The sequence below is a fragment of the Halobellus captivus genome (assembly GCF_003697845.1).
Lineage (GTDB): Archaea > Halobacteriota > Halobacteria > Halobacteriales > Haloferacaceae > Halorubrum > Halorubrum glutamatedens.
Genome location: NZ_RDQE01000005.1, coordinates 111,417 through 192,510, shown reverse-complemented (window position 1 = coordinate 192,510; position 81,094 = coordinate 111,417). Strand labels below are relative to the sequence as shown.

The following is an 81,094-nucleotide window of genomic DNA, read 5'->3' as shown; positions in this document are numbered from 1 at the left end:
CACCGAGATCTACCGCGCCGTCGAGGCCGCCAAGGGAGAACTCGGCATCTACATGCGCGCCGACGGCACCGACAAACCCGCCCGCTTCAAGATCCGCTCGCCGTGCTTCTCGAACCTCCAGACGCTTCCCGAGATGGCCAACGGCGAGTACATCCCCGACGTGATCGCCGCGCTGGGGAGCCTCGACATCGTGCTCGGGGAGGTGGACCGCTGATGGGGACGGTACAGCTGTTCCCCGAGTTCGTCTCGGAGACGCTCGGGCTGTCCGGCGTCCTCGGCGACGTGGTCGGATCGCTCGTCGCGGCCGCGGTCGTCGGGAACATCGTGCTCGCGTTCACCGGCGTCGCCGGGCCGTGGGCGAAACGGAAGATCACGGCCGCGTTCACCGATCGGATCGCCGTCAACCGGATCGGTCCGTTCGGACTGCTCATCATCCCGGCTGCGGCGGTCCAGTTGCTCGCGAAGGAGCTCATCGTCCCCGAGGGCGTCGACCGCCCGACGTGGGACCTCGCACCGATCGTGTTGCCCGCGTCGGCGCTGCTCGGCTTCGCCGTCATTCCGATGGGTCGGCTCGGCCCGATCAACCTCCAGATCGCCGACCCCGAGGTCGGACTGGCGCTGGTGTTCGCGTTCGCCTCCATCGCGTCCGTGTCGCTGGTGATGGCGGGCTACGCGTCGAACAACAAGTACTCCATGCTGGGCGGACTGCGGGCGGTGGCACAGAACCTCGCCTACGAGATCCCGCTCATCGTGACCGCGATGTCCGTCGTGGTCTTCGCGGGGACGCTCCAGACCAGCGGCATCGTCGCCGCACAGACCGACGTCCTGTTCAGCGTCGGCGGCTTCGACGTGCCGACGTGGTACGCCTTCGTGAACCCGTTCGCCTTCGTGCTGTTCCTCACGGCGAACATGGCGGAGATCGGCCGGAACCCGTTCGACATCCCGGAGGCGCCGACGGAGATCGTCGCGGGATATCAGACGGAGTACTCCTCCGCGTACTTCGTGTTGTTCTACCTGGGGGAGTTCGTCCACGTCTTCCTCGGCGGGGCGATCCTCGCCGTGACGTTCCTCGGCGGGGCGTCCGGTCCCGGACCGGAGAGCATCGGATTCCTCTGGTTCGTGGTGAAGATCTGGGGCTTCTTCCTGTTCACGCAGTGGGCGCGCTCGGCGCTGCCGCGCGTCCGGATCGACCAGCTGATCGAGATCGGCTGGAAGGGAATGCTGGTGCTGTCGTTCGCGAACCTGGTGCTCACGGCCGTAATCGTGGGGGTGATCGCCTGATATGATCGGACTCATGAAATCGATGGCGACGACGATGAAACACGCACTGGACGGGTCGACGTTCACGGTGGAATACCCGGAGGACGCACCCGACGTGAGCCCGCGGTTCCGCGGGGTCCACAAGTTCAGCCAGGAGCGGTGTATCTGGTGTCGACAGTGTGAGAACGTCTGTCCGAACGACACGATCCAGATCGTTCAGGACGACCAGCGCAACGGCGAGCAGTACAACCTCCACATCGGGCAGTGTATCTACTGCCGGCTGTGCGAGGAGGTCTGTCCCGTCGACGCCATCCTGCTGACGCAGAACTTCGAGTTCACCGCGGACTCGAAGGACGAGTTCGTCTACAACAAGGAACAGCTCAAGAACGTCCCGTGGTACAAGGGAATCGACCCGCTGGAGTCCCGGAACCCCGATCGCGGCGCGTGGATCGGGGAGGGAGACGGCGAGGTCGACTACCAGTAACGGGCGTATCTCGAAATCTTCAAAGGGACACTGATTGGAGGGTTACACAATGGTTTACGACACCATCGCGTTCGCGCTGTTCGCCGCGGTCACGCTGGCGTTCAGCCTGGGGGTCGTCCTGGCGCGCGACGTGTTTCACGCCGCGTTGCTTCTGGGCGGTGCCCTGACGAGCGTCGCGGTGCACTACGTGATGTTACAGGCGGAGTTCATCGCCGCCATGCAGATCCTCGTCTACGTGGGCGGGGTTCTGATACTCGTCACGTTCGCCGTGATGCTCACGCGATCGGATAGAACGGACGACGTGGAGGTGAGTAGCGGATGACTGACGAATCCGGCGGAAACCGGATCCTGCCCGCGATCGCGGTCGGCGTGCTGTTCGCGGTGATGGCCGTGACGTTCCTCTCTGCGAGCTTCGAGGAGGCGGCCGGCTTCCCGGAGGGCGAGTCGATCGTCCACAACGTGGGGTACGCCCTGTTCAACCTGGGCGAGGCGGCGACGATCCCCGCGGAGGGCTTCCTCGCCGCGTTCCTGATCGTCGCGGTCGCGCTCGACGTCGCCGTCGACGGGGCGATCTACCTCGCGCGCCGCGAGGACGGCGGCTCCGTGAGCGCGGCGATCGGCGAGGCGCTCACCGACGGCGGACGCGACGGGGGTGAGCGGTGATGGCCGCCGTGGCAGCGTCCATCCCGCCGCAGTGGTACCTCCTCCTGGCGGCCGGGGTCTTCTGTATCGGCCTGTTCGGGATCCTCACCCGGAGCGACGCGCTGTACTTCCTCATGAGCGTCGAGCTCATGATGAACGCGGCGAACATCAACTTCGTCGCGTTCTCGCTGTACTACGGCGACCTCACCGGCCAGGTGTTCGCGCTGTTCGTGATCGCGTTGGCGGCCGCGGAGGTCGCGATCGGGATCGGGATCATCCTCGTGTTGTACCGCAACTTCGGAGACATCGACGTGACCGTTCCGACGGAGATGAGGTGGTAAGATGGTGGACGCATTCGCCTACGTTCCGGCCGTCGTGTTGTTACCGTTCTTCTCGTTCCTGGTCGCGCTCGGGGCGGGGAAGTACCTCCCGAAGGGCGGTGCCTTCGGCGGGATAGCGGCGACGGCGGGCTCGTTCCTGCTGTCGCTGTGGATCGCCGCGACCGTCGCCGGCGGCCGCGCCTACGACGAGACGCTGTACACGTGGGCGGCCGGCGACCAGTTCGAGCTCACGTTCGGCGCGCTCGTCGACCCGCTGTCGGCGCTCATGCTCGTCATCGTGACGCTCGTCGCGCTCCTGGTCCACGTCTTCTCGCTCGGCTACATGAACGACGAGGGCGAGACGGGGCTCCCGCGCTACTACGCCGGTCTCGGGCTCTTCACCGCCTCGATGCTCGGGTTCGTCGTCGCCGACAACCTGCTCATGGCGTTCATGTTCTTCGAGCTGGTCGGGCTCTGTTCGTACCTGCTCATCGGGTTCCACTTCCGCGAGCCCGGGCCGCCGTCGGCGGCGAAGAAGGCCTTCCTCGTCACCCGATTCGGCGACTACTTCTTCCTGGTCGGCGTCGTCGCCGTGTTCGCGACGTTCGGGACGGCCGCGTTCGCGGGCGAGGGGTCGTTCCCCGCACTCGCCGAGGCGGCGCTCGCGGGCGACCAAGCGGTCTGGACGCCCGGCGGGCTCGACGTCATGACGTGGTTCACGGTCGTCGGCCTGCTCGTGCTCGGCGGCGTCGTCGGGAAGTCCGCGCAGTTCCCGCTTCACACCTGGCTGCCCGACGCGATGGAGGGTCCGACGCCCGTCTCCGCGCTCATTCACGCGGCGACGATGGTCGCGGCGGGCGTCTACCTCGTCGCGCGGATGTACGGCTTCTACGCGCTGACGCCGACGACGCTCGCGGTCATCGCCTTCATCGGCGGCTTCACCGCGCTGTTCGCGGCGACGATGGGCGTGGTGAAGGACGAGCTGAAGCAGGTGCTCGCGTACTCGACCATCTCGCAGTACGGATACATGATGCTCGCGCTCGGCGCGGGCGGGTACGTGGCCGCGGTCTTCCACCTGACGACCCACGCCTTCTTCAAGGCGCTCCTGTTCCTCGGTGCCGGATCGGTCATCATCGCGATGCACCACAACGAGGACATGTGGGACATGGGCGGGCTGAAAGCGAGAATGCCCGTCACCTACTACACCTTCCTCGCCGGCTCGCTGGCGCTCGCGGGAATCTTCCCGTTCGCGGGCTTCTGGTCGAAGGACGAGATCCTCTACGAGGCGCTCGTCCACGGCCTGAACGAGCCGCTGCTTCTCGGCGGATACGTCATGGGGCTTCTCGCGGTGCCGGTCACCGCGTTCTACACCTTCCGGATGGTGTTCCTGACCTTCCACGGCGAGCCGCGGACCGACCTGGCGGCCGACCCCGAACCGGTCCGTTGGAACGTGAAGGGACCGCTGACGGTGCTCGGATCGCTCGCGGTCGTCACCGGGTTCATCAACATGGTGCCGGTCCAGAAGGTCCTCGGACTGGAGGGGATCGACTACCTCCACCGCTGGCTCGACAACGAGTGGGGCGGCATCGACGGGCTCTCCTCACACCACTACGCGGATCTGGGTCCGTACAGCAGCGGATACATCGCCGGCGGGGAGGTCCCGACCGTGCTCGTCGGCGCGGCGGTCTCGCTCGGGCTGGCCCTCGCCGGCCTCGGCCTCGCGTGGCGGCTCTATAACGTCGCGTCGCCGACGGAACACACGGCGAAACTCGGCGGGATCAAGGACGTGTTGTACAACAACTACTACCTCGACGAACTCCAAGTCTGGATCGCGTATCGGACCGAAGACATCGCTGGCGGCGCGGACACCTTCGACCAGGGGATCATCGACGGCGTGGTCAACGGCGTCTCCTCGGTGAGTCTCGCCGGCGGGAGCCGCGTCCGCCGGATACAGACCGGGCTCGTCTCCCAGTACGCCGCGATGCTCACGCTGGGGCTGATCGCGCTGCTCGTCCTGATCGGCGTCAACGGGGGGTGGTTCCTGTGATACTCGAGGCGCTCATCGGGTTCACGTTCCTCGCCGCGCTCCTCGTCCTGCTCGCGCCGAACGCGTGGGCGGGTCGGCTCGCGTTCGCGTTGAGCACGGTCCCGTTCGTCGGGAGCCTCTACCTCTGGTCGCGGTTCGACGCGGTCGGAAACGCGCTCACGGGCGGGACGATCGCCTTCGAGTCGCGGTACGAGTGGGTCGAGGTCGGCGGCCGGACGGTGTCGTGGTTCGTCGGGCTCGACGGGATCAGCCTGCCGCTCGTCGTGCTCACGACGTTCCTCGTTCCGCTCGCGATACTCAGCGCGTGGACGCCCGTCGACACCCGTCAGAGCCAGTTCTACGGACTGATGCTGTTCATGGAGGCGAACCTGCTGGGCGTGTTCACCGCGCTCGACTTCTTCCTCTGGTTCGTCTTCTGGGAGGCCGTCCTCGTCCCGATGTACTTCCTCATCGGGGTCTGGGGCGGTCCCCGTCGGAAGTACGCCGCGATCAAGTTCTTCGTGTACACGAACGCGGCGTCGCTGCTGATGTTCATCGGCTTCATGTCGCTGACGTTCGCGCTCGGCGACTCGATCGGGTCGCTGGCGCTTCCGGAGATCACCCAGGCGATCGCGGACGGCGGGCTCGAGACCTGGTTCGGCATCTCGCCCGGCCGGATCGCGATGGTCGCGTTCCTCGCGACGTTCGCCGGGTTCGCGGTGAAGGTACCGATCGTCCCGTTCCACACGTGGCTTCCCGACGCTCACGTCGAGGCGCCGACGCCGGTTTCGGTGCTTCTGGCGGGCGTCCTCCTGAAGATGGGGACGTACGCGCTGCTCCGGTTCAACTTCACGATGCTGCCCGAGCAGGCGTCCGCGCTCGCGGTCCCGATCGCGGCGATCGCCGTGATCAGCGTCATCTACGGCGCGATGTTGGCGCTCGCACAGAAGGACCTCAAGCGCATCGTCGCGTACTCGTCCGTCTCGTCGATGGGCTACGTCATCCTCGGGCTCGTCGTGTTCACGGAGTACGGCGTCGGCGGCGCGACGTTCCAGATGGTCGCACACGGCCTCATCTCGGGGCTGATGTTCATGGCCGTCGGCGTCGTCTACAACGCGACCCACACCCGGATGGTCGGCGACATGGCCGGCATGGCCGACCGGATGCCCGTCACCGTGGGAATCCTCGTCGCCGGCGCGTTCGGCTACATGGGGCTTCCCCTGATGGCCGGCTTCGCCGGGGAGTTCTTCATCTTCGTCGGCGCGTTCGGCGCGCCGTCGCTCCCGTACGCGCCCGTCTTCACGGCGCTCGCGATGTTCGGTATCGTCATCGTCGCCGGCTACCTGCTGTCGGCGATGCAGAAGACGCTGTTCGGGCCGTTCCGGCTCGAGACCGACTACGAGATCGGTCGCGCTCCGTTCCACGACGTCGCGCCGCTCGCGGTGCTGCTCGCGGCGATCGTCGTGCTCGGGGTCGCGCCGGACCTGTTCTTCGAGATGATCCGTGATGCCGCGATGCCCGTGGTCGAGGGGGTGAGCGTCGATGTCTAACGCGCTTCCGGCGTGGTCCGCGCTGTCGCCCGCGCTGCTGCTCGGACTCACCGGGCTCGCGCTGCTGTTGGTCGACACGATCCGTCCCAACGAGCGGTCGAACACGTCGATGGCGCTCGTGAGCGCGCTCGGCGCGCTCGCGTCGCTTTCGGTCACCGTCTGGTTCGTGGTCGCCGGCACGGGTCACGCCGACACCGGCGGGGCGATCACGCTGCTCGAGGGCGCGGTGAAGGTGGACACGCTGGCGCTGTTCTTCACCGCGATCTTCGCGTCGGTGACGGCGCTCGTCGTCGTGGCCGCCCACGACTACTTCCACGACCACGCGAACCCCGCGGCGTTCTACTCGCTGACGCTCTTCGCCGCGACGGGGATGGCGCTTCTGGCGGTCGCGAACTCGCTCGCGGTCGTCTTCGTCGCCCTGGAGATGGTGTCGCTGCCGTCGTACGCGCTGGTGGCGTTCCTGAAGAAGGACCGCGGCAGCGTCGAGGCGGGGCTGAAGTACTTCCTCGTCGGCGCGCTGTCGTCGGCGGTGTTCCTGTTCGGGATCTCGTTGGTGTACGCGGCGACCGGATCGCTGATCTTCGGCGAGGTCGCGAGCGGGATCGAATCGCTCGGCTCGCTCGCCGGCGTCGCCGGCATCGGGATCGTGATGATCGTCGGCGGCGTGGCGTTCAAGACGGCCTCCGTGCCGTTCCACTTCTGGGCGCCGGAGGCGTACGAGGGCGCGCCCGCGCCGGTGAGCGCGTTCCTCTCGTCGGCGTCGAAGGCGGCCGGGTTCGTCGTCGCCTTCCGCGTGTTCACCGAGGCGTTCCCGCTCGGGGCGTCGCTCGCGGCCGGCATCGACTGGGCGCTCGCGTTCGCCGTCGTCGCGGCGGTGACGATGACGCTCGGCAACTTCGCGGCGGCCGTTCAGGAGGAGGTCAAGCGCATGCTGGCGTACTCCTCCATCGGCCACGCGGGCTACGCGTTGATCGGACTGGCGGCGCTCTCGTCGGGTAGTGCCGGTAACGAGGCCGTGATGGGCGCCGCGATGGCGCACCTGCTCGTCTACGGCTTCATGAACACCGGCGCGTTCCTCTTCGTCGCGCTGGCCGAGCGGTGGGGGATCGGTCGGACGTTCGAGGACTACGCGGGTCTCGCGCGGCGCGCCCCCGTGGCGTGTACGGCGATGGCCGTGTTCATGTTCTCGCTCGCCGGGCTCCCGCCGTTCGCCGGGTTCTTCTCGAAGTACTTCCTGTTCATGGGAGCCATCGAGAACGGATTCCTCTGGCTCGCGGGCCTCGGCGCGGTGAACAGCGTGATATCGCTGTACTACTACAGTCGGGTCGTGCGGGCGATGTTCCTCGACGACCCCGCGACGCCGAGCGCGCTGGACGCGATCGACGTGCGGCCGACCGCGCTGTACGCGGCGGTCGTCTTCGCGGCGGTCGCGACCGTGCTGCTCCTCCCTGGCTTCGGTCCCGTCATCGAGGCGGCCGAGGCCGCGGCCGAGGGCGTCATCGCGGCGTCGGGATCGTTCTAGCGCCGGCGACTCTCCTCCGGTCCGTCCTTCTGTCGAACTCGACGACTCGAACCCGATCTCCGGCAACCGCAGATATTAGCGCGTTCGACGCCTCGTTCTAATATGAGTCGAAGCCGGCGGTACCGCTGTCTGAACTGTCTCGAACAGACCGTGAGCCGGGAGTTCGACACGTCACACCTCTCGGTGACGTGCCCGAACTGTGGCTCATTCGAGCGGTTCCTCAACGAGCGGGTGTTCGAGCGGTTTCAGGCGTTCGAGGAGTCGCCGCCGCCGGAGCTGGCGTGGGACCGGCTGGACCGCACGGAGAAGCTCGTCGTGTGCGAGCGGCTCGTCCGCTCGATGAAGACGATCGACGACTTCGAGATCGTCGAGGAAGGCTCGGCCTGATCGGGGTGGCGTCGGCGGCGATCAGCGAACGGATGGCGTTACCGATTCCACCGCGGAGAACACCTCCAAAGCCCCAGCCGCGAGGACGGCGCACGCTCGTTTCTGTCCTCGGTCAGTCGTTTCACTCCTTCCCTGCGGTCCTTACGTCGCCTGCGCCGTCCTCGCGGCTGCCCCTTTGAATCCCACCCCGCACCGCACAGCCCCGCACCTCACGCCTCCCCAGCCTCGGGCTCAACGACCCGCCGGAACCGCTGACGGGTCGTATCGCCCTCCCTCGCGCATGCTGACTCGCGCCCTCCGGGCGCTCGCAGGCGCGCGCCACCGCTCGAGTCACTGAGTGTCGACGGCCGAGCGGCTGGGGGAATCGCTCTCTACCGATGATCGCCTCTCACCGGGCGTACAGCGGTCCGCCGACGAGCGCGGCGAGCGCGACGCCGTCGTCGGGGGTGACGGCGACGTACGGGTGTGAGACCGGGCCGAACACGTCGACGACGCGGCCGACCCGCGAGAGGGACTCGTCGACGACGCCGGCACCGATGTCCGGCGGTTCCTCTCCCGGATCGGCGCGGGCGATCGCGAGGCCCTGGGCGGTTCTGACGACGGTGCCGACGCGACGCATCGTCACTCGCGGAGGATCCCGATGTAGGCGGCGATCGCCTGTACGAGGTCGTTCTTCGCGGTGTCGTCGGTGCCGCGCACCACCACCGCGCCGCGGGGCTCGTACTCGCGAGAGTACGTCTTCTCCCGTTCGATCACCGCGTCGTAGCCGACCTGCTGGACCGCCTTCGCGATCTCGTCGACGGTCGGGTCCTCGACGGCGAGGTCCGTCGGGACGCGGCGACCCTCCGACCGCGAGCGGTCGACGTCGAAGTACGCGGGATAGACGACGTTCTCGACCATACCGGTGAGGCGGGCCCGCGGGGTAAGGTCGTTTCGGACCGCGGTCGTCTTCTCCCTAGACGTGTTCCCCGAGGAACTCGACGATCGCGCGGTACGCCTCGATCCGGTTCTCCAGCTTCGAGAAGCCGTGTCCCTCGTCGTCGAAGATCAGCTTGCGAACCGGAACGTCCTGCTTGCGGGCCTCCTCGACGATCCGCTCGGCCTCGCCGACGGGCACCCGCGGGTCGTTCGCGCCGTGGAGGACGAAGAGCGGCGACTCGATCGACTCGACGTTGTTGATCGGCGAAATGGACTCGAGGAACTCCCGGTCCTCGGCGAGCGAGCCGTACTCGGCCTCGCGCAGCTCGCGCCGCCAGTCGCCGGTGTTCTCGAGGAAGGTGACGAAGTTCGCGATGCCGACGACGTCGACGCCGGCGGCCCACAGCTCCGGATACTCCGTCAGCGCCGCGAGCACCATGAACCCGCCGTAGGAGCCGCCCATCGCGACGATCCGGTCGGGGTCGACCTCCGGGTGATCGTGGAGCCACTCGACGCCCGCCCGCAGGTCCGCGACCGAGTCCATCCGCTTCTCGACGTCGTCGAGCGCGGCGTACGCCTTCCCGTACCCCGAGGAGCCGCGGACGTTCGGCTCGAAGACGGCGTAGCCGCCGTTCACGAGGTACTGTTTGACCGCGCCGAAGGAGGGTCGTCGCTGTGACTCCGGTCCGCCGTGGACGTCCACGACGACGGGATAGCCCGACTCGGGCGCGTCGGTCTCCGGCACCGAGAAGAACGCGGGAATGTCCCGGCCGTCGAAGGTGGGGTAGTGGACGAGTTCGGGCTCGACGAACGTGTCCCGGGGGATCCCCGCAGTGGAGGCGTTCGTCCAGCGCGCCGTCTCGCCCGTGGTCGTCTCGACGACGTGGACGTTCGCGTTGTCGGTGCTGCCCGTGGCGGTGATCGCGAACCGGTCGCCGTCGGGGCCGAAGCTCACGCCGCCGGCGACGCCCCTCGGCAACTCGGGCGCGGGGAACTCGTCGATCCGGTCGGGCGAGACCAGTTCGCCGACCGTGATCTCGGTGTAGCCGTCGACGTTCCGCGAGTAGACGATCCGCCGGGACTCCTCGTGGATCGCGACTCCATCGACGTTCCAGCTGCCCTCGTCGGGGTCGGCGTCCGCCGGCGGCTTCTCGTCGTCGCCCTCGCGGTCGCGTTCGTCCCCGTGACCGCTTTCGTCCGCGTCGTTTCCCCCGTCGTCACCATCGCCGCCTTCGCCCGTATCGCCGTCCTCGCCGCCACCGCCGTCACCGTTTTCGTCGCCGTCGACGACGACGCCGAAACCGCCGGTCTCGAGGTCGAGCCGTTCGAGCCGGAGCGTGTCGGTCTCGCGGTCGGTGACGAGGTAGATCGCCTCGCCGTCCGGCCCCCACTCGGGACTCCCGTACCGGACGTCCCCCTCGTGGGATGTATGGTGCGTCAACTCGCCCGTGTCGAAGTCGAGGGTGTACAGGTCGTGGTCGAACGAGGAGTGTGCCTCGTGGACGATCAGCCGGTCGTCGTCGGGCGACCAGCCGGCCACGGAGAGCCAGCCGTCGCCCTCGTGGACGAGCTCCGCGTCGTCGCCGACGCCGTCGCGGTCCTGAACGTAGACGTCGAAGGCCGCCTCCTCGCGCCGGTTCGACGCGAACGCGAACCGCTCGCCGTCGCTCGCCCAGCCGCCCCACCGGTGTTTCGCGTCGGGGTGCGCCGTGAGGTCCGTGATCGCTCCCGTCTCGAAGTCGAGCCGGTACAGCTGTGCGCGCTCGTTTCCGCCCTCGTCCATGCCGAAGACGGCCTCCGATCGCTCGGGCGACGAGTCGACGAACGTGACGCGATCCTCGAAGAACGTGTGTTGTTCGGGCCACGCGAGCGGGGCGTCGACCGACCACACCTGCGAGGTGCCGGTGGTGTCGAGCAGAAACGAGAGTCGGCCGTCGGGACCCAGGTCCGCGCCGCCCGCTCCCCGCACGTTGAGGTAGCGTTCGACGTCGTATCGGTGCATACGTCCCGTTCCGTCGCGGGGGAGAAACCGTTTCGGGTGGAGTTCACGTCCCCCGGACGCGCCGCGACGCTTCCTCCCGGGCGGATCGCGGGTCTTTTTGTTCGCCCCCGTCCTCCGGTCGTCGTATGCGCGTCGCGTTCGTCTCGCTTTTCAGCCCCGAACACGGCGACACGCCGGCGCGTTCCCGGACGCACCGGATCGCCACGGGGCTCGCCGACCGCGGCCACGACGTGACGTGGCTGTGTGCCCGCTGGTGGGGCGGCGAGGCGTCGACGTTCGAGGCCGACGACGTCACGTATCGGTCCGTCGTCGTCGACCCCTCGCCGACGACGTTCGCGGCGCGGGTTCCGGCGGCCGTCCGCCGGCTCGACCCGGACGTCGTCCACGCGGTCAACAGCCCGCCGACGCCGGCGCTCGGGACGACCCTCGCCGGCCGGGCCGGCGGCCCCCCGGTCCTCGTCGACTGGTGGCGCGACCACCCGGCGGACTCGCGACGGATCTATCGGCTGCTCGCGCGCGACGCCGACGCGGTCTCGACGCCCTCGCGCACGACGAAGACGCGGATCCGCGAACACGGCGCTGACGGCTCGACGGTTCGGGTGATCCCGGAAAGCGTCGACCTCGATCTCGTTCGCGAGACGGAGCCGGACGACCGCTTCGACGCCGTCTACTCACGGCGGCTCGACCGCCACGCCAACGTCGAGACGTTCCTGTTGGCGTTGGCCGAGATCCGGGGGCGCGACTGGAACGCGGCCGTGATCGGCGACGGTCCCGAGCGCGCTCGGATCGAATCGACCGCCGAGGACCTCCGGATCGACGATCGGGTGGCGTTCCTCGGAGAGCTCCCGCTCGACGAGCGCGTCTCGGTGTTCAAAGGCACCCACGTCTTCGCACAGACGGCGAGCTGGGAGACGTTCGCGACGGAGCTGCTGTGGGCGCTGGCCTGCGGCTGCGTCGGGCTCGTCGAGTACCAGGCCGACTCGAGCGCCCACGAACTCGTCGAGGGCCGTGAGCGCGGGCAACTCGTCACGAGCCCCGCCGAGCTGGCCGACGCGATCGTCGCCGTCGGCGACCTCGAGCGGCGAACGAGCGATCCCGCGCTCGAGACGTACGGCCGCGACGCGATCCTCGACCGATACGTCGACGTCTACCGGGATCTCGGCGCGACTTGAGGTTGCACCTGCACGGCCGAAGACCGGCGACGGGAGAAGGGAGCGTGCGGAGTCGCGGTTCAGGCCTCGTCGGGGGCGATCGTTCCGCCGTACTTCATGAAGACGAACGCGAGCCCCAGGGTGCTCACCATGGCGATGAACGTGGCGATGGTGAGCGCACGGGCGCTGTCGGGGACGAACACCGCGCTGCTTTCACCGCCGCCCGTGTCCACCGTCGGGACGTCCTCGCCGACCGCGAGTCCGGCGTGCATGCCGACCGAGGTGTGAGGGACGCAGTGGTAGTGGGTGATGCCGGCGTCCTCCTCGGTCACCTCGTACTCGTAGGTGTATCCCTCCTCGTCGACGGGGTCGCCGCTGTCGAGGGAGGCCGGCCCGCCGTCCTCGACGGTCTGGACGTTGTGGGCACCGCCGTTTCCGGTCCACTCCCACGTGATCGTCGTTCCCGTGTCGACCCACAGCTGCGTCGGATCGAACGCGAGTCCCTGGTCACCGGCGCCGACGGAGACCGTCACCTCGCTTTCGCCGCGGGCGTCCTGGTACGATCCCACGTTCCCGTTCGTGGCGCTCGGCCAGTCCGGTTCCTCGCTCCCTCCCTCCTGTCCCGCGGCGGTCCCCGTCGCGGCCGTGGCTCCGCCGACGGCGGCAGCCGTGCCGCCGGCGGTCCGCATGAACGTGCGCCGAGAGACGTCGTCCGTGCTCATGGATCCGGGTTCGTCGCCGCCGATAGTGAATATGTTGGTTCCGCTCGCTCGGAACCGGTGACGGCCGCCCCCTCCGGTCGGTCCGTCGGCCGCTTCCGGTCGGTCCGCCAGCCCCTTCCGACCGACCGCCAGGGACGGATCCCGACCCGACCGATCTCAGCGCACCGAATCGAGCAGCAACCGCTGTTCGACCCGTTTGACCTCGTGTTGGACGTCCCGGACCGCGTCGATGTTCGCGGAGATGGAGGAGACGCCCTCCTCGACGAGGAAATCGACCATCTCGGACTTCGAACCGGCCTGTCCGCAGATGCTGGTGTCGACGCCGAGTTCGCGACACCGCTCGATCGTGTCGCCGATGAGCCGGAGAACGGCGGGGTGGAGCTCGTCGAATCGGTCGGCGACGTGTTCGTTGTTGCGGTCGACGGCGAGCGTGTACTGGGTCAGGTCGTTGGTGCCGAAGGAGGCGAAGTCGATCCCCGCCTCGGCGAGCTCGTCGATCTGGAGCGCGCTCGCCGGCGTCTCGATCATCACGCCCCACCGGTGCGTCTCGGGATCGATCCCCGCATCGCGCATGTGGCGTTTCACGCCCTCGAGGTCGGCGGCGTCGTTGACCAGTGGGAACATCACCTCGAGGTTGTCGTACCCCATGTCGATGAGCCGCGCGAACGCGGCGAGCTCCTGACGGAACGGCTCTGGTTTGTCGAGGCTCCGACGGACGCCCCGCCAGCCCAACATCGGGTTGTGCTCGTTCGGCTCGCCGTCGCCGCCCTCGAGATCGCGGAACTCGTCGGTCGGCGCGTCGATCGTCCGGACCCGAACCGGCCGCGGATAGAACTCGTCCGCGACCCGCCGGACGCCCTCGATGAGCTCGTCCTGATACGCCCGCTTGCCGTGGTCGGCGATGTACTTCTCCGGCGTCTTCCCGAGCGAGAGCACCATGTGCTCGATCCGGAGCAGGCCGACGCCGTCCGCGCCGGTTGCGGCCGCCCGCTCGCCGGCCTCCGGGATCGAGACGTTCACCTTCACCTCCGTCGCGGTCATCGGCTTGACGGGCGTCTCCGGCCGCGCGGCCTCGACCGGCTCGAACTCCTCGCCGGACTCGGCCGTCTCGTCGGCTCCGGCACGGACGGTTCCCTTGTCGCCGTCGAGCGTGACGCCTCCGCCCTCCTCCAGCACGCGGGTCCCGTTGCCCGTGCCGACGACCGCCGGAACGCCGAGCTCGCGGGAGATGATCGCGGCGTGGCTCGTCATCCCTCCCTCGTCGGTCACGATCCCCGCGGCGCGCTTCATCGCGGGCACCATGTCCGGCATCGTCATCTCGGTCACGAGCACGTCGCCCTCCTGGACCTGGTCGAGGTGGTCGAGCTTCGTCACGATCCGGACGGTACCCGACACGACGCCGGGGCTCGCGCCGAGCCCGTCGACGAGGACGTCCGAGTCGTCGTTCGCGCCGTTTCCGCCGTCCTCCGCCCCGGAGCCGCTTGCGTCGCCGTTCCCGTCGGCCGCGGCCCCGCCGGTCGAGGCATCGACGCTTCCCGCAGTCGCGTCGTCACCGGCCTCCTCGCGGATCGTGGTGATCGGCCGCGACTGGAGCATGTACACCTCGCCCTCGTAGATCGCCCACTCGACGTCCTGGGGGGTGCCGTAGTGGTCCTCGACGAGTTCGCCGAGCCCGACCAGCTCCTCGATCTCCGCGTCCGAGAGGACGCGCTCGTTCCGTCGGTCCTCCCCGACCTCGAGCTGGACCGTCTCGCCTGACTCTGGATCCTTCACCATCTCGACCTTCTTATCGGCGATCGTGACGTTCTCCACGGCTCCGCGGCCGCGGTCGTACACGTAGTTGTCCGGGGAGACGGTGCCCGAGACGACCGCCTCGCCGAGCCCCCAGGCGGCCTCGATCGTCATCTGTGGGTCGCCGGTCGAGGGGTGGCTCGTGAACAGCACGCCCGACTTCTCGGCGTCGACCATCCGCTGGACGACGACCGCGATGTCGACGTCCTCGTGGGGGAAGCCGCGCTGTTGGCGGTAGTAGATCGCCCGCTGGGTGAAAAGCGACGCCCAGCACTCCTTCACGCGCCGGAGGAGGTCGGCCTCTCGGACGTTGAGGAACGTCTCCTGCTGGCCGGCGAACGAGGAGTCTGGCAGGTCCTCGGCGGTCGCCGAGGAGCGGACGGCGACGAACGCCTCCTCGCCGTCCTCGCCCATCTCGCGGTAGCTCTCCAAGATCCCCTCACGGACCGGCTCGGGGAACGGGGTCTCCGTGATCAGCTCGCGGGCGGTCGCCTCCGCCTCCCGGAGCGCCGCGGAGTCCTCGGGATCCACGTCGACGGCGGAGAACAGCTCCTCGTCGATCTCCGCCTCCTCGATGAACTCACGGTAGGTCCCCGCCGTGACGACGAATCCCGGCGGAACCGGCAGCCCCGCGCCGATGAGTTCACCCAGCGAAGCTCCCTTGCCGCCGACGGTCCCGATGTCGTCGGCGTCGACGTCGTCCAGCCAGAGTACTGCCATTCGTATGTTCGGTGGATATACGACCCACCGTATGAATCTTCCGAACGAACCACCCGCGAATAAAAGATTACTCGAGACCGAGTTGTCGGCGTCGATCCGACCGACATGGCTCGAGAACGACGGATCGCATACACCGTGACGGATCACATCGAGACGGATCACATCGAAGACCATCGAACACGCGTGGTCCCGACGCGAGATCGAACACAGCCGATCGGCAGTACGCTCCGCCGGCGGCTCGAGGACGAGAGAGGGCCGAGTTCGTCGCGGGCGTGACGAACCGACGAACGGTCCGTATCCCCCCTCACGCTCCCGTCCGACCTATACTTACTTGCTGCTCGAATATCGGGATCGATCACATGTTACGGGTATTGTAACACCTGTCGCCGTCACGCCTCCGCGAGCCGCCGGCGTTCGTCCCGAAGGAGCCGCTCCCAGAGGCCGAACAGCCGGCTGTCGAGCCCGTAGGCGGCGTCCACTCGCGCGACCCAGTCGTCGTCGGCGAAGAGCAGCTCCTGGAACCGTCGGATCTCCGGAGAGAGGCGGTCGCGGTCGCCGGCGTAGTACGACAACGACTCCTCACGCGCCCGTTCGACGAGGTCGCCCGGGACGTCGATCCCGTCGGCGCGCGCGGCGTGGACGAACCACTCCAGATGGAGGAGCGCGGCCGCCGCGAGGAACCGCTCGCGGAACCCGGAGACGCCGTCGAGCGCGGGCCGCCCGTCGACGACGACGTCCCGCGGCCGCGAGAATCGCGGGGCGGTCGCGGTCACGTCCGCGGTGGCGGCCACCTCGCGGGCCGCTCGCCGAAGCCGCCACTCCCCGTACCTGACCGGCGCGAGGAGGCCCAGTTCGTACCAGAGCGGCATCCACTCGCAGTAGGGCTCCGAGAAGACGCCGTCCGCGAGCAGCGTCGTCGCCACCGACCGTGCCGCCGCCGGCGAGAGGTCGGTCGGGTCGGTCGCCAGCGCGTCCGCGACGTGCTCGCCGTCGACCTCGGTCGCGCCGGGCAGGCCCATCCCCTCGGCGACGTGACGGGTGTACGCACGGCTCGCGGCGTACCAGTCGGCGAAGTCCCGCGGCGTGGTCAGTCGGAGGAGGCCGAATACGGTGATGGCGAACGTAGGTTCGGCGAGGTCAAAACCGCTCCGGCGGATCGGGGTCGTCGTCAGCGAGCGTGTCGGGATCGTCGTCAGCGAGCGCGTCGTCCAGTCCCCACTCGCTCGCCCGTTCCCTCGCCTCGCTGCGCGCCTGCTCCCGGATCGCCGCGATCCGGTCGTCGTCCGCGAGGAACGCCGCGACCGCGTCGGCCTCCTCGCCGTCCTCGTCCGCTAGGCGGTCGGCCGGCGCGGCCTCGCGCGTTCGCTCGGCGAGGTCGCGGTCGTCGGCGAGCTCCGTCGCCGCCGCCGCGGGCGGGACCCGGAGCGCCTCCTCGTCGTGGGCGGCCCGGAGCGCCTCGGGTGCGACCGCGTACAGTTCCACCCGATACGGACCGGGTACGGCAAGCTCGGCGAGCGCGTCGGCACCGCCGCTGTCGGTCACGGTGTTGTACGCCAACACGGGAACGCCCGCCTCGAAGGTGAGCACGCCGCGCGCGTCGCCCGAGAGCAGCAGCGTCTCCTGGGGAACGACCGTCGCGTACCCCGTCAACGACCGCTCGAGCGCGGCGGACAGGGTGGTCCCGACGTCGGAGACGACCCGCGAGCGGAGGAGGTCGCCGCGGGGGATCTCGAGAACCGGCGCGTCCGTCGACCCGCTCATGGGGTGTCGGGGACGACCGCGCTCTTGAACCGCGCCGCCACCGCGTCCTCGTCGCCGTCGCGCACCTCGAGACGGGCGGCCGCCTCGCGGTACCGCTCCGCGGGCTCGCTGTCGGGCGCGTGCGCCAGGAGCGGCTTGCCCGCCCGCCGCGCCGCGCGGACCACGTCGCTGTCGGGCACCTCGGCGAGCACCGGCCCGCCGAAGTGTCGGCTCGCCTGCTCGGCGATCGCGGCGGCGGGCTCTCTGACCTTGTTGAGCAGCACGCCGGCCGTCTCGGTGCCGTACGAGCGGGCGTACTCCTGGACCTTCAGCCCGTCCGAGAGCGCGGGGATCGTCGGCTCGACGACGACCACGACCCGGTCGGCCAACACGATCGGCAGCACCGCCGACTTCGATCCCAACGCGGCCGGCGAGTCCAGAAGGAGGACGTCGGTGTCCCGCGCGAGTTCCGCGACGACCGTGCGGAGCCGCGCGGGGTCGGCCGCCGAAAAGCCCGCGAGCGAGGTGCCACAGGGGACGACCGAGAGCCCGAACCGCTCGTAGGTCGCCTCCGAGACGTCGGTCGCGGTCCCCTCGACGAGGAGGTCGTGGAGGGTGACCGCCGCGTCGTCGAGCCCGGTGTGAAACAGCAGGTTCGCCATTCCGGTGTCGGCGTCGACGACGGTCACGTCGTGCTCCTCGGCGAGCGCCATCCCGAGCGCGAGCGTGCTCGTCGTCTTGCCGGTGCCGCCCTTGCCGCTGGCGACCGCGAACGCCTCGACCATGCCTCCTCCACCGTGTCGATCCGCTAAAAACTGTCTATCGGTCGGACGTGCGCGCGGGTGACGACGGACTCGGACTAGGCACTTGCGCGTGCGTCGTCGGCATCGTCCCCATCAACGAGCGGGTAGTCGACGTGTACCTCGATCCGATCGAACGGAACGAGAGGTCGTATCGCGCCGCCCGGGCCGCCCTCCTCCAGCGTGAGGATGCCCAGCACTTCCAGCTGCTTGAGGTCCGAGTGGACGTCGGACACGTCGCGATCGACGAGGCGGGCCGCCTCGCGCATGCTCTCGGGACCGTTCTCCGCGATCGCCCGGACGAGTTCGAGGCGAAGCGGCGTGAGGCTGTCGATGAGGTCGTCGTACGTCCCGAATTGGAGCGTCGCCGTTCCTTCCTGGTCGTCGAGACCGTCGGCCTCGACGTCCCTGACGAACTGGAGTGCGTCCCCGCGGAGCTGTTCTCGGTCGCCGACGGTGATGTGAAGCGTGGTCATGGGTGGGTGAATCGGTGGATCGGGTGGTGGTCGGTCAGTACGGCCGGGGTGGATCGCCGCCGACGGCGTCCCAGTACTCGTCCGTACTCGCCCAGAACTCGACGAGCCGGTCCTCCATCCCCGGGAACTCGACGTCGTCGACGTCGCCGGCTGCGGTGTGATGTTCGTGGCCCTTCGTGTCCTCGTGGGAGTTGTCGTACCGGACGAGCGTGAGATCGTCGAGGGTGCCCAGGTGGAGCGTGTACTTCCAGCCCGAGGGGTACGTCTCGGTGGCGTCGGTCGGCCGAAGCACGACGTTCTCGACGAGGCCGGATTCGACGTGCGTGTACTGAAAGAACGGTTCCTGGGCCATCCCTCTCGGCGTTGGGACGGCAGCCAACACCATAAGCGTTGGGTGTGTGACCAACATCGGGACCATGGCGGAGACGTCGGGGAGTTCCGTCACGGGACCTCGGGGCATAGCGCGCCTCGGGGTTTCACGATGCATTCGTTTCGCTCGTCACCGGGAACAGCGCTTTTGTCCGTCCGGATCAATACTCCGTCATGGTCGAGACGATCACCGCCGACGAGTTCCGCGACATGGTCGACGCGGCACGACGAGGAGAGCGCTCCTTCGCCGTCGTCGACACCCGTCCCGCGGAGAGCTACGAGGGCTGGCGGATCGCCGACTCGATCAACTACGTCTACAAGCCGTTCCACACGTTCGACCGCGACGAGTTCGAGAGGGCGACCGGGATCGGACCCACGGAGGCGGTCGTGACCGTCTGCGCGAAGGGGAAGTCCTCACACGCGCTCGCGGACGACCTCGCGGCCGCCGGCTACGACGACGTGTACGCCATCGACGACGGCATGCGCGGCTGGTCGGCCGTCTACGACCACGCGTCGGTCCCGCTGTCCGACGCCGGCGACGGGCCCCTCGACGTCGTCCAGATCCAGCGCCGCGCGAAGGGGTGTCTGGGGTACCTCGTCGTGGGCGGATACGGGGACGAGAACGAGGACGACTCCCGCGTCTCCGTCGCTGGTTCCGACGGCTCCAGAGTCGCCGTCGCCGTCGACGTCTCCCGACACGGCGAGGAGTGGCGGGCCGCGGCCGCCGAGCACGACGCGTCGATCGCGGCCGTGCTCGACACCCACGTCCACGCCGACCACCTCTCCGGCGGCCGTGCCCTCGCGGACGAGTTGGGGGTTCCATATCTCCTCCCGGCGGCGGCCGAGATGCGCGACGTGGCCTACGAGTTCGAGCCGATGGAACGCAACGCGACCCTCGACGTCGGCGGGATCGACGTGAAGGCGCTCGCGACGCCCGGCCACACCGACGACATGGCGAGCTACCTCGTCGGCCGGTCGGCCGTCCTCACGGGCGACACCCTCTTCACCGACAGAGTCGGGCGGACGGAGCTCCAGTTCGCGGCGGGCGAGGAGGATAACGAGGGCAACGACGGGGACGGCGGAGTGGGGAACGACGGAGATGACGGGGACGTCGGCGACGGGAACGACGGGGACGTCGGCGACGGGAACGATGAGACGACGGACGAACGGGCAACGGCCGGCGCGAGACGCGGTGCGGAGCGGCTCTACGACTCGCTCCATGGCACCCTGCTCGCGGAGCCGGACGGCGTCGTCGTGCTGCCAGGGCACTTCTCGGTCGCGAACGACGGCACCACCGGGAACGTGGTTCCGGGCGAGCCGGTGGCGACGACGGTCGGCGCGGCCCGGACCGGGATCGACCTGCTCGGGTGCGACCTGGAGGCGTTCGTCGAGGAGATAACGGCGACACTGCCGGAGAAGCCGCCGAACTACGGCGACGTGATCGCGGCCAACCGCGGGGTCGAATCGCCGCCGGACGAGGTCGCCGCGACCGACCTCGAACTCGGCCCGAACCGCTGTGCGGCCGAGCCCGCTCCGGAGCCCGAGGCGGACGACTGAGAGCGGGACCGACGGCGGAGCCGGACCCGGAAGCTCACTCGTCCTGCAGATCGGCCTCCCGCAACGCCTCGTTCAGGTCCTCCCGGACGCGCTCGCCGGTCTCGCGGTCCATCGCGGTCGTGACGATCCGGTTCTCCTGGACGCTTGAGCCGTCGCGGAGGAGGAGCCGGACGTTGCCGTTCGTGCCCGCGCGAGTCGCCTTCGCGCGCAGTCCCGTCCGCGAGCCGGTGCCGCCGGCGTCGATCGGGCCGGGGACGACCTTCTTCACGTGCGGGTGTTCGGCCACCGTCCGGATCGCCCGTCGACCCTTCCGGTCGCCGATTAGCGTCGAGTGGGAGCCGCCGATCTTCTCGCGCGGCGGCGTCTCGACCACCGCCAGCGCGCGGTCGCCGCGGCGGTCGAGTACCCAGTCGACGACGTCGTCGACGTCCCCGTCCGGCACGCGATAGAACTCGTGGTGGAGCTGTGCGCGCGTCTCGCGTAAGGGTTCGCGAGCGCCGGCGGCGTACACGGTCTCGGGACGCTTCCGGCGGATCTCGTCGGCGACGCGCCCGGCGAAGTTGCGGAGCTGGACGTGGCTCAGCTCCTCGTCGTCCTCCGGGCGAGTCGTGATCGCCGTCCGCCCGACGACGTCGTCCTCCTCGAGCATCGTCAGCTCCGCACGCGCTTCGGAGAACGCCACGACGACCGCGTCGCTGTTGGCGGTGTTACAGGTCAGACAGTAGTCCCCGGGCTTCTCCAGGGGCGTCCCACACCGCCGGCAGTTCATACCTGTCGGAGACGCGTGGTGAATAAAAGGCCGTCCGTTCGGGTTCGCTCCCCTCCCCTCTCGAGCCCGCCGCGGTCGGTCCGGGCGGAGCGACCCATATTAGTCGATGCCGCACACAGGAGACGTATGGATGTCGACCGATCCGGACCTGGCGGGACGGAGGGGGAACCGGACGAGGCGGACGGTGGACCGGACGGGACGGAGGGAGCACCTGACGACGGATCACCCGGGCCTATCGAGTCACTCGTCGAGGACGCGGTCGACGGGGAGTGGGCCGACCAGCTGTTCCGGAGCGGGCGGACGAACGCGCTGATCGCCTGGGCGATGGTCGCGGTGCTCGTCGGGACGTTCCTCGAGAGTCTGCTCGAGTTCGACCTCCTCTCGATGGCTCTCACCGCGGCCGTCGTCGCGGTCGTCGTCGCCCCCGCGGTTGCGGCGCGCGACCCGCGAGCGATGCTCCCGTGGGAGCTGCTCGCGATCGCGCTGTTGCCGGTGTTGGTCAGTGCGCTCTTCGGCGGGGATCTGGGCGTCTTCGCGGTCTACCTCGCGATCGCGGCGCTCGCGCTCGTGATCACGGTCGACCTCCACATGTTCTCCTCGCTGCGGGTGACCCACTGGTTCGCCGTCGTCCTCGTCGTGATGACGACGCTGGCCACCGCCGCCGCCTGGTCGATCCTCAGGTGGAACCTCGACCGTCGCTACGGCACCTCGTACCTCACGACGAACGAGGCGCTGATGGTCGAGTGGATCTACGTGACGCTCGCCGGGCTCGCCGCCGGGATCCTCTTCGACGTCTACTTCCGGCGCCGCGGACGGCGGCTCCGCCGCGTGCTCCGGCGGGTAGTGCGCCGATGACGCTGCTCCCGCGGCCGTCGATCCGGAACCAGAAGCGACTCTCCCGGACGATGCAGGCGGTCCTTGTCGGGATCGTCCTCTACGGGGTCGTCGCCGGCGCGCCGAAGGCCATCTCCAACGGCGGGATCGCGCTGCTCATCACGTTCGTTCCGGCCGCCCTCGAACGCAACTACGAGGTCCCGCTCGACCCCTGGCTGGCGCTGTGGATCACGAGCGCCGTCTTCCTCCACGCCATCGGGTCGGCCTGGTTCTACACGCAGATCCCGTGGTGGGATCACCTCACCCACTCACTCTCGGCCTCGCTCGTCGCCGGCGTCGGATACACGACGCTGCGCGCCGTCGACCTCCACAGCGACGAGATCCGGATCCCCGACCGCTTCGCGTTCGTCTTCATCCTCCTCGTCGTTCTCGCGTTCGGCGTCGTCTGGGAGCTGTTCGAGTTCGGGCTCGACGTGATCGCCGGTGCGACCGGTATCACCATGCCGCTCGCCCAACACGGCCTCGACGACACCGTCCTCGACCTGATGTACAACTCCGTCGGCGCGCTCCTCGTGGCGACGTTCGGACAGGCACACCTCACCGGCGTCGCGGAGCGGGTCCGCGAGGGCCTCCTCGCGCGGTCGGGCGGTTCCGGGGAGTGAGGCGTTTCGGGGCGCCTCCACCGTCGTCAGTCAGTCGAGACACGCCGCGACCACCCGCAGCGCGGCCTCGCCACGAACCTCCTTCGCCAGGAGGGGCACCCGTTTCACGTCGCGGCCGCGGAAGAGGTCGGTCGCGTCCCGGAGCGCGGCCTGCTGGACGTCCCAGCGTCGCGCGCAGAACTCGCAGTGCTCGGGGTCGGGCTCGACGATCCACTCGGGGTCGACGTCGGCCACGTCGCTCACCCGCTCCATCACGCGATTGACGACGAGCGTGTTCACCGGGATCTCGAACTCGTCGAGGCGGGCGACGAGTCGCTCGGATTCGACCACGCTCATCTCCTCGGGGATGGCGACGACGCGGAAATCGGTCCGGTCCGGATCGCGTAACACGTTCCGGAGGCGCTCGATCCGGGCCTGAAGCTCCTCCAGGTCGGCGCTCGGGTCCCCCTCCTCGTCGTCGCCGCCGAACATCCCCTTGATCCCGTCCATCATCCCGGAGAACCGCTGGCGGAGCGTCATCACGCGGCCGATCATCGAGTCCATGATCTCGGGCAGCTGAAGGAGTCGGAGGGTGTGTCCCGTCGGCGCGGTGTCGACGACGACCCGATCGAACCGGGGATCGTCGAGGTACTCCAGTAGCTGCCGCATCGCCGCGGCCTCGTCGGCGCCGGGCATCGTCCCGCCGAGCAGCCCGGGGGCGTCCCCACCCTGCTCCCCGACGCCGCTCCCGTCGCCCGCGCCGCCCATCCCCTCGCCCATCTCGCCGAGTCCGCCGAGCGGGTCGCCGTCCGCGCCGAACATCCCCTCCTCCATCGCGGCGTCGGGATCGATCTCGGCGGCGTAAAGCGGCACGTCCTCGTGGACCACCGCGGGCTCCGCGGGCACGTCGATCCCGAGGGTGTCCGAGAGCGAGTGGGCCGGATCCGTCGAGACGACGAGCGTCGGGACGCCGCCGGCCGCCGAGGAGAGCCCGGTCGCGGCCGCCATCGTCGTCTTCCCCACGCCGCCCTTTCCGCCGTACAGCACGTACTCCGGCGCGTCCACGCCCCGAGGGAGGTCCTCGCCCGCGACCGCCTCCACGTTCGCGTCCTCGTCGGCCCCGGCGTCGCCCGCGGCGTCCTCGTCGTCGACACGGTCGACGGGCTCGACGTCGATGTCGTCCATGCTCGCCACTGGCGGCGGCGCGCTTGTGTACCCGTCGGTCCGGTCGCGGAACGACGACCGCGTGAGAAGGAGATCCGTCTACGGCGACTCGTCGAGCCGATCCACGACGGTCTGGAGGTTCGCCTCGGTCTCGATCTCGCGTTTCACCTGCTCGCGCCGACGAACCGCCGCGGAGTCGGCGTCGTACGCGCGGACGTACTCCGCGCGGGTGTGCTCGTCGAACGCGTGCCGGATCGCGAAGTAGCCGTCCGGGACGATCGTGCCGCACACCTTACACTCGTGGCGCTGGTGTTCTCGTGTCTGGTGGAGAACGGCCGACTCCACGTCCTCGAAGACGGCGTCACACCCGTCGATGCCGCACGCCCAGGGAACCATACTCCACGGTTCCCGCCGAGCGGATTAACGGTTTCCCCCGAGGCCGCGGGCGTCCGTCGGTCGCCCGCCGGTCGTCCGAGACCGATCGTCGACCGCGAACGATACGTCTTTGGGCGGCTACGCGTACCTCCGATCGTGAGCCGAGCCCGGACGCGCGTCGACGCCCACGTCAAGGTCCTCGACGACCGCGTCGTCGCCCGCGCGAAGGAGCGCGGGATCGACGCGCTCGTGTACGCGCCTCACTTCACTCGACTGCCGACGGTCCACGAGCGTGCGGCCCGCTTCTCCGACGACGATCTGACCGTGGTCCCCGGACGCGAGGTGTTCACCGGCGACTGGGGCAACCGTCGACACCTCCTCGTGATCGGTCTCTCCGAGCCCGTTCCCGACTACATCACGTTCGAGGGAGCGATGGCGGAGTTCGAACGCCAGGACGCCGCGGTGCTCGTTCCGCACCCCTCGTTCGCGACCATCTCGCTCACTCGACCCGAACTCGCGGCCCACGACTCTCGGGTCCACGCCGTCGAGACGTACAACACGAAGCTGCTCTCACACCAGAACGACCGCGCACGCGACATCGCGGACGACCTCGACCTCCACGGATTCGGCTCCTCGTACGCACACCTCCGGCCGACGGTCGGGGAGGCGTGGACCGCGTTCGAGAGGGACCTCCCCGACGCCGAAGCGGTCGTCGAGGCGTTCCGCGAGGGACGCCCGCGGACGGTCGTTCACCGTGGCGGCCTCGGCCACCGGCTCCGCGGCCTCATCGAGTTCGGCCATCTCGCCTACGAGAACACCTGGGCGAAAGCGGACCGACTCTTCCTCTCCGGAGAGGCGCCGACGCTCCCCTCCAACGTCGCCTACGAGGGCCGGTTCGACGACGTTGCCGTCTACGAGTAGCGAACCGTGAGAGGCATCGGCGGCGTCAGATCCCGATCCCGGCGGTCGCCGACGAGAGGTCCACGTCGAGCGAGACGACGTAGGTGGTGACCGCCCAGAAGGCCGCGATCTCGAGGGCGGTGATGATCACGGTCACCAGGTCGGCGTACTTGCTGCTCGTGGTGACGCCGAACGGCAACGAGAACTCCTCGTCCGAGAGCGGGTGGAAGAGCGCGATCCCGCGGCGGCTGCCGACCAGGTCGAGGACGTAGTGGGTCAACACGCCGACCCAGACGAAGTGGAGGTTGTCGAAGACGACCGGGTACGCGAGGACGACCGCGAGCACCGGGAGGCTGTGGAGCGTCTTCCGGTGTTTCCCGAAGGCCGTGTCGACGTCGGGGAACAGCGCCCCCAACACGATCGGAACCGTGATCTGGACGACCTTCCGGGCGGTGTCGACGTCGACTCCCGGCTCCAGTACGAAGCCGAGCCCGACGGCGAGAAGCAGCGCGTTCAACACGTGGCCGCGTTTGTTCATACCCCGGTCTCTCGCGGCATCCACTGAAAAGGCACGGATCGCGGGACGGGATCGCCGCAGGTCGTGGTCGCAGTGTCCCGGTCGTGGTCGTCGTCGGTCGCAGTGCTCCGTTCGTGACCCTTGTCGGCCGCCCCCGCCCGCTTCTGCCAGCGTCGAAAGAGCCACGGGGGGCGCTCCCCTGGGTCCGACATGGAGTACGAGGAGCCGAAGTTCTTTCACGTGATGAAGTACGGCATCGAGGCCGACCGCGACGTCATCGACATGGTGAGCGGCAACCCCGACTGGGAGCCGCCGACCGCGCTCCGCGAGGCGCTGGCGGCGTACGCGGAGCTGCCGCCCGCCGAGTTCCAGTACCCGCCGAGCGAGGGGATCCTGGACCTCCGCGAGGCGATCGCCGCCCGACGGGGCATCGACGTCGATCGGATAATTCTCACAAACGGAACGGGCGAGGCCAACTACCTCGGGATGGCCCGGGCGCTCGAGCGCGGCGCGGGCTCTGAGGCGCTGCTCTTGGACCCAGTCTACCCGTACTACCCCGGAAAGACGGAGCTGCTCGGCGGCGAACCGACGCTCGTTCCGACCGAGCGCGACGGCGGACTCGACGTCGACGCGATCCGCGAGGCGGCGAGCGAGGAGACCACGCTCGTCGTCCTCAACACGCCGAACAACCCCACGGGGGCCGTCTACGATATCGGAAAGATACGCGAGGTCGTCGAGATCGCCGCCGAGGTCGACGCGCTCGTCCTCGCCGACGAGGTGTACGACAGATTCGACCACACCGGGAGCTTCGAGTCGGCGCTCTCGCTCGGCTCCGATCGGGTGATCGTCACGAGCGGCTTCTCGAAGTCGATGGCGATCACGGGCTTTCGCGTCGGCTACGCGATCCTTCCCGACGAGCACGTCGACGCGGCGAAGACGCGACACATGCTCGTGAACGTCGCGGGTTCGCGACCCGCCCAGTACGCGGTCTCACACGCGTTGGAGGCGACGGAGCCGGCGTACTACGCGGAGGCCCGCGAGCGGCTCGCCGATCGGATCGACGCGTTCACCGAGGCGCTCGACACGGCCGGCGCGGAGTACGCGCGCCCCGACGGCGGTTTCTACGTGCTGGCGCGGTTCGACGGCTTCCCCGGGACGATGGAGAACGTGAAACGGCTGATCGACGAGGCGGGCGTCGCGGGGATGCCCGGCGACACGTTCGGAACCGCCCGCGACGACTGGATCCGGTTCGCCATGGTGACCCCACGGTCGCTGGAGGCCGCCGAGCGGCTCGTCGATTACTTCTCGGAGGAGTGAGGACCCGATCCCGGCGTGTCCGCCCTCATCCGACGACGTCGACGCCGGTGACCTCGATCCGCGTTCCGCCCTCGCGGCTCGCCGTCGCCCGTATCTCCCACCCGTGCGCCTCGGCGATCTCCTTCGCGATGTTGAGCCCGAACCCGGTGCCGTCGGTGGCGGTAGTGTAGCCGGTCTCGAACACCCGTTTGCGGTCGTTTTTCGGGATCCCCGGGCCGTCGTCGGCGACGTAGAACCCGGCTCCACCGCCGTCGACGGCCCGCGTCGTGGTGTACATCGGCTCGACGATCTCGACGCGGACGGTCACGCCGTCCCCGCCGTGCCGTACCGCGTTTCCGAGCAGGTTCTCGAGGAGCTGTCTCGTCCGTCCCGGATGTCCCCGGATCTCGCGATCGGCCTCGGGGTCGACGACGAGCGTCGCGTCGCCCGTCTCGACGCTCGCCCAGGACTCCTCGACCGCGTCCGCGAGGGTGACGCGCTCGACCCTCGAGACGGTCCGTCCCTCGCGGGCGAGCGTCAGGAGGTCGGCGACGAGCGCCAGGCTTCGGTCGACCGCGTCGGCCGCCGGCTCGAGGTGCTCGCTGTCGCACTCGCCCCGGGCGAGGTCCAGTCGCCCCTGCGCCACGTTGAGCGGGTTGCGGAGGTCGTGTGAGACGACCTCGACGAACCGCTCGAGGCGGTCCCGGCGACGCTCCGCCTCGCGTATCGCGCGGGCGGACTCGACCGCGCTCGTGACCCGACGCGCGAGGAGGACGTACCCCTCGATCGAGGGGCTCGTTCGGACGTAGTCGGTCGCGCCCGCCGCGAGGGCCTCGGCGGCGGCGTCCTCGGTTCCCCCGTCGGCGTAGAGGACGACCGGAAGCTCCGGATCGCGGGCTCGAAGCCGCTCGACGAGCCGGAGACCGCCCTCCTCCGGCCGATCGAGCACGGCGACGACCGCGTCGTCGCTCCCGTTCGCGACCCGCTCGATCGTGCCGTCGACGTCCGCGATCGGATCGACCCGGAGCCGGTCGTCCTCGCCTTCGAGTCCGGCCGCGACGCTCCCGGCCGCGTCGGCGTCGGAGCCGACGAGGAGGATCGACATCGGACTCCCGGTAGCTGCCATGGCTCTCGATCGGACGTCTCGGGCGAACGGTGTATATTTATTCCTCTGATCCGGCAAGGTTCGAACGTGGCTCACCGCCGCGTCGGAAGCCCCCGGTCGCGGACCGCCTCCCGGTATCGCGCGGCGAGCTCGCGGACGACGAACCGGTCCCGTGGGTCGACACCCACCGCATGCAGGGTGAGCAGGTAGGCAACGAGCCCGACGACCGTCCCGGCCGCGGCGCCGGACGCTCCGTCGACGGCGGTCCGGACGGTCAGCATGACGGCCCCCATGACGACTCCGGCCGAGAGCGGGACGAGGAACGTCCGGTCGAACGGCCACAACCCCTCGAACCGACGGAGCAGCAGGACTTGGAGTCCGTTCTGGACGGCGATGGCTATCGAGGTGCCGAGCGCGGCTCCCACGAGCCCGTACCGGAGCACGAACGCGTAGGTCAGCCCGACGTTGAGCGCGGCGAGCAGCCAGTCGAGCGCCATCCGCGCGTACTGGTGGTCCGTCATCATGAGGAGCCAGCCCGTCGCGCCGACGGCGCTGCCGACGAACACCCCGCCGAGGTAGACCACGAGCGGGAGGTACCCGCGGACGTACGTCTCCCCGAACAGCGCCAGGAGCGGCTCGCCGTACACGGCGAGCGTCGCGATCACCGGGAGCACCGTGGTGACGATGAGTCGGGTTACCGACGAGTACACCGCGTTGAGCGTCGCCATTCTGTCGTCCGCGTACAGCTCGGAGGCGACCGGCGGGAGGAGCTGATTGAAGGACAGAAGCGGGATCCACGCGATCGAGACCAACACGAGGACGACGTTGTACACCCCGGCGGCGACCGCGGTGAGGAGCGCCCCGACGAGCAGCACGTCGATCCGGTTCTGGAACACCTTCCCGAGGCTGCTCATCGCGACCGGCGCGGCGTGGTCGTAGAACCGCCCGACCTCGCGGCGCGCGCCACGGAGGGTCGGGGTGATGCCCGTCGCACGCATCGAGACGGGGACGCCGACGCCGACGAGGAGCGCGGTACACGCCACTATCGCGCCGGCGACGCCGACGACGGAGTAGCCGAGCGCCACCGCGCCGGCCGCGCCGACGAGCCGGACCGCCGGCCGGAGCAGCTTGTTGAACAGGACCTCGCCCCGCGCCGAGCCGATCGCCCGGAAGACCGCCCCGGTGACGGTGACGAGGCCGATCAGGCCGACGAGGACGCCGAAGAGCCGCATGGTCGGCGGGAACGCCGGATCCGTTACGGTGAGGTCGTTCACCCGCGGGGCGGCGACCCAGACGCCGAGCGCCATCGCCAGCCCCACGGTCGCGGTCGTCGCGTACGCCAGCCCGACCACCCGGGACCGGTAGGCCGGATCGTCGGCACCCGGAACGAACCGCTGGAGCGCCGGCACGCTTCCGAAGGGAACGAGCCGCACGAGCACCTGGGCGATCCGCCACGCGAGCGCGTACACGCCGTAGGTCGCCGGTCCCAGCCCGCGGGCCAGGACGAACTCCGTCGCGGTCATCAGCCCCCGCTGTGTCGAGAAGGCGCCGGACGTGACGACGGCTCCGCCGGCGATCGTCACCAGCGCGTCGCGTTCGTCCTCCGGGATCTCCTCACCTGCCTCCATCGTCGTGTCGGTTCCCACGGTGGTTCGTCCGACCGAAGCGTCGTCCGCGGATTAAGCGGTTCGCTCCGCGTCTCCGGCGAGGCGTGCCGGTTCCCGTCGATCCCTATCCGAAGTTCTCGACCTTCGCGGCGTCGGCGTCGCCGCCGGCGGCCTCGATCGCCTCCCGGGCGTCGTCGACGAAGCCGGCGAAGCCGTAGACGAAGACGGCCTCGTCGTCCGCGCCGGTCAGCGCGTCCCCGACCGCCGCCGTCAGCTCCGCGTCGCCGTCGAGGGTCTCGATCGACGCCCCCCGATCGCGGAGGTCGTCGAGGCGGGCCCCGTGGGCGGGGTCGTCGTCGCGGTAGACGACCGCCGCCTCCCCGCCGTCGTCGAGCGCGCGACGGGCGATGGCGACGGCCGGTCCAACGCCGGGGCCGCCGGCGAGGACCACGACGCGTCCCTCGCCGTCGTAGTGTTGGTCGCCGAAGGGGCCCGAGAGCGACATCTCGACGCCGGCCCCGATGTCGGCGAGGAACCGCGAGAAGTCGCCGCCCTCCTCGACGTCGATCCCGACCGTGACCTCGAAGGTTCCCTCGGTCGTCGGCGAGGAGAGGGTGTAGAAACGCGAGACTGACTCGCCGTCGATCTCCGTCCCCAGCTTCACGAACTGGCCGGGCTCGGCGTCGAACCCGGCGGGCGTATCGAACCGGATCGCGTACGTGTCCGACCCGACCTCCTCGACCGACGTCACCGTGACTGTCGCGTCCATACGCCCCGTCGGTCCCTGACGCACAAACGTGTTCTCGTCTCGTCGGGGGGACCGGTTCGCCCGAGTCGGGTCGATGGGTTCGACGAACGTCGAAACGGACTCCGACGGTCGGTGTCGATAGCGACGGATCCGGTTGACGATCGACCACCATCTACGCGTTCGTCCGGCATCCGAGGTCGATAAAGCGACAATATTCGCGAAAAATAGGACGTACGTTGAATAACCGCCGGATGCCGCCATCCAGAAGCCTTTTGATGAGTCCGAGTGAACCGTCGACATAGAATGGCTGCGGACTTCAACTGGGCCGTCGGCGGGGAGGCCGGCGACGGCATCGACTCGACGGGCAAGATCTTCGCGCAGGCCCTGTCTCGATCGGGTCGACACGTGTTCACGTCGAAGGACTTCGCTTCGCGGATCCGCGGCGGATACACCGCGTACAAGGTGCGAACCTCCGTCGACAAGGTACAGAGCGTCGTGGACAGACTCGACGTGCTCATCGCGTTGACTCCACGGACCATCGAGGAGAACCTCGAGGAGCTCCACGAGGGGTCCGTGATCATCTACGACGGCGAGCGAACCACGATGCAGAACGTCGAGATCCCCGAGGGCATGATCGGCATCGACGTGCCGCTCAAGCGGCTCGCCGAGGAGGCCGGCGGGGCGATCATGCGGAACGTCGTCGCGCTCGGCGCGGCGTGTGAGGTCGCGGAGTTCCCCATCGAGAACCTCGATTCCGCCCTCGAGAAGCGCTTCGGCGACAAGGGTCAGAAGCTCGTCGACAACAACAAGGAGGCGGCCCGCGCCGGGCAGTCGTACGTCGCCGAGGAGTACGACGCCGACTTCGAGTACGACCTCGAGACCACGGACGAGGACTACGTCCTGCTCAACGGCGACGAGGCGATCGGCATGGGCGCCATCGCGGCCGGCTGCCGGTTCTACTCCGGGTACCCGATCACGCCCGCGACGGACGTGATGACGTACCTCACCGGCCGCCTCGAGCGGTACGGCGGTCACGTCGTTCAGGCGGAAGACGAGCTGTCGGCGATCAACATGGCCCTCGGGGCCGCCCGCGGCGGCGCGCGCGCGATGACGGCGACCTCCGGGCCGGGGATCGACCTGATGACGGAGACGTTCGGGCTCGTCGCCACCTCGGAGACCCCGCTCGTCATCTGTAACGTGATGCGGTCGGGTCCCTCCACGGGGATGCCGACGAAACAGGAGCAGGGCGACCTGAACCACATGCTGTACGGCGGCCACGGCGAGGTGCCGCGGTTCGTGCTCGCGCCCACCACCGTCGCGGAGTGCTTCTGGAAGACGGTCGAGGCGTTCAACCTCGCCGAGAAGTACCAGCTCCCCGTCTACCTCACGGCGGACCTCTCGATGGCGGTCACCGAACAGACGTTCGCGCCGGACACCTTCGACATGGACGAGGTGGAGGTCGACCGCGGCTTCGTCGTCGACGACGCGTCGGTCGAGGAGCACCTCTCGGAGAGCGGCGGGTTCATGCCGCACGAGCTGACCGATGACGGCATCTCCCCGCGGGCGTTCCCGGGGACCGTCGACGGCGCACACATGTCGACCGGCCTCGAGCACGACGAGCAGGGCCGGCGAACCGAGGACACGGAGATGCGCGTCGAGCAGGTCGACAAGCGCAACCGCAAGGTGGAGTCGGCGAGGGAACGCGAGGACTGGAGTCCGCGGGAGTTCGGCGACGCCGACGCCGAGAACCTCGTGATCACGTGGGGGTCGAACGAGGGCGCGCTCGCGGAGGCGCTCGACCTGCTCGAGGCGGACGACGTCGACATCCGCGTGCTCTCGGTCCCGTACGTCTTCCCGCGGCCGGACCTCTCGGACGCCGTCGCCGCGGCCGAGAACGTGATCGTCGTGGAGTGTAACGAGACCGGACAGTTCGCGAACCTCGTCGAACACGACGTGTTGGAGCGCGTCGACCGGATCAACAAGTACGACGGCGTGCGGTTCAAGGCCGACGAGCTCGCACGAGAGATCGGAGAGGCCCTGGAGACGGGGACGGAGGCCACCCAATGAGTTCAGACGTTCGATTCACCGACTTCAAATCCGACAAGCAGCCGACGTGGTGCCCGGGATGTGGCGACTTCGGGACGATGAACGGGATGATGAAGGCCCTCGCGGAGACGGGCAACGATCCCGACAACACATTCGTCGTCGCCGGCATCGGTTGTTCGGGCAAGATCGGCACGTACATGCACAGCTACGCGCTTCACGGGGTTCACGGCCGGGCGCTTCCCGTCGGAACCGGCGTCAAGATGGCGCGTCCCGACATCGAAGTGATGGTCGCCGGCGGCGACGGCGACGGCTACTCCATCGGCGCGGGCCACTTCGTCCACGCCGTCCGCCGGAACGTCGACATGACCTACGTCGTGATGGACAACCGCATCTACGGGCTCACCAAGGGCCAGGCGTCGCCGACCTCCCGCGAGGACTTCGAGACGTCGACGACGCCCGAGGGCCCCAAACAGCCCCCGGTCAACCCGCACGCGCTCGCGCTCGCGTCGGGCGCGACGTTCATCGCGCAGTCGTTCTCCTCGGACGCCCTGCGTCACCAGGAGATCATTCAGCAGGCCGTCGAACACGACGGCTTCGGCTTCGTGAACGTCTACTCGCCGTGCGTGACGTTCAACGACGTGGACACCTACGACTACTTCCGCGACTCGCTCGTCGACCTCGCGGAGGCGGACCACGACCCGACCGACTACGACGCCGCCAAGGACGTCATCCTCGACTCCGACAAGGAGTACCAGGGCGTCATCTATCGGGACGACGAGTCGGTGCCGTACCACGAGCAGCACGGCGTCGACGAGAACATGTCCGACATTCCCGACGGCGCCCCCGAGAACGCGACCGACCTGGTCCGCGAGTTCTACTGAGCGTCGCGGCGTCCTGTTACGCCCTTTCGGTCGTACCGTTCGACGTTCGAATCTCGATCACCCTCACCGTTCGAATCCCGTCCTCCCGGATCGGTCAAAAACGGCCGATGACGGCGGGTTCACCCGGAAACCCGTCCCGTTTCGGCAAACCTAATTACACGGGTCGGCATGTACGCGGTATGTCCGACCGTTACGACGTCGCGATCGCGGGTGCCGGGCCGGCGGGCGCACAGTGTGCCCGCGATCTGGCCGCCCGCGGGTACGACGTCGTCGTTCTCGAGACGGAGGCCGAAGCCGAGTTCCCGCGGCAGAGCAACAAGTCGACCGCGGGAACGTTCCCCTCGATGATGTCCGCGTTCGGGATCCCGGACGACGTCGTGATGTCCTACACCGACGACGTGGTGTTGGAGTCGCCGAACGACTACTACGAGTCCTACCAGCCGGGCGCGGTGTTGGAGTTCGCCGATTTCAAGCGGTATCTCGTCGCCGACGGTCGCGAGAAGGGTGCGGAGTATCGCTTCGATTCGCGGGTGTCCCGGCCCATCCTGGACGACGACGGCGTCATCGAGGGCGTCAGGTACGCCGGGGACGAGGAGGTGTACGCCGACGTCGTCGTCGACGCCACCGGACCGGCCGCGCCGATCGCGAGCGCGCTCGGCGTGGTCGACCTCGAACGCGAGAACCAGGCGATCGGCATCGAGTACGAGATGGAGAACGTCGATCTGGACCACCCCGAGTACGCCGACCTCCGGCGGGCGATGATGCTCCGGCTCGACCACGACATCGCTCCCGGCGGCTACTCGTGGATCTTCGCCACCGGCGAGGAGAGCGCGAAGGTCGGGCTGTGTTACATCCAGAACGACCGCCACCGTGAGGCCGGCGAGGAGGGCAAGACGATCGACGGCTACCTCGAGGGGTGGCTCGAGTCCGACCCGCGCTTCGCCGACGCCGAGCGCCTGGAGGGGAAGGTCCACCGCGGGTCGGCACACATCCAGCGACCCGGACGAATGCACACGGACGGCTTCCTCGCCATCGGTGACACGGTTCCCACCATTGACCCGCTGTGGGGCGAGGGGATCCACAAGGGCATGAAGTCCGCGCGCGCCGCGGCGATGTCGATAGACCGGTGTTTCACCGACGCCGGCCGCCCGACCGACGCCGAGAGTCTCGCGATCTACGAACAGCTCTGGCACCGCGACGTGGCCCCGCGGATGAACTCGCGGCTGGTGCTCACCGAACTCCTGTACCTCGCGCCGAACGAGCGGTACGACCGACTCATGCGCGACCTCCGACGGACCGACGAGGACACGCTCGCGGCAGTCAATCGCGGGGACAAACGGGCGATGCGGAAGCTGATCCACCTCGACGACCTTCCGATCCTGACGAAGTACCTCCGCCAGCGGTTCGGGTCGTCGCAGTCGCTCCGGTCGTCGTGATCGACCGATTCGCCGTCGTCGATTCGCCGTAGCCGACTCACCGCGGAGGATCGGTTCGCCGCGGTCGATCCGGCCGTTTCGACCGTCGGCCGACCTAGCGCTCGTCGATCGGCACGAACTCGGCCGCCTCGGGACCGGTGTACCGCGCCCGCGGCCGGATGAGCCGGTTGTCCGCCTGATACTCGTGGACGTGAGCGATCCAGCCGCCGACGCGGCTCATCGCGAAGATGGGCGTGTAGAGGTCCATCGGGATCCCCATCGCGTCGTAGACGGAGCCGGAGTAGAAGTCGACGTTCGGGGCGATCCCCTTCTCGACGAGCCCCTCGTCGGCGAGATGCGACTCGATGGCGGTGGTGTACTCCAGCCACTTCCGGTCGCCCGAGGAGTCCGCGAGGTCACGAAGCTTCCCCTCGAGGATCCGCGCGCGCGGGTCCTTCACCTTGTACACGCGGTGGCCGAACCCGGGGATCCGGCGGTCGTTCTCTCGCGCGTCCCTCACCCATTCGACGGGATCCTTTCCGGACGCGTCGACCTCGTGGAGCATCTCCATGACGTCCTGGTTCGCGCCGCCGTGAAGCGATCCCGAGAGCGCGCCGATCCCGCCGGTGACGCTGGAGTAGACGTCGGCCATCGTCGAGCCGATCACCAGCGCCGTGAACGTCGAGGCGTTGAGGCCGTGGTCGGCGTGGAGCGTCAACGCCATGTCGAACGTCTCCTCGCTCACGTCGTCCGGCTCCGTCCCGGTGAGCATGTACAGGAAGTTCCCCGCGTGCGAGAGGTCCGGGTCGGGGTCGACGGCCGCTTCGCCCTGACGGGCGCGCTCGAAGGCCGCCAGGACGGTGGGTATCTTCGCCGTGATCCGTGCGCCCTCCGCGAGGACGCCCTCCCCCTCGGCGTCGCCGTCGTACGCCGAGAGCATCGAGACCGCGGTGCGAAGCGCGGCCATCGGTCGGTCGCCGGCGTCCGCGAGCGTGCGGACGGTCGAGAGCACCTCGTCGTCGACGGCTCGCTCGGCGGCGAGCTCCGCCCGGAAGTCATCGAGCTCCGCGCGCGTCGGAAGCGAGCCGTGCCAGAGCAGGTGAAGCACCTCCTCGTAGCTCGCGCCGCGTGCCAACTCCTCGATGTCGTACCCGCGGTAGACGAGCTTCCCGACCTCCCCATCGACGTGACTGAGTTCCGACTCCGCGACGAGGACGCCTTCCAACCCGCGTTTCAGCTCGTTCGACATGCCATGACCTTCCGACCACCGCCAAAAAAGCGTTATCTTTCGGGAAGGACCGAATACGACGATCGTGGTACGCCGCAGCGGCGACCGACGACGATCGCGTCAGCGGGCGGGGACGACGGTGATCGTCCGCTTCCGATCGATCGCGTCCTCCAGCTCCTCGGCGATGGCCGAGCCGCGCGACACCTGCACCTCGCCGCCCTGTCCCACGGTGGCGGTGAAGAGGTACTCGCCGTTCGCGCGGACCTCGACCGTCTCGCCGACCCCGGCGTCGACGTCGAGGACGACGTGTCTCGAGGTGATCTCCGGCTGCACGACGGAGCCGCGCTCCTCGCCCACCTGTCCGTCGGGTCCCCCGCTCGCGCCGCCGCGGCCGTTTCCGCCGGGATCGCCCCCGGCCGAGCCCGCGCCGCGACCGCCCGGCTTCTCCGAGTGGGTCCGCACGTCGATCTCGATGCCGAGACGTCCCTCGATGTCGCTTATGCGGCCGCCGCCCTTGCCGATCACGGTGCCGATGTCGCCCTCGTCGACGTACACGATCGCCCCGTCGTCACCCTTCAGTTCCACGTCGACGTGGCCGTGTGCGACCGAGCGGATCTCCCGTTCGATCTCCTGTTTGGCGATGCGCCCGACGCCGGTCTCCGTCCCGCCGTCCTCGCCGTCCTCGTTCAGCGGAACGGTGACGACCTGGCGGTTGAAGGTGTATATCTCGAACTCGGGCCGGCCGGTCTCGAAGTTCGACACCTGGATGACCGGTCGCGCGAGGTCCTCGGCCGTGAGCCCCGCGGGCACCTTCACCTCCGTCGTCACGTCGTAGACGGTGTGGACCTCGCCGGCCTCGATGTAGACGACCGTGTCGACGATCTGCGGGATCATCCCGAGCTCGACGCGGCCGACGAGCCGCTGGAGCGCGTCGATCGCGCGGGAGGCGTGGACGACGCCGACCATCCCGACGCCGGCCATCCGCATGTCCGAGAACACCTCGAAGTCGTTCGTCTTCCGGACCTCGTCGTAGATGGTGTAGTCGGGCCGGACTAGGAGGAGCGAGTCGGCCGTGTTCTCCATCTTCCCGCCGAGCGCGCCGTACTGGGTGATCTCCGGGCCGACCTGGAGGTCCCGGGGTTTCTCCATCGTCTTGACCGCGTAGTCGTTGTCGTTGAGGAACTCCGCGACCGCCTGTGCGAACGTCGACTTGCCGGCTCCGGGCGAACCCGAGATGAGCACGCCGCGTTTGCGCTCGAGGAACCGCTCGCGGAGCTCGTCCGCGAACTCGTAGTCGTCGAGCGTCGTCTTCGCGATGGGGCGAACCGCCGTGATCTCGATCCCGTCCGCGAAGGGCGGCCGCGCCACCGCGATCCGGTAGTTGCGGTACTGGACGATGTCCATGCCGTCGTCGGACAGCTCGATGAACCCGTCCGAGGACTGCCGTGCGAGGTCGACGATCGAGTTCGCCAGCTCGGCCATCCGCTCCTCGCTCGTCTCCGTCTCGTCGATGACGACGTAGCGCATCTCGCCGAGCGAGCCGCGTTTGGCCTTCGGCTTCGTCCCCGTCTTCAGGTGGACCGACATCGTCTCGTCGGTGAAGTACTCCTCGATGGGGAGCTCGTCGACGACGCCGCGGGCGACCGGCTCGACGTACTCGACGTCGATCCCCTTCGCGCGGGCGACCTCCGCCTGGACGACGTCGCTGGAGAGGAGCGTTGCGTCGTTGTCGGCGGCGACGTCGCGGATGAGCGCGTCGACGTCGCCCTCGGCGGCGTGCGAACGCTGGTCGCCGCTCGGGCGGTCGCCGACGTACCGTAGGTCGATGCGGCCCTCGTCGCGGAACGCCGCGAGCCGCTTGAGCTCCTCGAGTCCGTCCCACCCCGACTCGAGTCCGTCGTTGGCCTGTGACTCCAGCTCGCCGACGACGGCCTCGGGGACGACGACCGTCACCCCCTCGTAGCTGCCGTCCTCGACGCGTTCGGACACGCGGCCGTCGACGACCGCACTGGTGTCCGGTACTACGTTCATGGCCGAGTTCCGGGCGGGAAGCGTATAAGGGTGTTCGACCGGCACGGAAGGGGGTTCCGCCGGGCGTCTGTCCCGCGTCAGTCGTTCGGGTCGACGTCGTCGTCGAGATCGACGACCTCGGTGACCGTCTCGACGACGTCGATGTCGCGGGCGCGGTACGCCTCCACGAGACGATAACAGACGACGTAGCTCGGCACCGCCGCGACGGCCGCCAGGATGACGTTCCCGACGACGAGCCGCACCACGATCTCCGGCCCGGCGGCGAACGAGACGTCGCCGACCTCCGCGGGCGTCACGCCCGGAACGGGGCCGAGGATCGCCACGCCGAGCGTGAAGCTGGCGGCGTACACTCCCCACTTCACCGCGGGATTGAAGACGACGACGGACGCCACGAGCGCCGCACGGTTGATCCGGTCGAACGCCCACGCGAGCACGACGAAGACGAGCAGGCCCGTCCCGAGCGTGGGCAGCATCGTGATGAACACGCCCACGGAGAAGCTTCCGGCCGTCTCTCTCACCGTGTACTCCTCGCCGAACGAGTGCTGGATCTCGGTTTTGACCCGAGCGATCCACTCGTTCGTCCGACGGAGTATCATCCCTCTCTCCTACGCCGTCGAGGAGAATGTAGTTACCGGCCCCGGCACCCCCTGGGACTCTCCCGGAATTCCGGAACCATCCTCGAGTCTTGAGGACGCAGGTCAGTCGTCCGCGGCCGCGGTCGCCTCCCGGTCCCGTTTCACGTCCTCGGCGTACGCGACGAAGTTGTCGAAGATCGACTTCGCCTCGCAGGCGGCCTCGAACGCGTCCGGCGTGATCCCGGCGAGGACGTCGTCGACGCGGGCGTCACCAAGCGAGTCGCGTTTCCCGTCGGCCACGTCGCGGGCGGTCTCGACGTCGTACTCCGGGTGGAACTGGACGCCCCAGCAGTGCCCCTCGCGGAACGCGTGGACGCCGTGTTCGTTCTCGGCGAGCAGCGTCGCGCCCGGCGGGAGGTCGACGACCGCGTCGCCGTGGGTCGTGAAGACGGTGAACGACTCCGGAACGTCCTCGAACAGGTCGTCGCCGCGGTGCCGGACCGTGTTGTACCCGATCTCGAACCCGTCCATGCCGGCGACGCGGCCGCCGAGCGCCTCCGCGAGCACCTGATGGCCGTAACAGACGCCCAGTATCGGCACGCCGTCGTCGGCCGCCTCGGCGACGTAGTCGACGAGTTTCGGTATCCACGGCTCGTCCCAGTAGACCGACGAGCGGGAGCCCGTGATGACGACCCCGTCGAAGCCGGTGTGGTCGGGGAGGTGTGCGTCCGTCGCGTCGAACTCGACGAGGTCGGCGTCGAGCTCCCGCCGGAAGTTCCTGCGGGTGTGCTCGCCGTCGTGGGCGGCGTTCAGCAGGGCGAATCGGAGACGACTCATACCCGATCCGACGGGCGAGGGGCTCAAAACCGTTGTGGCGGCGTCTGAACCGTCCGGTGTCGCCGACGACGTCGGTCGTGAACCGCCGATGTCCGGGCCGTCACGCGTTCGGTTCGCTCGCGTGTTCCGAGAGCCAGCCGGCGACGACGTCGTTGACCGCGGCGGACGCCTCGACGCCCACGAGGTGGCGTGCCCCCTCGACCGCGTGAAGCTCGCCGCGGGGGAGCCCCTCGGAGAGCGTCTCGGCGGCGGGGAGCGGACAGACCGCGTCCTCGTTTCCGTGAACGACGAGCGCCGGCAACGTCGCCTCGTAGAGCCGATCGGCGACGTCGAACCCCTCGACGGCCGCACGATGTGCCTCGAAGGTCTCGCGGTCCGCGTCCTCGGCGAGCCGCCACTCGACGATCCGGGAGAGCGCGTCCGCGTGCGTCCGCCGGAACTCCTCGGAGAGCAGCCCCGTCAACGAACCCCGGACGGCGGCCGGGTCCGACGGGTCCGCCCACACCCCGGCCGGGTTGTAGGCGTCGCCGGCCGGCGGCGTCCCGACGAGCGTCAGGCTCGCGGGCCGCGAGGAGCCGAGTCCGTACGCCAGCGCCACCATCCCGCCGAGCCCGTACCCGACGAGGTGGGCGTTCCGCACGCCCTCGGCGGCACACACCGCGTCGAGGTCGCCGGCGAGCGTTTCGACCGAGTACGGCCCCGGCGGCGCGTCCGAGCGCCCCACGCCCCGCGTCTCCGGCGTGACGACCGTGTGCAGTCCCGCGAGCGCGGCGTGTTGCCAGCCGAACTGCCACGCGCCGAGTCCCACGTCGCCACAGAACACGACCGCCTCGCCGTCGGCCGACCGCCCCTCGTCGACCTCGTATCGGATCGAGACGCCGCCCTTTTCGGCGTGCGGCATCGTCGGAGCTACGCCTCTTGGAGCGTCCGAAGCACGTCCGGGGCGGCCTCGAGCGCGTCGTCCAGGGCGTCGACGTCCGGACCGCCGCCCTGTGCGAAGTCCGGCGGGCCGCCGCCGCCGCCGCCGACGCGTCCGGCGAGTTCGGCGACCACCTGGCCCGCGTCCACGTCGATCCCCTCGGGCACGCCGACGACGAAGCTCGCGGAGCCGTCCGCGCCGCTGCCGACCACCGCGACCTTCCCGTCGTCGACGTGGGCGTTGGCGGTCGCACGCAGCTCGTCGGTGTCGCCGTCGAGCCGCTGTATCACGGCGGTGACGCCGTCTATCTCGACCTCCTCGGCGTCGGCGCCGCCGGAGGCCCGTGCGGCCGCCAGGTCCTCCTTGAGGGCCTCGATCTCCTTGCCCCGGGCCTTCCACTCCTCGAAGAACCGATCCGCGGTCTCCGGCACGTCGAGCGGGTCGACGTCGAGGACGTCCGCGGCGTCGTACAGCGCGTCCTCCGTGCGCTGGGTCGCCTCGATGGCCGCCCCGCCCGCGGCGAAGACGATCCGTTCGACGCCGTCCTGGACCGGCTCGGTCTTGAGCACCTTGACCGCGCCGACGTCGCCGGTTCGGTCGACGTGGGTACCCGCACACGCCTGGACGTCCGCGTCGCCGACGTGGATCAGCCGGACGTTCGTTCCCGGAGGTACCCCGCCCTGATAGAGGTCGAAGCCGTGTTCGGCCTCCGCCTCGTTGCGGTCGGGCCACTCCTGTCGCACCGGGACGTTCTCGCGAACCAGCTCGTTGGCGACGCGCTCGATCTCCCTCGTCTGCTCGCGGGAGATCCGGTCGTAGTGACGTACGTCGAGCCGCGAGGAGTCGAGTCCCTTCTGTGCGCCCGCCTGCCGGACGTGGTCGCCGAGCACCTCGCGGGCCGCGTGCCCGATCAGGTGCGTCGCGGTGTGGTGTGCCCGCAGCCGCTCGCGGCGGTCGCCGTCGACCTGCCCGCGGACGAACTCCCCCTTCCCGGGATCGGCGTCGACGCGATGGAGGACGACGCCGTCGACCTCCTGGACGTCGGTGACCTCGGCGGAAGTCTCGCCCTCGACGAGCTGGCCGCGGTCGGCCGGCTGGCCGCCCCCCTCCGGGTAGAACATCGTCTGGTCCAACACCACGTCGTAGCCGTCCTCGGCCTCGAACACGTCGAGGACGACCGCCTCGAACTCCGTCCGACCCTGGTCGTCGTAGAAGAGCTTCTCCGTCTCGGGGAGGTCACGGAAGCGATCGTCGCGGTCGTCCTCGGTCCGCTCGCCGTCGACCTCCTCGTGGCGGTCGGCGACGAGCGCGTAGAAGTCGTCGGGGACGTCGACGCTCGCACCTCGGTCCGCCGCGATCTCCGCGACCATGTCCGGCTGGATCCCGTGGGAGTCGTACAGCTCCAGCAGCTCCGCCGTCGGGATCGGCTCGCCGGTGCCGGCGTACTCGTCCGCGAGCTGTTCGACCTTCCGCGAGCCGCGTTCGAGCGTCTTCCGGTACTTGCGCTCCTCGGTACGGACGATCTCGCGGATCGTGTCGCGGTTCTCGTACCCCAGCCGGTCGGCCTGCATGTCGACGAGCTCGTCGAGCGGGGCGTCGACGCCCACCTCGTCGACGAGCCGCTTCGTCCGCCGGAGCACCATCCGCGCGAGGTAGCCCGTCCCGACGTTCGAGGGGACGATGCCGTCGCCGAACATGTACGCGAGCGTCCGCGAGTGGTCGGCGATGGCGTATATCGACTCGAGCGGCTCGACCAGCTCGCGCAGGCGGTCGACGTCGACGTCGAGCCGCTCCGCGATCTCGCCGCGGGCGTCCTCCACGTCGTCGACGTCGTCGATGTCGAGCCGGCCGGAGAGCTTGGCGGCCCGGGAGACGAGTTTCTCCTCCTCGGCGGTGTACGCGAGCCCCGCGTTCTCCTTCAGGAAGTCGATTGCGTCGGGATAGATCGCCTCGTAGACGGTCGGGGTCCCCTGGCTCATCCACGTCCATCGCTCCAGGCCGTAGCCCGTGTCGACGATGTACGTGTCCATGAACGAGTAGGTGTTCCCGTCCTTCATCTCGTAGTCGCCGTCGGGGTCCCGTTCCATACACATGAAGACGAGCGTGGCGAGCTCCGCGCCCTTGTAGATGACCTCGATGGCGGGCCCGGCGTTTCCCCCGCCGACCCACGGGTCCTCGATGTAGGTGATCTCCTCGAGGTCCGCACCGAGCTCCTCGAAGAGCCCGTCGCAGTACTCGACGGTCTCGTCCTTCCAGTACACCTCCCCCTCGTAGGCGTACTCCGCCTCGGCGTCCTCGCGGGTGTTGAACGCGTGATGGGCCATCATCTCGAAGGCCATCGTGTGCCGGCCGGTCTTCCCGACGTTGTCGATGTCCTGCATCCGGATACAGGGCTGTGAGATCGTGAGCGGGTTCGCCGGCGGCGGGGTCTGCCCCGACGTGACGAGCGGCTGGAAGTCGTAGATCGACGCCTGCGTCAGCAGGACGTCGTCGCGCCAGCGGTTCGCCGCGACCGGGTACGGGTCGATCCGCTCGTGGCCGTGGTCCTCGAAGTACGAGAGGAACGCCTCGCGCATCTCCGAGAGGGTGTACGACTCGGGAAAGCCGGGGTCGTCGATGAAGCTGTAGTCCTCACACGGCGGTTCGCCGCACAGTTCGCGGTCGGGATCGCGCGTCCAGAAGTGCGCCCCGCAGGAGGGACACTCCCTTCGCTCGAACCCCTCCTCCTCGAAGTAGTCGAGGCGGTACTCCGCTTCGAGATCGCTCATTACCATGTCCTGACCCGTGTTCGTCCAAAAGGGTTCCGGGGTGCGGGCATCGGCGGGAGCGCGGTCGAATCCGGGGGATCGGTCGTCTCCCGGAGTCCGCAGGATCCGGACGACGGCGGGGCGGCGACGGGACGGCGCGCCGGCTACTCCGCCAACAGCGGCCGCGAGGAGTTCGTCACCACCAGCAGGCTCGAGAGTCCCATCGCCACCGCGGCGAAGAGCGGGTTGAGGAGTCCGGTCACCGCGAGCGGGATCGCGATCGCGTTGTAACAGAGCGCCCAGCCGACGTTCCCCTTCACGCGCCGTCCCGCGGCCCGCGAGAGCTCGAAGACCGTCTCGATGGAGGAGAGGTCGTCGTCGACGACGGCCACGTCGGCCGCGTCGGCCGCCATGGCGGTGCCGCCGCCGAGCGCGATCCCCAGGTCCGCGGCCGCGAGCGCCGGCGCGTCGTTGGTGCCGTCGCCGACCATCACGGTCCGACCGCGGCCCTTCAGCCGCTCGACGGTCTCGGCTTTCCCCTCCGGCGGCACCCCGGCGAACACCTCCGAGACCGCGTCGTACTCGCGGAAGACGGTCGCCGCGCGCGCGTCGTCGCCGGTGAGGACGACGACCTCGACGCCGGAGTCGGCGAGCGCGCCGACCGTCTCCTCCCACCCTTCGCGGAGCTCGTCGCCGACGACGACGAGCCCCGCCGCCGCGCCGTCGCGACCGATCGCGACCGGGACGCGCCCCACGTCGCGGGCGGCGGCGACCGCATCGCGGATCGCGTCCGGCACCGTCCAGCCGCGCTCGTCGAACAGGTCCGGATGGCCGACGACGACCTCGCTCCCGTCGACGACGCCGGAGACGCCGCGTGCGTGGCTCTCGAAGGCGTCGACGGTCGGTTCGCGGGTGTCGTCTCCACCGGCCGCCTCGTCCGCGTCGGCCGCGACGTCGACCTCCCCGGACCCGGTTCCCGCCGCCGTCCCGCCATCGGTGGCGACGCCTCCGGCGTCCGATCTCGGGCCGTCCGACCCCGCTCCCTCCGCCCGCGCCGCCGCGATCGCCCGCCCGACCGGGTGTGCCGAGCGCGACTCCAGCGCCGACGCGAGCGCGAGCAGGTCGTCGTCTACGTCGCGGTCGAGGACCCGCATCTCGCCAGTCGTCAGCGTCCCAGTCTTGTCGAAGACGACGGTGTCGGCCCCGCGGATCCGCTCGAAGACGGTGTCGTCGAAGACGACGATGGAGCGTTCGAGCGCGTCGCGGAGTCCGGCGGCGACCGCGAGCGGGGTCGCGAGCCCGAGCGCGCACGGACACGAGACGATGAGCACCGTGAGTCCGACGAGCATCGCGGTCGCGATCCCGTTGCCGAGCGCGAGGTTGGCCGCGGCGGCGACGACCGCGACCGCGAGCACGACGGGGACGAAGACGGTCGCGAGCCGGTCCGCGAGCTTCTGGACGCCGTGGTTCCCGCTCTGGAGGTCCCAGACGAGCTCCGCGACTCGGTCGAGACTGGAGCTGGCGTCGTCGCCCACGGCCACCGTCAGCGAGCCGTCGGCGACGACGGCGCCGCCGACCACCGTGTCGCCCGGCTCCTTGCGGACCGGCATCGACTCCCCGGTGACGACCGACTCGTCGACGGCGGCGTCGCCGTCGACCGCCTCGCCGTCCACCGGAATCCGCTCGCCGGCGCGAACGAGCACGCGGTCGCCCGGCTCGAGAGCGTCGATCGGGACCTCGGTCGGCGCGGCGTCGCCGGATCCCTCCCGGTCCCCACCGTCGACCCGCCGGGCGGTGTCGACCTGGACCGCGGTGAGATCGGAGAGCAGCTCCGTCGCCCGCCGCTTGACCGACGACTCGTAGTGGTTGCCGACGGTGACGATCACGATTATGGCGACGGTCACGTCGTAGTAGATCGAGGGGTCCGGCAGAAGCGCGACCGCCAGGGTGCTGTAGAGGTACGCGCTGACGGCGGCGATCGCCACGAGCAGGTCCATGTTCGGCGACCGCGTCCGCGCGCTCACGTACGCCCCCCGGAGGATCGGCTTGCCGGTGACGAGGAGGACTATCGTCGTCAACACGCCGAGCACGATGAAGAAGTACGTTCCCGACGTCGAGGACATCGCCTCGTTGAGGTACGAAAGCGTCCGCTCGTCGTAGAACGGGAACGCGAAGTACGTCGGATAGATGAGCACGACGTACTGGAGCATGACCGCCATCCCGACGAGCACGCCGATCGCGAGCCGTGCGGTCGCCATGTTGTCCGCCTGCCGGCGCGAGAAGGCGTCGTCGCGCGAGTACGCGCTGTAGCCGAGCCCGCTCACCGCGTCCGCGAGGTCGTCCGCGGAGACGTCGGCGGGGTCGTGGTCGACTCGCACGGTGTCGGTGACGTAGCTTGCGCTCGCGGCGCTGACGCCGTCCGTGTCGGTCGCGACCGTCTCGATGAACGCCTCGCAGGTCGCACAGTGCATCCCGTCGACCTCGAGGAAGGTCGCCTCGTGGTCGGCGGGGACCGTTGTATCCGTGTCCGCATCGGCGTCCGCCGTCCCCTCCTCGCGGTCCCGACGGGCCGCGACCTCGTCGGCGTCCACGTCCACGTCGCCGAGCGCGTCGTACACGTCCCGACAGCCGACACAGCAGAAGCGGTTGCCGTCGTCGTCGACGACGTCGACCCCCTCGGTCGGGAGGTCACACAGCGTACAGTCGGGGGCGGACCCGGGAGACCGATCGGCGTTTTCGGGCACGCTAGCCACCCCCGTGGCCGGCCATCCCGCCCATTCCGGCATCGAGCGGGTTCCAGAACGGGAGCCGCGGGTGCGGGACGTGGATCCCGATCGACATCAGCCCGTGTGCGAACAGGACGTACCCGAGCGCGAGGAACGCGACCCCGAGCAGGCGGTGGACCCGCCGCCGGTGGACCGCGTCGACGCTCCCGATCAGGGTGCCGTAGAGGAACACCGCGGGCATCGTTCCGACGCCGAGCGCGGCCAGCGCGATCCCTCCCGAGAGCGCCGACCCGCTGGCGAACGCGTACAGGTACGCCGGGTAGAGGATCGGACAGGGGAGGAGTCCGTGGACCGCGCCGAGCGCGACGATCCCCGGGCCGTTCGCGAGCCGGTCGACGTGGCCGGTCAGCCAGCCCGTGACCCGCTGGAGCCCCGGCAGGTGGACGCCGCCGGTCGTGCCACCGAGGACGTACCGGACGCCGACCGCCATCACGACGAGGCCGACGCCGAGTCCGACGACCCCGCGGACCGTCCCCGCCGCGCCCGTGACCGTCGCGGTCGTGACGAGCACCGCTCCGCCGAGCGCGCCGAGCGCCGTACCGATGGCGGCGTAACTCGCCGTCCGTCCGAGGTTGAAGAGCGCGTGCTGGCGCACTTCATAGGTGGTGAGGTGGCCGCCGCGGCCGTCGCGGTCGGCGCGGCCGGTTCGGCCTGTTTGGTCTGTTCGGGACGTCCGGTCCGTCGCCTCCCCGGACGTTTCGTGCGTCCCGCCGGCCGTTCCACGTGTGCCGCCGGTCGTTCCGTGTGTCCCGCCGTCCGTCCGTCCCGCGTCGGGGTCCATCCGTGCCGCGTACGTCGTGACGAGGGGACCGCACATCCCGATACAGTGGGCTCCGCCGAGCAGGCCGATGGCGAGGAACAACAGAACGTCGGTACCGAGCAGGCTGGATGGGTCCATCGCGTGGTTCACCGCGAGTTGGGGACGCGTGCGCTAATGGGTTTCGTCGGTTCCGAGCGGCGGGGAACCGCCGAACCGTCGAACCGTCGAACCGCACGCGGGAGGTCGACGGTCATCTCACTCCTTGACGATCACGGCCCCGACCATCCCGCCGGTTTCGTGGGGGATACAGACGTAGTCGTATCTCCCCGGGACCGAGAAGGCGTGTGAAAAGCGGTCGCCGTTCTCGAGGCGGCCGCCGAAGTCGGACCACGCCTCGCGGGCGGCGGCCTCGTTCTCGAAGCCGCCGGAGGCGAAGTACTCGGCCTCCTCGGGGATCGCGTCCTCGTAGGCGGTGACGGTGTGGCCGCGGACGCTCGTGTTCTCCCAGACGACGGTGTCGCCGACCTCGACGGTCACCTCGTCGGGAACGAACCCGGTCGCGGTCATCCCCACGTCGTACGGATCGGCGAGACATCCGGAAAGCGCGAGAGCGGATCCGACCGCGACGCCGGCCGCGCCGGCCCGCCCGAGGAACCGTCTCCGGTACATGTTCGTCCTCAGGGTTTCGACCGTTTCAATACCGCGGTTGGTCTCGGAGATCGGGAGGCCGTCGGCTCGTCCCGTCGTTCGTGATCTCGTCGGCTCGTCCCGTCGTTCGCGATCCTGTCGGATCACCTCGCAGTCTGCGTATTCCGGCGTGAGACACCACACTGGTTGGGTATCACCGTTATGTGATTACTTCTCGAACGCAGAGTGTTACATGATCGAAACAGCCGCAGCCGACCTCGCGGTCGCGTCACAGGGCGTTCCGATGGAGTTGACCCAGACGGAGGTGTATCGAGAGATACGGGCGGACCAACTGTTGAACCTCTCGTTCTGGGCGAACATCGCGCTCGCGGGACTGTCGATCCTGCTCTTCGTCTACATGGGTCGAAACGTCGAGGACCCACGCTCACAGCTCATCTTCGTCGCGACGCTCATGGTCCCACTCGTCTCCATCTCGAGCTATCTGGGACTGGCCTCCGGGCTCACGGTGAGCTTCCTCGAGATGCCGGCCGGCCACCCGCTGGCGGGCGAGGAGGTGCTCACGATGTGGGGGCGGTACCTCACGTGGGCGTTGTCGACGCCGATGATCCTGCTCGCGCTCGGACTACTCGCCGGGTCGAACCTCACCAAACTGTTCACCGTGATCGTGATGGACATCGGGATGTGCGTCACTGGCCTCGCGGCCGCGCTCACCACGTCCTCCTACGCGCTTCGTTGGTTCTGGTACGCGATCAGCTGTGCGTTCTTCGCCGTCGTGCTGTACGTCCTGCTCGTCGAGTGGTCCGCCGACGCCGAGGTCGCCGGAACTGCCGACATCTTCGATACGCTGAAGATCCTCACCGTCGTCCTCTGGCTCGGCTACCCGATCTTCTGGGCGCTCGGTGCCGAGGGGTTCGCGGTACTCGACGTCGCATACACCTCGTGGGCGTACAGCGCCATGGACATCGTCGCGAAGTACGTCTTCGCGTTCCTGCTGCTTCGGTGGGTCGCCAGTAACGAACGCACCGTCTCCGATATGGCCTCCGGACTCGGTTCGGTAGGCGGTACTACGGCACCTACCGACGACTGAGGTCGATCTCGAACGCCCGTGCGTGCTTTCGGAAAACGGGGGCTGATCCTCCGGAAACGAAGCAGATCCAACTCGTGAATCACTCGCCCGACCGGGAACGTCGGGTGGTCCGTTCGAACACGTCTGCCGTCCTCCTCACGACTCCTCGGATGCCGTGGTCTCGGCGTCCTCGTCTTCCGTCTCGCCGGGCCCGTCGACCACCTCTCCGCGCTCCTCGATCAGCCGTTCCTCGGCCTTCTCCCGGTCTTCGGGGTAGCCGATGTCGGTTCGCCAGCCGTCCATGCGGATCGCGTCGATGGTCCGGCCGGACGCGAGAAGGAGGTCGACGGCGTCGGAGATCTCGAACTCGCCGCGGTTGGAGGGCTGAACGAGGTGACACGCGTGAAAGATCGCGGGCGTGAACGTGTAGAAGCCGGTCATCACGAGGTTGCTCGGCGGGTCCTCGGGCTTCTCGACGACCTCGACGATCTCGCCGTACTGGTTCGTGTCGCACACCCCGTATCGGCTCGCCTCCTCGTAGGGCACTTCCTCGACGAGGAATGCAGCGTCGGCACGCGTCTCCCGCTGGCGGTTGACGACGTCCGCGAGGTTCGCACGGAACACGTTGTCGCCGAGCATCAACATGAAGTCGTCGTCGATGTGCTCTTCGACCGTGAGCAGCGCGTGGGCGAGGCCGAGCTGTTCGCGCTGGTGTGAGTACGTGATCGGGACGCCCTCGAACTCGTCGCCGTAGTACTCGATGATCGCCTCCTTGCGGTACCCCACGACGACGTACAGCTCGTCGGCACCGAGATCAGCCAGCTGTTCGAAACAGTGCGTCAGGATGGGCTTGCCGGCGACCTCGACCATCCCCTTCGGCTTCTCCTCCGTGAGAGGTCGAAGCCGCGTCCCTTCGCCGGCGGCGAGCACGACTGCTTGCATATGTCATAAACACACCAGTACGGCGATAAATACGTTTTCACTCCGATCCATGACCCGAACATCGGACCGATCGATGGTGAATAGCTCCGTGGCATCCGCCTCGCTGATCGTGAAGGTCCGCGCCCTGCCGATCGTGAAGGCCCGAATCCCTCCGTATACGACACCCGAACCCACACCCCTCGTTTCGTCTGTTCTCGTTCGTGTTGAGTCCTCTTCGGTCGTTTCCCTGCACATCGCCACGGCCGATGGCCTCGGTACTTCACTGAACGCACCCCTCGTTTCGTCTGTTCTGCGTCAGCGAAGAGGGGGGTCACGTCGACTCGGCTTCGATCGCATCTCGCGTTTCGAGAACGATGGTAGGATCGAGCGCAAGCTCGTACTGGTAGTGTGCACCGCCCGCGCGACCTTCGTTGTGCTCGGTTCGTTCGAGGAACCCGAGCATCGTGAGGTCGGCAAGATGGTTCTGGATGCTTTTGAGCGTGGTGAGAGGATCTTGACGCCTTCCCTCGGCCACGCGGACGTATACCTGCTGTATCTCCTTCGATTTTGCGGGAGTCGATCCCTCGACCTCGAGTTTCGCGAGCGCTTCGAGGATCAACTGGCCGTGCATGGTCTGATCACGCAGTTTGTTCTCGACGCGACCGCGTTGGACGCGATCGACCGCGACCTCGATGTGTTCGTCCGTGATCTCGGTGGCACCGTTCTCCTCGGCGACGTCGCCGCCTTCTCGGAGCAGATCGATGGCCTGCCGTGCGCTTCCGGTGTCCTTTGCTGCGTTGGCCGCGGCGAGTTTGATCGCCGAATCGTCCCAGGCGTCCTCGACTAGTGCCTTCTCGGCTCGTGTCGTGAGAATCGACCGAAGCTCGTCGGCGTCGTACGGCGAAAACGCTATCTCCTTTTCCATCAGCGTGTCCTTGACCTTCGGACTCAGCGAGGAACGAAACGCGTAGTTGTTGCTGATCCCGATGACGCCCACTCGCGAGTCGATCAGATGATCGTTCGCGCGTGCTCGTGGAAGTTCATAGAGGAGGGTGTTCGGATCCGAGAGGTGATCTATCTCGTCGAGGACGAACAGATACGTCCCACCGTTCGTATCCATCTCCTCGTAGAGCGTCTCCAGTGCGTGTGCCGTCGAATGGCCGGTCTCTGGAAACGGCGCACGATCGTCGCCACGGATGTTGTTGATCAGGGCTCGAACCGTCCGATACACGGTGTCATCGTTGCAGTTTCGGAAGTAGACGTGAAGTTCGTCCGCATCGTCTCGCCGCTTCACTTCAGCTTTGAGGGCGTTCATGATGTACTCCGTAACGGCGGTCTTTCCGACCCCGGTTTTTCCATAAATGAATACGTTCGAAGGGTTTCGTCCGAACAGGACGTCCTTAAGTGCGGATCGGAAGGAATCGATCTCGTCCTCGCGTTCGACGATCTCATCCGGCTGGTACTCCTCCGAGAGAATGGTTTTGTTCTCGAAGAGAGTATCCGTGATATCCGAAAAGAGATCTTCGGTCATTATCCGACTCTCCGAACGAGCCATCCACATATATAATTGTGCATTCGTCTGTTTTATTTGTTTCATCTATTTTCTCTGATTCGTTATCGTCTCGACCTCCCCCTAAAATCGAAAGATGGGTGGAGGAGGGCTGACGAGAACAGACGAAACGAGGGGTGTGTCTCATCCTCCTACAGGTGAACGGGTCGTGCGTCTCGAAGCTTGGACCCGATCCGAACTCGAATTCGAGACTGTTGACTTCACACGACCTCGAAGAACAGACGAAACGAGGGGTGTACCTCGCCCAGCCCGCCCAGCTCTCCCCTCCACTGACTCCGAAGAACAGACGAAACGAGGGGTGTCGGACCACTGGTCACGGACGACGTCTCCCGGTTCCAAGGTCTCGAGATCCGATCACGGACGCTGGCGTCCGCGTTCGTACGCTCTCGAAAGGGGAACGGTTTTACTCCCCGCCTAACACCCATGGGATAATGCGATTTACGGGTGGTCCTTCATGGAACTGATCGACGACGACGGCGACCTCTTCGGCGTCGTCAACGTCGTCGATGCGCTCGTCGTGCTGTTGGTCCTCGCGGTCGGCGTCGCCGGCGTCGCGCTCGTGTTCTCCGACGACCCCGAACCCGAACCCGACCTCGACTCCACCTACGCGACTCTCGATGTGGGAACCCAGCCGGCGTACGTCGTCGAGGCGATAAACGAGGGCGACACCTACAGCCCGAACGACGTCTCCACGATGACCGTCACCGACGTCCATCTCACCCCGCGCGGGAACGACATCGGCGTTACCCTCCGTGTCGAGCTCGAGGGCGAACTCGAGAACGACGGCTCCATCGCCTACGACGGCGCACCGCTGCGGCTCGGTCGCAGCCTCTCGCTCAACACCGACCGCTACACGCTGGACGGGCGGATCCGCGCGGTGGGCGACGGCGACGCGCTCGAACGCGAGGAGACGACGGTCGTCCTCCGGGACACGCTCACGACCGCGGACGCCGAGGACGTCTCCTCCGGCGATGAGGTCCGACTCGCGGGTCGGACTGTCGCGACGATCGAGAACGTGACGCAGTTCGCGACCAACGACCCCGACCGGCGCCGGGTGTTCGTCGCCGCGACGCTTCGGACACACCGGCAGAGCGGGGATCAACGCTTCGGCGGGAACCCGGTACGACGTGGACAGGACGTTCGATTGTCGACCGCCGACTACACGATCAACGGACGGATCGAGCGTGTCGGCGGCGAGCTCCAGCTGGGCTCGGCGTCCACTCGCACGGTTACCCTCCGGATGGACGACGTTCGCGAGGACATGGCCGACGCGCTCGAGCCGGGAATGGTCGAGGAGGCGGGCGGCGACACCGTCGCACGTGTGACCGCCGTCGACACCCGCCCCTCGCTCATCATCGCCACCGGCGACAACGGGTCGGTGAACGTGGTCGACCACCCGGTCGACCGTGAGGTGACCCTCACGACCCGACTTCAGGTGCGCGAGACCGTCTCCGGACCGCGGTTCAAGGGTGAACCGCTCCGGCAGGGCGAGACCGTGACGATCGATCTCGGCACCGTCACCGTCCGTGCGACGGTCGTCAACGTGAGCGGATGAGTCCGAGGACCGTCGTCGGTAGCCCACGCGACCACAACCGGTTTGACGCTTCACCCGATCGGTTCACCCGATGACGACTCGTGACGCGGACGGGGACGTCGCGCGAACCCCTGGCGATCCCGCCGACGAGGGCCTGCTCTCGCGCGTCGGTTCGGGCTCGGTCGTCCTCGATCGTGCCCGGGCCGTGGGAGATCGCGTCGCGAGCACGGTCCGCGCCTCGTGGCTGTACCGGTGGCTCACGGCCGAACCCGACCCGGACGTGATCGTGATCGACCTCCGCGAGACGTGGACGGTCGGTCCCTTCCTCCGGATCCTCGACTGGATCGTCGGAGCTCTCGTCGGCGCGATGGAAGGATCGATCCTCGCCAGCGCGGCCGGAACCACAGTGAAACGAGTCCACGAGACGCCTCTGCGCGTCGCCGGCGGCCTCGCAGTGGGTGCGGGATCGGTCGCCTTCCTCGCCGCGGTCGCCGGCGACGCCGTCTCGCGGACCCTTCTCGCGGGTGCGCTCGTGCTCTACGTGGTCGGTGCCGCAGGACTGCGCGACCGACGGAGTTGGCCGGAACTCCGCGACACCCGTCCCGTCGAACTCCTGATCCGTGCGCTGGAGCCGCCCGCCCCGCCGGAGGCGAACGACGAGCCGACTGGCTCGGACGAAACCGACGTTTCGATCGAAGATGACGAGATGCGGGACGGTACGCAGTCGGACCTGCTCGCCGATGACGGGGAGACGTCATCGACCGATCCGGAGCCGACGCTCTTCCCGGAGGATTCGGACGCGGTGGAGTCGAACCGGGAGTCGGATGACGACCGGCGGTAGTCAGGATTCGTCGTCGAGGCTCGCTTCGCAGGGATCGATGCCGCTTAAGTACCCGGATCGCGCCAGTGTGAGACGTGACGGACACGGACCTCCTCATCGCGGTTCTCGCCGGGGTCGTTCAGGGCGTCGTGGAGTGGCTTCCGGTCTCAAGCCAGGGGAACCTCGCGCTGTTCCTCACGTTCGTCGGCACGGAGCCGGACGCCGCCCTACAGCTCGCGCTCTTCTTGCAGGTCGGGACGACGCTCTCGGCGGCGACGTACTACCGCGAGGAGATCCTGACCGCGTTGTACGCGACTCCCGGCTGGCGACCGGCCGGCGCGTACGACGGCGACAACGCGCTCGTCTCGTACGTCGTCCTCGCCAGCGCCATGACGGGGATCGTCGGGATCCCTCTGTACGTCTTCGTCGTGGATCTGGCCGGCCGGCTCACCGGCGGCGTGTTCATCGCTGTCATCGGCGTCCTGCTCATCGCGACCGGCGTCCTGACATATGCCTCCGAGTCGGTGTCGATGGGCGGGAGCACCGACCCGACGCTCGTCGATTCCCTGCTCGTGGGTGCCGCACAGGGGTTCGCGATCCTTCCGGGGATCTCGCGGTCGGGCGTGACGACGAGCACGCTGTTGTTTCGGAGCTACGATCCGCCGGCGGCGTTCCGGCTGTCGTTTCTGATCTCGATTCCTGCAAGCATCGGCGCGGCGGTTCTGACGCTCCTCGATGCCGGGGGACTTCCCGGGATCGCTCCCGGTCCGGCTGCTGCCGCACTCGGGGTCAGCGCGGTCGTCGGCTACGTCACGATCGACGCGCTGATGCGGATCGTCGAGCGCGTGCCGTTCTGGGCCGTCTGTTTCGGACTCGGCGGGCTCGCGATCGTCGGCGGCGGCGTGGTCTCCCTCGTGGTGTGAGTAGAGAACGAGACTCCCCTCGTGGCCGGTTCGATCCATCGATGCGACAGCTAACTACGTCTTTTCTGTCATTCAACCTCATGATCAGGGCGTATCGGCCATCAGTATCCGAAATTTCTCCGAATAGAAACTTCCAGTGTCGTAATTGATATATAACCGACCGGATTGGGTACGAATATCCCGCAGCGCGTGACCGGCTGGCGGTCGCGCGGAAATCAAGCGTCGGCCTGATCGCCGCGTGAGCATCCGCGCTAGCGACAGCATCGGCACCGCGGGCACATACATGACACGTGAGAACTCGCTTCGGATCGCCGTGATCGTTGCCGTTCTAACTACCACCGTCGGCGTGGCCGCGATCAGTTTCGGTACTTCTTCGGTGAATGCAGAAACTTCTGATGAGGTATATATCAATGAGACAGGGACCCCGACAAATATTATCCCAGGCGATACATCCCACACCATTCACGATATACAAATTGATCAAAATAACAGTGATTTCAGAACTGATGAAGTCCAATTAAATATCAACATATCTAGCATTTCTACATATGGTGTGAACACATCTGAAGCATATGTTGGAAATACGACCATACAAAATGGTCATCTCCGCAGTCAAGGAATATACTCTTATGAAAATAGTACTGAAAGCCTCTACTTGGTTATTGAATACACTGGAAATGGAGATCCAATTCAGATTGATAAGGTTGTAATTGATGGCCTCAAAACAAATAATTCTGAAAAGAAATCAAGTATAAAATATTCTTTCAAAGTAACTAGTAGTACGGGGGATCTCGATAATTCATCCACTAATACTGATGACTCTACATTTTCTAAAGAATTCAACATTGCCGGAGGATCATTTCAATTTAGAGATCAGGCGACTGGATCCAGCGATGGAGATCGATTCACCATCCCTTCTGCCACAATCGAAGATGTTGAGACAAACGTGAATAGTACACTTATTGTCGCTTTTGAAGATGGTGATACTCGTATCGCGGGTATGAAATCTGTTTCACGTGATACGATTAATCAAAATAATGAGATAACTATTAGATATCTTGAAGCGAATGGATTCCCGGGACCGCATAAGATCTATCTTGTTCCTGAGAGTAAATTGAGCAGCGAAAATTACAGTACTGGCGACAAACTCCCAACAGCAGCTTCGAAATTCTCGCTTGCTACTCATACGGGTGATTCTTTATTTGCATCTATTAACTTTGACAATATTTCCACTAACGCGATAATTGAAGATAATATTACTATCTCGAGTACTCAACTAGATGATGAACACGGTGGTATGACTCCATATATTGTCACAATTCATCCCATCTTGAGTGATGGATCTGTCCTAACTCAGGAATACCTCGGAACATCTCAAATAATCACTGGAAATAACCAAGATGTTGAGATTGAATTAAGAAATAAAGATGGCGATCCTGTTCATTTCTCTCAAAGTAATCGATATGCGGCTGTTATGCGTCTTGTTGATGATGGTTCAGAAGTCGGTGACTCTGTTTCTCTTGGATCTTTTCCGCTGTTACAGAATTCGGATTATAATCAACAATTTGTACAAAATGGTGTCTCAAATACTGCATTAATTTCAGTCAATAAATCTGAAAAAGAGATATCTGATACTAAGCGAACATTCAATAAAAGTTCTTTAAATCACAGCCAACAGATATACGCTGGAGGAATCATAGCTTTCGAGGGATCTATTGATGGAGAGAATCGTGTCGAATTACATCGTGAATCGACTCAAACAGAATCTGTTCTTGAAGGAATAGAGTCAACAACTAATAATTCTACACAGGTCCATTTCAATACATCTCAGCTTTCAACTGGTAATTATTCTCTCATTGGTGGTGGATTTGATAAACAATCATCATTCAAAATTATCGGAAGAGCTGATCAATACTCAAATCTCATTAGTATTTCAAAATCATCTGTCGTCGGAGATCTACTTGAATTTGAATTAGTAACTGATTCCAACTCAACCAAAGTTACGATCACTGAATCGACTACGAACGATTCGATCGCTACGGCGACCGTCACGACACCCCGTGGAGAATCGACGACACTCCGATTCAATACCTATGCGGCGGGCGATCCCGATCTCGAATCCGATCTCTTCACGCTCGACGGACCGGGAACGATCGAGTCGGTTACGACGTCGACGGCGGACGGGACGATCCCGGCTGGCGAGTACGCGATCACGGCGACAGCGGAACCCGGGGGGTCGACCGATACCGCGACCGCAACGCTACGAGATCGATCGATGAACGACCTCGCGGTGTATTCGACCACGGAGAACGGCGTTGACGCCTTCTCCACGCCCGAGACGGTCACGGACGCTATCGCGAACGGAACGCTCACGCCCGCTGAGAACGTCACCGACGACGAGACGGTCGTCTACGCGGTCAACGCCACCGGCCTGTCCGGCTACACCGCGGTCTGCGATCCGGACCTCTCGACGGGTGCCGATCTCGACCGACTGGCCGGTCTCGAGTTCACGGTGTCGAACGAGTCGGCCACCGGATCCGACGCGGCCCCCGCGGCGACGGCAAACGGCACGACGGTTCTCTCCCGCGAGACGGGACTCTTCCTCGTCGGCAACGCCACCGAAACGCTCGACGAAACGGTCGGTACGAGCGCCGAAACCGATCTCACCGCCACGTTCGACGTGATCGACGAACGCCTCCGCGCCGCCGCCGGATCGAACGCGTCTCACGCCGGTTCCGAACCGTTCACGTACGTCCAGAACGCGACCGGCTCCGACGGAACAAGCGATTCAGGGGAAACCACTGACGACTCCAACGAAACCACCGATACAGGAGACCCTATCGACGACACCGTCGACACCGGCGATTCGACCGGATCCTCGAACGACTCGGCGACGGTCGAAAACGAAACGACGGACGTCACGGACGGGAGCAGTCACGACGGCGGTAGCGTCAACGACGGTTCCACTGGGGACACGACAGAAGACGAGAATGAAAGCCTCGAAACGGCAGAAGAGACGACGATCGACGATGAGAGTGACGGGAACCTCGATGGGACCGTAGAGACGACCACTGAGACCAGCTCCGGTGATGACGCTCTCGATTCCGACGGAGCCGACGGAGCCAGTGGCACGGACACGGAGGGTGCGGATGACGGCGGTAGCGGTGGCAGTAGCGGTAGTGAAAGTAACGGTGGCGTCGGTGGAAGTAGCAGCGGTAGCAGTGGCGGTAGTGGTGGAGGGGGCGGCGCAGTAGGCGGTGACGGAGCGATCGGAGGCGATGGGGACGACGCTGGCAGTACGAGCGGTGAGAACGACGGAGACGCCGATCGATCGGCTGAGAACGCAGGACGTGATTCCGACTCGGTCGGCGATGAATCCTCCTCCGATTCCGACGAGGAATCGGGTTCAAGGCCGGATCTCGATGAGGAAAACGAGGCGGACGCTTCGACTGATCGGGGCGAGGGCGAGATCGGATCCGACGGCGATGCCGAGGGCCCGGGCTCCGCGTCCGACTCCGCGGCCAACGACGTGGGAGAATCCCGCGCCGCTTCGTCTCGGGCGTCCGCCGCTCGAGCGGCCGAGGAGCGTACGATCCGCGATCGCCGGGAGATCGGTCCCCGTCCGGTTGCCGATACGAACGCCCCCGAGGAGGCCGAGTACGTTTCACGTTCCGGGGTTCTGGAAGGGGGATCCACGCCCAGCACGGCCGCGGCAGCGACCGGTCACGATGACACCTCGTCGAGCGGAGGATCCGACGCTCCTGGGGATTCGCTCGGGTCGTCCGATGACGATCGGTCCGCACGGCCGCCGACCTTCGAGGAGGCCCCGTTGCGCTCGACTGCCTATGACGTTCCCGGATTCGGCGTCATCACCGCACTCCTCGCCATCGCGTCGGCGAGCGTCCTCGCCGGCCGCCGGGAAACACCGTAGATCGAGCGACTGCTCGACCGGTAGTTCGAAACGCCGACGACGTGGCGGGCCGGCGATCCGGCGCTTCGACGATATCCTTTTCCTGACGCGACGCCTGCCTCCGGACATGAGCGTCACGATCTCACCCCCGACCGAACGGACGTGCGAACTGTGCGGCCGCGCCGAGCGCTGGGACGACGACGTGGAGGGCTGGCGGATCGACGGGGAACCCGGCGACGTCTACTGCATCCACGACTGGGACGTCAACGGAACGTACGCACCCTTCGAAGAGTAATCGACGAACGTCCGGAACCGGCGGTTTCGTATCCGCCTTCATCTCAGTATTAGTCCGTGATCGTCTAGTTACGATACTTTTTCGGTCGAATATCTGAACGAACGTATTTCGTGATATTCCGTACCAATCCCTTATAGATAATTACCTTATATTCCCTAATGTGTGTACGATGGATCCTACCCATATCAGGGTTATTCCTTTAACTGATGATTCGAGAGGAGGTGTATGACCAAGTCACGTAGTACCATCCCCGACCCGGGGACGAGCCGGGACGACTGCGACGACGGGCTCGCCTCCCCGACGGACGACCGCTCGAACTGCGGGATCGGCGGCGTCATCGACCTCGACGGCACGCCCGCACACGACACCGTACGCGACGCGGTTCAGCTTCTGGAGAACCTCGAACACCGGGGGACGACCGGCGCGGAGGAGAACACGGGCGACGGGGCCGGGATCATGGTCGCGCGGCCCGACGAGTTCTTCGAGGCGGTCGTCGACGCTGACCTGCCCGAGGAGTACGCCGTCGGCTCCGTCTTCATGCCTCCGGAGCCGGGCGTCCGCGCGGGGATCCACGACGCCATCGCCGAGGTGCTCTCGGTGTACGGCCTGGAAGTGCTCGCCTGGCGGGCCGTCCCGACCGACAACGACGACCTCGGCGAGACCGCGCTCGAGTCGGAACCGCACGTCTCCCAGCTGTTCGTCGCCCCCGTCGAGGGGGCCGGTCTCGCCGAGCGGTTCACCGATCCCGACGCCGATCCCGACGCCGATCCCGAACTGCTCGGGTTCGACCGCGCGCTGTACGCGGCCCGCCGGGAGATCGAGAACGTCGTGAGCGACGTCGACGGCGCGGGTCGGTTCTACGTCTGCTCGTTCGACCGCCAGCGCGTCGTGTACAAAGGGCTTCTCAAGGGCTCACAGCTCGCGGGCTACTACCCCGACCTGGAGGACGAGCGGTTCGCGAGCCACGTCGCGTTGGTCCACGCGCGCTTCTCGACGAACACGCTCGGGGCGTGGCACCTCGCACACCCGTACCGCAACGTGGTACACAACGGCGAGTTCAACACGATCCGCGGGAACGTCAACTGGATGCGCGCCCGCGAGAACGACCTGGATCACCCGGCGTTCGGCGCGGAGCTCGAGACGATCCGGCCGGTTATCGACGACCCGAACCAATCCGACACCGCCAGCCTCGACAACGCGGTCGAGTTGCTCCTCCAGACCGGCCGCGACCTCCCGCACGTCCTGCGGATGCTCGTTCCCGAGGCGTTCCGCGACGACGACCTCATGGCCGAGGAGCGCGCGGATTTCTACGACTACCATGCCTCGCTCGTCGAGCCGTGGGACGGCCCCGCGCTCGTCATCGGCTTCGACGGCGACCGCGTCGCGGGCGTGCTCGACCGCAACGGACTCCGCCCCTGCCGGTACGAGGTCACGACCGAGAACCGGCTCGTCGTCGGCAGCGAGGTTGGCGCGCTCCCGACGGACGCCGCGAACGTGACGCGCCGCGGACGGCTCCAACCGGGCGAGATCTTCGTCGCGGACCCCGAGCAGGGACGGATCGTCCCCGACGACGAGGTGTTCGACGAGCTCACAGACGAGAAGTACGGCGAGTGGGTCGGCGAGGAGCAGGTCGAACTCGACGCCCTCGTCGACGAAGCCGCCTCGAGGCGGAAGGACGACGAGGCGACGCCGACCGCCGATCCGACCGACGAGAACCGCACGGTCCGCGCCTATCAGGCCGCCTTCGGCTACACCACGGACTCGCTGAACCACCTCGTGGAGCCGATGGCCGAGGCCGGCAAGGACCCGGTCGGGTCGATGGGAGACGACACCCCGCTTTCGGTGCTCGCCGACGTCGACCGGCCGCTTTTCACCTACTTCAAACAGCTGTTCGCGCAGGTGTCGAACCCGCCGATCGACTACATCCGCGAAGAGCTCGTCACCTCCCTGGAGTCGCGGATCGGCAACCAGCGCAACCTGCTCGCGGAGACGCCCGAACACGCGCGGCAGATCGTCGCCGACTCCCCCGTTCTGTCGAACGCCGAGACGGCCGCGTTGAAGGATCTCGACGGCGACGCGGGGTTCTCCGCGGAGACCGTCGACACCACCTACCGCCGTGACACCTCCCTCACCGACGCGGTCACCCGGATCCGCCGTGAGGCGTCCGACGCGATCGAGGCGGGCGCGGACGTGGTCGTGCTTTCGGACCGGGCGATCGGTCCGGATCGGCTCGCCGTCCCGAGCCTGCTCGTCACCGGTGCGGTCCACCACCAGCTCGTACGCAACGGGCTCCGCAACCGCGCGGGACTCGTCGTCGAGTCCGGCGAGCCCCACGAGGTCCATCATCTCGCCACGCTGGTCGGCTACGGCGCGGACGCGGTCGACCCGTACCTCGCGTACGCCTCCATCGCCGACGTGGTCGCCGGCCCGGACGGCGCGGACGAGGCGGAGGCGCTGGCCGCCTACCGGGGCGCGCTGGAGGACGGCCTCCTGAAGACGATGGCGAAGATGGGGATCTCGACGGTCGAGTCCTACCAGGGCGCACAGATCTTCGAGGCGGTCGGTCTCGATTCCGAACTCGTCGGCGAGTTCTTCGAGGGCACCGAGATCCGCACCGAGGGGATCGGGATCGAACAGATCGAGGACGACCTCCGGACGCGCCATGCCATGGCGTTCGGCGTCGATCCCGAACTCGAGACGGTCGGCGAGTACGAGAACCGCTCGTCGGGCGTCCACCACGGCTGGAACCCCCAGACGGTCGGGACGCTCCAGCAGGCGGTGCGCGGCGGCGATTACGAGCAGTACGGCGAGTTCGCCGAGCTGGTCAACGACCAGTCCGAGACGCTCCAGACGCTGCGCGGTCTCCTGGAGTTCGACTCCGAGCTGGACCCGATCCCGGTCGAGGAGGTCGAGCCGGTCGAGTCGATCGTCGAGCGCTTCTCGACGGCCGCGATGAGCCTCGGGAGCCTCTCGCCGGAGGCCCACGAGAACAACGCGATCGCGATGAACCGGTTGGGGGCTAAATCCAACACCGGCGAGGGCGGCGAGCCGCCGGAGCGGTTCGACACCGAGAAGGAGTGTAGCGTGAAGCAGGTCGCTTCCGGCCGGTTCGGCGTCACCGCCGAGTACCTCGCGAGCGCGGATGAGCTCCAGATCAAGATGGCACAGGGGTCGAAGCCCGGCGAGGGCGGCCACCTCCCCGGCGAGAAGGTCAACGAGATGATCGCGCACGTCCGGTGTTCCACGCCCGGCGTCGGACTCATCTCGCCGCCCCCGCAACACGACATCTACTCGATCGAGGACCTCAAACAGCTCATCTTCGATCTGAAGGCCGCGAACCCCTCGGCCGACGTCAACGTGAAGCTCGTCTCGGAGGCGGGGATCGGGACCATCGCGGCGGGCGTCGCGAAGGCGAACGCCGACGTGGTCCACATCTCGGGCCACTCCGGCGGGACGGGCGCGTCGCCGAAGACGTCGATCAAGAACGCGGGGCTCCCCTGGGAGCTCGGACTCGCCGAGGCGAACCAGATGCTACGCGCGACCGGCCTGCGCGACCGCATCCGCGTCGCCGCCGACGGCGGGTTGAAGACCGGTCGCGACGTGGCCGTCGCCGCCGCGCTCGGCGCGGAGGAGTACGTCTTCGGGACCGCCTCGCTCGTCACCTCCGGCTGCGTGATGGCCCGGCAGTGTCACGAGAACACGTGTCCGGTCGGCGTCGCCACCCAGCGCGAGGACCTCCGCCAGCGCTTCCCCGGCCAGCCCGACCACGTGATCAACTACATGACGTTCATCGCTCAGGAGCTCCGTGAACTCATGGCCGAACTGGGATTCGCCGACCTCGAGGAGTTCATCGGCCGGCCCGACCTCCTCGTCCAGCGCGAGACCGACCACGAGAAGGCGAGCCACCTCGACCTCTCGGCCGTGATCGCCGACCCCGCCGGCGACTCCCGCACCAAGACGCGTGCCCAGACCCACGCCGGCATCGAGAAGCTGCTCGACTGGGACCTCATCGAGGAGGCGTCGCCCGCCATCGAGGACGGTACGCCGGTCGCGCTTACTCGCGACATCGACAACGTCGACCGCGCGGTCGGCGCGACCCTCTCGAACCGGGTCGTCTCCGAACACGGCGGGGAGGGGCTCCCCGACGACACCGTCACCTGTCGGTTCGACGGCCACGCGGGCCAGAGCTTCGGCGCGTTCCTCGCACGGGGGATCACGATGGAGCTCTCTGGCGCGGCCAACGACTACGTCGGCAAGGGCCTCTCCGGCGGGCGGATCGTGATCTCGACGCCCGAGGACGCGGGCTACGATCCGGCCGAGAACGTCGTCGCCGGCAACGTCTGTCTGTACGGTGCGACCGCGGGCGAGACGTACGTCAACGGCGTCGCCGGAGAGCGGTTCGGCGTCCGCAACTCGGGGGTCCGGGCGGTCGTCGAGGGCGTCGGCGACCACGGCTGTGAATACATGACCGGCGGCGTCGTCGCCGTGCTCGGCGACACCGGTCGCAACTTCGCGGCCGGCATGTCCGGCGGCGTCGCGTACGTGTACGACCCCGACGACCGGTTCGCGGAGCGGCTCAACCGCGGGATGGTGTCGCTCTCGCGCGAGCTCGACGCCAGCGACGAACGGATGCTCCGCCGGCTCGTCGAGAACCATCGCGCGTACACCGACAGCGACCGTGCCGCCGAGCTGCTCGACGATTGGGAGACCACGCTCTCGGACTTCGTTCGCGTCTTCCCCGACGCGTACGCCGACGTGATCGCCGAGGGGACCGGCACCGACGTGCGCGAGGCGCCGCCCGCGCCCGCCGACGCCGCGCCCGAGGCCGCCGGCGACGCCGCCGAGCAGGTCTCCGGCGACGACTGATCCGTCTCCCGCCCGTCCTCCTCGCGTTCGCCGGGCGGACCGTTTAATACGCGGGGGTCGAACCGTCCGTCGTGGACGAACTCGTCGTGCGCACCGAGGTGTACGCCGACCCGGAGACGGTGTACGAGTTCCTGTTGGACTTTCAGGGGTATGCACACTACTCCGAGTACCTCCGGGAGGTCCGGACGCTCGCGGGCGACGGCGGGCCCGGAACCCGCTACGCGCTCACCTTCGCCTGGTGGAAGCTCACCTACACCGCCCGCTCGGAGGTTACCGGCGTCGAGCCGCCGGAGCGGATCGACTGGAAGATCACGAAGGACATCGACGCGGGCGGCTGCTGGCGGGTGACGCCGATCGAGGACGATGACGCTGCGGAACCGACGAAGTGCGAGGTCGCCCTCGAGGTCGAGTTCGACCCCGGATCCGCCAGCTCCGACGCGCTCGACCTGCCGCGACTCGTCTCGTTCGACTGGGTGCTGAAGAAGGCGGTACCGCTGATTCGGGGGGAGGCCGAGCGGGTGGTCGAACGGGCCGTCAGGGACCTCGAAGGGTCGACGCGGGACGTCGACCTCGAGGTGTACGTCGACTCCGACCGGATCTGAGTGCGAGGCGGTCCGTGATTCGAAGCCCTTAAGATATTCACCGGGGAACGATCGGACGCGTACGAGGGCTCGTAGATCAGTGGTAGATCATCCCCCTGGCACGGGGAAGGCCCGGGGTTCAAATCCCCGCGAGTCCATGTTTTCGCGCCGCGGGCAACGTCGCGAGCGGCGCAAAACTGTTCCGAGCGGGATTTGAACCCTACCGGTCGCGCACAGCGAGCGAAGCGAGCGAGCACGTCCGGTTCCGGTTCAAAATCCCCGCGAGTCCACTCGACTCACTTCGTTCGTCTCGTTCCCTCGCTTGGTCCCGTTCGCTTCGCTCACGGGACCCCCGCGAGTCCGTTTCGACCCTTCGCGGAACCGCGATCCCATCCCCACAGTCCCCCGATCGAACCGCACAGCCCCGCACCTCACGCCTCCCCAGCCTCGGCGGGCGGGTCGTCGCGGGCACGCCGCTCCGACCCGCCGCCTCCCTCACGTTCGGTTCGCGGACGCGACCGCGTCCGCTCACCGGGTCTCGCCGACAGCACAACACCAAACGGATCGTCGTCCAGTCGTCCTATCGTCCCCGTCTATCGTCGGACTTCTAACCGCAACTCCACCTCTCCGCTGTCGGCGAGCGCGGCCACGAGGTCGCGGTCGAGGTCGGCGGCGGCCGCGTCGGCGTCGACGAGGACCGTCCGCTCGTCGTCGGTGTACTCGCTCGTCCGTGCCACCATCGACCGGTCGTCGACGAGCGCCAGTCCGGGATCGCCCCGGCCGACGACCGTCTCAGTGTACCTCTTCCCGTCGCCCTCGACCGTGATCGTCGCCGTGATCGTCGCGTTCGGGTCACGACAGGCCTCGCGGAACTCCGGGGAGAAGTCCCGTGGCGTCCGGTCGGCGTCGACGCCGAGGATACAGTCGCCGGCGAGGGTGAGCCAGTCGTCGGTCGTGAACTCGAAGGTGCTCGCGTGCTCGGCGGTGACGTTCTCGTGACCGCGTGCGCGGACGACCTCCACGTGTGATCCGTTCAGATCCGGCTCCGTCTCGGGGCCTGCGTCGGCGTCGCTCATGTTCGCCGGATCGGCGGCGACGCGACAAGTGGCCGTCGCTTCACGCGTCCGCGCCCTCGGCGAGCGCGGGGACGAGCCGGACCGGGTTCTTCGCGAAGACGCGCCGCATCAGGTCCTCGGAGACGTCGAGGGTCAACACCTCCATCACGCCGACGTTCGGGTGGACGTGGGGCGCGCCGGAGCCGAACACCACGCGGTCGGGGTGTTCCAACACCCCGCGCTCGAGGATCTCGCGGTAGCGCACGGCGCTGGTGTCGACGTAGAGGCGATCGTGTTCCTCGAGGAGGTCGAGCGTCCGGTTCATCAGCTCCGTGTCGAGCGGGTAGCCCCCGAAGCTGGCGAGCACGACCGGGAAGTCGTAGCCGAGAAGCTCGCGTTCGACCGCGTCGGGCGGGAAGCGCTTTCCGCCGTGGACGATCACGGGGAGGTCGGCCCCGTCCAGCCGCTCGAGCACGTCCGCGTTCGGCACCCCGTCGTGTGGCGGGACGAGCGTGAACCCGTGAAACCGGTCGTCGTAGGAGTACTGCTCGACGTCGTCGGGGCGGGCGTGATGGTCGTCGCGCTCGGCTCGGAGGTTCCGGATCGCGGAGACCGGGCCGCCGCCCGGATCTCTGGGGCCGTTGAGTCGGGCGAACGCGACGAACGGACGGTCGACCGAGAGGCGCGCGACCGCGTTGTTGGCGCGGAGGTAGCTCCGTCCGGGAGCGCGCCGGCCGGGGCTCGCGACCGCCCGGACGATCCCCGCCTGGTGCATCTCGCGTTCCAGACGCTCGGGCGTGATGTCCCGGCCGTGTGCTGCGACCGAGGCCTCGTCCGGGTCCAGCGAGGCGTGGGTATCGACGATCCGGAAGTCGTGTTCCAACCCGAGCATTCGCGTGAGTATCCCACGCGTGCCGCATGTGCCTGTCGGTCCGATGTCGGGAATCGGCTCGTCGACCGAGGCGTTCCCTTCGGGCGATTCTACCCGATCGAGAGCGATATGGATATATAGAACCGCTGACCGAGTATCCGCAACGTATGGCATCCCGTACTCAACCCCTGTACGTACTCTCCGAGGACAGCGAACGAACGCGCGGCCGCGCGGCCCAGGAGTCGAACGTCGCCGCCGGAAAGGCGGTCGCCGAGGCCGTCCGCACGACGCTCGGACCTCGCGGGATGGACAAGATGCTCGTCGACTCGACGGGTACAGTCGTCGTCACGAACGACGGCGCGACGATCCTTGACGAGATGGACATCGACCACCCCGCCGCCCAGATGATCGTCGAGGTCGCGGAGTCTCAAGAGGAGTCCGTCGGTGACGGGACCACCACGGCGGCCGTGCTGCTCGGCGAGCTGCTCTCGCGGGCGGAGGGCATGCTCGAGGACGACCTCCACCCGACGGTGATCGTCGAGGGGTACGCCGAGGCCGTCCGCCTCGCCGGGGAAGCGATCGACGGCCAGCTGCTCGACGTCGAGGTCGGGAGCGACCCCGCCGCCGACCTCCTCGCGTCGGTCGCGGAGTCGTCGATGACGGGCAAGGGAACCGGCGACGCCGCCGCCGCCGACCTCGCGGCGCTCGTCGTCGAGGCGATCGGTCGGGTCACGACCGACGACGGCGACGTCGACCGCGACGCGGTTCACGTCCACCCGCGGACCGGCGCCGGCTCCTCCGCGACCGAACTCGTCGACGGCGTGGTCATCGAGGAGGAGCCCGTCCACGACGGGATGCCCCACGAGGTCGAGAACGCCTCCGTCACGGTCCTCGAGACGAAACTCGAGGTTCGGCAGGGCGACGTCGACGCGGAGTACTCGATCACCTCCGTCGACGGACTCAACGCGGCCATCGAAGCGGAGGACGCCGAGCTTCGCGGATACGCGGACGCCCTCTCGGAAGCGGGCGTCGACGTCCTCTTCTGCCGGAAGAAGATCGACGACCGCGTGGCCGGCTACCTCGCCGACGCCGGGATCCTCGCGTTCGAGAGCGTGAAGTCCTCCGACGCGACCGACGTCGCCCGTGTGACTGGCGCGAAGCGACTCGGAACCCTCGAGGACGTCGAGGCGAGCGACCTCGGCCACGCCGAGTCGATCGCGGTCGAGGTCGACGGCGACGACGACGACCTCGTCTCCGTCCGCGGCGGCGACGCCTCCCGGGCGGTGACCCTCCTCGTGTATGGGTCCACCGAACACGTCGTCGACGAGCTCGAGCGCGCCGTGAACGACGCGGTCGACGCGGTCGTGGCCGCTCGCGACGCCGGGACCGTTCCGGGTGCGGGCGCGACAGAGGTCGCGATCGCCGCGCACCTCCGCGGGGCGGCGGCCTCCGTGGAGGGCCGCAAACAGCTCGCGATCGAGGCGTTCGCGGACGCCGTCGACGCGCTTCCGCGAACGCTCGCGGAGAACGCCGGCGCGGACCCGATCGACACGCTCGTCGACCTGCGGGCGACTCACGACCGCGACGGGCGGGCGGGCGTCATCGCCGACGGCCGGACCGCTCGCGTCGGCGATCCGCTCGAGGAGGGGATCGTCGACCCCGCCGCGGTGAAACGCGAGGCGGTCGACTCCGCGACCGAGGCGGCGCGGATGATCCTCCGAATCGACGACGTCATCTTCGCGGAGTAGTCGGAACCGCCGCGCCGTAGCCGCGTTCCTACGGCCCCGCCGTCGAAACGATCTTCACCACGTCCCCCTCCGAGAGGACGTGGTCCTCGCCGATCCGGCGGTTCGATCGGGCGTCGACCGCGTGGAGGTATCCCTCGCCGATGTCCGTGTGGACCGCGTACGCGAGGTCCGGCGGGGTGGCGCCCTCTGACAACAGGAACGCGTCAGGGAGGACGTTCCCCGTCCCGTCGGTCCATTTTCCGGCGTCCTGGACCGGGTAGACCGTGATCCGATCGAGGAGGTCGTAGACGGCCGCGTTCAACGCCGCCTGGACTCCCGTCCCGCCGAACCGACCCATCACCTCCCGGATCGCGTCGAGGCCGGCGCGCTGCTCGGCGGAGACGTCGCCGACGACCTCGAAGTCGGGGTCGCCGGGGTCATAGGAGACGACGCCGGCCTCGGCGGCCCGGCGGAGCGCGAGCTCGCCGTCGGCGGTCGCCGGAACGACCGGCTTGTCGGTCGCCTCACGGAGCCGGTCGAGGTTCTCCGGCGGCGCGACGTCGGCCTTGTTCGCGACGACGACCATGGGTTTCGTCCGCCGACGGATCTCCCGGGCCAGCGCCTCGCGATCCGCGTCGTCCCACCGCTTCGGGTCGTCGGGATACTCGAGGTCGCGGAGCACCGCGGCCACGTCGGCCTCCGTCGCGCCCACGCCGGTCAGCATCTCGGTGAGCGTCCCGTCGAGGTCGAAGTCGGGCGCGCGCGACTTCCGCTCGACGCCCTCCCAGTTGTCGCCGATCACGCCGGCGAGCCAGAGGTCCATCTCCTCCTCGATGAAGTCGACCTCCTCGACCGGGTCGTAACTGCCGACCTCGACGGGCTCGCCCTCCCGGTTCGTGCCGCCGGAGGCGTCGACGACGTTGAGGACGACGTCCGCGTTCGTCAGTTCGTCGAGGAACCGGTTTCCGAGCCCCTTTCCCTCGTGTGCGCCGGGGACGAGTCCGGCCACGTCGAGGAGTTCCACGGGGACGTATCGCGTCCCGTCGTGACAGCGGTCGTTCCCGCAGCGCTCCTCGCGGTCGAGACACGGGCACTCGGTGCGGACGGCGGTCACCCCGCGATTGGCGTCGATCGTCGTGAACGGGTAGTTCGCGACGTCGACGTCGGCCATCGTCGCGGCGGTATAGAAGGTGGACTTGCCGGCGTTCGGCTTCCCGGCGAGCGCGACCGTGAGCATGCTCGTGGGTCGCGGCCGCACGAAAAGCGCCTTTCGGTCGGTGGTCGCGGTGGCGTGTGCCCGTGAGCGCCCGACAGGGCGCGAGCCGGCCCGCGCGAGGGACGCGGCGAACGAAGTGAGCCGCGAGGCTGGGGAGGCGTGAGGTGCGGGGCCGTGCGGTGGTCTCCGTAGTGGATCTCAGTTGTCCCGTAGTGGACTTCAGCTATCCGCTACTTCCGCGCGACGATGCGGAGCACGTCCTCGTCGGCGAGTTCGTGGCCCTTCCCGACCTGCTGGTCGTCGTGTTTCGCGCTCGGCCCGGACACCCGCGCGAACTTGAACCGCTCGTCGAACTCGCCGCCGATCTTCTCGCAGGCGTCGCCGACGGTGTCGCCCTCGAAGAGCACCAGCGGCTCCTCGTAGTCGACGCCGCGTCCGGGCTTGTCCATGTAGATCCGGATGAGTCCGAGTTCCTCCCAGAGGCGCTCTTTGAGGCCGTCGAGCCCGAGCTCCTCCTCGGCGGAGATGAAGAGCACGTCGTCCGGGTCGAGGTCGCGCTCGCGGAGTTCCTTCTTCACCGTCGGGAGGTAGGACTTGTCGATGAGGTCCGCCTTGTTCACCGTCACCATCGACGGGAGGTACTCGCGGTTGTCCATCACGGCGTCGACCAGCTCGTCGATCGTAAGGTCGTGCGGGATCGTCACCTTCGCGTTGACGTAGCCGTACTCGCGTAGCACCTGTTTGACGGTGTCCTCGTCGAGGCTCACGTCGTCGCTGGTCGTCACCCCGATCCCGTCCTTGTGGGTCTTCCGGATGTTGATGTTCGGCGGCTCCGTGTCGAGCCGGATGTTGGTTTCGTACAGCTCCTCGCGGAGCCGGTCGTACTGCTCGATCTCGAACACGGAGAGCATGAACACGACGAGGTCCGCGGTCCGGACGACCGACAACACTTCCTTGCCGCCGCCGCGACCTCCCGCGGCCCCCTCGATCAGTCCGGGAACGTCGAGGATCTGAATGTTCGCGCCGCGGTACTTCAACATGCCCGGGTTGACGTCGAGCGTCGTGAACTCGTAGGAGCCGACCTCGCTGTCGGCGTTGGTGAGGGCGTTGATCAGCGTGGACTTTCCCACGCTCGGGAACCCGACGAGCGCGACGGTGGCGTCGCCGTGCTTCTCGACGGCGTATCCGTGGCCGCCGCCGGCGGAGGACTGGTTCTCCAGTTTCTCCTTTTTCTCCGCGAGTTTCGCCTTCAACCGCCCGATGTGTGCCTCGGTGGCCTTGTTGTAGGGCGTGTTCGCGATCTCCTCGCGGAGGTCCTCTATCTCTGCTTCCAGTCCCATCGGTACCATCTCGGCCGCTCGACTCGTTAAAAGTGTTCCTTCGACGGCCGCCGGGCCCCGATCGCCGCCTCGCTTCGGTCGCCGTCGAACCGCGTCGACTGCCGTCCGACGGTCTCGGCCGTCCGGTCCCGTCTGGTCACCCGGACGTCACTACGGCTATTGGGGGGGACACGTTACTGGAGAGACATTTCGACACGGTTATGCGTCGGTCGCTCCTCGCGGCACACGTCGAATGCCCGACGCCTCGACGTTCCGCGATAGCACGCAGATCCTGCTTCCCGCCTGCGCGATCGACGGGCTCCGGGACGGACTCGAGGAGCGATTCACCCTGACGATCGTCGAGGCCGGCGACCGGTGTCGGATCATCGGAAGCCCGGTCGAGATCAAGGACGCGAGCGCGTACCTCTCACGCAACGGCGTCTCGATCGCGTGAGAACGGGATCGGTTCGGAGCGTACGCCCGACCCGAAAAACGCGACTGGACGCGAACCCCTCAACCGCCGATCCATGACGCCGACGATCAGCCGATGACGCCGACGAGGAGCTGAACGGCGATCAACACGAGGAAGACCAGCCCGGCCGCGAACGACCCGGCCGCGACGCCGTGTGCGTTTCCGAGTCCCCGACCGCGCACGCCGAAGTACGCTCCGAGAAAGACGAAGCCGGTGAGGAGCAGTCCGACGACGGCGTACAGAACTCCGAGGAGCGAGTCGGCGAAGCCCTCGACGAACGCGAAGTTTCCGACCGAGAGGACGACGAGCGCGCCGACGCCGAGCGCGATGACGACGAACGCGATCGACCACACGGCCGGCGTCCTCACGACCTCCGCCAGCCGCCGGGTGATCGCGGTGTACCTGTCCTCCGACTCGTCGGTTCCCGGCGCGCGCTGCCCGCCGATCCGAGCGGCGGCGACGAACGTGGCCAGGACGAGCAGCCCCATCAGCGCCGTACTCAAGAGGGTAAGCGAAACCATGATTTCCTCGTTACTACCCGGTCCGGACGCGTGTACAAATAGCCTTCGTATGCGCCTCCGTGAGACTCGCGACGCCGGCGTACACAAGAGCTAAGTGCGCCATCACCAAGGGAACGATAAGAGCTGAGAGACGAACATGATAGACCCAATTACCCTACAACAAGGGACCGACTGGCGGGCACAAGCGGAGGTGTTCGACGAGATATTCTTCGTCTTCCTCACGCTGGGCACGGTCGTCGGCATCATCGTGGTCTCGTACACGTTGTGGAACGTCTACAAATATCGCGACGACGGCAGCGAACCGTCCGACGACTTCGACGCGCCGGTGGTCGGAGAGCTGCCCACCGGACAGGGCGGCCCGAAGGCGAAGAAGCTCTTCCTCTCGTTCGGACTGAGCGCGATCGTCGTCATCAGTCTCGTCGTGTACGCGTACGGACTGCTCCTCTACGTCGAGGACGGTCCCGACACGGGCGAGGAGGGTGACATCGAGATCACCGTCGAGGGATACCAGTTCGGCTGGGAGTACTTCTACCCCAACGGCCATTCGGAGATGAACGAACTCGTCGTTCCCGCGGACCAGCGGATCGACCTGAAGATAACCTCACGGGACGTGTGGCACAACTTCGGATCCTCCGAGTTACGGATAAAATCCGACGCCATCCCCGGTGAGACCAGCGAGACCTGGTTCACCGTGAGTTCCGAGGAGGTCGAGGAACGGGGCGGCGAGGCGACCTATCTCGTCGAGTGCTTCGAACTCTGCGGCTCCGGCCACTCGGCGATGAAGGGCCAGATCACCGTCCTTCCCCAGGACGAGTGGGAGGAGTGGTACGCGGGCACCGGCGACGACTCGGCGGACGCCAACAGTTCGAGCGTCGAGGGTGACCTCGCTAACCCGCGCGTTACGGGTTCGGACGTCGGAGGTGTCTCCGCATGAGCGAGCTCCCGCCGACGACCTCGGTCCGCCGCTGGCTCGTCACGACCAACCACAAGGACATCGGGATCCTCTACCTGATCACGGCGCTGTTCTTCCTGCTCTTCGGCGGGGTTCTGGCGCTTCTGATCCGCGTCCAGCTGTGGGACCCAGCCAACCAGGTCCTCTCCGGGCTGGCGTACAACGAAGCGGTCACCGCCCACGGGTTGATCATGGTGTTCTGGTTCCTCTCGCCGTTCGCGTTCGGCTTCGCGAACTACTTCGTTCCGCTCCAGATCGGCGCCGACGACCTCGCGTTCCCCCGGCTGAACGCCCTCTCCTACTGGATGTATCTCTTCTCGGGGATCCTGCTGGCGGTGAGCTTCTTCCAGGGCGGCACGCTGAGTGCCGGCTGGACGATGTACGCGCCGCTCAACGTCCCGATGTACACGCCGAGCATCGGCTCGACCGGGGCGGTGTTGGCGCTCGCGATGTTCGTCATCGGCGTCACCGCGTCGACGGTGAACTTCCTCACCTCGATCCACCACTCGCGTGCGGAGGGGATGGGCATCATGGACATGCCGATGTTCACGTGGTCGATGCTCGCGACCGTCTGGATGATGCTCTTCGCCTTCGCCGCGGTGCTTGCCGTCGGGCTCATTCTCGCGTCCGACCGGGTGCTCGGGAGCGTCTACTTCTCGGCGACCGAGGGGGGATCCCTGCTGTGGGGTCACCTCTTCTGGTTCTTCGGACATCCCGAGGTGTACATCGTCTTCTTCCCCGCCTTGGGAGTCATGCTCGAGCTGTTCCAGACGTTCTCCGGCCGTCGGCTCGTCGGCCGCAAGTGGGTCATCATCGCCATCTGTCTGATCTCCGTTCAGTCGTTCCTCGTGTGGATGCACCACATGTTCCTGACGACGATCAATCTCGAGATCAAGACGCTGATGATGGCGACGACCATCGGGATCTCGTTGCCGTTCGACCTGATCGTCTTCTCGCTCATCTACACGCTGATGAAGGGCCGCATCCAGTTCACCACGCCGTTCCTGTTCGCGTTCGGCGCGCTGTTGCTGTTCATCCTCGGGGGAATCACGGGCGTCTTCCTCGGCGCCATCGTCCTCGACTACGAGTTCCGCGGCACCTACTGGGTTGTCGCGCACTTCCACTACGTCATGTTCGGCGGCGCGACCGCGCTGTTCGGCGGGGCCTACTACTGGTTCCCGAAGATGACGGGGAAGATGTACGACGAGTTCCTCGGCAAGGTCCACTTCGCCGTGTTCTTCATCGGCTTCAACGCCGTCTACGCCTCCATGTTCCTCGGGTGGGAGACGCCCCGTCGGGTGTTCGAGTACAACCCCGAGTTCCAGCTCTTCCACCAGATCGGGACGATCGGGGCGTTCCTGCTCGGGTTCTCCTTCTTCATCATGTTCTACAACTTCCTGAAGTCGTTCGTCTCGGGTCCCGAGGCGGGCGATAATCCGTGGGACTACTCGCGGACGGCGGAGTGGGCGGTTTCCTCGCCGCCGCCGCTGGAGAACTGGCCGAACCGCCCCTCCTACGCCTCCGGGAAACTGGAGTTCGTGAAGGATTATATTCCGGACGGCGGTCCGGCGGTGAAAGCCGACGAGAACGGCAACGCCGCCACCGACGGCGGCGACAGCCACTCCGATCACATCCGCGAGTATCCGTACTGGGACAAACACCCGAGCCACGCGAGCATCTGGCCGATCGCGCTCTCGTTCGCGACGCTCGTTATGTTCCTCGGGCTGTCCGGGTTCAACGACTCGATCTCGATCGGGGTTGCCGACTCGCTGGCGACGACGCCGGTGACGATCAGCAACCCGGTGTATCCCGCGTTGGCGGCCCTCGGGTTGCTCGGGCTCGTGTACACCGGCGTGAAGTGGGGACTGGAGGACTTCTACGCGCCGCCGTCCGAGTTCGCCGAGCGGTGGCCGTTCAACGGCGTCGAGAAGGTGAAACTGGGGATGTGGTTCTTCCTGGCCTCGGACGTGATCGTGTTCGGCGCGTTCATCTCGGCGGCGGTGTTCATCCGGTACAACGCCGGGTGGCGGGAGTGGTCGCCGCTGACCGAGTCGCTGCCGGGACTGATCAACACGTTCGTGTTGTTGACCTCGTCGTTCACGGTGATCCTCGCGCTGGTGGCGGCCCACCGCAACAGCCGGAAGGGGCTGCTCGCGTCGCTCGGGACGACGATCGCGTTGGGGCTGACGTTCCTCGCGATCAAGATGTGGGAGTGGCACCACGAGATCTACGACGTGGGCGTCACGATCGCGGAGAACTCCCACGGCGACCCGGTCCAGGCGTCGATCTACTACGTGACGACGGGATTGCACGGCGTCCACGTGGTCGGCGGGCTGTTGATCGCCGGGTTCCTGTTCTACCGGGCGTGGCACGGACACTACATGGACGACGAGCGGCCGATCGAGTACTTCGGGCTCTACTGGCACTTCGTCGACATCGTCTGGGTCTTCCTCTTCCCGCTCTTCTACCTCTTCTGAGGTAGCGGGGTTCTCTCTCGTTTTGCGGCGTGACGACTCGTTCGTACTCCCGAGTCACTCCGCCGGCGGATCGTTCTGAAGTCGCCGGGCGATCACGGTGAACAACCCGAGCCCGACGAGGTAGAGCCGCCATCCGCGCCCCGCGACCGGGAAACGCCGGTCTATCGTCTCCGCCTCCGCGAGCGCCTCCGGGTCGTCCGGCTCGACCGGGTTGTTCACGTGGACCGACTGCGTGGTTCCCGTGCTCCCGGCGTCGACCCGCCGGCTCCCCGTCTCCGGGTCGAGATCGACATCGACGAACGTCTGGACCAGGCCGTCGACCGAGGACCAGAACAGCTCGCCCTCCAGTCGGAAGAAGGAGTCGTGGAGCGGCCACAGAACGTTCACGCCGTCGAGGTGCGCCCAATCGAGCGAGACGTGTGCGAAGACGTGGACGAAAAGCGCCACCCAGGCGATCCGGACGCCGCGCTCCGTGACGCGTTCGCGGAGGAGGGACTGTCCGCGCATCCGGGTGTCGTAGTAGATCAGGAACGCGGCCGCCGCCGGGAACGTGAAGTTGTGACCGACGGTTCGATGCGCTCCGGACATGACCGGACCGAGAAACGAGTCGGCCTCGGGCAGGAGGACCACGGCGAGGACGACCGCGAGCGCCCGCCGGTCGTAGTCGCCCCGCAACAGTCCCGCCGCGAGCACCAGCGCGAACCCGGCGTGGACGATCGTGGAGACCATCTATCGGCTCGTCTCCTTCACGGATCCCTCCGGAGCGGCCTCGGTTCCCGCTCGTGTCCACGGTCGGAACCGGACCGCGAGCGACGCGACCGCGCTCGCGACGACGACCGCCTGCCACCCGGCGTCGACGAGGACGAGCCGCCGCTCGCTTCCGAGCGCGAGCCCCGGCCGGCCGTCGGGGTTCACCCACGTCGGGACGGCGTGCGTTTCGGTCGTCCCCGGGCTCTCGAACGGGAGGACGCCGGGGGCGTCGGCGGTCGTCGAGACGAACGTCTGTACGACGCCGTCCTGCGTCGAGAACAGCAGGAGGCCGTCGACGACGTAGTAGACGTTCTCGACGGGGTACAGCAGGCTCACGCCCGGTTCGGCGAAGAGGTCCGGGGCGATCCCGGCGAGCGCGAACCCGGCGAGCGCGACCCAACCGATCCGCACGCCCCGCCAGCCGTACCGCTCGCGGAGAACGGACCGGTCGCGAAGCGCCGTGTCCCAGTAGAGGAGCCCCGCGAGCGCGATCGGGACCCAGACGTTGTGAGCGAGCGCGTTCGTCGCGCCAGCGATCGCGAGGCTTGCGACCGCGTCGAGGTTCGGTAGGAGGGCGGCCGCGACGACGACCGCGACCGATCGCCGGTCGAACGCCGGTCCGAGGAGCGCCGCCGCGAGCAACGCGCCGAGCGCGGCGTTGAGGAGGGTCGGTGCCATTGGCGGTTCCTTCGGTCCCGCGAGGATAAGCCCTCGGGCGGGGGACGGAGCGGCCGCCGCCTCGTGCGTTCCGACGAACGCCGACCGAAGCTATTCCGGTCTCGATCCCGAACGGTCGCGTGATGAAGGTCGGACTCCTCTCGGACGTCCACGCGAACCTGCCCGCGCTGGAGGCGGTGCTCGAGGACATGCCGCCGGTCGAGACGGTCGTCTGTGCCGGCGACGTGATCGGCTACAACCCGTGGCCCGCCGAGTGTCTCGCGCGCGTTCGCGAGGTCTCCGCGGCGACGGTTCGCGGCAACCACGACCGGACCGTCGAGACGCCCGAGCGGTACCGCGCCAACCGGATGGCCGAGGCCGGGCTCGAACACGCGAAACGCGAACTTTCGACGGAGGGTCTCGCGTGGCTCGCCTCGCTTCCGCGAGCGACGTGGTTCGCGGACGGCCGATACCATCTGGTCCACTCGCATCCCGCGCCCGATCGCGAGGACGCGTACGTCTACCCCGAGGAGTTCCCGGCGCTCGACCGGCACCTCGACGCGCTCGCCGACGATGCGCCGGACGACGCGGGAGGCGACCGCGACTCGAGCGGTGACCGTGGCTCGGGCGGCGACTTCGACGGCCTCGTGCTCGGTCACACCCACGTCCAGGGGGCCCGGTCGATCGACGGACGGCTCGTCGTCAATCCGGGAAGCGTCGGCCAGCCCCGCGACGGCGACCCGGACGCCGCCTACGCGGTGCTCGACGTCGACGCCGGCGAGGTCGACCTCAGACGGGTCGCCTACGACGTCGACCGCGTCGCCGAGGCGGTCGAGCGCGAGGGGTTGCCGGAGCGGACCGGCGAACGGCTGTATCGCGGGGAGTGACGACGCGGAATCGACCGTCCGGTCAGGGCCAGTAGCCCGCGACGAGGAGCAGGTTCCTGCCGGCCGCGAGAAGCGATATCGCGCCGACGCCCGCACACATCACCGTGGCCACGAGCCGGCGGCTCCCGCCCGCGACCGCGACCGGGATCCCGATCACGACCATCCCGAGCGCCTTCGTGACCAACATGCCGCGGAGCGGGCCGAGCCACGTGATGAACGTCCTGCCGACCGGCGACCCCTCGACGAACTCGCCCGTCGAGATCGCGAGGTACGTCGACCACACGTCGGCGACGGTGCCGACGAGGAGGAGGGCGATCGCGGCGACGAGGCGTCCGGACACGACCGGACGCACGCGCCCGGCGAGCATAAATTCCCTGACCGCCGGCCGTCGACGCGGCTGGTCGAGGGACGCGCACACCTCATGGACATTTAACCCCGTCCGACTCGTAGCACCGACAATGAGTGCTTCCGACGAGAACGCTTACGACGTCGCGGTCGTTGGCGGCGGTCCGGCCGGATTGACGACGGCGCTGTACGGCGCGCGACTCGGCCACGAGACGGTGCTGATCGACCGCGGCGGCGGCCGCGCCGCGATGATGGCCGACACCCACAACGTGATCGGCGTCACCGAGGAGACCTCCGGCAACGAGTTCCTCGCGACCGCCCGCGAGCAGGTGGCTTCCTACGGCGGCGACTTCGAGCGCGGGTTCGTCGAGTCGATAGACAGGATCGACGACGAGGAGGACGGCGACGACCGCTTCAGGCTCGTCGCCGGCGACGACGAGTTCACGGCCGAGCGGGTCGTGCTCGCGACCGGGTTCTCCGATAAGCGACCCGATCCCCCCCTGCCCCGCACCGGCAAGGGACTCCACTACTGTCTCCACTGTGACGCGTACATGTTCGTCGACGAGCCGGTGTACGTGATGGGCCACGGCGAGGCGGCCGCCCACGTCGCGATGATCATGCTCAACGTCACCGACGACGTGGACCTGTTGACCCGCGGGGCGGAGCCGACCTGGAGCGACGAGACCGCGGCACAGCTCGAGGCACACCCGATCGAGGTGGTCCACGAGGAGGTGTCGGGCGTCGAGAACGACCCCGACTCCGGCTGGCTGGAGGCCCTGGAGTTCGAGGACGGCACCCGTCGGGAGTACCGCGGCGGGTTCCCGATGTACGGCTCCGACTACAACACCGCCCTCGCGGAGTCGCTCGGCTGTGAGCTGACCGAGGACGGCCGGATCGACGTCGACGACCACGGCCGCACGAGCGTCGACGGCGTCTTCGCGGTCGGCGACGTCACCCCCGGTCACAACCAGATCCCGGTCGCGATGGGTCAGGGCGCGAAGGCCGGCCTCGCGATCCACAAGGAGATCCGCGAGTTCCCGCGTTCGAAGGAGACCATCGCGCGCGACGGCCCCGTGAGCGAGGCGGAGGTGCCCGCCATCTCGCCGGAGCTTCTGGCGACCGCCGTCGCCCACGAGGGCCACGCCGGCGGGCCGCGGGGGTCGCCGTCGGCGGAGGCGGCGGCGGACGACGACTGAATCGGGTCGGTCGTAGGAGGCCGGCGGCTCCCGACCCGGATCGACGACCCGACGAGTGAGACGCGACGCCAACCCTTTTGATCCGGCGTCGCCGACCCTCCGTATGGGAACCATCGACGCGGACTTCTCCGGCGACACGGTCGTGGTCACGGGGGGATCGAGCGGTATCGGTCGCGCGGTCGCGACGGGGTTCGGCGACGCGGGCGCGACCGTGATCAACGCCGACGTCCGCGCAGTGCCGAAGGACGTCGACGCCGAGACGCCCACACACGAGGTCATCGAGGAGCGCGGCGGAACCGCCGAGTTCGTCGAGACCGACGTCTCCGATCCGGCACAGATCGAGGCGGTGATCGAGGCGGCCCGCGAGTTCGGCGGCGTCGACGTGATGGTGAACAACGCCGGCGTCCACCGAAGCGCCGAGTTTCTCGACGTCACGCCGGAGACGTTCGACTTCGTCCACGGCGTCAACCTCCGTGGCGCGTTCTTCGGGACGCAACTGGCCGCCAGGGACATGATCGACCGCGGCGTCGAGGGGGCGATCGTGAACACGTCGTCGACGACGGCCGAGCGCGCGGAGTGGAACCACTCCCACTACGCGACGACGAAGGGCGGGATCCGGATGCTCACGCGAAGTGCCGCACTCGAGCTCGACCGCCACGGGATCAGGGTGAACGCGGTCGCGCCGGGACCGATCGCCACCGAGATCCGCGAGGGCTGGTCCGAGGAGGCGGGCGAGATCGGGGAGAGCGAGGGGCTCCCGTCCCGAGCCGGGACGCCCGCGGACTTACGCGGCGCGTACCTCTATCTCGCCTCGACGGAGGCGAGCTACGTGACCGGCGAGACGGTGTTGGTCGACGGCGGCGCGAGTTTGTAGACTGGGGCTTTCGATCCCGGGCTACTGATAAACCTTGATATGACTCTCTCGTGAACTGTTCCGTATTCATGGACGACGATGCGGTAGCCGAATACGTGGAAGACGCTCGATCGACGATCGAGGCGGCACCGCAGATGGATGAAGCCAATACGAAGGCAGCGATTCTACAGAGTTTCCTGACGCTCCTCGATTGGAAAATCCCGGAGAATACTCAACTAGAGTACTCCGTCAAGGCGTTTGGCCGGACGTACAAGGTCGATTACGCGCTCGTTCTCGAGGGAACACCGGTCGCGTTCCTAGAAGCGAAAGGAGTCGATACACCGCTGAACGACGACCACGAGGAACAGTTGTCGTCGTACATGTCCAACAAGAACGTCAACTACGGTATCCTCACGAACGCGGAGAAGTATCGGTTCTTTCAGCGGCGGGTCACGGGATCCGAAGTCAGTGTCAGACGCGTCGGTACTGCCGACTTGGAGGCTCTCGAAGACCGATCGACGCTGCTAGAGGCATACACGAAAGACGACATCGAGTCGGGGGAGGGACGAGAAAAACTCGAACGAATAAACGAACTTCGGGAAGCTACGGAGAAACTCGAAACGCGGAAAGACGAACTCGCGAGAGAGTTAGTAGAAGTACTCATCGAGGAGGTTTCCGGATCGATCGCCTCGCTTGCCGAGTCGGAGTCCAAGGAACTCATCGACCGACTGGTCACGGAGATCGAACGCGAAATCGATAGCGGACAGAACGAACGTCGTGACCCGGAAGGGACGGAGACGCTACGAGACCATCATAGTGACCGAAACGACTCGACTGGTACCGAGTATCTGATCGCGTTTGCTAACGGAGACGATCTGATCGCCGAATTTCGTGGCGACCAGCAGGCAGAGACGTTCGTCGAAGCGGTCGATTACCTCGTGAGGGAGCATTCGATCGTCTCCAAGATCGGTGAATTCCCGTATATTCCCGGGCGAACACGGCCAATTCTACACGAAGGGGCATCGATCGATGGGATAGAGATGGTCCAGCCTCGCGAGATAACCGGTGGATACTACGTAGAGACGAATCTGAGTTCGGTTCAGAAGCGCCGGGAGATCGACCGACTGGTCGATCACTACGACTTCACCGTCGAATTTGACGGTGACTGGTGAATATAGCTCCTGTTGTGGTTCCCCTGTAACGTTCGAGGAATGCACCGGCCGGGATCCTCGCGAGCGAACGAAGTGAGCGAGCGGGGGTACGGGCGGAGCACGAACGAAGTGAGTGCACCGGCCGGGATTTGAACCGGAATCAGACGTGCTCGCTCACTTCGTTCGCTGCGCGCGACTGATAGGGTTCAAACTCGTCGGAGATTTCTCTCACTTCGTTCGAGAAATGCACCGGCCGGGATTTGAACCCGGGCCATGAGCTTGGAAGGCTCAGGTCCTACCACTAGACCACCGGTGCGCGTTTCTCGAAAAACGGTGCCGGAATAAGGAGTTTACCCTTTGGGCCGATGACGGCGACCCGGATCCGGTTCCGGAGTGTTCGATCGATCCGTTCCGTGGGATCCGCCGTCTCCCCGCGCGAATCTGGGACACGTCGAGCGGAGCTCCTCCAACGCCCGCCCCGCACAGTCCCGCCCCGCACCTCACGCCTCCCCAGCCTCGCGGTTCGCGCTCTCCGAGCGCTCACCGCGTCCCTCGCGGTCGGCTCGCGGGTGCTGACGCACCCGCTCACCGGCGCAGCGAGGCGCTACGCGCCTCTGGAAGCCGGCGACGGAGCCGCCGGCGACGCCACCGTCCAGGGTCCCTCGACGAGCGTCTAGCTCGGCCGATCCCGTTCGAAACCACCACGAACGATCGACGATCGCGGTTCGGGTTCGACCGCAGTGATCGGCCGTGGAATTCGACGGTTGCGAGTTCTCACGCCCTCGAAACGCTTACCAGCCGGTGGGAGTAGCCGCCGGAGTATAACTCGGTTCCGACGCAACGTCCACACGTGAGGTGACGCCCATGTCATACCAAACGGGGAATCCCCTGAC

At 67.5% G+C, this 81,094-nt stretch carries 72 protein-coding genes and 2 tRNA genes (1 of these 74 running past the window's edge); 37 read left to right on the top strand and 37 right to left on the bottom strand.

The genetic code is table 11. The features are described from left to right. The 10 genes from EAO78_RS18425 to EAO78_RS07675 form a co-directional block, all read left to right on the top strand. On the top strand, positions 1-214 hold a 214-nt coding region (locus tag EAO78_RS18425; protein ID WP_463467550.1), incomplete at its 5' end, for an NADH-quinone oxidoreductase subunit D-related protein. Continuing rightward, a complete protein-coding gene (locus tag EAO78_RS07715; RefSeq protein WP_122105270.1) occupies positions 214-1,281 on the top strand; it encodes a complex I subunit 1/NuoH family protein in 1,068 nt (355 codons plus the stop codon). The genes EAO78_RS18425 and EAO78_RS07715, both read left to right, overlap by 1 nt. A 1-nt stretch (position 1,282) precedes the next feature. Next, positions 1,283-1,744, top strand: a complete 462-nt coding sequence (locus tag EAO78_RS07710; protein ID WP_066414169.1) for a NuoI/complex I 23 kDa subunit family protein — start codon at positions 1,283-1,285, stop codon at positions 1,742-1,744. 49 nt (positions 1,745-1,793) lie between these two features. Next, a complete protein-coding gene (locus EAO78_RS07705; protein ID WP_122105269.1) occupies positions 1,794-2,066 on the top strand; it encodes an NADH-quinone oxidoreductase subunit J in 273 nt (90 codons plus the stop codon). Continuing rightward, entirely contained in the window at positions 2,063-2,407 is a 345-nt protein-coding gene (locus EAO78_RS07700) for a hypothetical protein (RefSeq protein WP_122105268.1), read from the top strand. Before EAO78_RS07705 ends, EAO78_RS07700 begins: the two co-directional genes overlap by 4 nt. Continuing rightward, positions 2,407-2,727 carry an NADH-quinone oxidoreductase subunit NuoK gene (gene nuoK, locus EAO78_RS07695; protein WP_122105267.1) on the top strand — a complete coding sequence of 107 codons (321 nt, stop codon included), beginning with the start codon at positions 2,407-2,409 and terminating at the stop codon, positions 2,725-2,727. The genes EAO78_RS07700 and nuoK overlap by 1 nt, the downstream gene beginning before the upstream one ends. A gap of 1 nt (position 2,728) precedes the next feature. Further along, on the top strand, positions 2,729-4,753 hold the full coding sequence (gene nuoL, locus EAO78_RS07690; protein WP_122105266.1) for an NADH-quinone oxidoreductase subunit L: 2,025 nt from the start codon (positions 2,729-2,731) through the stop codon (positions 4,751-4,753). Further along, positions 4,750-6,282, top strand: a complete 1,533-nt coding sequence (locus EAO78_RS07685; RefSeq protein WP_203227848.1) for a complex I subunit 4 family protein — start codon at positions 4,750-4,752, stop codon at positions 6,280-6,282. The genes nuoL and EAO78_RS07685 overlap by 4 nt, the downstream gene beginning before the upstream one ends. After that, positions 6,275-7,804 (top strand): NADH-quinone oxidoreductase subunit N, encoded by a 1,530-nt coding sequence (locus EAO78_RS07680; RefSeq protein ID WP_122105265.1) that lies wholly within the window; start codon positions 6,275-6,277, stop codon positions 7,802-7,804. Before EAO78_RS07685 ends, EAO78_RS07680 begins: the two co-directional genes overlap by 8 nt. Before the next feature lie 102 nt (positions 7,805-7,906). Further along, the gene (locus EAO78_RS07675) at positions 7,907-8,191 is read left to right on the top strand and encodes a hypothetical protein (RefSeq protein ID WP_122105264.1); all 285 of its coding nucleotides are present in this window, start codon (positions 7,907-7,909) and stop codon (positions 8,189-8,191) included. Positions 8,192-8,579: 388 nt separating this feature from the next. Here the strand turns inward: EAO78_RS07675 and EAO78_RS07670 are convergent, their stop codons facing one another. The 3 genes from EAO78_RS07670 to EAO78_RS07660 are packed head-to-tail and all read right to left on the bottom strand — an operon-like array spanning position 8,580 to position 11,111. Further along, positions 8,580-8,810: an H/ACA ribonucleoprotein complex subunit GAR1 gene (locus tag EAO78_RS07670; RefSeq protein WP_122105263.1), complete on the bottom strand. Its 231-nt coding sequence runs from the start codon at positions 8,808-8,810 to the stop codon at positions 8,580-8,582. Positions 8,811-8,812: 2 nt separating this feature from the next. Next, positions 8,813-9,091 (bottom strand): signal recognition particle subunit SRP19, encoded by a 279-nt coding sequence (gene srp19 / locus EAO78_RS07665; RefSeq protein WP_122105262.1) that lies wholly within the window; start codon positions 9,089-9,091, stop codon positions 8,813-8,815. 55 nt (positions 9,092-9,146) lie between these two features. Beyond that, positions 9,147-11,111, bottom strand: coding sequence for a S9 family peptidase (locus EAO78_RS07660; protein ID WP_122105261.1), 1,965 nt, complete (start codon positions 11,109-11,111; stop codon positions 9,147-9,149). 125 nt (positions 11,112-11,236) lie between these two features. Between EAO78_RS07660 and EAO78_RS07655 the strand changes: the two genes are divergently transcribed. Continuing rightward, positions 11,237-12,283 (top strand): glycosyltransferase family 4 protein, encoded by a 1,047-nt coding sequence (locus EAO78_RS07655; RefSeq protein WP_122105260.1) that lies wholly within the window; start codon positions 11,237-11,239, stop codon positions 12,281-12,283. Between the two features lie 59 nt (positions 12,284-12,342). On the opposite strand, the gene EAO78_RS07650 is transcribed toward EAO78_RS07655, so the two are convergent. The 7 genes from EAO78_RS07650 to EAO78_RS07620 all read right to left on the bottom strand — a co-directional run bounded on the left by EAO78_RS07650 (position 12,343) and on the right by EAO78_RS07620 (position 18,863). Next, the gene (locus tag EAO78_RS07650; RefSeq protein ID WP_122105259.1) at positions 12,343-12,984 is read right to left on the bottom strand and encodes a halocyanin domain-containing protein; all 642 of its coding nucleotides are present in this window, start codon (positions 12,982-12,984) and stop codon (positions 12,343-12,345) included. A 156-nt stretch (positions 12,985-13,140) separates the two neighbouring features. After that, positions 13,141-15,495, bottom strand: coding sequence for a phosphoenolpyruvate synthase (ppsA, locus tag EAO78_RS07645; protein WP_122105258.1), 2,355 nt, complete (start codon positions 15,493-15,495; stop codon positions 13,141-13,143). A 389-nt stretch (positions 15,496-15,884) separates the two neighbouring features. Beyond that, positions 15,885-16,514: a hypothetical protein gene (locus EAO78_RS07640; RefSeq protein ID WP_122105257.1), complete on the bottom strand. Its 630-nt coding sequence runs from the start codon at positions 16,512-16,514 to the stop codon at positions 15,885-15,887. A gap of 118 nt (positions 16,515-16,632) precedes the next feature. After that, entirely contained in the window at positions 16,633-17,256 is a 624-nt protein-coding gene (locus tag EAO78_RS07635) for a hypothetical protein (protein WP_122105256.1), read from the bottom strand. After that, entirely contained in the window at positions 17,253-18,020 is a 768-nt protein-coding gene (locus tag EAO78_RS07630; RefSeq protein ID WP_122105255.1) for a nucleotide-binding protein, read from the bottom strand. Before EAO78_RS07630 ends, EAO78_RS07635 begins: the two co-directional genes overlap by 4 nt. A 74-nt stretch (positions 18,021-18,094) precedes the next feature. Further along, positions 18,095-18,511, bottom strand: a complete 417-nt coding sequence (locus EAO78_RS07625) for an HVO_A0114 family putative DNA-binding protein (protein WP_122105254.1) — start codon at positions 18,509-18,511, stop codon at positions 18,095-18,097. A gap of 34 nt (positions 18,512-18,545) precedes the next feature. Then, positions 18,546-18,863 (bottom strand): toxin-antitoxin system TumE family protein, encoded by a 318-nt coding sequence (locus tag EAO78_RS07620; protein ID WP_122105253.1) that lies wholly within the window; start codon positions 18,861-18,863, stop codon positions 18,546-18,548. A gap of 191 nt (positions 18,864-19,054) precedes the next feature. Between EAO78_RS07620 and EAO78_RS07615 the strand changes: the two genes are divergently transcribed. Beyond that, complete coding sequence (locus tag EAO78_RS07615) at positions 19,055-20,437, top strand: MBL fold metallo-hydrolase (protein WP_122105252.1); 1,383 nt, start codon at positions 19,055-19,057, stop codon at positions 20,435-20,437. 34 nt (positions 20,438-20,471) lie between these two features. Here the strand turns inward: EAO78_RS07615 and EAO78_RS07610 are convergent, their stop codons facing one another. Next, positions 20,472-21,206: a DUF2103 domain-containing protein gene (locus tag EAO78_RS07610; protein WP_122105251.1), complete on the bottom strand. Its 735-nt coding sequence runs from the start codon at positions 21,204-21,206 to the stop codon at positions 20,472-20,474. Positions 21,207-21,332: 126 nt separating this feature from the next. Here EAO78_RS07610 and EAO78_RS07605 point away from each other — a divergent pair, with 126 nt between their 5' ends. Together EAO78_RS07605 and EAO78_RS07600 are read left to right on the top strand one after the other, a co-directional pair. Then, positions 21,333-22,061, top strand: a complete 729-nt coding sequence (locus tag EAO78_RS07605) for a hypothetical protein (RefSeq protein WP_238987644.1) — start codon at positions 21,333-21,335, stop codon at positions 22,059-22,061. After that, positions 22,058-22,702 (top strand): DUF2238 domain-containing protein, encoded by a 645-nt coding sequence (locus EAO78_RS07600; protein WP_122105250.1) that lies wholly within the window; start codon positions 22,058-22,060, stop codon positions 22,700-22,702. The genes EAO78_RS07605 and EAO78_RS07600 overlap by 4 nt, the downstream gene beginning before the upstream one ends. A gap of 30 nt (positions 22,703-22,732) precedes the next feature. Here the strand turns inward: EAO78_RS07600 and EAO78_RS07595 are convergent, their stop codons facing one another. Together EAO78_RS07595 and EAO78_RS07590 are read right to left on the bottom strand one after the other, a co-directional pair. Beyond that, complete coding sequence (locus EAO78_RS07595; RefSeq protein WP_122105249.1) at positions 22,733-23,866, bottom strand: ArsA family ATPase; 1,134 nt, start codon at positions 23,864-23,866, stop codon at positions 22,733-22,735. Positions 23,867-23,944: 78 nt separating this feature from the next. Then, positions 23,945-24,241, bottom strand: coding sequence for a DUF7565 family protein (locus EAO78_RS07590; protein ID WP_122105248.1), 297 nt, complete (start codon positions 24,239-24,241; stop codon positions 23,945-23,947). Between the two features lie 135 nt (positions 24,242-24,376). Between EAO78_RS07590 and EAO78_RS07585 the strand changes: the two genes are divergently transcribed. Next, entirely contained in the window at positions 24,377-25,141 is a 765-nt protein-coding gene (locus tag EAO78_RS07585) for a PHP-associated domain-containing protein (protein WP_122105247.1), read from the top strand. Positions 25,142-25,166: 25 nt separating this feature from the next. Here EAO78_RS07585 and EAO78_RS07580 read toward each other — a convergent pair whose 3' ends face one another. After that, positions 25,167-25,658 (bottom strand): metal-dependent hydrolase, encoded by a 492-nt coding sequence (locus EAO78_RS07580; RefSeq protein WP_122105246.1) that lies wholly within the window; start codon positions 25,656-25,658, stop codon positions 25,167-25,169. Positions 25,659-25,847: 189 nt separating this feature from the next. Between EAO78_RS07580 and EAO78_RS07575 the strand changes: the two genes are divergently transcribed. Further along, positions 25,848-26,954 carry a pyridoxal phosphate-dependent aminotransferase gene (locus EAO78_RS07575; RefSeq protein WP_122105245.1) on the top strand — a complete coding sequence of 369 codons (1,107 nt, stop codon included), beginning with the start codon at positions 25,848-25,850 and terminating at the stop codon, positions 26,952-26,954. 25 nt (positions 26,955-26,979) lie between these two features. Here EAO78_RS07575 and EAO78_RS07570 read toward each other — a convergent pair whose 3' ends face one another. The 3 genes from EAO78_RS07570 to EAO78_RS07560 form a co-directional block, all read right to left on the bottom strand. Then, complete coding sequence (locus EAO78_RS07570) at positions 26,980-28,059, bottom strand: sensor histidine kinase (RefSeq protein ID WP_122105244.1); 1,080 nt, start codon at positions 28,057-28,059, stop codon at positions 26,980-26,982. Positions 28,060-28,130: 71 nt separating this feature from the next. Then, positions 28,131-29,666 carry a lipopolysaccharide biosynthesis protein gene (locus EAO78_RS07565; RefSeq protein ID WP_122105355.1) on the bottom strand — a complete coding sequence of 512 codons (1,536 nt, stop codon included), beginning with the start codon at positions 29,664-29,666 and terminating at the stop codon, positions 28,131-28,133. A 103-nt stretch (positions 29,667-29,769) separates the two neighbouring features. Further along, on the bottom strand, positions 29,770-30,414 hold the full coding sequence (locus tag EAO78_RS07560) for an FAD-dependent oxidoreductase (RefSeq protein ID WP_122105243.1): 645 nt from the start codon (positions 30,412-30,414) through the stop codon (positions 29,770-29,772). A gap of 282 nt (positions 30,415-30,696) precedes the next feature. Here EAO78_RS07560 and EAO78_RS07555 point away from each other — a divergent pair, with 282 nt between their 5' ends. The 3 genes from EAO78_RS07555 to EAO78_RS07545 all read left to right on the top strand — a co-directional run bounded on the left by EAO78_RS07555 (position 30,697) and on the right by EAO78_RS07545 (position 34,756). After that, complete coding sequence (locus EAO78_RS07555) at positions 30,697-32,460, top strand: 2-oxoacid:acceptor oxidoreductase subunit alpha (protein WP_122105242.1); 1,764 nt, start codon at positions 30,697-30,699, stop codon at positions 32,458-32,460. After that, complete coding sequence (locus EAO78_RS07550; protein ID WP_122105241.1) at positions 32,457-33,320, top strand: 2-oxoacid:ferredoxin oxidoreductase subunit beta; 864 nt, start codon at positions 32,457-32,459, stop codon at positions 33,318-33,320. The genes EAO78_RS07555 and EAO78_RS07550 overlap by 4 nt, the downstream gene beginning before the upstream one ends. A 179-nt stretch (positions 33,321-33,499) precedes the next feature. After that, positions 33,500-34,756 carry a digeranylgeranylglycerophospholipid reductase gene (locus tag EAO78_RS07545; protein ID WP_122105240.1) on the top strand — a complete coding sequence of 419 codons (1,257 nt, stop codon included), beginning with the start codon at positions 33,500-33,502 and terminating at the stop codon, positions 34,754-34,756. Positions 34,757-34,850: 94 nt separating this feature from the next. On the opposite strand, the gene citZ is transcribed toward EAO78_RS07545, so the two are convergent. The 9 genes from citZ to EAO78_RS07500 all read right to left on the bottom strand — a co-directional run bounded on the left by citZ (position 34,851) and on the right by EAO78_RS07500 (position 47,287). Next, the gene (gene citZ, locus EAO78_RS07540; RefSeq protein ID WP_122105239.1) at positions 34,851-35,984 is read right to left on the bottom strand and encodes a citrate synthase; all 1,134 of its coding nucleotides are present in this window, start codon (positions 35,982-35,984) and stop codon (positions 34,851-34,853) included. A gap of 99 nt (positions 35,985-36,083) precedes the next feature. Next, on the bottom strand, positions 36,084-37,994 hold the full coding sequence (locus tag EAO78_RS07535) for a PINc/VapC family ATPase (protein WP_122105238.1): 1,911 nt from the start codon (positions 37,992-37,994) through the stop codon (positions 36,084-36,086). Between the two features lie 77 nt (positions 37,995-38,071). Then, positions 38,072-38,590: a DUF2062 domain-containing protein gene (locus EAO78_RS07530; RefSeq protein WP_122105237.1), complete on the bottom strand. Its 519-nt coding sequence runs from the start codon at positions 38,588-38,590 to the stop codon at positions 38,072-38,074. Between the two features lie 102 nt (positions 38,591-38,692). Then, entirely contained in the window at positions 38,693-39,406 is a 714-nt protein-coding gene (locus EAO78_RS07525; RefSeq protein ID WP_122105236.1) for a type 1 glutamine amidotransferase, read from the bottom strand. Between the two features lie 100 nt (positions 39,407-39,506). Continuing rightward, positions 39,507-40,307: an alpha/beta fold hydrolase gene (locus EAO78_RS07520; protein WP_122105235.1), complete on the bottom strand. Its 801-nt coding sequence runs from the start codon at positions 40,305-40,307 to the stop codon at positions 39,507-39,509. A gap of 8 nt (positions 40,308-40,315) precedes the next feature. Continuing rightward, on the bottom strand, positions 40,316-43,093 hold the full coding sequence (alaS, locus tag EAO78_RS07515; protein WP_122105234.1) for an alanine--tRNA ligase: 2,778 nt from the start codon (positions 43,091-43,093) through the stop codon (positions 40,316-40,318). A 143-nt stretch (positions 43,094-43,236) separates the two neighbouring features. Further along, on the bottom strand, positions 43,237-45,858 hold the full coding sequence (locus tag EAO78_RS07510) for a heavy metal translocating P-type ATPase (RefSeq protein ID WP_122105233.1): 2,622 nt from the start codon (positions 45,856-45,858) through the stop codon (positions 43,237-43,239). Further along, entirely contained in the window at positions 45,818-46,756 is a 939-nt protein-coding gene (locus EAO78_RS07505) for a sulfite exporter TauE/SafE family protein (protein ID WP_122105354.1), read from the bottom strand. Before EAO78_RS07505 ends, EAO78_RS07510 begins: the two co-directional genes overlap by 41 nt. A 117-nt stretch (positions 46,757-46,873) precedes the next feature. Then, a complete protein-coding gene (locus tag EAO78_RS07500) occupies positions 46,874-47,287 on the bottom strand; it encodes a cupredoxin domain-containing protein (protein ID WP_122105353.1) in 414 nt (137 codons plus the stop codon). 268 nt (positions 47,288-47,555) lie between these two features. On the opposite strand from EAO78_RS07500, the gene EAO78_RS07495 reads away from it, so the two are divergent. Next, entirely contained in the window at positions 47,556-48,353 is a 798-nt protein-coding gene (locus EAO78_RS07495; RefSeq protein WP_122105352.1) for a bacteriorhodopsin, read from the top strand. A 135-nt stretch (positions 48,354-48,488) separates the two neighbouring features. On the opposite strand, the gene aglF is transcribed toward EAO78_RS07495, so the two are convergent. Next, positions 48,489-49,274: a UTP--glucose-1-phosphate uridylyltransferase AglF gene (gene aglF, locus EAO78_RS07490; protein ID WP_122105232.1), complete on the bottom strand. Its 786-nt coding sequence runs from the start codon at positions 49,272-49,274 to the stop codon at positions 48,489-48,491. Positions 49,275-49,584: 310 nt separating this feature from the next. Then, a complete protein-coding gene (locus tag EAO78_RS07480; RefSeq protein ID WP_122105230.1) occupies positions 49,585-50,784 on the bottom strand; it encodes an orc1/cdc6 family replication initiation protein in 1,200 nt (399 codons plus the stop codon). 493 nt (positions 50,785-51,277) lie between these two features. Here EAO78_RS07480 and EAO78_RS07475 point away from each other — a divergent pair, with 493 nt between their 5' ends. The 8 genes from EAO78_RS07475 (at position 51,278) to EAO78_RS07445 (ending at position 63,910) form a co-directional block, all read left to right on the top strand. After that, positions 51,278-52,378: a DUF4330 family protein gene (locus EAO78_RS07475; RefSeq protein ID WP_122105229.1), complete on the top strand. Its 1,101-nt coding sequence runs from the start codon at positions 51,278-51,280 to the stop codon at positions 52,376-52,378. 70 nt (positions 52,379-52,448) lie between these two features. After that, positions 52,449-53,198, top strand: a complete 750-nt coding sequence (locus EAO78_RS07470; protein WP_122105228.1) for a hypothetical protein — start codon at positions 52,449-52,451, stop codon at positions 53,196-53,198. Positions 53,199-53,272: 74 nt separating this feature from the next. Next, entirely contained in the window at positions 53,273-54,100 is an 828-nt protein-coding gene (locus EAO78_RS07465; RefSeq protein WP_122105227.1) for an undecaprenyl-diphosphate phosphatase, read from the top strand. Positions 54,101-54,383: 283 nt separating this feature from the next. Continuing rightward, complete coding sequence (locus EAO78_RS17675; RefSeq protein ID WP_136516491.1) at positions 54,384-58,031, top strand: hypothetical protein; 3,648 nt, start codon at positions 54,384-54,386, stop codon at positions 58,029-58,031. Positions 58,032-58,137: 106 nt separating this feature from the next. Next, positions 58,138-58,305 (top strand): HEWD family protein, encoded by a 168-nt coding sequence (locus EAO78_RS18130; protein WP_203227847.1) that lies wholly within the window; start codon positions 58,138-58,140, stop codon positions 58,303-58,305. Positions 58,306-58,530: 225 nt separating this feature from the next. Further along, complete coding sequence (gene gltB / locus EAO78_RS07455) at positions 58,531-63,171, top strand: glutamate synthase large subunit (protein WP_122105225.1); 4,641 nt, start codon at positions 58,531-58,533, stop codon at positions 63,169-63,171. 71 nt (positions 63,172-63,242) lie between these two features. Next, entirely contained in the window at positions 63,243-63,773 is a 531-nt protein-coding gene (locus EAO78_RS07450; RefSeq protein WP_122105224.1) for an SRPBCC family protein, read from the top strand. Between the two features lie 65 nt (positions 63,774-63,838). Further along, positions 63,839-63,910: transfer RNA gene (locus EAO78_RS07445), tRNA-Ala, on the top strand. A gap of 435 nt (positions 63,911-64,345) precedes the next feature. On the opposite strand, the gene EAO78_RS07440 is transcribed toward EAO78_RS07445, so the two are convergent. After that, positions 64,346-64,828 carry a DUF371 domain-containing protein gene (locus EAO78_RS07440; RefSeq protein WP_122105223.1) on the bottom strand — a complete coding sequence of 161 codons (483 nt, stop codon included), beginning with the start codon at positions 64,826-64,828 and terminating at the stop codon, positions 64,346-64,348. A 40-nt stretch (positions 64,829-64,868) separates the two neighbouring features. Continuing rightward, a complete protein-coding gene (locus EAO78_RS07435; RefSeq protein ID WP_122105222.1) occupies positions 64,869-65,699 on the bottom strand; it encodes an amidohydrolase family protein in 831 nt (276 codons plus the stop codon). Between the two features lie 146 nt (positions 65,700-65,845). Here EAO78_RS07435 and thsA point away from each other — a divergent pair, with 146 nt between their 5' ends. Further along, complete coding sequence (thsA, locus tag EAO78_RS07430; RefSeq protein WP_122105221.1) at positions 65,846-67,426, top strand: thermosome subunit alpha; 1,581 nt, start codon at positions 65,846-65,848, stop codon at positions 67,424-67,426. Positions 67,427-67,454: 28 nt separating this feature from the next. Here thsA and EAO78_RS07425 read toward each other — a convergent pair whose 3' ends face one another. Both EAO78_RS07425 and EAO78_RS07420 read right to left on the bottom strand, forming a co-directional pair. Continuing rightward, positions 67,455-68,642: a redox-regulated ATPase YchF gene (locus EAO78_RS07425; RefSeq protein ID WP_122105220.1), complete on the bottom strand. Its 1,188-nt coding sequence runs from the start codon at positions 68,640-68,642 to the stop codon at positions 67,455-67,457. 209 nt (positions 68,643-68,851) lie between these two features. Continuing rightward, positions 68,852-69,961, bottom strand: a complete 1,110-nt coding sequence (locus EAO78_RS07420) for an OBG GTPase family GTP-binding protein (RefSeq protein ID WP_122105219.1) — start codon at positions 69,959-69,961, stop codon at positions 68,852-68,854. 232 nt (positions 69,962-70,193) lie between these two features. Here EAO78_RS07420 and EAO78_RS07415 point away from each other — a divergent pair, with 232 nt between their 5' ends. Further along, positions 70,194-70,394 (top strand): VNG_1110C family protein, encoded by a 201-nt coding sequence (locus EAO78_RS07415; protein ID WP_122105218.1) that lies wholly within the window; start codon positions 70,194-70,196, stop codon positions 70,392-70,394. Positions 70,395-70,480: 86 nt separating this feature from the next. On the opposite strand, the gene EAO78_RS07410 is transcribed toward EAO78_RS07415, so the two are convergent. Further along, complete coding sequence (locus EAO78_RS07410) at positions 70,481-70,933, bottom strand: hypothetical protein (protein ID WP_122105217.1); 453 nt, start codon at positions 70,931-70,933, stop codon at positions 70,481-70,483. 136 nt (positions 70,934-71,069) lie between these two features. Here EAO78_RS07410 and coxB point away from each other — a divergent pair, with 136 nt between their 5' ends. Both coxB and EAO78_RS07400 read left to right on the top strand, forming a co-directional pair. Beyond that, positions 71,070-71,867: a cytochrome c oxidase subunit II gene (gene coxB / locus EAO78_RS07405; RefSeq protein ID WP_122105216.1), complete on the top strand. Its 798-nt coding sequence runs from the start codon at positions 71,070-71,072 to the stop codon at positions 71,865-71,867. Beyond that, positions 71,864-74,362 (top strand): cbb3-type cytochrome c oxidase subunit I, encoded by a 2,499-nt coding sequence (locus EAO78_RS07400; RefSeq protein ID WP_122105215.1) that lies wholly within the window; start codon positions 71,864-71,866, stop codon positions 74,360-74,362. The genes coxB and EAO78_RS07400 overlap by 4 nt, the downstream gene beginning before the upstream one ends. A gap of 54 nt (positions 74,363-74,416) precedes the next feature. On the opposite strand, the gene EAO78_RS07395 is transcribed toward EAO78_RS07400, so the two are convergent. Next, a complete protein-coding gene (locus tag EAO78_RS07395; protein WP_122105214.1) occupies positions 74,417-75,091 on the bottom strand; it encodes a metal-dependent hydrolase in 675 nt (224 codons plus the stop codon). Next, the gene (locus EAO78_RS07390) at positions 75,092-75,790 is read right to left on the bottom strand and encodes a hypothetical protein (protein ID WP_122105213.1); all 699 of its coding nucleotides are present in this window, start codon (positions 75,788-75,790) and stop codon (positions 75,092-75,094) included. A 122-nt stretch (positions 75,791-75,912) separates the two neighbouring features. Here EAO78_RS07390 and EAO78_RS07385 point away from each other — a divergent pair, with 122 nt between their 5' ends. Beyond that, positions 75,913-76,656, top strand: a complete 744-nt coding sequence (locus EAO78_RS07385; RefSeq protein WP_122105212.1) for a metallophosphoesterase family protein — start codon at positions 75,913-75,915, stop codon at positions 76,654-76,656. Between the two features lie 22 nt (positions 76,657-76,678). On the opposite strand, the gene EAO78_RS07380 is transcribed toward EAO78_RS07385, so the two are convergent. Further along, complete coding sequence (locus EAO78_RS07380) at positions 76,679-76,996, bottom strand: hypothetical protein (RefSeq protein ID WP_122105211.1); 318 nt, start codon at positions 76,994-76,996, stop codon at positions 76,679-76,681. Between the two features lie 118 nt (positions 76,997-77,114). On the opposite strand from EAO78_RS07380, the gene EAO78_RS07375 reads away from it, so the two are divergent. The 3 genes from EAO78_RS07375 (at position 77,115) to EAO78_RS07365 (ending at position 80,222) form a co-directional block, all read left to right on the top strand. After that, positions 77,115-78,197, top strand: coding sequence for an NAD(P)/FAD-dependent oxidoreductase (locus tag EAO78_RS07375; protein WP_122105210.1), 1,083 nt, complete (start codon positions 77,115-77,117; stop codon positions 78,195-78,197). A gap of 103 nt (positions 78,198-78,300) precedes the next feature. Beyond that, positions 78,301-79,071: an SDR family NAD(P)-dependent oxidoreductase gene (locus tag EAO78_RS07370; protein WP_122105209.1), complete on the top strand. Its 771-nt coding sequence runs from the start codon at positions 78,301-78,303 to the stop codon at positions 79,069-79,071. 68 nt (positions 79,072-79,139) lie between these two features. Continuing rightward, a complete protein-coding gene (locus EAO78_RS07365; RefSeq protein ID WP_122105208.1) occupies positions 79,140-80,222 on the top strand; it encodes a type I restriction endonuclease in 1,083 nt (360 codons plus the stop codon). 224 nt (positions 80,223-80,446) lie between these two features. Here the strand turns inward: EAO78_RS07365 and EAO78_RS07360 are convergent. Then, positions 80,447-80,517 (bottom strand) — tRNA-Gly (locus EAO78_RS07360). A gap of 548 nt (positions 80,518-81,065) precedes the next feature. Between EAO78_RS07360 and EAO78_RS07355 the strand changes: the two genes are divergently transcribed. Continuing rightward, positions 81,066-81,094, top strand: the 5' portion of a protein-coding gene (locus EAO78_RS07355) for a DoxX family protein (RefSeq protein ID WP_122105207.1). 496 nt of this gene lie beyond the right edge of the window; the window shows 29 of its 525 coding nt (coding positions 1-29); the start codon lies at positions 81,066-81,068; its stop codon lies off the right edge, out of view.

Excerpts from the sequence above, each read along its gene's own strand:
- thsA (WP_122105221.1), top strand. The coding sequence starts at position 65,846 with ATGGCATCCCGTACTCAACCCCTGTACGTACTCTCCGAGGACAGCGAA.
- EAO78_RS07500 (WP_122105353.1), bottom strand. The coding sequence starts at position 47,287 with ATGTACCGGAGACGGTTCCTCGGGCGGGCCGGCGCGGCCGGCGTCGCG.
- EAO78_RS07435 (WP_122105222.1), bottom strand. The coding sequence starts at position 65,699 with ATGCTCGGGTTGGAACACGACTTCCGGATCGTCGATACCCACGCCTCG.
- EAO78_RS07710 (WP_066414169.1), top strand. The coding sequence starts at position 1,283 with ATGATCGGACTCATGAAATCGATGGCGACGACGATGAAACACGCACTG.
- EAO78_RS07415 (WP_122105218.1), top strand. The coding sequence starts at position 70,194 with ATGCCCGACGCCTCGACGTTCCGCGATAGCACGCAGATCCTGCTTCCC.
- EAO78_RS07505 (WP_122105354.1), bottom strand. The coding sequence starts at position 46,756 with ATGGACCCATCCAGCCTGCTCGGTACCGACGTTCTGTTGTTCCTCGCC.
- EAO78_RS07615 (WP_122105252.1), top strand. The coding sequence starts at position 19,055 with ATGGTCGAGACGATCACCGCCGACGAGTTCCGCGACATGGTCGACGCG.
- EAO78_RS07385 (WP_122105212.1), top strand. The coding sequence starts at position 75,913 with ATGAAGGTCGGACTCCTCTCGGACGTCCACGCGAACCTGCCCGCGCTG.
- EAO78_RS07375 (WP_122105210.1), top strand. The coding sequence starts at position 77,115 with ATGAGTGCTTCCGACGAGAACGCTTACGACGTCGCGGTCGTTGGCGGC.
- EAO78_RS07635 (WP_122105256.1), bottom strand. The coding sequence starts at position 17,256 with ATGAGCGGGTCGACGGACGCGCCGGTTCTCGAGATCCCCCGCGGCGAC.
- EAO78_RS07365 (WP_122105208.1), top strand. The coding sequence starts at position 79,140 with ATGGACGACGATGCGGTAGCCGAATACGTGGAAGACGCTCGATCGACG.
- EAO78_RS07620 (WP_122105253.1), bottom strand. The coding sequence starts at position 18,863 with ATGGCCCAGGAACCGTTCTTTCAGTACACGCACGTCGAATCCGGCCTC.
- EAO78_RS07655 (WP_122105260.1), top strand. The coding sequence starts at position 11,237 with ATGCGCGTCGCGTTCGTCTCGCTTTTCAGCCCCGAACACGGCGACACG.
- EAO78_RS07700 (WP_122105268.1), top strand. The coding sequence starts at position 2,063 with ATGACTGACGAATCCGGCGGAAACCGGATCCTGCCCGCGATCGCGGTC.
- EAO78_RS07640 (WP_122105257.1), bottom strand. The coding sequence starts at position 16,514 with ATGGGCCTGCCCGGCGCGACCGAGGTCGACGGCGAGCACGTCGCGGAC.
- EAO78_RS07400 (WP_122105215.1), top strand. The coding sequence starts at position 71,864 with ATGAGCGAGCTCCCGCCGACGACCTCGGTCCGCCGCTGGCTCGTCACG.
- EAO78_RS07670 (WP_122105263.1), bottom strand. The coding sequence starts at position 8,810 with ATGCGTCGCGTCGGCACCGTCGTCAGAACCGCCCAGGGCCTCGCGATC.
- EAO78_RS07395 (WP_122105214.1), bottom strand. The coding sequence starts at position 75,091 with ATGGTCTCCACGATCGTCCACGCCGGGTTCGCGCTGGTGCTCGCGGCG.
- EAO78_RS07705 (WP_122105269.1), top strand. The coding sequence starts at position 1,794 with ATGGTTTACGACACCATCGCGTTCGCGCTGTTCGCCGCGGTCACGCTG.
- EAO78_RS07370 (WP_122105209.1), top strand. The coding sequence starts at position 78,301 with ATGGGAACCATCGACGCGGACTTCTCCGGCGACACGGTCGTGGTCACG.
- EAO78_RS07675 (WP_122105264.1), top strand. The coding sequence starts at position 7,907 with ATGAGTCGAAGCCGGCGGTACCGCTGTCTGAACTGTCTCGAACAGACC.
- nuoL (WP_122105266.1), top strand. The coding sequence starts at position 2,729 with ATGGTGGACGCATTCGCCTACGTTCCGGCCGTCGTGTTGTTACCGTTC.
- EAO78_RS07530 (WP_122105237.1), bottom strand. The coding sequence starts at position 38,590 with ATGATACTCCGTCGGACGAACGAGTGGATCGCTCGGGTCAAAACCGAG.
- EAO78_RS17675 (WP_136516491.1), top strand. The coding sequence starts at position 54,384 with ATGACACGTGAGAACTCGCTTCGGATCGCCGTGATCGTTGCCGTTCTA.
- EAO78_RS07480 (WP_122105230.1), bottom strand. The coding sequence starts at position 50,784 with ATGACCGAAGATCTCTTTTCGGATATCACGGATACTCTCTTCGAGAAC.
- EAO78_RS07595 (WP_122105249.1), bottom strand. The coding sequence starts at position 23,866 with ATGGACGACATCGACGTCGAGCCCGTCGACCGTGTCGACGACGAGGAC.
- EAO78_RS07410 (WP_122105217.1), bottom strand. The coding sequence starts at position 70,933 with ATGGTTTCGCTTACCCTCTTGAGTACGGCGCTGATGGGGCTGCTCGTC.
- EAO78_RS18130 (WP_203227847.1), top strand. The coding sequence starts at position 58,138 with ATGAGCGTCACGATCTCACCCCCGACCGAACGGACGTGCGAACTGTGC.
- EAO78_RS07605 (WP_238987644.1), top strand. The coding sequence starts at position 21,333 with ATGGATGTCGACCGATCCGGACCTGGCGGGACGGAGGGGGAACCGGAC.
- EAO78_RS07425 (WP_122105220.1), bottom strand. The coding sequence starts at position 68,642 with ATGCTCACGGTCGCGCTCGCCGGGAAGCCGAACGCCGGCAAGTCCACC.
- EAO78_RS07650 (WP_122105259.1), bottom strand. The coding sequence starts at position 12,984 with ATGAGCACGGACGACGTCTCTCGGCGCACGTTCATGCGGACCGCCGGC.
- EAO78_RS07660 (WP_122105261.1), bottom strand. The coding sequence starts at position 11,111 with ATGCACCGATACGACGTCGAACGCTACCTCAACGTGCGGGGAGCGGGC.
- EAO78_RS07390 (WP_122105213.1), bottom strand. The coding sequence starts at position 75,790 with ATGGCACCGACCCTCCTCAACGCCGCGCTCGGCGCGTTGCTCGCGGCG.
- EAO78_RS07525 (WP_122105236.1), bottom strand. The coding sequence starts at position 39,406 with ATGAGTCGTCTCCGATTCGCCCTGCTGAACGCCGCCCACGACGGCGAG.
- EAO78_RS07680 (WP_122105265.1), top strand. The coding sequence starts at position 6,275 with ATGTCTAACGCGCTTCCGGCGTGGTCCGCGCTGTCGCCCGCGCTGCTG.
- EAO78_RS07565 (WP_122105355.1), bottom strand. The coding sequence starts at position 29,666 with ATGGAGGCAGGTGAGGAGATCCCGGAGGACGAACGCGACGCGCTGGTG.
- EAO78_RS07625 (WP_122105254.1), bottom strand. The coding sequence starts at position 18,511 with ATGACCACGCTTCACATCACCGTCGGCGACCGAGAACAGCTCCGCGGG.
- EAO78_RS07570 (WP_122105244.1), bottom strand. The coding sequence starts at position 28,059 with ATGGCAGCTACCGGGAGTCCGATGTCGATCCTCCTCGTCGGCTCCGAC.
- EAO78_RS07535 (WP_122105238.1), bottom strand. The coding sequence starts at position 37,994 with ATGAACGTAGTACCGGACACCAGTGCGGTCGTCGACGGCCGCGTGTCC.
- EAO78_RS07610 (WP_122105251.1), bottom strand. The coding sequence starts at position 21,206 with ATGAACTGCCGGCGGTGTGGGACGCCCCTGGAGAAGCCCGGGGACTAC.
- EAO78_RS07590 (WP_122105248.1), bottom strand. The coding sequence starts at position 24,241 with ATGGTTCCCTGGGCGTGCGGCATCGACGGGTGTGACGCCGTCTTCGAG.
- EAO78_RS07600 (WP_122105250.1), top strand. The coding sequence starts at position 22,058 with ATGACGCTGCTCCCGCGGCCGTCGATCCGGAACCAGAAGCGACTCTCC.
- alaS (WP_122105234.1), bottom strand. The coding sequence starts at position 43,093 with ATGAGCGATCTCGAAGCGGAGTACCGCCTCGACTACTTCGAGGAGGAG.
- nuoK (WP_122105267.1), top strand. The coding sequence starts at position 2,407 with ATGGCCGCCGTGGCAGCGTCCATCCCGCCGCAGTGGTACCTCCTCCTG.
- citZ (WP_122105239.1), bottom strand. The coding sequence starts at position 35,984 with ATGTCGAACGAGCTGAAACGCGGGTTGGAAGGCGTCCTCGTCGCGGAG.
- aglF (WP_122105232.1), bottom strand. The coding sequence starts at position 49,274 with ATGCAAGCAGTCGTGCTCGCCGCCGGCGAAGGGACGCGGCTTCGACCT.
- EAO78_RS07420 (WP_122105219.1), bottom strand. The coding sequence starts at position 69,961 with ATGGGACTGGAAGCAGAGATAGAGGACCTCCGCGAGGAGATCGCGAAC.
- ppsA (WP_122105258.1), bottom strand. The coding sequence starts at position 15,495 with ATGGCAGTACTCTGGCTGGACGACGTCGACGCCGACGACATCGGGACC.
- coxB (WP_122105216.1), top strand. The coding sequence starts at position 71,070 with ATGATAGACCCAATTACCCTACAACAAGGGACCGACTGGCGGGCACAA.
- EAO78_RS07440 (WP_122105223.1), bottom strand. The coding sequence starts at position 64,828 with ATGAGCGACGCCGACGCAGGCCCCGAGACGGAGCCGGATCTGAACGGA.
- EAO78_RS07580 (WP_122105246.1), bottom strand. The coding sequence starts at position 25,658 with ATGAACAAACGCGGCCACGTGTTGAACGCGCTGCTTCTCGCCGTCGGG.
- EAO78_RS07475 (WP_122105229.1), top strand. The coding sequence starts at position 51,278 with ATGGAACTGATCGACGACGACGGCGACCTCTTCGGCGTCGTCAACGTC.
- gltB (WP_122105225.1), top strand. The coding sequence starts at position 58,531 with ATGACCAAGTCACGTAGTACCATCCCCGACCCGGGGACGAGCCGGGAC.
- EAO78_RS07715 (WP_122105270.1), top strand. The coding sequence starts at position 214 with ATGGGGACGGTACAGCTGTTCCCCGAGTTCGTCTCGGAGACGCTCGGG.
- srp19 (WP_122105262.1), bottom strand. The coding sequence starts at position 9,091 with ATGGTCGAGAACGTCGTCTATCCCGCGTACTTCGACGTCGACCGCTCG.
- EAO78_RS07550 (WP_122105241.1), top strand. The coding sequence starts at position 32,457 with ATGAGTTCAGACGTTCGATTCACCGACTTCAAATCCGACAAGCAGCCG.
- EAO78_RS07520 (WP_122105235.1), bottom strand. The coding sequence starts at position 40,307 with ATGCCGCACGCCGAAAAGGGCGGCGTCTCGATCCGATACGAGGTCGAC.
- EAO78_RS07510 (WP_122105233.1), bottom strand. The coding sequence starts at position 45,858 with ATGCCGGAATGGGCGGGATGGCCGGCCACGGGGGTGGCTAGCGTGCCC.
- EAO78_RS07630 (WP_122105255.1), bottom strand. The coding sequence starts at position 18,020 with ATGGTCGAGGCGTTCGCGGTCGCCAGCGGCAAGGGCGGCACCGGCAAG.
- EAO78_RS07560 (WP_122105243.1), bottom strand. The coding sequence starts at position 30,414 with ATGGACGCGACAGTCACGGTGACGTCGGTCGAGGAGGTCGGGTCGGAC.
- EAO78_RS07545 (WP_122105240.1), top strand. The coding sequence starts at position 33,500 with ATGTCCGACCGTTACGACGTCGCGATCGCGGGTGCCGGGCCGGCGGGC.
- EAO78_RS07575 (WP_122105245.1), top strand. The coding sequence starts at position 25,848 with ATGGAGTACGAGGAGCCGAAGTTCTTTCACGTGATGAAGTACGGCATC.
- EAO78_RS07470 (WP_122105228.1), top strand. The coding sequence starts at position 52,449 with ATGACGACTCGTGACGCGGACGGGGACGTCGCGCGAACCCCTGGCGAT.
- EAO78_RS07555 (WP_122105242.1), top strand. The coding sequence starts at position 30,697 with ATGGCTGCGGACTTCAACTGGGCCGTCGGCGGGGAGGCCGGCGACGGC.